Origin of the sequence: Arthrobacter sp. G119Y2, assembly GCF_038069765.1 — a bacterium.
In the GTDB taxonomy this organism is placed as follows: domain Bacteria; phylum Actinomycetota; class Actinomycetes; order Actinomycetales; family Micrococcaceae; genus Arthrobacter_B.
Genome location: NZ_JBBPFS010000005.1, coordinates 1 through 115,343, shown reverse-complemented (window position 1 = coordinate 115,343; position 115,343 = coordinate 1). Strand labels below are relative to the sequence as shown.

Sequence of the window (115,343 nt, the reverse complement as noted above, 5' to 3'; positions counted from 1 at the left end):
GGACATCTACGACGAGGTCATCGATGCCTCGATCGAGGATTCCATCACCACCGCCCGCGCACTGGGTACGCAGGAAGGCATCCTTGGCGGCATTTCCTCCGGAGCCATCGTCTGGGCCGCCCTGGAGCTGGCAAAGCGGCCGGAGAACGCCGGTAAGCTGATTGTCGCCGTCGTCTGCGACTTTGGAGAGCGTTACATCTCCACCGTGCTGTACGACGACATCCGGGGCTGAGACCCGCAACCCGCCCGGGTCCTGACCGGATCCACCTGAGCAGAAAGTCCTCTGTGAGCCTGATTGCCCGCCTGCGCGAAGACCTCGACGCCGCCGCTTCCCACGACCCGGCCGCGCGCGGTTCCCTTGAGAACATCGTGGTCTACTCGGGGCTTCATGCCATCTGGATGCACCGGCTCACGCACAAGATGTGGGCGCGGCCGGGACTGCGTTTCCCGGCCCGGGTGCTCTCCCAGATGACCCGCTTTGCCACCGGCATCGAGATCCACCCCGGGGCCACCATCGGGCGGCGCTTCTTCATTGACCACGGCATGGGCGTGGTGATCGGTGAAACTGCCGAGATCGGCGACGACGTCATGCTCTACCACGGGGTAACGCTCGGCGGGCGTTCCCTGGCGCGGATCAAGCGGCACCCCACCATCTGCGACGGCGTGACCGTTGGTGCCGGGGCAAAGATCCTGGGGCCGGTGACCATCGGCAAGAACAGCGCGGTCGGTGCGAATGCCGTTGTGGTCAAGGATGCGCCGGCCGATTCCATCATCACCGGAATTCCCGCGCGCTGGCGCCACCGCCACGTCAAGGAAACGCAGCCCGCGGTGGATCCGGCTGAATACATCGACCCGGCAATCTATATCTGAGCTGGATTCCATATCTGAGCTGGGCTTCCGCCTCCGGGCATGAAAAGGCCGCCGGCACCCGAGGGTGCCGGCGGCCTTTTAGCGCTGTGCAGGAGTAGTGCCCGCTGCGTGCTTAGTGGGTGTCCACAGCGGCAATTTCGGAGCGGTCCGCACCCCAGAGCGTGTGGAACGTGCCCTCATCGTCAACGCGGTGGTACGTGTGGGCACCGAAGAGGTCGCGCAGGCCCTGAGTCAGTGCGGCGGGCAGGCGCTTGCGGCGCAGTCCGTCGTAGTAGGCCAGGGAAGAGGAGAAGACGGGCACGGGGATGCCCAGCTGGACTGCAACGGACACTACGCGGCGCCAGGCCGGCAGAGCGGCAGCTATGGACTCGGCGAAGGCCGGTGCCAGCAGCAGGTTCGCCGGAGCCGCATCGCCGGCGTAGGCCTTCATGATGTCGTCCAGCAGTTCGGCGCGGATGATGCAGCCGGCGCGCCACAGCGAGGCAATCTCGTCCAGCTTCAGGTCCCAGCCGTAGGTCTTGGCGGCAGCCGTGAGCATGTCGATGCCCTGGGCGTAGCTGACGAGCTTGGACGCGTACAGCGCCTGCCGGACGTCTTCCACGAAGGTTTCCGGCAGTTCCACGGTGGACTCGCCGCCGGCAAGGATTTCCTGGGCTTCTTCGCGCTGGCCGCGCTGCGAGGACAGGGCACGGGCAAAGACCGACTCGGCGATGGCGGATACGGGCGAACCCAGATCCAGGCCCGAGACCACGGTCCAGCGTCCGGTCCCCTTCTGCCCCGCTGAATCCACGACGACGTCGACAAACGGCTTGCCGGTGCGAGCGTCGGTGTGGGCCAGGACCTCGGCGGTGATTTCGATCAGGAACGAGCTCAGCTGGCCGGTGTTCCATTCGGTGAAGATCTTGGCCTGTTCGGCCGGTTCGATGCCTGCAGCCGAGCGCAGCAGATCATAGGCTTCCCCGATGACCTGCATGTCGGCGTATTCGATGCCGTTGTGCACCATCTTGACGAAGTGGCCGGCGCCGTCGGTGCCGATCCAGGTGCAGCACGGATCGCCGTCGTACTTGGCGGCAATCTTCTCCAGCATCGGACCCAGGGAGTCGTAGGATTCCTTTGAGCCGCCGGGCATGATGGACGGGCCCAGCAGGGCACCTTCCTCGCCGCCGGACACGCCGACGCCCACAAAGTGCAGGTCCTTTTCGGCCAGCGCAGCCTCGCGGCGGCGGGTGTCCTCGTAGTGCGAGTTGCCGGCGTCGATGACGATGTCGCCTGCTTCCAGCAGCGGCACCAGCTTCTCGATAACAGAGTCAACCGGTGCCCCGGCCTTGACCATGATCAGGACGCGGCGCGGCTTTTCCAGCGAATCGACCAGTTCCTGCAGGGATTCGGTGCGGATGAAGTCGCCCTCGTCGCCATGTGCGGCCAGCAGTGCATCCGTCTTCTCGATGGACCGGTTGTGAAGGGCCACGGTGTACCCGTTCCGGGCCAGGTTCCGGGCCAGGTTTGCTCCCATTACTGCCAGACCGGTGACGCCAATTTGTGCGCTCAAGTTTTCTCCAGGATTCTTCGGGGCCCCAGCCAGGGGCGCGGCGATCGGCGCTCACCCGCCGTCTTCACCCTCCAGCCTATGCTTCCGGGCCGCCGGCCCGCCACACGGTGCTGTCCGTGTCGCCCGTGGCTGTGCCGCTGGGGTCCGTGCCTGGATTGGTGGTTCCCATGCCTGGATTGGTGGTTCCCGTGTCGGTGGTACCCGTAGTTTCAAAAGAGTTGATGACAGCGGCCACGTCTTCAACCACTGACACTCCCTCCTCCATCGCGGCGGTCCCGGAGGTCAGCACCACAACCGCGTATTCGGAACCGCCCGCGCGCACGAAGCCGGCGCTTCCCACGTTCCAGGACAGGTCATCGTCCTGCAGCCACCCGTTCTTCACGGCAATTTCGGCGCCGCTTTCCAATAGTCCGGCGTTGATTCCCCAGTTCTGGCTCTCCTCCACGTTTTCCATCAGTTCGACGGCGTAATCGTGCAGGTCGCTGTTGATCCAGTCCACGCCGTCGAGCAGCGCCCGGGCAACCTTGAGCTGGTCCTCCACCCCTGTCTCGTTCGCACCCCAGATCTCGGTAGCGGGCGTCTGCGATATGCCAAGCAGCTCGTATGTCAGAGACAGCTCCCCGGCACCGCCGACCGACTCATAGAGAGCAGTGGTGGCGTCATTGTCGCTGTATTCGATCATCATCACGGAGAGGTATTCCTCTTCCAGCGTCAGTTCCCGCTGTTCCTCCGTTGCCTGCCTCAGCAGCGTCAACAGGATGGGGACCTTGACCAAGCTGGCTTCCAGATAGCTCGCCCCGCGGTTGTAGTACCAGGACCTGCCGGTGTCGGTCTCGTAGACTGCCGCGGAGAACTCGGCACCGGTTCCGGACGCGTACTCGTTCAGAGCATCATTGAGCTGGTCTGCTTCCTGCTCCGGCAACTCGCTGGACGGCGCTGCCTTCGCGGGTGACTCAGCTGCGGCATTGACCTGTTCTGTTGCCGATACCCCGGCGCAGCCAGCGGTAAGCGGAAGCAGCAGGGCAGCAGCAGCTGCCAGCGTGCGCCGGAGGACCGGACGCCGGCGGAAAAAAGTACGTGACGTTTCCGTATGCAAAAAGCCTGCACCCCCTGTTCCTGTCTGGTTTCGTGCCGTTATTCAGGAATAGCAGCGGAGCCTGTCCGCCAACTGTGTGACCCACCGATATCCGGCTCATATCCCGGCCGGCCGCAAGCAACCGGTGGCCAACTTCACCATTTGGGGCCCGGAGAACTCTACCCGCTCCATCGGCGCAACACTGATTCGGGGTCCTTCAGCCCTGCCGCTTTTGACTTGCCCGGGTAGAACTGATTCGGTAGCAGGACGGCCGGCCGGCGCCACGGGCCCCGGGCTGGCCGTACGCAACCTGTGCCGGAACCCCGCTTTTGCCGGTTCCAGCCGGAACGACTTGCCGCCCTTTTCTCCTGACGGATCTGATTCCGGGCGCTGCACTTCCGCTTCGAGGAACAGCAGTACCGACCATCGGTGCTGCTGATGTTTGCGCGTCCGCGCACCGCTGCTCCCCCTCCTCCGGACCGGGAACGCCACCGCGGCACCGGGGCCCCGAACCAAGGAGACAAATGACACAACGGGTAGGAATCATTGGAGCCGGTCCCAGCGGCATGGCGCAGCTGCGGGCCTTTGAGTCGGCACGGAAGCTCGGAGCGGACATTCCGGACATCATCTGCTTTGAGAAACAGGCAGACTGGGGCGGGCAGTGGAACTACACCTGGCGTACCGGGCTGGACGGGGCCGGAGAACCGGTGCACTCCAGCATGTACCGGCATTTGTGGTCCAACGGGCCCAAGGAATGCCTGGAGTTCGCCGACTACACCTTTGACGAGCACTTCGGCTGCCCCATTTCCTCCTACCCTCCGCGCGAGGTCCTCTTCGACTACATCAAGGGCCGGGTGGAAAAGAGTGACGTGCGCAAGTATGTCCGCTTCAATACCGTGGCCCGCTGGGTCACCTGGAACGAGGCCGCCGCCGAGTTCACAGTGCAGGTCGAAGACCTGGAAACAGGGAACACTGAGACGCATGTCTTCGACAAACTGGTGGTAGCCACCGGGCACTTCGCCAGCCCCGTTGTGCCGGAGTTTGCCGGGATCAATACGTTCCCGGGCGAGGTCCTGCACGCCCACGACTTCCGCGGGGCCGAGCGCTTCGCCGGGCGCAGCGTCTTGATGATCGGCAGCAGCTATTCCGCGGAGGACATCGGCTCGCAGGCCTACAAGATGGGCGCCAGCTCGGTCACCATCAGCTACCGCAGCCATGAACTCGGCTACGACTGGCCCGAGGGCATCGAGGAACGTCCTCTGGTGACCGGGTTCAACGGCCGCACCGTTTCTTTCCTGGACGGCACCACGCGGGACTTCGACGCCGTCGTGCTGTGCACCGGGTACCGCCACACGTACCCCTTCCTGCCCTCGGAGCTGTCCCTGGTCTCGCGCAACGTCCTCTACCCCGGGAGCCTGTACAAGGGCGTCCTGTGGCAGGAGAACCCCAACCTGATCTATCTGGGCATGCAGGACCAGTACTACACGTTCAATATGTTCGACGTGCAGGCCTGGTATGCCCGTGACGTGATGATTGGCCGGATTGAGGTACCTTCCGCCGAGGTGCGCGCCGCGGACATCGCCGCATGGCTCTCTGCCCAGGATGCCCTTGAATCGCATGATGACGAGGCCGATTTCCAAAGCGCCTACGTCCGGGATCTCATCGACCGGACCGACTACCCCAACTTCGATCTGGACGCCGTCTCCGAGCTGTTCAAGATCTGGATGCAGGAAAAGAAGCAGGACATCATGGGCTACCGCGACAGGGTCCATCAATCGATCATCACCGGCACCATGTCGCAGCCGCACCACACGCCCTGGATCCGGGCGATGGATGACAGTTTGGAGGCCTACCTCGCGCCGGCTGCAGGACCGGCTTCCGTTTCGGAGCTTCCGCGGGAAATCCAGGCTATTCGCTAACCGGGTACAGACAGCAGAAAACCCCGCCTTCCGGAGCCGGAGGGCGGGGTTTCTTTGTACCGCTTTATTGCGGTGGGTCCTACCGGGATCGAACCGATGACATCCACGGTGTAAACGTGGCGCTCTACCAGCTGAGCTAAAGACCCTTTGTGACCGTTATGCCTTTCAAGTTCTCCTTGATCAGCGCCGCATCACGAGGAATTACTTTACCGGACGTTTTGGGAAATTACCTAATCAGAGCTTCCAAGCCCTGCCTGCCTGCGGGGCTGAGCCGGCAGGTCGGGCAGCTCGGACGCCAGAAATTCCAGGGCGGTGGCCACCCCCGCCTCAATTTTCAGATCGGCGAGGTCGTCTCCGCGGGTCCATCCACGGTTGATGATGACCACCGGTTTGCCGGTTTTGTGGGCATGCTTCACGAAGCGCAGCCCGCTCATCACGGTCAGCGACGAACCTGCGACCAGCAGTGCGTCAGCTGCGTTCAGCATGGCGAACGCAGCCGCCACCCTGTCCCGGGGCACGTTCTCGCCGAAATACACAAAGTCCGGCTTGAGCATGCCTCCGCAGACCGGACAGTCCGCCACGACGAAGTCCTCGGTGTCCGCAACGTCAGCATCCGCATCGGGGGCGATGTCGCCGTCGAGCCGGGTGCGCTCCAGAAACCCGGGATTCAGCTCTTCGAGCAGCCGGGACACGGTTTGGCGCGAATAGCGGGTGCCGCAGTCCAGGCACAGCACCCGGTCGAAGCGCCCGTGCAGGTCAACGGCCAAGGCACTGCCGGCGTCGGCATGCAGCCGGTCCACGTTTTGGGTAATCAGGCCGGTGGTTAGTCCGCGGCGTTCCAAGCGGGCGACGGCGGCGTGTCCGGCGTTGGGTACGGCGTGCCGCAGATGGTGCCAGCCAACGTGGTTTCGGGCCCAGTAGCGGCGGCGGAGTTCGCTGTCGCCCACGAATTCCTGGTAGGTCATGGGTTTGCGCGGCGGCGCTTCAGGTCCCCGGTAATCGGGGATTCCGGAGTCCGTGCTCATTCCGGCACCGGTCAGGACAGCCATCCGGCGGCCGCTGAGCAGATCGACGGCACTGTGCAGCTGCCGCTCTTCTTCGGGCGTCGGCGCCGGAGCGGAGGGCGGTGCGGGCTGGGACCGGACAAAGCCGGTGAGCCCCAGGCCGGGCCGCGTCTGCTGTGCGGAAGGCGATCCCGAGGCCGATTGGCTGGGGGCGGGCGATCCCGGCGCGGACGATCCGGAAGTTGGGCCGGAGTAGGGCTGTGGTGCGTGGGTCATTCCGAAAGCATCTCCTTGAGCGCGTCCAGATAGGCCTGCAGCGGGCGGGGAGACCCCGGATCCGACCGGATCTCCGCACGAATCAGGCCTCTGCCATCGATGATAAACGAGGCTCGGACCGGGCGGCCAAGGTCGGCATCAAATGCTCCGTAGGCGTCCGACACTGCGCCGTGCGGCCAGAAGTCAGCCAAGAGGTCAAAGGTGTAGCCGCGCTGCTGCGCATAGGCACGCAAAGCGTACTTGGAGTCGCAGGAGACGGCCAGAATCCGGGCACCGGTAAGGGCAATCTCCTCCGCGGCCCCCTGCAATTCATCCAGCTCGCCGGTGCACACCCCGGAAAAGGCGAAGGGATAAAACACTACGACGACGGGCGTTCCCCGAAGGGACGACAGAGCAACTGGCTCGCCGAACTGATTGGGAAGCACAAAGTCCGGAGCCGGGTGCTGCCAAACAGCTCCCGGTTCCGGACTTTGAGGCAAACCGGTGCTACTTTTTGCGGCGGGCGACCAGGCGTGTTGCGGCCCAGTCACTGCTTACTGCCGCTGATGTCGTGACGTGCAGGCCTGCTGTCGGAGCGGCCTCTTCGATGTCTGCAGGCGGGACGTACCCTACCCGTCCTGATTTGGGGGTCAATACCCAAACAACGCCGCCGTCGTCGAGGGTGGTGATGGAGTCAACAAGCGCGTCCACCAAGTCCCCGTCGTCGGCCCGCCACCAGAGGATTACGCCGTCTACAACTTCGTGGTCCTCTTCCGTCAGGAGCTCGCTCCCCACCAAGTCCTCGAGGCCGTCGCGGAGGTCAAAATCGACGTCCTCGTCGTAACCGAATTCCTGAATCAGGTCTTGGTCTTTGAAACCCAATCTTTCCGCCACGTTCTTATCCGTGACGGCTTCGGCCTCGCTCACTTCACTCCTCCTGGTTGACTGCATAAATACAAGGGAATCACATATTTGGGCGAGATGTGGTGTCTAGGACACAAGCCAACACCTTTTGTCCGGAACCTACAAGGTTCTGCGGGCAAGCTATCGCATGTGCAGGTGCGTCCCGCGCATGGACGGCAATGAGCGGCCCGGCGGCTGCCAGCCGTTAGCGAACGGGCTACGCAACTGCCGGTCTGCGGGACTAGAGTGGATCAGAGAGGCTCCGGAGGCACCAGCATCCGCGCAGCCACCGTGATCGTCCGGTGACGAAACCGGATCCCCACAGACGTAATTCGTGCAGACACAATCTGTACATGAGAGAGGTTTGCCGTGGCCGCAGAAGACACAACGGACATCCTGAGCGGGTTGACCAACCAGCTCCCGGACCGTGACCCCGAGGAGACCGCGGAATGGATGCAGTCACTGGATGAACTGATCCGTTCCCAGGGCACCGAAAGGGCCCAGTACATCATGCGTTCGCTGCTCCAGCGCGCCGGTGCGCAGTCGGTAGGCGTACCCATGGTGACCACCACTGACTATGTCAATACCATCCCGGTTGACCAGGAACCGGAGTTCCCCGGCGACGAGGAAGTTGAGCGTCGCTACCGCGCCTGGCTGCGCTGGAATGCAGCCGTTATGGTGCACCGCGCCCAGCGTCCGGGAATTGGCGTCGGCGGACACATTTCCACCTACGCCGGTGCAGCCACCCTGTACGAAGTGGGCATGAACCACTTCTTCCGGGGCAAGGACCATCCGGGCGGCGGAGACCAGATTTACTTCCAGGGTCACGCCTCCCCCGGTATGTACGCCCGCGCTTTCCTGGAAGGCCGCCTGTCCGAAGAAGACATGGACGGGTTCCGTCAGGAAAAGTCCCGCGAGGGACACGCGCTGTCCTCATACCCGCACCCGCGGTCGATGCCGGACTTCTGGGAATTCCCCACCGTGTCCATGGGCATCGGCCCGATGAACGCCATCTACCAGGCGCAGTCCAACCGCTACCTGCAGAACCGCGGCATTAAGGACACCTCTGACCAGCACGTCTGGGCCTTCCTGGGCGACGGCGAAATGGACGAGCCCGAATCGCGCGGCCTGCTCCAGCTTGCCGCGAATGACAAGCTGGACAACCTCACCTTTGTCGTGAACTGTAACCTGCAGCGCCTCGACGGCCCGGTGCGGGGCAACGGCAAGATTATGCAGGAACTGGAAGCATTCTTCCGCGGTGCCGGCTGGAACGTCATCAAGGTCGTCTGGGGCCGCGAGTGGGACTCGCTCCTCGAGAAGGACCAGGACGGCTCGCTGGTGGAGATCATGAACTCCACCCCCGACGGCGATTACCAGACCTACAAGGCCGAGAACGGCGGGTTTGTCCGCGAGCACTTCTTCGGCAAGACTCCGGAGACCAAGGAACTGGTCGCCAAGCTGACCGACGAAGAAATCTGGAACCTGAAGCGCGGCGGACACGACTACCGCAAGGTCTACGCGGCCTACAAGGCAGCCATGGAGTTCAAGGGCAAGCCGACCGTTATCCTGGCCCACACGGTCAAGGGCTACGGCCTGGGTACGCACTTCGAAGGCCGCAATGCCACGCACCAGATGAAGAAGCTGACTCTGGATGACCTGAAGGCCTTCCGCGATCACCTGCGCATCCCCATCACGGACGAGCAGCTCGAAGCTGATCCGTACAAGCCGCCGTACTTCAACCCGGGTGCTGACGCTCCGGAGATCAAGTACATGCTGGAACGCCGCCGCGAACTGGGCGGCAACGTTCCCGAGCGCCGCGTAAAGCATGATCCGGTGCACCTGCCGGGCGAGAAGGCCTACGAGGTTGCCAACCGCGGTTCCGGCAAGCAGATGGCGGCCACCACCATGGCCTTTGTCCGTCTGCTCAAGGACCTGATGCGGGACAAGGAGTTCGGCAAGCGGATTGTGCCGATTATTCCGGATGAGGCCCGCACCTTCGGTATGGACTCGTTCTTCCCGACGGCCAAGATCTACAACCCCAAGGGCCAGAACTACCTGTCCGTGGACCGGGACCTCGTCCTGGCCTACAAGGAGTCCCCGCAGGGCCAGATTGTGCATGTCGGCATCAACGAAGCCGGTTCCATTGCGGCCTTTACCGCTGCCGGCACGTCCTACGCCACCCACGGCGAGCCGCTCATTCCGGTCTACGTGTTCTACTCGATGTTCGGGTTCCAGCGCACGGGCGACTACATTTGGGCAGCCACCGACCAGATGGCGCGCGGTTTCCTGATTTCCGCTACCGCGGGACGGACCACCCTGACCGGTGAGGGCCTGCAGCACGCTGACGGCCACTCCCCGATTCTGGCCTCGACCAATCCGGCCGTGAAAACCTACGATCCGGCCTACGGGTACGAAATCGGGCACATCGTCCGCCACGGCCTGGAGCAGATGTACGGTCCGGATTCCAAGGATCCGAACGTTATCTACAACCTCATGGTCTACAACGAGCCGATCCTGCAGCCCAAGGCTCCGGAGGATCTCGACGTCGAAGGCATCGTCAAGGGCATCTACCTGCTGGCTCCGGCAAAGATCGATGGTCCCCGCGCCCAGCTTCTCGCCTCCGGCGTTGCTGTGCCGTGGGCCCTGGAAGCCCAGAAGATCCTGGCCGAAGACTGGGGCGTATCTGCCGATGTCTGGTCCGTGACGTCCTGGAATGAACTCCGCCGCGACGGCCTGGCCGCCGAGGAAGAAGCATTCCTGCATCCCGACGCCGAACCCCGCGTGCCGTTTGTCACCAAGCAGCTCGCCGGAGCCACCGGACCGATTGTTGCCAGCACGGACTACATGAAGGCCGTTCCCGACCAGATCCGGCAGTTCGTTCCGAACGAATTTGCCACCCTGGGCGCCGACGACTTCGGTTTCGCGGACACCCGTGCCGCTGCACGCCGGTACTTCAAGATTGATTCGCACTCCATGGTCGTTCGGACCCTGGAAATGCTCGCCCGCCGCGGCGAGGTTGACGCCAGCGCGCCGACCGAAGCGATCAAGAAGTACGACCTGCTCAACGTGAATGCAGGAACGTCGGGCAACGCCGGCGGCGACGCCTAAGCGCTACACGGTCTCCTCATCGTAGGAGGACGAGCTCGTAGGAGCACAGAAGAGAACCGTCGCATTTGCGGCGGTTCTCTTCTGTTTAAGCGTCCTGGCTCACTCCTGTTGAGGCGTTCTGACTCTTTCTGTTGAGCTCTTCTAACTCTTTCTGTTGAGCCTGACTCTTTCTGTTGACCTGTCCTGACTTTTCGCCTTCCCGGTTAGAAGGGCGGCGGATCGGAACCGTAGTCGTCCTCATTAACCGCACCTGATGAATCCACGACTGATGGTTCGGCACCGGCCAGGACTGCCGGGTCTTTGACTCCAGGAACGCCGCGTTCCCCCTGCGGGTCCGCCCCACCCCGCGGAAGGGTGAGGTCTGGTGAGGTGCGGTACTTTCGTCCTCCCGGTGAGGTCCACTCAATGATTCCGGGACTGGGCTGGCAGGCTTTCCAGAATCCTTTGGTTTTGAACATGTGGTGCCGCCGGCATAAATGTTCCAGGTTGTCGTGATCGGTGGGACCTCCCTGCGCGAAGGGTTTGGTGTGGTCGATTTCGGAGATCACCGCATTGGTCCGGCAGCCCGGGAACCGGCACGTCCCGTCCCGGACCCGCAGCAACTGCTTCAACCCGTCCGGGACTTTCCGCCGCTTACCCACCCGCAGGATCTCCTCAGTCTCCGGGTCCCGCTCCGCCGGCGTCCACTTCGCCGCCTCGCGGGCCATGCGCCGGGCTCTTTCGGGGCTGATCGGCCCATACCCGACCAGTTCCGCAGGCTGGTCATCGGCTCCCAAGAGAGTTTCAGCGGTGATCACCACCAGAATCTCAGTCCGGGCCCTGGAACCATGACCTATACGGCACGACCCGGAACCGGCACCATCCTTTTCGCCGGTTCCGGTTCCGGAACCGCTGCCCTTCCGGGCGCCGTAGCCCCCGCCGCCTTCGCCAGCGCCCTTCCCGGCGCCGGTGCCCTTGCTGCTGTCGCAGCCCCCGGAAGTGCACTCATGCTCATGACCACCCAAAAGGTCCGCCACGATATCCGCCCGCAACTGATCCACGCTCCGCGTATCTCCGGCCGCCTGCTCACCCCGGGCCGCAACACTGAGCCGGTGATAAATCCCCTGCGCAGTCTCCGCCGGCAGCATCGCCGAAAACCACGACATACCGTCAGGCTCATGACGCACCCACACCGACCGCCGATCAAAAGCCGTCCGCTGCCGCTCAACAATCGTCTGCGGATACTGACTCTCCCTCAACCGCCGAGCCTTCACCCGGAACTGCGCCTTCGTCTGTCCCGCAGCCAAACCCAGCAGCTTCGCCTCAAACACGGGCACATCCGCCGGAGCAATCCCCACACACTGCTCCAGAACCGTCTCGGCATGCCCGTAACTGATCTCCCCGGCCTCCAGACTCCCCAACGTGGCAGTGTTGGCGGTGCACAGATCACCGGCCCGGCTCATCAACGCCGTTCCGGTACCGGTGGGAACCCCCAGAATCGTAGCCGCTTCCTCGGCTGCCAGACTGAAGGCCATCTCGGAATCCGGCCGGCCCGAAACGAACATGCTCTCGGACTCGTAAATGTTCTGCATCCGGGACAGGACCTTCGCCTGCTGCGCCTGAACCCACCGGCCCAGCACATTCAACCGCGACAACACGGCACCGGTTTCTTCCTCGTTCAGGCACTCCACGTTCCGGAGGGCCAAAGCTCCGGTAAACCCGTCACGGCAACCAGCCCCCGACGGTTCAAAAGCGCCACCGGGAGCAACAAAACCACTGGGGGAATGGGCTACTGCGGCAACAGCCGGATCAGTTTCACCGGCCGGCTCAGAAGCCTCCGGACCGGGCCCGGCAACAAAGACCGACAGGCTGCACGCTGCTGCCTGTCCGTTATTAGTGCCGGGGCCGGGGCCCGTCGAAGATCCGTTCTGATCCATGACCTCAGGATTTCACCCGCCACCGACATTTCCAGCTCCACAACAGACCACAACAGGCCCAAACCGGCCCTAATGTTGACGGCCAAATACCCGTCTTTTCTGCGGAACTACTGATGCCGCTTCCGTGCGAAACAAGCAGTCGGCAGCCTGCCGCAATGACCTGCTTTCCTGCCGCCCTTTCTGCCGCAATGACCTACATTGCGGTTTCGGAGACCAGATCGATATGGGCCTGCATGGCCTCTGCCGCGGCTTCCGGATCCGACGAGCGGATAGCGTCCGCGATGGCACGGTGCGACTCCAGCGAACGCTCCGGCCGGCCGGGCTGCCCCAGGGAAGCGAGCCGTGTTTCCCGAACCAGTTCGGAAATGAACGTCATCATCGACGCGAGAATGGATGAATGGGCCGCTGCGGCCACTGCCTGGTGAAAGAGTTCGTCGCCCTCGGTGCCCCGGCTGCCCTCGGCAATCTCAGCGGACATCACCTCAAGGGCGGCATCGACGGCAGCCAGGTCCTCCGGAGTCCTGCGCTCTGCTGCGAGCGCCGCCAGCTTCACTTCGAGGGTGCTGCGGGCTTCGACTATCTCCGGCATGCGGTCACGATGTTCACGCAATTCGCGCAATACGGACGCCACACTCGGCCGGTACACCAGGACGGCACCGGTCCCGTGCTGGACATCGATCACGCCGAGCACCTCCAGAGCCACCAGAGCCTGTGCCAGCGTGGCACGGGAGACTCCCATGCGCTCGGCAAGGTCCCTCTCGGCCGGAAGCAAATCGCCGGGCCCCAGTCCGGTCGAGGAGATAAAGCCCAGAAGCTGCTCCACCAGCCGCTCGTACAGCCGGGGCCGGGAGACCCGGACAAAACCTTTGCCGTCACCGCTGCCGGACATGGCAACCTCCCTCTAACGTCCACCGGGCGTCCGCGCGGTCCGACATGAGTATAGCCAGCAATTGACAAAGAGACCCAGAGTCTAAGAGGCTAGTCCAGTGCCAGTGTGGCGGACATCACTGCCACACTCCGCCGCCGGCACCGGGATGTGCCGGCACCTTCGACGACGTAGGGAACTTTAGATGTCCGCTCCAATCCTCTCCATCCTGATATTGGTGGCCATGTTCCTCCTGGCCACGGTGCTGCCCCTCAATATGGGGGCGCTTGCCTTTGTGGGGGCCTTCCTTCTGGGCTTTGTCTTTCTAGGCATGAGCACGGACGACATTCTCGCCAACTTCCCGGGCGGCCTGTTCCTGACGATTGTCGGCGTTACCTATCTCTTCGCCATAGCGCAGAACAACGGCACCATTGACCTGCTGGTCCGTGGAGCGGTCCGGATGGTCGGCAACCGGGTGGCACTGATTCCGTGGATCATGTTTGCCATCACGGCCATCATCACCGCCGTCGGCGCCCTGTCTCCCGCCGCCGTCGCAATCGTTGCCCCGATCGCTCTCGGCTTCGCTGCGAAGCACAAGATCAACCCGCTGATGATGGGCATGATGGTGATCCACGGCGCGCAGGCCGGCGGCTTCTCCCCCATTGCCGTATACGGGGTCACGGTCAACGGCATCATTGGCGAAACCGACCTGGAGTCCAGTCCTCTGGCCGTGTTCCTCGCCAGCCTGCTCTTCAACACGTTCATTGCCCTGATCCTGTTCTTTGTCCTGGGCGGCAGCAAACTGCGCAGCGGCACGGTGGGCGGCTTCGTGGAAGAGGTTGCCCAGGCCCGGATGAACCTCAGCTCCGCCGGCCGCACCGACGTCGCCTTCAAGGGATTCGGCTCCGACATCTACGGTCCGCGCGACCCCGCCGGAGACGGAATCCAGGCCACCAAGACCCGCAGCGAGCTCTTTCCGCAGATCGTCACGATCGCAGGCCTGATCGCCCTCGCCGTGATCGCCCTCGGTTTCAAGGTCGACGTCGGCTTCGTCTCCATCACCATCGCAATGATCCTGGCCCTGGTCTCCCCGCAGGCCCAGAAGGGTGCTATCAACAAGATCAGCTGGACCACGGTCCTGCTCATCTGCGGCATGCTCACCTTCGTGGGCGTGCTGCAGGAAGCGGGCACCGTGGAATACGTGTCCGACGCCGTGGTCGGCTTGGGCATGCCCCTGCTGGCCGCCCTGCTCATCTGCTACATCGGTGCCGTTGTCTCAGCCTTCGCCTCCTCCACTGCCATCCTTGCGGCGCTGATTCCGCTGGCCGTGCCCTTCCTCGCCTCGGGTGAGATCGGCGCCGTCGGACTCATCTGCGCACTGGCCGTGTCCTCCACAATCGTTGACGTGTCGCCGTTCTCGACCAACGGTGCACTGGTACTGGCGAATGCACCCGAAGGCATGGACAAGGACCGCTTCTACAAGCAGATTCTTGGCTACAGCGGAATCGTTGTTGTTGTCGGACCCCTGGTGGCCTGGCTGATCATGGTTGTCCCCGGCTGGCTCTAGGCCCCCGGCCCTCCCGGCACCGCCAACACCGCACTACCGCTACAGAAAGAGACTCCCATGAGCACCACCACCACACCCACTTCCCGCGGACCGCTGGACGGATACCTCGTCGTCGACCTCAGCCGCGCCCTGGCCGGGCCCCACGCCGGCATGATGCTCGCCGACCTCGGCGCACGCGTGATCAAGGTCGAGACCCCCGGCACGGGCGATGACACCCGCAGCTGGGGCCCGCCCTTTGTCGGCCCCGAGGATGACCAGCAGGCCACGTACTTTCTTTCCTGCAACCGGAACAAGGAATCCATCAGCCTGGATTTGAAGTCCGACGACGGCGTTGCGGTGCTCAGCGACCTGGTCCGGCGGGCGGATGTCCTGGTGGAGAATTTTCGGCCCGGAGTCCTGGACCGGCTCGGCTTTTCCCCGGAGCAGCTGCATGAGCTCAACCCCCGGCTGGTCATCCTGTCCATCAGCGGGTTCGGCCACGACGGCCCGGAGGCCACCCGCAGCGGCTACGACCAGATTGTCCAGGGCGAAGCCGGGCTGATGTCACTGACCGGTTCCGGCCCCGAAGACCCGCAGCGCGTGGGTGTTCCCATTGCCGACCTGCTTTCCGGAATGTACGGCGCGTTCGGCCTGCTCGCGGCACTGCTCGAACGCGAACGCACCGGCAGGGGCCAGGTCGTCCGCACCTCGCTGCTCGCCGCCGTCGTCGGTGTCCATGCCTTTCAGGGAACGCGCCACACCGTTGCCGGAGAGGTTCCCGAAGCCCAGGGCAACCATCACCCCTCCATCGCCCCCTACGGGCTCTTCTCCTGCCGGGGCGGCATGGTCCAGATCAGCGTGGGCAGCGAAAAGCTGTGGGAGACCTTTGCGGCGGCGTTCGGCATTGACACCTCCCGCCCGGAATTCGCCGGAAACGCGCAGCGGGTCCGCAACCGGCAGGCCGTGATCGACGCCGTCGAGGAAGCCTTCGCCGATTTCGACGCCGAACCGCTCCTGGAGAAGCTGCGGGCCGCAGGCATCCCGGCCGGCAAGGTGCGCAGCTTGGACGAGGTGTACGAGTGGGAGCAGGTCCGCTCCCAGGGCCTGGTGATCGACGTCGAACATCCGGTCCTGGGCAAAGTCGCCCTCCCCGGCCCGCCGCTGCGGTTCTTCTCCGCCGCCGAGGGCACCGAAACGACCAACCGGGAACATCAGGCGCCGCCGCTGCTCAACCAGCACGGAGCCGACATCCGCAGCTGGCTGGACAGCACCCCGGCGCCCGCCGCAGACCGGGAAGCACAGGCATGAGTGTCGGCACCAGGCCTAAGCGGCTGAACGCCCGCGGGCTGCTGGACCTCGTGGTTGATCCGGGTTCATTCCGTTCCTGGGACTCTCCGGTGGCGTACACCGGGCACAGCGACGCGTATGAGGCGGACCTCGCGGCAGCCCGGGAGAAGACCGGCGAAGACGAATCCGTGCTGACCGGCGAAGGTCTGGTGCGGGGCCGCCGGGTGGCACTGGTTGTCTGCGAGTTTGGATTCCTGGGCGGCTCCATCGGAGTGGCCGCCGCAGACCGCCTGACCGACGCCGTCGAGCGGGCCACCCGTGAAGGCCTGCCGCTGCTGGCCGGACCCGCGTCCGGCGGAACCCGGATGCAGGAAGGAACCCTCGCCTTCCTGTCCATGGTCAAGATCACCGCGGCGGTCCGGGCCCACAAGGAAGCGGGCCTGCCGTACCTGGTCTACCTGCGCCATCCCACCACCGGAGGCGTTATGGCCTCGTGGGGGTCACTGGGGCACATCACGGTGGCCGAACCCGGAGCCCTGCTGGGCTTCCTCGGCCCGCGCGTCTACGAGGCCCTGTACGGAGCACCCTTCCCCGAGGGAGTGCAGACCGCGGAGAACCTGCAGGCCCGCGGCCTGGTGGACGCCGTTCTGCGGCCTGAAGAACTCGCCGAAACCGTGCACCGCGCCCTGTCCATGCTACTGCCCGGCGACGGCGGCACCGTACCCGCACCGCCTTCCCTGGGCAGTGCGCCGGCGGCGGTTCAGGCGTGGGAGTCCATCACCATTTCGCGCAATCCGGACCGGCCCGGGGTGCGCCAGCTCCTGCACTTCGGCGCCTCCGACGTCCTGCCGCTGAACGGAACCGGGCAAGGCGAGAAGGATCCGGGGCTGCTGCTGGCGCTGGCACGCTTTGGACAGACCTCCTGCGTGGTGCTGGGCCAGGACCGGCAGCGCGGTGCGGAGCAGCCGGCGCTGGGGCCGGCTTCCCTCCGGGAGGCGCGCCGGGGCATGCGGCTGGCAGAAGAACTCAACCTTCCCCTGCTGACCGTGATCGACACCGCCGGCGCAGCACTGTCGAAGGAAGCGGAGGAAGGCGGCCTGGCGGGTGAGATTGCCCGCAGCCTCAACGACCTGGTGGGACTGGACTGTCCAACAGTCTCGGTCCTGCTTGGCCAGGGCGCCGGCGGCGGAGCGCTGGCCCTCCTGCCGGCCGACCGAACGGTGGCCGCGCAGCACGCCTGGCTCTCCTCGCTGCCCCCTGAAGGTGCCAGCGCCATTGTGTATCGCGACACACTGCACGGAGCGGAAATGGCGCAGGCGCAGGGCGTGACGGTGTCCGCGCTGGCGGCCCACGGCATCGTGGACCACATAGTTCCCGAGGAGCCCGACGCCGCCGCGGAAGCCCCGGACTTCTGCCGCCGGATGGCGAAGGCAGTGGAATACGAGCTGGCTTCGCTGCGCACCGGACCCGCAGCCGAGCGGCTGGCGCGGCGGACCGAGCGGTTCCGCAAACTCGGGTCGGTGGGCTGAACCCATACCCCGAGTTGTAGCCTTCGCACAAAATGGTGCTTGATCGGCGGACCCCGTAAGCTCTGCTTATGCCAGTGACTCGCAGCACAGCCGCACCCGGACCCGGGATGCGCGCCGACCCGGCGGACCCCTCCACGGTGGAGCGGCTCAAAGCCAATATCGGAAAGCTCTCCACCGCCACCCTTAAGCAGCTGGATGTGTCCCTGCCCTGGTACCGGGGCCTGCGCCCGGACGAACGCTCCGCGCTCGGGATGGTGGCGCAAAAGGGCATCGCGTCGTTCGTGAACTGGTATGAGCGCCCGGCCTCGCCGGCCTGGGTCCTCAGCGATGTGTTCGGCACCGCCCCCACCGAGCTGACCCGCTCCATCAGCCTGCAGAAAGCCCTGCAGCTGATCCGGGTAGTGGTGGAGGTCGTGGAGGACCGCGTTCCGGAACTGGCCGACGACGACGTCCAGGGGCCGCTGCGCGAAGCGGTGCTGCGCTATTCCCGGGAAGTGGCCTTCGCCGCCGCGGACGTGTACGCCCGGGCGGCGGAAACCCGCGGGGCCTGGGACACCCGGCTGGAGGCCCTGGTGGTGGACGCCATTCTGCGCGGAGAAAGCTCAGATGCGCTGCGTTCCCGCATTGCGGCCGTCGGCTGGACCTCCACGGCCCGGATCACCGTCATGGTGGGCAGCTCGCCGTCGGACACCAACGCCTCCTTCGTCAATGAACTTCGCCGCGCCACCGCACGGCTGACCGAAGATGCCCTGGTGGGAATCCAGGGCGAACGGCTCATCCTGGTGCTCGGAGGCCTGGAGGACAGCCCGGGCTCCTACGCCCGGCTCGCTGAACTGTTCGGCCCCGGACCCGTCGTGTACGGCCCGCCGGCGGAGTCCCTGGTCGATGCCGGTCCGTCGGCGCAGGCCGCCTTTGCCGGCCTGACCGCGGCCCGCGCCTGGCCAGCAGCGCCGCGTCCCGTCGCAGCCGACGATCTGTGGCCCGAACGGGTGATGTCCGGCGACGACAGCGCACGCAAGGCCCTGGTGCGCAGCATCTACCGGCCGCTGCTGGGCGCGTCCAACGGCCTGGCGGAAACCCTCTCCGCCTACCTCTCCCTGGGGCATTCCCTGGAAGCCACGGCCCGTGAACTCTTTGTGCACGCCAACACCGTCCGGTACCGGCTGCGGCGTGTCTGCGACGTCACGGGATGGGATCCGATGCTGCCGCGTGAGGCCTTCGTTCTGCAGACCGCACTCGTGGTGGGACGGCTGGCGCCGCCCGGAAAAGCAGTTCCGGAACGTCCCGCCGCGCGCTCCTAAGCGAGTTGCATCCGTCACTTCCCCTTGTAGACTTCCTACAACGGCTCACGTGGAGCTTGGTCTACGCAAACACCCGGCATCTTCCCTTCTCTTTGGAAAGCTTGATACGTGCTCGCTATTGTCTGCCCCGGCCAGGGGTCCCAAACGCCAGGTTTCCTTTCTCCGTGGCTGGAACTGCCCGGAGTCCGGGAACATCTTGAATCACTCAGTGCCCTTGCCGGTCTGGACCTGATCGCCCACGGCACCGTCTCCGACGAAGAGACCATCAAGGACACCGCCGTGGCCCAGCCGCTGATTGTGGCCGCCGGGCTGATGGCCGCCCGCCTGCTGGTGCAGCCGCAGGCGCTGACCGCTTCCACCGTGGTCGCCGGACATTCGGTCGGTGAAATCACCGCCTCCGCCCTCTCCGGTGCCCTGACCGAAGCCGATGCCCTGATCTTCGTCCGGGAGCGCGCCAACGCCATGGCCCGCGCCGCGGCTGAAACCCCCACCGGAATGAGTGCCGTTCTGGGCGGTGACCCGGACGAGGTTGCCGCAGCCCTGGCCGCCGCCGGACTCACGGCAGCGAACGTGAACGGCGGCGGACAGACTGTCGCCGCCGGAACCCTGGATCAGCTCGCCGCCTTTGCCGCCGCTCCTCCGGCCAAAGCCCGCGTCATCCCGCTGAAGGTGGCCGGCGCCTTCCACACCGCCCACATGGCGCCCGCGGTGAGCGTGCTCGAAGCGCTGCGCCCTCAGCTTCGCCCCGCAGCACCGCTGCCCACCCTGCTTTCCAACTACGACGGCGCCGCCGTCGTTTCCGGGGAGGGCAACCTGGACAGCCTCATTGCCCAGGTGTCCCGGCCCGTCCGCTGGGACCTGTGCATGGAGACCATGGCTGCCATGGGCGTGACCGGCATGCTGGAACTGCCGCCGGCCGGCACCCTGACCGGGCTGGCCCGCCGCGGCCTCAAGGGCCTGCCCACGCTGGCCCTGAAATCCCCCGAAGACCTCGACGCCGCGCGGGAGTTCATCACCGAACACTCCCCCTCGCCCGCCGCAGTGACAGCAGCAACCACCACCGGAGAAGGTAACGCGTGAGCACGCCCACCCTGAAACAGTCCCCCGTCCACCAGTTCAGCCGGATCCACGGCATCGGTGCCTTCCGGCCCGACGTCATCGTGAGCAACGAGGATGTCTGCCAGTGGATCGATTCCTCCGACGAGTGGATCCGCCAGCGCACGGGGATCGTCACCCGGCACCGCGCGGACAAGGGCACCTCGGTGGTCGACATGGCCGAGGCCGCCGGCCGGGATGCCCTGGCCTCCGCGGGAATCGAGGGTTCCCAGCTGGGCGCCGTCATCGTGTCCACCGTCACCCACCCCTTCGCCACGCCGTCGGCCGCCGCTGAAATTGCGCATCTGCTCGGCGCCTCGCCGGCACCGGCCTACGATGTGTCCGCCGCCTGCGCCGGCTACTGCTACGGCATCGCCCAGGCGGATGCCCTGGTTCGCTCGGGCGCAGCAGAATACGTGCTGGTCATCGGGGTGGAGAAGCTCTCCGACTTCATCGACAACACCGAGCGCACCATCTCCTTCCTGCTCGGCGACGGCGCCGGCGCCGTCGTCGTCGGTCCCTCCGATTCCGCGGGCATCGGCCCGTCGGTCTGGGGTTCGGACGGCAGCAAGTCCAGCACCATCGGGATGACCCATTCCATGCTGGACATCCGCGAACTGTCGCTGGCCGCCGAAGCCGACGGCACCGACGTCGCCGTTTCGGACGTCGCCGCCCGCGACACCAAGCTGTGGCCGACGCTGCGCCAGGACGGCCAGAGCGTCTTCCGCTGGGCTGTGTGGGAAATGGCAAAGGTCGCACAGCGCGCCCTTGACGCCGCCGGAGTCACCGCCGAGGATCTTGGCGCCTTCGTCCCGCACCAGGCGAACATGCGCATCATCGATGAAATGGCCAAGCAGCTGAAACTGCCCGAGTCCGTCGTCATCGCCCGCGACATCGCCGACGCCGGCAACACCTCGGCGGCCTCGATCCCGCTCGCGACCCACCGGCTGCTGCAGGAAAACCCCGAGCTCAGCGGCAAGCTCTCCCTCCAGATCGGCTTCGGCGCAGGCCTGGTCTTCGGCGCGCAGGTTATCGTTCTTCCGTAACCTGTCCGTCCCCCAACACCCCGCCGTTCCACGGTTGGACAACACGCCGGCTCCTGCCGGCACCACGAGAAAAAGGAGCCAACATGGCTAGCAACGAAGAAATCCTGGCCGGCCTCGCCGAGATCGTCAACGAGGAAACCGGTCTGGCCCCCGAGTCCGTCGAGCTGGACAAGTCCTTCACCGATGACCTGGACATCGATTCCATCTCCATGATGACCATCGTCGTGAACTCGGAAGAGAAGTTCGGCGTGCGCATCCCGGACGAAGAGGTCAAGAACCTGAAGACCGTCGGCGACGCCGTGGACTTCATTTCCAAAGCCCAGGCGTAATTTTGCCGGCGGCCGCTGCCTTCGCCGGCGGCGGCCGCCGCGTCAGCGCTTTTGCACCACGCACCACCGCAGTTCCCGCACCACCAACGTCTTCGAGAGAGTGAATCATGGCCCGCAAAGTAGTCATCACCGGTCTGGGCGCCACGACGCCCATCGGCGGCGATGTTCCCACCATGTGGAAGAACGCGCTCAAGGGTGTCGCCGGCGCCAAAACCCTCGAGGACGACTGGGTGGCGCAGTACAGCCTTCCCGTCACCTTTGCCGCACGCGTCTCCACGCCGGCCAGCGAGGTCCTCTCCCGTGTGGAAGCCAAGCGCATGGACCCGTCCACGCAGTTTGCCGTGGTTGCCGCACGCGAGGCCTGGAAAGACTCCGGCATCGAAGACGTCGACCATGACCGTCTGGGTGTCTCGTTTGCCACCGGCATCGGCGGAGTGTGGACCCTTCTGGATGCGTGGGACACCCTGCGCGAAAAGGGCCCCCGCCGCGTCCTGCCCATGACCGTTCCCATGCTGATGCCCAACGGCCCCGCCGCCGCCGTCAGCCTGGACCTGGGTGCCCGCGCAGGCGCCCACACCCCTGTTTCCGCCTGTGCTTCCGGCACCGAGGCCCTGCACCAGGGCCTGGAACTGATCCGCTCCGGCAAGGCCGACGTCGTCGTCTGCGGCGGAGCCGAAGCCGCGATCCACCCCATGCCGCTGGCTGCCTTCGCCTCCATGCAGGCCCTGTCCAAGCGCAACGATGACCCGGAACGCGCCTCCCGCCCCTATGACAAGGACCGCGACGGCTTTGTGATGGGTGAAGGTGCCGGGGCGCTGGTCCTGGAATCAGAGGAGCATGCCCTGGCCCGCGGCGCCCGGATTTACGCTGAGCTCGCCGGAACCGCTGTGACGGCAGACGCGTACCACATCACCGCGCCCGATCCCGAGGGCCTGGGCGCCACCCGCGCGCTGAAGGCCGCACTCTACGACGCCCGCGCACAGGCCGAGGACGTGGTGCACGTCAACGCGCATGCCACCTCCACGCCCGTGGGCGACAAGCCCGAGTACGCAGCCCTCAAGGCTGCACTCGGCTCGCAGGTGGACAACGTTGCGGTCTCCGCCACCAAGTCCCAGACCGGCCACCTCCTCGGCGCCTCCGGCGCAGTGGAAGCCGTCATGGCAGCCATGGCAGTGTACGACCGGCAGGCTCCGGCGACCATCAACCTGGAGAACCAGGATCCGGAAATCCCGCTCGACGTCGTGACATCGGCCCGGTCGCTGCCCGGCGGCGACATTGTGGTGCTGAGCAATTCATTCGGTTTCGGCGGACACAACGCCGTCATCGCACTGCGCAGCTGCTAGGCCGGCGGTAGCTGCTGGCTCCCAGTCAGTCAAAAAGCCGCGGCCGTTTCCCATCGGGACAACGGCCGCGGCTTTTGCTTTGCTGTGGCTTTTTGTTTTGCTGTGGCTTTGCTTCGAGTTACCCGACCTGGTGCAGCCAGCGGACGTTGGCTCCGTCGCCTGCGTGGCGGAACGGTTCCAGTTCATCGTCCCAGGCCTCCCCCAGAGCCAGGGAAAGTTCATGGTAAACAGCTGACGGATCTCCGGCACCGTTTTCGTAGGCGTAACGGATCCGGTCCTCGGAGACCATGATGTTGCCGTGGACGTCGGTGGCGGCGTGGAAAATACCCAGTTCGGGCGTGTGGCACCAGCGGCTCCCGTCGGCGCCGGGGCTCTGGTCTTCTGTCACTTCGTACCTCAGGTGCGCCCATCCGCGCAGCGCCGAGGCCAGCAGCGAGCCGGTGCCCTGAGGGCCGGTCCACTCCACCTCGGTGCGGAGCATGCCCGGTGCAGCAGGCTGCGGGGTCCACTTTAGATCCGTTCGCTTTTCCACGACGGATCCTATTGCCCACTCAATATGGGGGCACAACGCAGACGGGGCGGAGTGTATGAATAACACGCCGTGGGCCATCACAACAGACATTCCATCCTCCATAGCTGTAGGTACGTCTTCCCCAACGACCTTCAACCCGGGCGGAACATTTCTGTTGTTAGCTTATTCAGGGACGGCCTGAAAACGGCGTTCCTGGAAAACACTGTGAACTGCGCTTGGTTTTCTCTGCGGTGACTTCCAATTCCTTTGAGACTTTCATCCGGTACGGACTTAGCCTTATTGTGCCGCAAGTTTCGGGAATGCGCCAATGATGATTTCAGTCCGCGCACGGGCTTCACCGGTCTGTGCGTCCTCCGGCGTCAGGCCCGGGGGTGGGCCTGCTGGTAGCTGGCCCGCAACCGGTCCACGGACACATGGGTATACAGCTGCGTGGTGGCCAGCGAGGAGTGGCCCAGGATTTCCTGCACCGCCCTGAGGTCGGCGCCGCCGTCGAGCAGATGGGTCGCCGCCGAGTGTCGAAGGGCGTGGGGGCCCGTTGCACCGGTGTCCCCGAGGGCCTCAAAGAGACCCGACACCACCGACCGGACCTGCCGCTGGTCCACCCGGCGGCCGCGCCGGCCCAGGAATAGTGCAGGGCCGCTGTCAGCGGCGGCCAGGGCAGGGCGGCCGCGGCGGAGCCAGTCGTCAACCGCTTCGGCCGCAGGCTGGCCATAAGGAACGGTGCGTTCCTTATTGCCCTTGCCGATGACGGTGAGCGTGCGCCGGTCCGCGTTCAAATCGTCGATGTCCAGTCCGGTCAGCTCACCCACCCGGACGCCGGTGGCGTAGAGCAGCTCGACGATGGCCCGGTCCCGGATCGCTACCGGACCGCCGTCGACCGCTGCGTCGGCGAGCGCGGCAAACAACTCGCCGATCTGTCCCGCGCGAAGCACTGCCGGCAGGGTCTTTTCCCGTTTCGGGGCCCGCAGGCGAAGTGCCGGATCAGTATCAATGAGTTCTTCTCGCAGCGCCCACCCGGTGAAGCTGCGGGCAGTGGCGGCGCGCCGGGCCAGTGTGGAACGGGCCAGGCCAGCTCCGCTGAGCTCGCCCAGCCAACCCCGCAGGATCGCCAGGTCTATCCCGTCCAGCGACCGCACTCCCCCGGCCAGCGCATAGGTCAGCAACTGGGCCACATCACCTTCGTAGGCGCGCACCGTGTGCTCGGAGCGCCCCCGTTCACTGGTCAGGTAGCGGCTGAACCCGCGCAGGGCCTTGCTGAACTCCGCGGGCCAGCGCTCGGGATCGGCTGGTCCTGCCGGTACGTTTGTCTCCCCTGCTGCTCCGGCTGCCCCCGTGCCGGCGGCGCGGGCCCAGTGGGTCTCGCTGGCCTCCCCGGCGGCGCGGGTCTGGCCGGCCCCGGAGGTCCCATAGGTCCCGCGGGTCCCGCGGGTCGCGCTGGTCTCATCGGTTGAGGCCGAATCTGCGGCAGCGCCGGATGCAGAGACAGGCCCGGTGCCTGCGGAATGCCGCTCTTTGTTGGTAGCTGGTGTCACCCCTTTACTGTCCTCGTATCAGTGCCCGACCTCAAGCAGGCACACCGGCCGCACCGGCGCATTGGATGCGCAGGGCCGCGGTTGTCTGCGAGGACTCGTGATCCAGCAGGAACCGTTTCGAGTCGATCCCTGCGGAGTAGCCGGTGAGCGCGCCGCGGGAACCGACAACGCGGTGGGTGGGAATGACGATGTTCAACGGGTTCCGGGACAGCGCCGCCCCCACCCCGCGGGCTTTTGCCGCGTCCCCAAGCCGGATGGCCAGTTCCTTGTAGCTGCAGGTTTGGCCGTACGGGATTGCGGAGACCTCGGCCCAGACCTGCCGCTGGAAATCCGTTCCCCGGGTATCCAGGTCCAGGTCGAAGCAGCAGCGCGTCCCGTCGAAGTACTGGCTGAGCTGGCGTTCCGCTTCCTCGAACCCGTCTTCGACAATTCGGCCGAGACCGTGGTCGGCGGCCGGATCGGGTACTCCGGGAAAGACAGCCCGCAGTGCTCCCTCCTCAGAAGCAAGGGTGAGGATACCCAGCGGGGTGACGACACTTTTATGGATGCGCATGATGGTTCCCTTCGTGGTGGTGTTGCGTCGTGCTGTGGTTATGTGGTGATGCTGCGGCGAACTGATGTCGCTGTGTCCTGCACATATCGGTTGTGTTGTTTATGCGGCTGGTTGTGTATGCGGCTGGCTGCGTCTCGATGTTCCACATCCAGGGATAGTGAAGTCCTCTTCATCGGCGGCTCCTCTTCCAGAGCTGCAATCCGTCGCGGACGGCGAGGTTTTCCAGTTCCAGCCGTGCCAGCCCTGCACGGACCGCCGGCACTGACAAACCGGCGACTGAGGCGAGCTTCTCCACCGGTGAGCCGCTGCGCAGCGGCAAGGCGTCCAGCAGGAGCAGGTCTTCAATCGTGAGCCCGTCATGGACTGCTGCGGGTTCTTGATGTGCGGCCTCCGCAGAGTCTGCAGACGCACCGATGGGGCCGGCCAGTTCAATAATCTCGGCGGCATCGGTGACACAAACGGCGCTGCCGTCCCTCAGTAGCCGGTGGCATCCTGCGGAATTGGCTGAATAGACCGAGCCCGGCACGGCGCCGACTTCCCGCCCCAGTGCTGCGGCATGGTGTGCCGTGTTCAATGCTCCCGAGCGCCAGCGTGCTTCGACCACGACTGTCACAGCACTGAGCGCGGCAATAATCCTGTTTCGCTGCAAGAATCTCCACCGCGTAGGAGACGAGCCGGGCGGCACCTCCGACATGAGGATTCCTCTGCGGACCACCTCCCGCAGAAGATCCTCATTGCCTGCCGGATAGTAGCGGTCGGCGCCGCAGGCCATGACGGCAATGGTGGGTGCCGCCCCCGCGCCGCCGCCAACTGCAAGCGCGGCGCGGTGGGCCTGTGCATCGATGCCGTACGCACCGCCGGAGACGACGCTCCATCCCTGCACCACCAGTCCCGCAGCGAGATCACCGGCCACAGACGCGCCGTACCCGGTGCTGTCCCGTGAGCCAACGACCGCTGCCGTCCTGCCCAGCGCGGGCATCCCCTGATTAAGGTCCCCTCGTGCCCACAGACACAGCGGCATGCCCAACCCCAGGTCACGCAGGGCTTCCGGCCAGCGCGGGTCCTCAGGGGTAAGCAGTTCGCCGCCTGCGCGGCTGATGGTTGCCAGATCCCGGTCCGGTGCCAGATCGGGCACCCTGGGTGCCCACCTGGCGAGGGCTTCAGCGAGGCTGCTTCCGCGCCCCGAAATGCCCGCTCCGGCCAGTTCCTCCGTCACTTCACGTATCAGCGCGTTCCCGGCGCGCAGGCTCCCCGTCGCTACCCGCAGTGCGTCTACGGGCCCCGCCGCTGCCACCAAAGCCAGTCCCACGTTGTCCGACGGTTCAAACAACCGGGACAACGCCGCCCGGCTCCGGAGCAGATCCGGCTGTCCGCCGCTCATGCCGCTGCCCCCTGCTGGCGGAACCCCAGGGCCTGACCGACGTCGTCGGCGTCCGGCGACGAGTGGCCCGCCAGATCGGCGATGCTCCACGCCACACGCAGCACTCGGTCGTACCCGCGTGCTGTCAGGGTTTGCCGGTCCATCGCGCGGTCGAGTGCGGAAGTAGCGCGCGGAGCGGGTTTCAGGGTGCCGCGCAGCACGTTTCCGGCCACTTCCGCATTGGTTTCGTATCCCCACCCTTTCAACCGGTCGTGCTGGATACCCCGGGCAGCAGCGACCCGGCCGGCGATCGCGCTGCTTTCTTCCGTTTGCCCATCTCCGGCCAGCTCCCGCAGCGACACCCGCTGGACCGTCAGTTGCAGATCCACCCGGTCCAGCAGAGGGCCGGAGAGGCGGCTGAAGTATCGCCGGCGCTGCTGCGGCGTGCAGGTGCAGTCAATGCCCTTTCCGGCGGCCAATCCGCAGGGGCAGGGATTGGCAGCCAGCACCAGCTGAAAGCGCGCCGGGTAGCTGGCCGTGCCGGCAGCGCGGTGCAGTTCGAGCTTTCCGCTCTCGAGCGGCTGCCGCAGTGCGTCAAGCACTCGCCGGTCATACTCCGGAGCTTCATCCAGAAAAAGGACGCCCCGGTGTGCCCGGGACGCAGCTCCCGGCCGGGCAATGCCGGACCCTCCGCCAATGATGGCAGCGGAGGATGCTGTGTGGTGCGGGCTTTCAAAGGGCGGACGACGCAGGAGCTGGGAGCACGGGCGGCCGCCCCACACCAAGGAATGAATCGCGGTCACTTCCATGGCGTGTGCATCCGGAAGATCCGGCAACAGGCTCGGAAGACGCTCAGCGAGCATGGTCTTCCCTGCGCCAGGCGGTCCGGTCATCAGGAGGTGGTGCGCTCCCGCAGCCGCTACCTCCACCGCGAACCTGGCCTCTGATTGGCCGGCGATGTCCGACATGTCACGAAGCGGGGCCGCGGCGGAACTCCCGCCGTCGTCGGCAGCCTCCGGCGTCTCCTCAGGGACCCGGGGCGGAAATGACAACCGGTCAGGATCGGCGCCAAGAAAAGCTGCCACTTCCGCCAGGGATTCGAATCCGGTGACCTCCGCTCCGGGCACCAAAGCTGCTTCGGCTGCGTTGGCTGCCGCCACTGTGATTTCCGGATAGCCTGCCTGCACGGCCGCCATGACTGCAGGCAGGATGCCGCGCACGGGCCGCAGCCGTCCGTCCAAGCCCAGCTCGGCAATGAACACCCGGCGGCCGCTGCACCGGACGTCACCGGCAGCGGCCAGCGCGGCTGTGACTATGGCGAGGTCGAATCCCGAGCCCCGTTTGTGCACGTCCGCCGGCATCAGATTGACGGTGATTCTCCGGCGGCTGAGCGGCAGGCCAGCGTTCTTGGCTGCCGACCTGACCCGGTCCTTAGCCTCGTTCAGTGAGGCGTCGGGCAACCCCAGCAGGACAAAGGATGGAAGTGTCTGGCCAATGTCCGCCTCGATCTCCACCATCCGGCCGTCCAGGCCGACCAAGCCCACACCGTACGTTCTTCCCAGCGTCACAGCGCCACCTCACGCAGGTGCTCAATAACCGGTGTGCCCGCGCCGTCGTCGACCACTGACACCGCGTCCACCCGGAACCCGGTAAACCGTCTCTCCTGCGCTGTCCTCCACCTGCTGGCCAAGAGGTAGAGGCGGGCAAGCTTCGCCGGAGTGATGGCTTCCAGCGGATGGCCGTAGTCCAGCGAGGAGCGGGTTTTGACCTCCACGATGACGAGCGTGCCGTTCTCTATCCCGACGAGGTCTATTTCCCCGTCCGGGCAGCGCCAGTTGCGGTCAATGACCTCGATTCCGGCCGCAGCCAGATAACCTGCCGCGAGGTCCTCTCCGTGGCGTCCCAGGGTGTCTTTAGCTCTCATGGCTCCACCCTGCGCCACAGGGACGGGAAGTGAATTGCCTCTGCTGCCGGATGTGGATGATGGTGCCCGGCCCGTCCACCGCACCTGCGCTGGGGAGGAACGGACCGCTCTTACCGAGGCGGACCGATGATGTTGGGCGTGCGGCGGCCTGGTCTTTCGTGCAGATCGCGGGACCACGCCCCCTTTAAACGTCTTCTTGGCCCCCTGATCTGTACGCTAGATCCCCGGAAGGCCCCTGATCTGCACGATAGATGGCCCAAAAGTCCCTTGACCCGGCAAAGGACCTCCATGGTGCAGGTAACTCCCTACCGGCCGGAACGGGCGATCAGCGCGGAAAGATAGTAGCCCTCGATCTTCCGTACCGCGTCCTCAGCACGGCCCCTGAACAAGTGTGGAGAAAAGGTCACATCCCAGCCCCCGGACATGCCACGGCTCCACTGCAACAAGCTGAGGACAATGGGGTCCCGCAGTTTCTTCCAGAGCAGTACGGCGAACCCGCCTCCGAAGAAAAGAACGCACACCAGTCCGATAATTTTTGCTCCGAGGTCAGGGCCGGCGAAACATATGTAGAGTCCCAGGCCGACGAAGACCATGGCCCCGAGTGTCAGGCCTGTCAGGCGCACCCAGGAGACCGAGAAGACCAACGGCGCCAGAGGCTTGCGGCCCGGTGTTTGGTTGGGTACCCCTGCAACAGCTGTCGTCTCCGTCTGAGGCGGCACCACCGGTTCCCGGCTGTCCACATCCTCCGTGTGTGGAGGGAGAAACCCCTTGTTGTTTCGGCTTTTACTCATCCGGTCCCCCGTCCGACCCCTGTTGTTCCATACCTCCCCCATCCAGTCCCTCCATACCTGCTGCGAGCAGGTATCCGCTGACGTTTCGTGCGGCGTAGCGGCGGCGGCCCAAACCCCAGGTGAGAGCGAATATGAGCCAGATCATATCTTGCCGGGATCTTGACGCCATCTTGCGTGCGACCTGAGGGTCCTCGGACAGGATGGGCTGACCCCCACATGACGACCCTGAACATTTATCGCGCACCGAAGGAATTATGAAGAACGTCATGAAAGTAACAGCGACTGCTGCTGCGGCCGCTCTGGCCGTGGGCGGCTTCTCATTAGCCGTCGTCCAGCCGGCTATCGCCACCGGCAGCACCGCGCCCGAAACTTCCCCAACCGTCCGGCAGGACGTGGGGGCTTATCTGTACAAGAAAAAAGACGAGTCCAAGCCTGCCGCGTGGGAGAACTCCGGTCTTCAGGATTTGCTCAACGTCAAGGAACGTACGACACAGTGGTTTGAAGCCGAAGAGATTATGAGCCTGCTGCCGGCTGACATCTGCGGTCCGGGATGGGCCATTCAGCAGGACAAACTGGATATTGACATCACCGCCGGCTTCACCTGGCCCAAAACCATCGAATACCCGGACGGTTTTGGCGAAGGTGCCACGCTGACTGACAACAGGCACGACGACCTCGAGACATACGGACCGGTGCCCGATTGCGACCCGGAGCCCGAACCGAGCCCGACGCCGGAGCCCAAGCCCACACCGGATCCAAGCCCCAGCCCCACGCCGGACCCGAAGCCGACACCGGACCCGAGCCCAAGCCCCACACCGGACCCGGAACCCAGCCCCACACCGGACCCCGAGCCCACCCCGGACCCCAGCCCCAGCCCGACGCCGGAGCCCGAGCCGACGCCTGAATCCAAGCCCAACCCGGACCCGAGCCCGAGCCAGACACCGCCTGCCGTAGTCGTCCCTAAGCCGACACCGCCAGCTAAGCCGGCACCGTCCACACCGTCCACCCCGGTCACACCGGGGCAACTGCCGGACACCGGAGCTAATCCGGGCATGGCAGCACTGGCCGGAGCCGGACTCCTGGCCGCAGGCCTGGGAACTGCAGCTCTGGTGCGCAACCGCCGCCGCAGTGACGCATCCGATGCCTAACAAGCACCAACACCCTCGCCGGCTCCGCACCTTCTAGCAAGGGGAACCGGACGAAATGAGCGGCCCCTGGACTCCACGCACGTGGAATCCAGGGGCCGTATCCGTGCACGGACGGGCAAAGGCCCTAGTAGACCACCGGCATTGATTCGAGCCGCACACTCTCCAGATGAAACACCTCGGGGCTGGAAGCGTGTGCCGGAGCCGGCAGCGTCCCCGCGAAACCGCGGCTCAGAGTGATGTGCGGACGAAGCCGGGACGCAAACATGAAGTTGGGGTCAGCCGCGGTGAAGGCTTCCACGTCCTCGATCCCGCAGCCGCGCAGGAATGTCTCCAGTGCGGCAACGGCGGCGGCGTGGGACTGCATCAGCACAGCGGAGGGGAAATACTCAAGCACCAGGGTCCGCCCGTGCCGTCCGAATCTGGACAGGACGGCGGGCTCGAGCACAACCGGCTGCCGCGGCATCGCGGCCTCGGTTTCCGCCACGTAGGCGGCGAGCAGCTCTTCGTAGCGGTCCCGGGTAATATCGGTGGCCACCGAAACCAGTGAGTAGACATCGCGGACCTTGCCGAAGTGGATCAGGGTGAGGTGCATCTGGCGTTCGGGAACCCACCGCGGCTGGCCGCCGTCGTTGATTTCCGGCAGCCCGGCCAGCTCCTGCTGCAGTTCGATCAGGTGCGCCAGCGACTCGGAATCCGGTCGAAGCTGGGCATACAGGCGCCGGTTCCCGGACAGATATCCGGCCAGCGGAGAATCAGGGAGTGCCATTGGAGCAGTCTAGGAGATTCGCATCTGGCGGGCACCCCTTCCGGCTAGGGTGGATCCATGCCGTTCCCGATCCCGATTCTGTCCGACGCCACGCTCACGCTGCGTCCGCACCGTGCCTCCGACGTCGGGCCGGTGTATGCGCGCTCCATCGATCCGCTGACCCGCGAGTGGACCACCATTCCGCTGGAGTACACGGAGTCGATGGCCGCAGAGTATGTGGCAGCCATCTCCAGGGAACAGGAGGACGCCGTCTCCTGGGCGCTGGAGTGCGACGGCGCCTATGCCGGTTCGCTCGACCTGCGCTTCCAGGGGGCCAATTCGGGAAACCTGGGCTTCGTGACGGCACCGGCCTTCCGGGGCCGGGGTTTGATGTCCCGGGCCGTCGCGCTGGCCGTAGCCCACGCCTTTGATGATCTGGGCTGGGACGTGGTGACGTGGAGCGCCAACGCCGGAAACACCGGGAGCTACAAGACGGTGTGGCGCAGCGGTTTTCCGCCGCCGATAGCCGTCCCCCATTTGCTGGCCCACCGGGGCGAAATGGTCGAGGGCTGGATCTCCAGCCTCGCCGCCGGCGACCCGCGGGTGCCCGCGGGAAGGTGGGCACAATGGGCCGACGTCGCCGCCCGGCTCCCCGGGGTCGCTCAGGATCGCCCCGGGGCCAGCACGGTTCCCGGGGATTAGCCAGGATCCCGGGGTCAGCCCAGTTCGTCGGCCTTCGGAATCGTGAGGTCGTCGTTGCGGGTCAGTTCCTCCACGTTCACGTCCTTGAACGTGATCACGCGGACGCTCTTCACGAACCGGGCGGATCTGTAAACGTCCCACACCCAGGCATCCTGCAGGGTGAGGTCAAAGTAAATCTCTCCGTCCGCGGACCGCGCCTGCAGGTCCACGTGGTTCGCCAGATAGAACCGGCGCTCCGTTTCGACTACGTAGCTGAAGAGCCCCACCACGTCGCGGTATTCCCGGTAGAGCTGGAGCTCCATGTCCGTTTCATAGTTCTCAAGGTCTTCCGCACTCATAAATCCATCATCCCCCAACGACGCTCTCTTGGTCCCCGGCATACGGTTCCGGACGCGTTCCCAGCTGCCAGGACATCCGATGCAGGGGCGTGGGCCCGTGCTCGTCAATCGCTGACCGGTGGGACGCCGTAGCGTATCCCTTGTTCACTTCCCAGCCGTACTGAGGATGTGTCACAGCGTAGTCCACCATCAGCGCGTCCCGCTCCACTTTCGCAAGTACGCTGGCGGCAGCCACGCTCAGGCACTGCATGTCGGCCTTGATCTTGGTGTGCACGGGCGCCAGGCACCCGCCGTCGTCGTCGTTCGGCAGGTCAAAAAGACTGGCCTGCGGAGCGGGAGAGAGCCAGTTGTAGTTCCCGTCCAGGAGTACGACGTCGGGGGTCAGGTCCGCGCACACCTGCTCCCAGGCGCGGGTACCGGCCAGCCGCAGCGCCGCCATGATTCCGTGCAGGTCGATTTCAGCCGCACTGGCATGACCCACACCCCAGCCCAGGGACCATTTCTTGATCAGCGGGACCAGGGTTTCCCGGTCGCTGACGGAGAGCAGTTTGCTGTCGCGCACGCCTTTGAGGGAACGGACCGTTGCCAGGTCCACGGCCACCAGGCCGACGCTGACCGGCCCGGCCAGCGCGCCGCGGCCCACCTCGTCGCACCCGGCGAGGACCTTGTGCCCGGCAGCGGCGAAGGACCGCTCAAAGCGCAGCGTCGGTGCCTTGCTGCCGGTTCCGGTCTTGGGACGCGGGCGGGCGGGTGCTGCTGTCATTTGGATTCGGCCGGCTCGGAGGACGAGGGATCGGGAACGTTTTCGAACACTTCCGGGTAGCTGCCCACAAAGCCGGCGCGGTTCAGCGGCCAGGCGGTCACTGCGGCCTTGCCTTCGATGTCCTCAACGTCGACAAAGCCGCCGCTGGGATCCTGCAGGTGTTCACGGGAGTCCGCGGAAGCGTTGCGGTGGTCGCCCATGACCCAGACCTTGCCTTCGGGTACCACGACGTCAAAGGGAATGTCCGACGGCGATGCCCCGGGATAGATGTACGGCTCGTTCAGCGCTTCGCCGTTGACCGTAATCCTGCCGTCGGCGTCGCAGCAGACCACCCGGTCACCCTCGGTGCCGATGACGCGCTTGACGAGGTGCTGCTCGGAGGTATCTGGAACCAGACCCACAAAGATGAGCGCGTCGCGGATCCAGGTACCCGGGCCCTCGGTGGCCGCGGGAAGTTCCGGAAGCCATTCCTTGGTGTCCTTGAACACCACCACGTCGCCGCGGTTCAGGTCGAAGGGCTCCGGGACCAGGAGGTTCACGAAAATGCGGTCGTTGATCTCCAGGGTTTCCTCCATGGAACCCGAGGGGATGTAGAACGCCCGGAAAAGGAACGTTTTGATGAGGAAGGAGAGCAGCAGCGCGATCACGACGATGGTGGCCACTTCGCGCAGCCAGCCGCCGAAGCCGCGGTTTTTCTCACTGTGCTTCTTGCCGGTGCCGTTCCCCTTGCCGGGGGCAGCCGCACGCGGACGCGCTGAATGCGCTCCGTGGATACCGGATCCGGCGCTCTGGGCGGGCTCGTCCGGGACGTTCTGAGCCATGTGCTTTCCTCTTACTTCGCCGTGTTCCACTCGGCTCCTAACTCTAGCCGCTCAATATCCGAACTACGCTCCAGCGGCCATAAGATGGCCGTGGCCCTGCCAATAACGCGCTCCTTCGAAATGAGTCCGCCGCCGGGCGCGCCCAGCAGGGAGCGCGAATCGGCCGATTCGGACCGGTGGTCCCCCATCAGCCACAGCCGGCCCTCGGGGACAATGACGTCGAAGTTCTGCTCGCTCGGAGCGTCTCCCGGGTAAACGTATGACTCGTCCACCGGAGTTCCATTAACGGTTACCCTCGGCTCCTCGTCGGTGCAGCAGCTGACGCGGTCTCCGGGAATGCCAATGACCCTTTTCACATAGACGGTGTCGCTTCCCGCCAGGCCCACCCAGCGGGCAACGGACTTCAGCGCGGTCAGCGGCGCCGGATCACCGTTGTGCAGGGGCGCCAGGGAGCCCCTGCCGTCGAAGACCACGACGTCGCCGCGCTGAATGTCGCCGGAGCGGTAGTCGGTGCGCGAGACCGCCACCCGGTCCCCCGGTTCCAGCAGCGGCTGCATCGACTCGGAGGGAATGTAGTAGACGTCGACGACGAACGCACGGACAAGGGCCGCCAGCACGACGGCGGCGGCCAGGGCGCATAACACGAAACGCCAGCCCACAAACCTGGACCGGCGTTTCGTGTGCTTCACGGGAGAGTCCGGAGACTCTCCCGAAGCGGATGATGCGTGGATCAAGAAATTTACTTGACGGGACGTGCGTCGCGCTTTTCCTTGATCTTGGCTGCCTTGCCGCGCAGATCGCGCATGTAGTACAGCTTGGCGCGGCGGACATCGCCCTTGGAGACCAGTTCGATCTTGTCGATGACCGGGGAGTGTACCGGGAAGGTACGCTCCACGCCGACACCGAAGCTGACCTTGCGGACCGTGAAGGTCTCGCGCAGGCCGTCGCCCTGGCGCTTCATGACGAAGCCCTGGAAGACCTGAACACGGGTGTTCTTGCCTTCGATGATGTTTACGTGAACCTTGACCGTGTCACCGGCGCGGAACTCGGGGATGTCTGAACGCAGCGAAGCTGCATCAACAGAATCTAGGATGTGCATTGTGTATCACTCCTGGTGGACGCCACAGGTCACCCACTTTGGTAACGGCAGGCAAGGATGCAGTTCTGACACTGCACAGATGCCGCCGAAGCTAGAGACCGGCCGAGCCGAGGATTGGCTGCCGGCGTGCAGTCTGTTGGCCGCGCTCCCCCTGTGGCAGGTGCGGACCCAGATGACACAGTTATCTATTCTGCCATACCCGGACAAACGCCACCAATTACCCGCGGGGAAGGACCCGGCCCTCTGTCACGTCGTAACCCAGCGCATCAAGGGCGGCCCTGTCGGCTTTGGTCAGCTGCGCGGCGTCGAGCTTTGCCAGCAGGTCCGGACGGCGTGCGGCGGTGCGCTTGAGCTGCTGGGTGCGCCGCCACTGCGCAATCTTGCCGTGGTTGCCGCTGAGCAGGATCTCCGGCACATCCCGGTCCCGCCAGGACGAGGGCTTGGTGTAGACGGGGTATTCCAGCAGACCGTCCGAGTGCGATTCCTCCACCAGGGATTCTGGATTGCCGACGACGCCGGGCACCAGGCGGCCGATGGCCTCCACCATGGCCAGGACCGCCACCTCTCCCCCGTTGAGCACGTAGTCGCCGAGGCTGACCGGGCGGACGTCGAAGCGATCCCCGGCCCACTCGAGAACACGTTCGTCGATGCCTTCGTACCGTCCGCAGGCGAATACCAGGTGCTTTTCCTCGGCGAGTTCGTAGGCCATGGCCTGGGTAAACACCGCGCCGGCCGGCGAGGGAACAATCAGCACGGGGCGCGCCGTTTCCTCCGCACCGGCAACCGAAGTCAGCGCCTGCGCCCACGGCTCGGCCTTCATGACCATGCCGGCTCCGCCCCCGTAGGGGGTGTCGTCGACGGTGCGGTGCCGGTCCGTTGTGAAGTCGCGCAGGTCGTGGACGTTGAGGTCCAGCAGGCCGTCCTGCCGGGCCTTGCCGATCAGCGACAGGTCCAGCGCGGCCAGGTACTCCGGGAAAATGCTGACTACATCGATGCGCACTTTAGCTGCCGGCCCCGTCCTGGGCATTGGCGTTGTCTGCTGCGTTCTGCGGCTTGTCGGCAGGCTTCTGCTTGGCCGGCTTGTCCTGCTTCTCGGGCTTGTCCTCGGGCAGGTTCAGTTCAAAGAGTCCCGGCGGCGGGGTGATCAGGACGTACCCGCCCTCGACGTTGACCTCGGGAACGATGGCTTCCACGAACGGAACCAGAACTTCGCGTCCCTGGGTGTCGTCCACCACGAGAAGGTCCTGGACGGTCAGTGTGCGCAGCCCGCTGACGGTGCCGACGACGTCGTCGCCCACCTTGGCCGCCAGGCCCACCAGCTCGTGCTCGTACCAGCCCTCGTCGTCGTCCTCGTCATCGAGTTCCTCGGTGTCGATGGAGAGCACGGCGCCGCGCAGTTCCTCGGCGCCGTTGCGGTCCGCAACCTCTTCGAACCCGAGCAGCAGGATGTCCTTGTTCCACCGTGCGCTGATGACCGTGAGCGGACCCTTGGACGCGGGCTCGACGGTGAGTTCCGTTCCGGGGACAAAGCGGTCTTCGGGGGCGTCGGTCATGACTTGGACGGTCACTTCGCCGCGGATGCCGTGCGGCTTGCCGATTCGTGCCACCTGTAACTGCATGGGGAGTTCTCCTTGTTGTGGTGCGGCGGGGTGCTGCAGCCGGGGGTGGGCCGGTTAGGGCCCGGAAACACATCCGGCCCCTCCACCATTATCTGGTGCAGGGGCCGGATGCCGTGAACTGCGTTCAACTGGTACTGCTGTGAAAAGTGCTGTGAACTGCCGATGCAGTCCGGCCGTGCCGCGGATGTTCAGCGGCGGCGGTCGGTATCCACTACATCAACGCGAACCGGTTCGCCGTTTGCCAGGGCTGCGATCACAGTGCGCAGTGCGCGTGCGGTCCGTCCCTGGCGCCCGATGACCCGGCCCAGATCATCCTGATGAACTCGCACCTCGAGGGTTTCCCCGCGGCGGTTGCTCTTGGCGGAAACCTTGACGTCCTCAGGACTGTCAACGATTCCGCGGACGAGATGCTCCAGCGCTTCGGCCAGCAAGTTACTCAGCCTCAGCCTCTGCGGAAGCCTCGGGAGCCTCGTCCTTCTTGGCCTTCGGGGTGATGGCTTCGGGAACGATCACGGACTTCTTTTCGGGAGCTACGAAAGCTTCCTTCGGGGCCTTGACCTGAAGGGTGCCTTCCTGGCCCTCGATGTTCTTGAACTTCTGCCAGTCACCGGTGATCTTCAGCAGAACTGCGACCTGCTCGGTGGGCTGGGCGCCGACGCCGAGCCAGTACTGGGCACGGTCCGACTTGATGTCGATGTACGACGGGTTCTCGGTCGGACGGTACAGTCCGATTTCCTCGATGGCACGGCCATCGCGCTTGGCACGGGAATCCATGACAACAACGCGGTAGTGTGCTGAGAACTTCTTGCCGAGGCGCTTAAGGCGAATCTTTACGGCCACTTTTGTGGTCACTCCTGATCTGAAAAGGGGCGAACCCGTACTTCTGCTCCCGTGGGGCGGGCCATAACGTTGGGGTTCAAAAAGGACAAGATGCATGCGCGGAGAGAGGGTCCACGCAGATCGAGTACCTGACCATTGTGCCAGATGAGTCCATGTTTGGCGACTTGGGCCGGCTCCGGCGCGGCACAGGCGGACGGGGAACGTTTTGACCGGGTTGCCCCGGCGCCAACGGCCCCGAATACGTACTGCCGTTAGCCGACGGCGACACGCAGGCGGTTGCGCCAGGGGTCCTCGAAGCGGAGCTCGGCACCGGTGTGGTGACTGGAGATGCCGGCGACCTTCAGCCGGTCGGCCAGCCCGGCGACGTCGTCGGCCGCGGGAACGGTGATCAGCACCTCGCCCAGCCCCAGTGTGTCGCGGCGGGGGCCGGCACCCCGGCTGTTCCAGACGTTCATGGCCATGTGGTGGTGGTAGCCGCCGGCGGAAACAAACAGGGCCTGGCCGTGGAAGCCGGCGGTCCGTTCAAAGCCGAGCGTGTCCACATAGAAGGCTGCGGCGGTGTCCGTGTCCCCCACCTGGAGATGGACGTGCCCGACGCCGGCCCCGGCCGTGCGCAGTCCGCTCAGCGCTTCCTCGGTGAGGTGTTCGCGCAAGTAGGCCTGCGGCGACAGTGCGAGCGAAGCCATCCGGACTTCCCGGCCCGTCGACGTCTCATCCCAGTTCCAGAGTTCCCGGGGCTTGTCGTAGTAGAGCTCGATTCCGTTGCCCTCGGGGTCCGTGAAGTAGAACGCCTCGCTGACCAGGTGGTCGGCTGAACCCACAAAGGCTGACGGGTCGTACTGGGCGGCAGAGGCAACGGTGGCGGCCAAATCAGCCTGGGAGTCAAAGAGGATGGCCGTGTGGAAGAGGCCTGCCTCACCCCGGGACGCCACCTGGAGTCCGGGCGCCGGGGCCAAATGAACCACGGGGACGTTTCCGCTGCCCAGGTACTGACCGCCGTCGGCCTCGGCGACGACCTCCAACCCAAGCGCCCCGCGATAGTAGGCCGAGATATTCGTCAGGTCACCGACCTTGAGCATCACGGTCCCCATGGCGAGTTCGGAGGGCAGCAGATCGGAGGTGTTTAGTTGAAGGTTCATGTAATGAGTTTAGTTGAAGCTTCATGTAAAGCCAAGCCGTGGGCGGGCTGCTGGTCCTGGGGAGAGTCAGCCGGCCGTGTCAGTTCGACGGAGAGAGTTCGACGCGCATGGCAACCCGCTCCCCCAGCGCGTCCAAGCCGAGCTGCTTTTCGTGCTCGCGCAGTTCGCCCAACTCACCGCGGGGACTGAGCACTTCGGTAAAACCGCAGCTCCGGTAGAACGGAGCGTTGAACGGCACCCCGGCAAAGGTGCACAGCGTCATGGAGGTATATCCCTGCGTCCGCGCCCATGCCAGAGCTGCTTCCACCAGGGCCCGGCCCACTCCGGCGCCTGCCGCGTCGGGGTGCACGGAGAGCTGCTCCAGATGTGCCTGCCCGTCCACTTCTTCGAGCCTGGCAAACCCCACCGGCGGAGTTCCCGCCACCAGAAGGTGCAGGGCGGAACCCAGTTCGGCTGCGGAGGCCGGAGGCGGCAGAGGCAGCGAATCGACTCCGGAATCCCCGACGCCGGGCATCCCGGCCAGCAGGGTATCGGAGGCCGCCTCCAGTGCAGGCAGCAGGAGCAGATCCTCCGCTGCAGCTTCCCGAATGACAGGGACCACGCGGCGCATCAGCGGTCCCCCGCTTCCGTCCGACCTTCTCCCGCGTCCATCCGGCGGTCCCCCGCGTCCATCCGACCTTCGCCAGCATCCGTCCGCCGCGCAGCGGCCAGGAACTCGCGGATGGCCTTCCGGCCCGCGCCGGTATCCTGCGGGCGGTGGTTTCCGCCGACCTGCCGGTGCTCGGCCCCGGTGGACACCAGGAAATCCGCAACTTCCTCGTACAGCGGCTCCCATCCGCCGGTGAGCACAAGAGTGGGCACGCCGGGAACAATGTCGAGCGGCGCTTCCCAGGGCGGAGTCTGCAGGCGCAGCCGGGCAGCCGACCGCCTGGCGGCTTCGTCGGCCGGAGCGGTATGGCCCGGCCGGGCGGCACGGCCCGCTGCGGCGGCCTCGACGGCAAAGACACGGCGGACAAACTCGCGCTCAAAATCTTCGTCGCTCATATCCGGCGCGGCGTCAAAGAGCGGCTGCAGCAGTTCCCGGTGGGCAGCGGTGGCCGGGAGGTCACGGGTCAGCGAGAACACCGCCGGCTCGCACAGGATCAGCGAATACACCCGGCCCGGATCCCGCAGCGCGGCCAGCATCGCCGGAATGGCGCCTGCGGAATGCGCCACCAGATGGCCACCCTCGCCCAGGGCCTCCCGGATTATGGCGATGTCAGCCTCCAGATCCGGCGCCTGCGGCTCCTCGACGGCGTCGAATCCGTGCCGCTTGATAAACAGGCAGTCGTAGTTCAGCGCCAGTCCGTGCTGCCGCGGCCAGGCCGCCGCGCCGAAGCTGCCGGCGCCGTGCACAAACACCACTCGTTCAGAAGGCATGCGGGACTCCTAACGTCCAAGAATTTCGGAGAAGCCGGCCACCGGCGGCATCATCCGACGGGACGACGGCGGTACAGCCGGTTCCCCGGCAGTGCTCCTGCCGTCCACCAGTTCGGTCACCGTGCCAAGGTCCAACGCCTCCAGCGCGCCGGCAATCCTGCGGGCTGACGCGCCGCCCAGTACCTCGGCGCAGTCCGGCACCGATACAAAGCGGGCTTCCCGTTCACCGCCGGCGGCAGTGAACCCGGCGACCGAGGTGGCCAGCGCCCCGCCGTCGTACACAAACGCGATGGAGTCGCCCTGGCTGCCGGGCCGCGCCGCGCCGGGACGTGCCCCGGACTGCGCTCCCGCCTGGATGTAGTCCAGCACCAGAACGCGGCCGACGCCGAGCTCCAGTCCCAGCGTCGAGGCAATGATGCGCCGGGCCGCGGAGCGCGGATCCTCTCCGCCCAGGACGACGCCGCCGGGAAGCTCCCAGCTGCCGGCGCCGGAGCGCAGCAGCAGCACGCGGCCGTCGATGCTGCGGATCAGGGCGGCGGCAGTGGTGCTGCGCTTGAACACGGATCCGTAGAACCCGCTCAGTCCCTGTGCTGCCACACTGGCCTCTTCCCTGGATTGCCTCGCCGGTGGACCGGCCGGATCCGGCTGAATCCGCTTTTAAACAGACACCGCCGGACGGGTGGTCCGGCGGTGTCCAGCGTAATCCGTTACTTGCCCAGGAACTTCTCGAAGCCCTTGGGGAGGTTCAGGGACGACGGGTCGAAGTCCGTGTCCTGGGCTCCGAAGGCGCTGCCCGTGGGAAGCGCCTTGCGGGCTCCCGCGCGCCGGGCCTCGGCTTCGGCCAGCTCCTGGGCTGCCTTGGCCGGGTTTCCGGAACGGGCTTTCTTCTTGCCCTTGGACGCCTGCTGCTTCTTGCGCGAACCGCTGAACCCGCCGGGTCCGGCCATTCCCGGCATCCCCGGCATGCCGCCGCCGGCAGCCATCTTCTTCATCATCTTCTGGGCCTGCACAAAACGCTCCAGCAGGCCGTTGACCTCGGACACGTGCACGCCGGAACCGCGGGCGATGCGGGCGCGGCGGGAACCGTTGATGATCTTCGGCGCGACCCGCTCGTGCGGGGTCATGGACCGGACAATGGCCTCGACGCGGTCAATTTCACGCTCGTCAAAGTTCTCCAGCTGCTCACGCATGCCGGCGGCGCCGGGCATCATCATGAGCATCTTCTTCATGGAGCCCATCTTGCGCAGCTGCTGCATCTGCATCAGGAAGTCATCCAGGGTGAAGTCTTCCTGGTCGGCGAACTTCTTCGCCATCCGGGACGCTTCGTCCTTGTCCCAGTTCTGCTCGGCCTGCTCGATCAGCGTCAGGACATCGCCGAGGTCCAGGATGCGGCTGGCCATGCGGTCCGGGTGGAAAACCTCGAAGTCGGTGAGGCCTTCACCGGTGGAGGCGAACATGATGGGCTTGCCGGTCACAGACGCGACGGACAGGGCGGCACCGCCGCGGGCGTCGCCGTCGAGCTTGGTCAGGACCACGCCGGTGAAGTTGACGCCTTCGTTGAACGCCTGCGCCGTGTTGACGGCATCCTGGCCGATCATGGCGTCAATGACGAAGAGGACTTCGTCAGGGTTGATGGCGGCGCGGATGTCCGCGGCCTGCTGCATCAGTTCGGCGTCCACACCCAGGCGGCCGGCGGTGTCAACGATGACGACGTCGTACAGCTTGGTGCGCGCTTCCTCGATGCCCTGGCGGGCGACGGCGACCGGATCGCCGGTGGCGGACTCGAACTCGGAGGAGACACCCGGGTGCGGTGCATAAACCGGCACGCCGGCGCGTTCGCCGTTGACCTGCAGCTGCTTGACGGCGTTCGGGCGCTGAAGGTCGGCCGCGACAAGCAGGGGGCTGTGGCCCTGGCTCTTGAGGTGCTTGGAGAGCTTGCCGGCGAGGGTGGTCTTACCGGCACCCTGCAGGCCCGCGAGCATGATGACCGTGGGCGGGTTCTTCGCCAGGCGCAGCCGGCGGGTCTCCCCGCCGAGGATCCCGACGAGTTCCTCGTTCACGATCTTGACGACCTGCTGACCCGGGTTCAGGGCCTGGGAAACCTCGAGACCGAGGGCGCGCTCCTTGACGGAGGCGGTGAAGGCACGGACCACGGGCACCGCGACGTCGGCGTCGAGCAGGGCGCGGCGGATCTCGCGGACTGTGGCGTCGACGTCGGCTTCGGTCAGTTTGCCCTTACCGCGAAGGTTCTTGAAGGTTGTAGTCAACCGGTCAGACAGTGAATTGAACACGTGCCGCGCACTTCTTTCGTCAGATCTTCGCCATGTTTGGCAGGCCCAGCTGTTAAGGGTACCAAGGCAGGTTGAGTATTTGCCGCAAAACTCTTAGCGGTTCAGCGCCGCCGGTGGCAGGCTGGAGACATGACTGAAACTTCACCTCTTCGCACCCTGATGATTCTCGGCGGCACCGGAGACCTTGCGCAGCGTCTGCTGCTGCCCGGACTGGGCCAGCTGATCGGCAGCGGCCGGGCGCCCGATGACCTGCGCGTCGTCGGCTCCGGTTCCAGGGACTGGACCGATGAAACCTGGCAGGACCTGCTGAAGGAGTCCTTCGCCGCTGCGCGCAGCGAGGCCGACGACGACGGCCGGGAAGCGCTCGATGCCGCTGTCCGGAACGGCAGCTACCTGCAGGTGGACCTGAAGGATCCGGAGCGGCTGGTCCGGGACATCCAAAGCCTGGACGCGCCGCTGGCCGTGTACTTCGCGCTGCCGCCGGAGGTTACGCAGTCCACGGTGGCGGCATTGAAGCCCGGGGACCTGCCCGAGGAGACCCGGCTGGTGCTCGAAAAGCCCTTTGCCAGCGACGAGGCCTCGGCGCGGGAGTTGAACCGGCTGCTGGCGGAGCTGGTCCCCGAGAGCCACGTGTACCGGGTGGACCATTTCCTGGGCATGGCCACCGTGATGAACGTCCTCGGGCTGCGGTTCACCAATCGGATCCTGGAGCCGGTGTGGAACAACCTGCACATTGAGCGCGTGGAGATCCTCTTTGACGAGGAACTTGGACTCGAGGACCGGGCGAAGTACTACGACGGCGCCGGCGCCCTGCGGGACATGATCCAGAGCCACCTGCTGCACACCATGGCCGTCATCGCGATGGGCGCCCCCGCAACCCTGGGTGAGCGGGACGTGCGGGATTTGATCGCGGCCACACTGCGTGCCTCCTCGGTGCCGCAGGACTATCAGCACAGCACCCGCCGCGCCCGCTGGACTGCCGGGGAGATCAACGGCGAAGGGGTCCAGGCGTACGCCGACTCCCCCGGAGTGGACCCGGACCGGGAAACGGAAACGCTGGCCGAAGTCGAAATCCGGATCGAAAACGACCGCTGGGCCGGGGTGCCGTTCATCCTGCGTTCGGGCAAGGCACTGGGCAAAAACCGGCAGGAGGCCGTCATCACCTTCAAACCGGTGAGCCACCTGCCCAACGGATTCACCGGGACGGCAGGGGACGCATCCCGGCTCCGGATCTCTTTTGCTCCGGCCAGGCTGGAACTGGAACTGAATGTGAACGGACCGGAGAACGTCTTCACCCTGGAGCGGACCGGGCTCAGCGCTCCCATGCACAAGTCCGCACTGACCCCGTACGGCGAGGTCCTGGCCGGGATCCTCTCCGGTGACCCGCTGGCCTCCGTGCGTGCTGATATTGCGGAGGAATGCTGGCGGATCGTCGATCCGGTGCTCAAAGCCTGGGCCGACGGCGAGGTGCCGCTGAAAACGTATCCCGCCGGAACCATGGGCCCTCCGGAGTGGGAGAGCAGCCGCGCGGAGCTGTAACGGAGTACGTCTTTCGGTTGCACCGAGCTGCACAGGTTCCCACCCTCTGTAGCCTTGCAGGGCGGGATGGACCACAAGAGGCTACAACCGCCCCAAAGAGTGGGAACGCGTGCACGGAGCAGGCTGACGCGGCGGCATAGCCATCCCTCGCAGCACATCCGCGGGGCGACGGCAGGAAAGCAGCCCTGAGGACGCGACTCCACCCCGGCGTGAACACAGGAAGACCCCCGGAGCTGCGGCGGCGAGCCGCAGTTCCAAGGGGTCTTCCTGTCCTACTCGGTCTTCCTGTTTTGCTGTGTGCCAAGGACCGGTCCAAGGGCCCAGAGACCGCCGACCGGCCCGGAGGTCAGAGACCTAGAGCGCGGAGTCTCCCCGCTCCCCGGTGCGGACCCGCAGCGCTTCCTCCACGTTGACCACCCAGACCTTGCCGTCCCCGGCCCGCCCGGTGTTGGCGGTGGAAACCAGCACATCCACGATGTCGTTGAGCCATTCGTTGGCCACCAGGACCTCGATGCGGATCTTCGGCAGCAGGTCCACGGTGTATTCGGCTCCGCGGTAAACCTCGGTGTGTCCGCGCTGGCGTCCGTAGCCGTTGGCCTGGCTCACGGTCAGGCCCTGCACCCCGTAGCTTTCCAGGGACCCGCGGACGGCGTCGAGCTTTTCCGGGCGGACAATGGCGGTTACCAGCTTCATGAGTTCACCGTTTCCTTGGTAGAGGTGCGCGCGGAGTCCGGGAAGGGCCGGAAGGATCCGCCCACGCCCAGCCCGCCGAATTCGTAGGCAGTTTCGGCGTGTTCGCTCAGGTCCACGCCGTTGACTTCGGAATCCTCGGACACCCGGAAGCCAATGGTCTTGTGGATGGCCAGGCCAATGATCAGTGTCAGGACTGCGGAGAAGATGATGGCGACGACGGCGGCCACCACCTGCGCGCCCAGCTGCGCAAAGCCGCCGCCGTAGAACAGGCCGCCGCCCTCGCCCTCAACCGGGAGGGCAATGAAGCCCAGGGCCAGGGTGCCGGCAATGCCGGCGACCAGGTGCACGCCCACCACGTCCAGGGAGTCGTCGTAACCCAGCTTGTATTTCAGGCCGACGGCGAGCGCTGACAGGATTCCTGCCACCAGGCCCAGGCCGACGGCGCCGAGCGGGCTGACGCTGGCGCAGGCCGGGGTGATGGCCACCAGTCCGGCGACGATGCCCGAAGCGGCACCCAGCGACGTCGGGCGTCCGTCCCGGAAACGTTCGGTCAGCAGCCAGCCGACCATTGCCGCAGCCGGGGCCGCCATGGTGTTGATCCAGATCAGTCCGGCTTCCTCGGCAGAGCCGGCGGCGCCGCCGTTGAAACCGAACCAGCCGAACCAGAGCAGCGTGGCACCGAGCATCACGAAGGGAATGTTGTGGGGGCGCTGGCTCGGATCCTTGCCGAAGCCCTTGCGCTTGCCGATGATCAGGGCCAGGACGAGCGCCGCGACGCCTGCATTGATGTGCACCACGGTGCCGCCGGCGAAGTCGATGGCCTCGCCCACCACTGAACCGATAGCTCCCTCTTCGCCCAGCAGGCCGCCGCCCCAGACCATGAAGGCCACCGGGCAGTAAACCAGGGTGACCCAGACCGGCACGAAAACGGCCCAGGCACTGAACTTGGCCCGGTCCGCAATGGCGCCGCTGATCAGTGCCACCGTGATGATGGCGAAGGTGGCGCCGTAGCCGGCGCTGATGAGGTCCTCGGTGCCGATCAGGGACTCAAGCCCGAAGGAGGTGAAGGGATTGCCGAACAGACCGCCCACACCGTCGCCGCCCGTCATGGAGAAGCCCCACAAAACCCAGACGACTCCGACCAGCCCGATGGACACGAAACTCATCATCATCATGTTCAGTGCGGCCTTGGCGCGGGTCATCCCGCCGTAAAAGAATGCCACTCCGGGCGTCATGAGCAGCACCAGTGCCGCCGAAACCATCACCCAGACGTGACCTGCTGACAGATCCATCTTCACGTCCCTTCACCTGCTGCGGGCCCTTCCCGCACCATGAACTGTGCCGGGGCAAGATTTCGGGCTCCGCCCGGGATGATTGCCGGAACATTACAAACCGCCCGCTGATGTAAAAACTCCGCGTCGGCGATGTTTCCGCAGCATTTCGCCGGGCATGAGCAGGCATCTCGCCTGGTCGGATACCGACCTTCGAGCGGTCTCCACGGGACGCGGCAGAGGCCGGCGGAGGGGCAGAAAACAGGACCGGAGGCAGCCCCGGCTCCGGACGGTCCACCGTCCGCCCGCGGCTAGGATGGTCCCTAAGTCTCACTACCGGAGGTACAACCTTTATGCCCGAGCAGTCTCCCTTCTCCGGCGGTCCAGATTCCCTGGCCGCCGAAGACGGCAACAATCAGCGACCAGGCAGGAACAGGAAGAAGCCGTGGATTATCTCCGGTGCGGCACTGGCGATAGTGCTGGCGGCAGGCGCCGTCGTCGCCCCCATGGTCCTGGACGATGAGGCTGCACCTGCGGCAGCTCCCTCCCCCACCGGCACCCCCTTCACGATGACGCCGAAGCCGGAGCCCACGCTGCCGCCGGCTCCCGCCGTGAACTACTACGAGCAGGCGGGCCCTCCGGCCGGTTCACCGCTGAACCCCGTGGAGCCGCTGAGCATCAGCGTGATTCCGGAAACCACGGGCACGTCCCTGCCCGCCGGGCTGATCGGGCTCTCCCTGGAAGCCACGGACCTGGCGGACCCGTCATTGAGCGGCGACAACGCGGAAATGGTCCAGTCGATCTCCGGGCTGGGCCGGCCGATGCTGCGCTTCGGCGGAAATGCCGTGGACCGCCGGTTCTTCTGGACCTCCGCCGGCGAAGCCATTCCCGGCAATCTCTCCGGCGACAAGGCACACCCCGTGCGCGCCGTGACCCCGGCGGACCTGGAACGGGTCAACACGCTGCTGGAAGCCGTGGACGGGCAGATCGCCCTCACCGTGGATCTGGGCAACTACGACCCGGCCCGTGCCGCGGACATGACCAAGTTCGCCGCAGCAACCTTCGGCGAGCGCCTGGTCGGCATCACCGTGGGCAACGAACCCAACGGATTCGCCAAGACCGGCCTGCGGCCCTCCGGCTACGGCGTTCAGGACTACCTGACGGAACTGCAGGCCTATGCGACGGCCATGCACGCCGTCGCACCCACAGTGCCGATCGTGGGCCCGGGCACCTACGAGCAGTCCTGGTGGGGCCCGTTTGCCGAAGTGGAACTGCCGCAGAAGAAGATCCTGTCCTTCCACCACTACCCGCTCTCCTCCTGCGAAGGCACCGATCCGCTCGGAGAGCCCGTCATGGGCGCGCTGGTCACCCGGCACATCCACGACCATGCCAACAATTTCCGCGGCGCGGCACTGGAACCGGCCGTCGCGGCCGGCATCGAAACCTGGATTCCGGAAACCGGCGTCTCCGCCTGCCCCGGCTCCAACGAGACCACCAAGACCCATGCCTCGGCGCTCTGGAGCGCCGACTACGCGCTGAGCGCGGCCCAGCTCGGGGTGACCCGGGTCAGCTTCCACAGCTCGCTGCTGACCTGCAAGGGCGGCCCGCCCATGTCCGCCATCTGCGCCGGCGGCGAATACCTCCAGCCCAACGGCGTGGTGGACGAACGGGCCAATTACTACGGCCTGTCCATGGTTGGCGAATTGGAGCCCGGCGAGTTCCTGAAGCTGGACACCGCCGCCACCGGTCTGGCCTACCCGTACGCGGTGCGCCACGCAGACGGCAGCATCAGCGTGGTGGTGGTCAACAACAACAACCCCGAGACCGACGCCCAGACCCAGGTCAGCCTCGAGCTGCCGGGCAAGGCCCTGACCGGCACGATGTCCCAGATGACCGGCCCGTCCTACGCGGCCCAGGACGGCACGCTGATCGACGGCGCCGCCGCCGAAGGCACCCCGGCCGCCGAGCGGCTGACCCTACCCGGGTTCGAGTACGGATCCAGCACGCAGTCCTTCCCGCTGACTGCCGGAACGGTCACGGTCCTGAACTTCACGTTCTAGCCGGGCACTGCCCCACGTTCCACGGGGCGGGACCACAACCTGCAGCACAAGCAGCCTGCAGCACACGACAAAGGGCTCCGCACTTCCCCTCGGAAGTGCGGAGCCCTTTGTCGTTCCTGCGGCGGTGCCGGGGCACGCGCCCCGCGGGTCCTAGCCCAGCAGTGCGTCCACGAAGCCCTCGGCGTCAAACACGGCCAGGTCATCGGCGCCTTCACCGAGGCCGATCAGCTTGACCGGCACACCCAGGGTGCGCTGGATGGCGACGACGATGCCGCCCTTGGCAGTTCCGTCCAGCTTGGTCAGCACAATGCCGGTGATGTTCACGACCTCGGAGAAGACCTTCGCCTGCATCAGGCCGTTCTGGCCGGTGGTGGCGTCCAAAACCAGCAGGACCTCGTCCACCTCGGCCTGCTTTTCGATGACGCGCTTGACCTTGCCCAGCTCGTCCATCAGGCCAACCTTGTTCTGCAGGCGCCCGGCGGTGTCGATCAGGACCACGTCCACTTCGCCGTCGATCCCGGCCTTGACGGCTTCAAAGGCCACGGAGGCCGGATCGGCGCCGTCGACGTCGGACTTCACGGTGGGAACGCCCACGCGCTGTCCCCAGGTGGCCAGCTGCTCGGCGGCCGCCGCGCGGAAGGTGTCAGCGGCGCCCAGCAGGACGTCCTTGTCCTCGGCGACCAGGACACGGGCGAGCTTGCCGACCGTGGTCGTCTTGCCGACGCCGTTCACGCCCACCACCATGACGACGGCGGGCTTGTCCGCGTGCCGGGTGACGGCCAGGGAACGGTCCATGGTCGGATCCACGAGCTTGATCAGCTCCTCGCGGAGCATCTGGTGCACTTCCTGCGGATCCCGGCTGCCGGAAATCTTGACCCGCTCGCGCAGGGCGTCCACCAGTTCCATGGTCGGTTCGGTGCCGAGGTCCGCCAGCAGCAGCGTTTCCTCGATCTCGTCCCAGACATCCTCGTCAATCTTGTCGCTGGACAGCAGCGCCAGCAGCGCCTTGCCCAGCGCGTTGTTGGACTTGGCGAGCCGTGCGCGCAGACGGGCCAGCCGGCCCTGCACCGGCTCCGGGGTTTCCACCGCCGGAGCTTCGGGAGCGGGAGCCGCTTCCTCCAGGTCGCGCAGGTCATCGGGGACGACGACGTCGGTGTCCGCCGGGGGCGCGGTGCCCGCGGGCGGCGCATCCAGGACATCGGTGCCGGCCGCATGCGCGCCCGATCCGGTCACCGGATCATTGGCATCACGGGTGGTGGGATACATCCCCTTGGGGGTTCGGCGGGTCCGCACCAGCAGCGCTGCCACGGAACCGACTACCGCAAGGGCAAGGACCACATAGATCACAATCGAAAGAGTCTCATTCACGCTCTCCAGCATGTCACACCGGTGTGTTTCCGGGCACCCGGAAGGCACCTGCCGCCGGTCCGCCGCGGCCGGGACAGGGATCCCCGGAATCCGCGCCGGTCTGAGAGAATCTAGGCATCATGGTTCGTGCTCCCCGTCTCGCGATACCGCGGGAAATCAAAGTCCTCATTGCCGCCGCCTTCGTGATCGCCCTGGGCTTCGGCCTCGTGGCCCCGGTGCTGCCGCAGTTCGCCCAAAGCTTCAACGTCGGTGTTGCCGCTTCCTCCGTCATTGTCAGTGCCTTCGCCTTCACCCGGCTGGTCTTTGCACCGGCCGGCGGCGCCCTGCTGGAAAAGTTCGGCGAGCGCCCGGTCTACATCGCCGGGCTGCTCATCGTCGCCGTGTCCACCGCGGCCTGCGCCTTTGCCGGCAGCTACTGGCAGCTGCTGATCTTCCGCGGCCTCGGCGGCATCGGGTCCACCATGTTCACCATTTCGGCCATGGCCCTGATCATCCGGCTCGCCAAACCCTCCGTGCGCGGACGGGTCTCCAGCGCCTATGCCTCCTCCTTCCTGCTGGGCAACATTGCCGGCCCGCTCGCCGGCGGCCTGCTGGCCGGCTTTGGCCTGCGGGTGCCGTTCCTGGTGTATGCGGCAGCGCTGGTGCTGGCCGCCGGCGTCGTCGCCGTCCACCTCAAGGACGCGCGGCTGGCCGAGGGCGAGACCAAGCCCGCGCCCCGTCCGGTGCTGACGGTCCGCGAGGCGCTGGGCGACTCCGCGTACCGGGCCGCGCTGGCCTCGAGCTTCGCCAACGGCTGGTCCTCCTTCGGCGTGCGCAACTCGCTGCTGCCGCTGTTCGCGGCCGCCGCCCTGACCGCCGGCCCGGAAATCGCCGGCATCTCGCTGACCGCGTTTGCCGCCGGCACCGCCGTCGTCCTGACCTTCTCCGGGCGGCTGGCAGACAGCTGGGGCCGGCGCCCGCTGGTGCTGACCGGCCTTGCCGTGAACGCCCTGGCCACCGCCGCCATCGGCTTCAGCACCAATGTGCCGATGTTCCTGGTGGTTTCGGCCATCGCCGGCATGGGCACCGGCCTGCTGAACCCGGCGCAGCAGGCCGCCGTCGCCGACGTGGTGGGCAATGACCGCAGCGGCGGAAAGGTGCTGGCCACCTTCCAGATGGCCAGCGACAGCGGCGCCATTGTTGGCCCCATCCTGGCCGGACTGCTGGCGGATTACCTGGGCTTCAGCTGGGCCTTCGGTGTCACCGGAGCCATTGTCATCATGGCGTGCTTCGCCTGGATCGGCGCCCGGGAAACACTGGAACCCGAAGCCAGCGCACCGGCTCCGGGTGTTCCGCCGGAGACGGCACCCGATTCGCCCGCAGGCCCCGGGGCAGCGCGGGGAGCCGCCCAGCACGCAGCGCCGGGAACCGAGCCCGACCCAACGCCGGGAACCGAGCGGCCGGCCAAGCCCGCATCCGCCCCGTCACCGGACGCGCAGGCCGGGCCGCCCCGCACTACGATCGAAGAATGAAGCCTTTCCTGCTGCTGGCCTCCCGGGCCGAAGACGACGCCGCCGTCGAAGAATATGAAGCGTTCCTGCGCTTCGGCAACCTGCTGCCCGAGCAGCTGCACCGGATCCGGCTCGAGGCCGGACCGCTGCCCCGCATCGATCTGGACCGGTACAGCGGCATCTTTGTCAGCGGCAGCCCGTTCAACGCCAGCGACCCGGACAGCACCAAGTCGGAGCTGCAGCTGCGGGTGGAAAGCGAATTGGGTGAGCTGCTCGATGAGGTGGTGGAGCGGGACTTTCCGTTCCTGGGTGCCTGCTACGGCGTAGGAACGCTCGGCCGGCACCAGGGCGGAATTGTTGACCGGCAGTTCGGCGAGGCAATCGGCGCGGTGGACATCAAACTCACCGGCGAGGGCAGGCTCGATCCCCTCCTGCAGGGAGTTCCGGATTCCTTCACGGCCTTTGTGGGCCACCGCGAGGCCATCTCGGCGCTGCCGCCCAACGCCGTGAACCTGGCCGGCTCCGCCACCTGCCCGGTGCAGATGTTCCGGATCCGGGAGAATCTCTACGCCACGCAGTTCCATCCCGAACTGGACGTTCCGGGGCTGCTCACCCGGATCACCGTTTACCGGCACGCCGGGTACTTCCCGCCCGAGGAGGCCGACGCCGTCCGCGACTCCGTGCGCGGAGCGGACGTCAGCGTTCCGCCGCTGATCCTGCGCAACTTTGTGCTCCGGTATGCACGCGAGGACTCCCGCTAGGACAAGCCGGGCGGTGCCGGGAAGCCCGGCTGAATAGTCCCCGGCGAGTAGTCCCGGGCACCGGAAAGCCGGGCCGTCCCCTGCGGGACGGCCCGGCTTCGGTTCTGCCTGTTCCTACTTCTGGTCGTCTTTCTTGCCGTCAACGGCGTCCTTGGCCTTGTCCTTGACCTGGTCAACCTTCTCCGGGTTGTCCTTTGCCGCGTCCTTGGCCTTGTCTGCCATACCGCCCAGATCTGCCATGATCCTGCCTTCCTCTCAACGGTCCGAGGCCCGCACTTTCAAGGGCTCGGTCTGATACACCTATCCTGCACCGCCGCGGCCGTTGGTGACCCGCGTAGCGGCATCTTTTTGGTCCGGCGCCTGCAGGCCGGCCTCAGACCGCAGCCGGGTACTAGGCGGCAGGTCCGGCGGCTTTGTCCAGCCGCTGGCTGATCACCGTGGAGACGCCGTCGCCCTGCATCGTCACCCCGTAGAGCGCATCGGCGACTTCCATGGTCCGTTTCTGGTGAGTGATGACAATCAGCTGGCTGGATTCCTTCAGCTCTTCGAAGATGGTGATGAGCCGGCCCAGGTTGGTGTCGTCCAGTGCGGCTTCCACCTCGTCCATGACGTAGAACGGCGAGGGCCGGGCCTTGAAGATCGCCACCAGCAGCGCCACGGCGGTCAGCGACCGTTCCCCGCCGGAGAGCAGGGAGAGCCGCTTGATCTTCTTGCCCGCGGGCCGGGCCTGGATCTCGATCCCCGTGGTCAGCATGTTGTCCGGATCGGTAAGCACCAGCCGGCCCTCCCCGCCCGGGAACAATGTGGCAAACACGCGTTCAAACTGCTCGGCGGTGTCGCGGTAGGCGGCGGTGAACACCTGTTCGACCTGCCGGTCCACATCCTTGATGATGTCCAGCAGGTCACGGCGGGTTGCCTTGAGGTCCTCCAGCTGGGTGCTGAGGAACGTGTGCCGTTCCTCCAGCGCGGCGAACTCCTCCAGCGCCAGCGGGTTGACCCGGCCCAGGGCGGCCAGGTCCCGCTCGGCCTGCTTGAGGCGCTTCTCCTGCGCCGCCCGGTCATAGGGCACCCCGGTCATCAGCGGGTTCCCGTCCTCATCCACCGGAGCGTGCAGCGCCGCCCACTTGTCGCCGCCGCCCTCCGCCGGACCCGGAACCGGAACCGGAACGGGCTGGTCAGGGCCGAACTCGGCCACCAGATGATCAGGGGTGAGGCCCAGCTCCTCGACGGCGCGGGCCTCCAGTGCCTCGACGCGCAGCTGCTGCTGCGCCCGAACTAGTTCGTCGCGGTGCACCGAATCGGTGAGCCGGGCGACTTCGGCGGCAGCATTAGCAGCCGTGGTCCGGACGGTTCCCAGTTCGGCATCCCACGCGGTGCGCACGGATTCGGCATGGTCGCGCTCGGCGGCCGCCGCTTCCAGGGACACCTCAAGGAAGCGCAGCACTTCACGCGCTGCCGCCGCGACGGCCGTTGCCTTCGCTGCCTGCAGGGCACGACGACGGGCGCGGACTTCCGCTGCGGCACGCGCCCGTCGTTCGCTCTCAGCGGCGCGTTCGAGTCCGGCAGCCCGGCCGGCCACCGCCTTGTGCTGTTCCTCCGCACTGCGCAGCGCGAGGCGGGCATCGGTTTCTGCGCGGCGGGCTGCGGCGGCCGTGAGCGCGAGCGCTTCCCGGTGTTCGGTAGACGGTTCCTCGTCGGCCGGGGCCTCGCCCGCGGCGGCCAGCCGGGCCGCAGCTGCAGCCAGCGCTTCCTGTTCCGCGGCAAGATTCTCCTCGGCCGCGCTCACCAGCCGCTGCAGGCGTTCGGACTCCCCGACGGCTGAGCGCAGCGCCGAACCCAGCGTCCCGAGCCGCTCGGCGACGGCGGCCAGCCGGGCATCGGAGTCGTGCAGGGCGGCCAGCGCCGCATCGGCTTTCGCCTGCGCGGCGTCCCGGCGGGCAACCGCACCGGAGAGGGCAAAGCCTGCCTGTTCGGACCGGGCGGCAGCAGCACGGATCCGTTCTTCGGTCTCTTCCACTGCTGCCTGCAGTTCAAGCAGGCCCGGAGCCGAAGCGGAGCCGCCGCGTCCGGCGTAAAGGGAGAGGACCTCTCCCCCGGCGGTGACGGCTTTCAGCTCCGGCCGGCCGGACAGTACGCGGGCGGCAGCGGCCAGCGACTCCACGATGACAACGCCGTCCAGCAGTTCCGCCAGTGTGCGCTGCAGCTCCTCCGGTGCCTGCACGGCGTCCAGCGCCCAGGTCGCCCCTTCCGCCGGGGCGGGACGGTGAGTTTTCCCGCCGGTACCGCCGCCGGCAGCCAGCACCAGGTCCACCTGGCCGCCGTCGTGCTCCCGCAGGTGGTCCAGGGCGCGCACTGCAGCACCGGTATCGGCCACCGCAACGGCTGCGGCGGCCGATCCCAGGGCCGCCGTCACGGCCCGTTCGCAGCCGGAACGGACGGTGAGCAGTGCCGCGAACGGTGCCAGCACGCCGTCCAGCCCTGAGTCCAGGAGCAGCGCCGACCCGTCCCTCCGGTCCAGACCCACGCGCAGGGCATCGCGGCGGGCGGTCAGGGTTTCGCGTTCGCGCTCGGCATCCTGTTTGGCGCGGCGCAGATCCTCCAGGGCCGCCGCGGCGGCATCAAGTTCGGCGAGGGCGTCTTCATACTCGGCGTCCAGTCCCTCTTCGCCTTCCTCGGCGCCAGCCGCGGAGTTCTCCAGGGCAGTGAATTCCTGCTGCGCCCGCCGGCGCCGTTCCTCGCCTTCGGTAATGGACGCACGCAGCCGGCCCAGCTCCGCCTCCGCGGCATCCACCCGGGAGCGGGCAGCGCCCACCGCACCGGAGATCCGGGCAAGGCCTTCGCGGCGGTCCGCTGCTGCCCGCAGCACGGCAGCCAGACGCTGCTCTTCGGCAGCGGCCTCGGCTTCCGCGGCGGCCCGGATTTCCTCGGCATCCTCCAGCGCACCGCGGCGTTCTTCGATGGTTTCCTGCAGTGCCGCAGCCTCAGCCCGGACCCGGCCGGCCTGCGCCTGCAGCCGTTCGGGGTCGGAGCCGGTTTCCTCCCGGTGCTCCGAGCTGCCCAGCAGGCGCCGCCGTTCCTCGGCCAGCGCCGCCAGGGACAGGTACCGCTCCCGCAGCGAGGACAGCCCGTACCAGGTGTCCCGCGCGGCGTTGACCCGGGGAGTTGCGGAGGCGGCAAGTTTTTCCAGCTCGTCCTGGCGGGCCCGGGCGGCGGCCAGGATCGCGGCGGCCTCGTCGCGCCGGGCGAGGAGCGCGGTTTCTTCGGCTGCATCCCGGGCCAGTGTCCCGGTCAGCGTCACCAGGTCATCGGCGAGCAGCCGGGCCCGGGCGTCGCGGGCGTCCTGCTGCACGGTGCGGGCGCGGCGCGCGACGGCGGCCTGCTTGCCCAGCGGTCCGAGCTGGCGGCGCAGTTCCGAGGTGAGGTCCGTCAGCCGGGCCAGGTTGGCCTGCATCGCGTCGAGCTTCCGCACTGTTTTTTCGCGGCGGCGGCGGTGCTTGAGGATCCCGGCGGCCTCTTCAATGAAGCCGCGGCGCTCGTCGGCGCCGGCGTGCAGGATCCGGTCCAGCTGGCCCTGCCCGACTATGACATGCATCTCACGGCCCAGTCCGGAATCGGAGAGCAGTTCCTGGATGTCCAGGAGCCGGGCGGGGGCACCGTTGATGGCGTACTCGGAGCCGCCGGCACGGAACAGGGTCCGGGAAATGGTGACTTCGGAGTATTCGATCGGCAGGGCGCCGTCGGCGTTGTCAATGGTCAGGGACACCTGGGCCCGCCCGAGTGCAGGGCGGCCGCTGGTGCCGGCGAAAATGACGTCCTCCATCTTCCCGCCGCGCAGTGTCTTGGCGCCCTGCTCGCCCATGACCCACGCCAGTGCGTCCACCACATTGGACTTCCCTGACCCGTTGGGCCCCACCACCGCGGTCACCCCGGGTTCGAACTCGAACGTGGTGGCTGATGCGAAGGATTTAAATCCACGCATGGTCAGCGTCTTCAAATGCACGTGGGCCAATCTTTCCTGCGGTCGGGTGATTCCTTAAATCTACTTGGTGCCTGAGACTTAACTGCAGTACTCGCAGAGCGTAATCGCGGCCCGCGCGTCCCTTGGGCCCCACAGGGAACGTAGGATTCTCTAAGGAACAAGTGAATCAGAACGTGGATGCAGGCTCCCCCCAGCCCGCCAGCGCGATCACTTCAGCAGGAGACAAGGCAGGCATTTTGACCGGGAACTTCAACTTCCAGCATAAGAACACGGCCCTTCTCAGCGTCACCAGCGTTGAAGCACCGGTAGTTATGACCTCAGCTGAATTCGATGAACGGCTGGCGCCGTCCCTCAAACGGCTCAGGCTCTCCAAGCGGCTTCTGGAGCGCGTGGCGGGGGTGAGCGAGCGGCGCTGGTGGTCTCCGGGCACGGACTTCGACGACGCCGCCATCGAGGCCGGCGCGAAGGCGATTGCCGAAGCGGGTGTCGAACCCTCCGAGATTGGCCTGCTGATCAACACCTCGGTGACGCGACGCAACCTTGAGCCGTCCGTCGCCGTCAAGATCCACAACGCCCTGGGTCTGCCGTCTTCGGCCCTGAACTTCGACCTGGCCAACGCCTGCCTCGGGTTCGTCAACGGCATGACCCTGGCCGCGAACATGATCGAATCCGGGCAGATCAAGTACGCCCTGATCGTTGCCGGCGAAGATGCGCAGGGCACGCAGGAGGCCACCTTCGCGCGCCTGAACAGCCCCGATTCCACCCGCGAGGACTACCTGCGCGAGTTCGCCACGCTGACCCTGGGCTCCGGCGCCGCAGCAGCCGTCATCGGCCGCGCCGACGAGAACCCCGGTTCCCACCGCATCATGGGCGGCGTGTCCCGGGCCGGCACGGAGCACCACGAGCTGTGCGTGGGCGGCGTCGACGGCATGTACACCGACACCAAGGGTCTGCTCGACGGCGGCCTGGAACTGGTCGTCAATGCCTGGGACGAGGCGCACGAAAAGGGCTGGAACTGGCGCTCCATGGACCGCTACGTCACCCACCAGGTGTCCAATTCCTACACCAATGCGATCATCAAGGCCGTGGACCTGGTCCGGGACCGCGTGCCGATCACCTTCCCGCGCTGGGGCAACGTGGGCCCGGCGTCGCTGCCGATGACCCTGGCCCAGGAATCCCGCACCCTGAACCCCGGCGACCGCGTCCTGTGCATGGGCGTGGGCTCAGGACTGAACACCATGATGATGGAGATTGCCTGGTGACCGAGCTGTGGCCCGGCGTCCCGGAATCCTGGTCTTCCCTGGTCCAGGTGCCCTCGACGGCGGCAGTTGACCGACCCGGAACCGTTCACAAGTGGCACATCCTCGACAACGCCGCCGACCTTGAGGCCCGCGGCGTCGAGCCGGCCGGCACGCTGCTCTGCGTGCACGGCAACCCCACCTGGTCCTACCTCTGGCGCACCCTGCTCGCGGCGGGTTCCGCTGCCGAGCAGCCGTGGCGGGTTATCGCCGTGGACCAGCTGGACATGGGCTTCTCGGCCCGCACCGGCGCCTTCCGCCGGCTCGAGGACCGCATCACCGACCTCGGCGACCTCACGCAGGAGCTGGGCCTGACCGGCAAGGTCGTCACCGTCGGGCATGACTGGGGAGGAATCATTTCGCTGGGCTGGGCGCTGCGGCACCGCAGCCAGCTCGCCGGCGTCGTCCTCACCAATACCGCGGTGCACCCGGCCGGCTTCGATGTTCCGCCGGCGCTGCGGCTGGCCCTGCACCCGGCCGTCCACGGCTGGGGCACCCGGGCCACCGACGCCTTCATCCGCGTCACCCACTCCCTCGCGCAGCCCGCACTGGCCGGGGATGTCCGTGCCGCGTTCTCCGCCCCCTACCGCAGCGCCGCCCGCCGCGACGGCGTCGCCAACTTTGTTGCCGACATCCCGGCCGAGTCCACGCACCCGAGCTGGCGCACCCTGAACCGGGTGGCCGAGGGCATCCGCCGGCTGGACGTTCCAGCGCTGATGCTGTGGGGACCGAAGGATCCGGTGTTCTCGGACCGCTACCTGCGGGACCTGATGGACCGCCTGCCGCACGCCGACGTGCACCGCTTCGAAGGCGCCAGCCACCTGCTGCCCGAAGACGTGGACATCACCGCGCCGGTCTTCGACTGGCTGCGCCGCGGCCCGGGCACCGAGAATGCCGAGCTGCGCGGCCGCGCTGCCGCAGGCCTCTCCGTCTTCCGGCCGATGCTGGCTGAACTGGACGAGCGCGACGGCGACAGCTCCCCCGCCGTCGTCGACATGGCCCCGCTGGGCGCACCCGCGGGCAGCGGCCCGGCCACTCTGTCCTGGACCGAGCTGGCGCACCGCGTCAACCGGCTGGCCGCCGGACTCTCCGCAGCCGGGGTCCGTCCCGGGGACCGCGTGAACCTGCTCGTGCCGCCGGGCATTGAACTCACCTCGCTGATTTACGCCTGCCTGCGGCTGGGCGCCGTGATCGTCGTTGCCGACGCCGGGCTGGGCACCAAGGGCCTGAGCCGCGCCATCAAGGGCGCCGGCCCGCAGTACATCATCGGCATTGAACGGGCACTGACCGGCGCACGGATGTTCGGCTGGCCCGGGGTTCGGATCAGCGCGCAGACGCTGCCGCCGCTCAAGGCACGGCTGCTGGGCGTGAAGCACTCGGTGCCTGAGCTGATTGCCGCCGGAGAAGATGCCGATGTTCCGTGGCTGCCGGAGCAGCCCGACACCGACGCCGCCGTGCTGTTCACCTCCGGGTCCACCGGCCCGGCCAAGGGCGTGGTCTACACGCACCGGCAGCTCACCGCCATGCGCGATGCGCTCAAAAACACCTACAACCTGCAGGCCGGGACGTCGCTGGTGGCCGGCTTCGCGCCGTTTGCGCTGCTCGGACCGGCGCTGGGCGCCACCTCCGTCACTCCGGACATGGACGTCACCTCGCCCCGCACCCTGACCGCGGCGGCACTGGCGGATGCGGCTGCCGCCGTCGGCGCCACCACCGTGTTCGCCTCTCCGGCGGCCCTGGTCAACGTCCTGGCCACCTCCGCGGAGCTGGGTCCGGACCAGCGCAAGGCCCTGGCCCGGGTGGAGCTGCTGCTGTCGGCCGGCGCGCCGATTCCGGAGCCGCTGCTGGCCCGGGTCTCCGCCCTGGCGCCGAACGCCGAGCTGCACACTCCCTACGGGATGACCGAGGCCCTGCCGATCACCGACATCAGCCTGGACGGGATCCGCGCCGCAGGAGTCGGCAACGGCGTCTGCGTCGGCACGCCTGTTTCCGGAGCCCTGGTGGCGATCGCCGAGCTGGCCCCGAACGGCATCGTCGGCGACACCGCGCTGGACGCCCCGGGCGTGACCGGGGAAATCCTGGTCTCCGCGCCGCACGTCAAGGACCGGTACGACCGGCTCTGGATCACCGAAGCCAAGAGCTCGTCACTGCCGGGCTGGCACCGCACGGGCGATGTGGGGCATCTGGACGAAGAGGGCAGGCTCTGGGTCGAAGGCCGGCTCGGGCACATCCTCACCACTCCCGACGGCGTGGTCACCCCCGTGGCGGGCGAGCAGGCCGCGGAGTCCGTGGCCGGCGTCGGGCGCGCCGCCCTTGTGGGCGTCGGCCCGGCCGGAACCCAGGTTCCGGTGGCCGTGCTGGAACTTCAGGAACCGGTGCGCCGGGCCGGCACCGCAGCGCCGGAGCTGACCGCCGCTGTGCGGACGGCCGTTGCCGCCGGAGCCGGGCTGGACCTGGCCGCCGTGCTGGTTCTGCCCGCTATGCCCACCGATATCCGGCACAATTCCAAGATTGACCGCACTGCCCTGGCTGGCTGGGCCGAGCAGGTCCTGGCCGGCGGACGGGCGCGGGTTCCCGGAACGGGCGGACGCAAATGAGCGCGGCAGACGGAACCGGGGCTGCCGAAGTGCCGGAGTCGAGTTCTGTTGGAATCCCGGGGCTGAGTGCGGTTGAGGCGCCGCGCCGGGTCCTGGTGACCGGTGCCAGCGGGCTGCTCGGCGGGGCCGTTGCACAGCTGCTGGCCGACAGAGGCCACAAGGTGCGCACCCTGCAGCGCACCCCCATGCCGCCGTTGTTCTCCGACCAGCCGTCCGACGGAAAGCCCGACGTCGGTTCGGCGTTTGAGTCCATCGCCGGCTCCGTCTCCGACCCGGCGGCCGTCGCCCGCGCTGTCGAGGGGATGGACGCCGTCGTGCATCTGGCTGCGAAGGTGTCCTTCACCGGCGAGTGGCAGGACTTCGTGGACACCAACATCACCGGAACGCGGACCCTGCTTGACGCGGCGAAGGCAGCCGGTGTCCGGGACTTCGTCTTTGTGTCCTCGCCGTCGGTGGCGCACTTCGGCGAGCCGATCGCCGGAGCGGACGCCGGCACCGCCGATCCGGACCGGGCCCGCGGTTTCTACGCCCGGTCCAAGGCTGCCGCCGAGCTGCTCGCCCTGGCCGAGGACTCCCCCGGCTTCCGAGTGGACGCCATCCGCCCGCACATCGTGTGGGGACCCGGCGACACGCAGCTGGTGGAGCGCGTCATCGACCGCGCCCGTGCCGGACGGCTGCCCCTGCTGGACGGCGGCACCGCCCTGATCGACACCACGTACATCAGCAACGCCGCTTCGGCCATCGTTCGCGGACTGGAGCGGATGGATTCCGCCCACGGGCAGGCGCTGGTGGTGACCAACGGACAGCCCCGTCCGGTCGGCGAGCTCATCGCCGGCATCTGCGCCGCGGCCGGGGTTTCCGCTCCCGCGTGGAGTGTTCCGGGCTGGGCGGCCCGCGGGGCCGGATCGGTGATTGAACGGGCCTGGCTGGCTGCCGGAACCCGCGGGCTGGTGCATGACGAGCCACCGATGACCCGGTTCCTGGCCGAACAACTGTCCACCTCGCACTGGTTTGACCAGCGCCGCACCCGTGAAGTGCTGGACTGGACGCCGGCGGTTACCGTGGAGGACGGCATGCGGCGGCTCGCAGCCCACTACGGCGGCACTGCGGCCTAGACCCCGCAGATGCGCCGGGCGTCGGTGCCGGGCATCAGTGCCGGTGCCGGTGCCGGTGCCGGTGCATCGTTGCCGGTGCGGGGCAGCCTCGGCGTCAGCGGCTCGTGTCCCGACCGTGCGCCCCGCATCCGCCGGTCCCCACTACTTCGTCCCCCTTCGATTCACAGCAGAGGAACTTCATGGACAGCGTCAAGGTTATTGAAAACTGGCCGGTCGAGAATGCCTCGGCCGCCGTCGTACTGGCGGACGGCAGTGTGGCCGGCACAGCCGGGGATCTCGAGCGGCGGTACCCGCTGGCTTCGGTGACCAAGCTCCTGACCGCGTACAGCATGCTGGTGGCGCTGGATGAAGGAGCTCTGGAGCTGGACCAGCCCGCCGGGCCCGAGGGCTCCACGGTGCGGCACCTGCTGGCGCACAGTGCCGGCTATGACTTCGGTGAACGCACCGTCCGCTACGAGCCGGGAACCCGGCGCCTGTACTCCAATGCCGGATTCGAGGTGCTCGGGGAAACCCTGGAGGAGGCCACCGGCATTTCCATGGCCGACTACATGCGCGACGGTGTTCTCGCTCCCCTCGGCATGAACTCCACCGCGCTCGAAGGCTCCCCCGCCGCCGGCGCCGTCTCCACGGTGGCCGATCTCAGCCGGTTTGTCGCCGAGCTGCAGCAGCCCGTACTCACCGCGCCGGGACGCCTGGCCGAGGCAACCGCCGTCGTCTTCCCCGGCCTGTCCGGTGTCCTTCCCGGTTTCGGCCGGCAGAAGGAGAACGACTGGGGCCTGGGCTTTGAGATCCGCAATTCCAAGTCTCCGCATTGGACCGGTGGCAACAGCTCGCCGCGGACCTTCGGCCACTTCGGCCAGTCCGGTACGTTCCTCTGGGTGGACCCGGAGGCCGGTGCCGCGGCGGTGGCTCTGACGGACCGCGATTTTGGGCCCTGGGCTGCCGAGGTCTGGCCTCCGTTCACCGACGGTATTCTCGCGGAGCTCGGCCGCGCCTGACAGCTAGCGGTCCGGCCGGGCGTGAATGGGCCGCTCGGTCGGTTAGGCCGCTCGGGCGTGAATGGGCCGCTCGGTCGGTTAGGCCAGCTCGGAGGGTTAGGCCCGTCGAGCGGTTGGGCGGCGTGCGGTCGTGTGATCGCAGCCGTTTGGAGCTTGGGCGGGCCGGAGTGACCCTGCCCGCGCACTGGTTCCCACCGTTTGGGACAGGTGTTGCTGCTGTGACGACCGGGATCCCGGAAGCGCTCAAAGAGTGGGAACCAGTGCCCCGGCCGAGATCGAAACGACCCGAGACCGTTCGGCGGCAAGTCCGTAGTACAGATAACGGGCTTATCCGACTGGTAAAAGCCCGTTATCTGTACTACCGGTACCCGCCAAGGCGTACCGGTACCCGCCAAGGCCGTTTCTGTGCACCGAGCCCGAACCTCATGGCCCGAACCAAGAGTCCGACCCCACTGCCGAAGCCCGAACAGGAAATTCGGAGCAGGTCCTCCCTACCAGCGGCCGTTGCGCGGCTTCGGCTGGCACACGGGACAGCTGTACGAGGAGCGGTTCATGAAGGAATCGCGCCGGATCAGGGTGGAAAGCCCGACGGCGGCACACCGCGGACACGGTTCACCCTCGCGGCCGTAGGCGTTCAGGGACCGGGAAAAGTACCCGGAGGCGCCATTGACGTTCACGTAGAGGGAGTCGAAGCTGGTGCCTCCGGCGGCCAGGGCGCGGGTCATGACGTCGCGGGCGGACTCCACCAGGCGCAGGGCATCGGCCCGGCGCATCGTGTCGGTCGGCCGGGCGAAATGGAGTTTCGCGGCCCAGAGGGCTTCGTCGGCGTAGATGTTTCCCACGCCGGAGATCAGCCCCTGGTCCAGCAGTGCGCGCTTGATGCCGGTTTTGCGTTTGCGCAGCCGGACGTAGAAGTCTTCAAAGGAGAACGCCGGATCCAACGGGTCGCGCGCAATGTGCGCGGCTTCCTCGGGAATCAGCGGCAGCCCGGTCTCGGACAGGCCGCCGGGGGCGCCGTCGGGAGTGGGCTGAAGGTCGGTGAGGAACACGCCGCCGAAAATACGCTGATCCACAAACCGCAGCTCGGCCGGCATCGGCGTTCCGTCAGCGGACACCGCGGGGCTGAGCGTGAGCCGGACCTTGAGGTGTTTTTCGTCGGGCAGGTGCGGGTCTTCCATCAACAGCTGCCCGCTCATGCCCAGGTGGGCCATCAGCGCCAGCCGGGGAACGCCGTCGTCGGCCGACGGAAGGGACGGCGCAGCGGACACCGTGACAGAAGGGACGGAAGTGGCGGAGGAATCAGCGGAAGCCCCCGACGGCGCAGCCGGTTCGGCCTCAACCAGCGGCATCCACAGGAATTTGCCGCGGCGGGCCACGTCGGTGACGACGGCTCCCTCGAGGTTGCCGCGCAGGTCCTCGGGGCCGGCGGCATGGCGCCGCACGGAGCGGGGATCAAGGATTTCGACGCCGGTAATGGTCCGGCCGCGGACCCATGAGGCCAGTCCGCGGCGGACCACTTCCACTTCAGGCAGTTCGGGCACGGGAGCTAGGCTCCGGAAGCCGCGGAGCTGCCCGCGGGGCACACCATCTTCCAGGTCGCGGCGGCAGCTTCCTGCTCCGCTTCCTTCTTGGAGTGTCCGGTGCCGCTTCCGTAGGGCTTGTCGCCGATGTGGAGCACGGCGACAAAGCTGCGGGAATGGTCGGGGCCGGAGCCGGTGACCTTGTATTCGATGTCACCGAGCTTTCGGCTCGCCGCGATCTCCTGGATGCTGGTTTTCCAGTCGGTGCCGGCGCCCAGGGCGTCGGCGTTGCGCAGCAGCGGACCGATCAGCCGCATCACCATGGCGCGGGCGGTTTCGATCCCGTGGCACAGGTAGACGGCGCCGATCAGGGCTTCGGTGGTGTCCGCCAGGATGGAGGACTTGTCCCGGCCCTTGGTGAGTTTCTCGCCCTGGCCGAGCAGAATGTACTGGCCCAGTTCGAGTTCCCGGGCGACTCCGGCCAGCGCGCGGGTGCTGACGACGGCGGAGCGGCGCTTGGCCAGCTCGCCCTCGGACAGGTCCGGGTTGTCCCGGTACAGCGCGTCGGTGACGGAAAACCCCAGGATGGAGTCCCCCAGGAACTCCAGGCGTTCGTTCGTGGGGATGCCGCCCTGCTCGTAAGCGTAGGAGCGGTGCGTGAGGGCAAGACGAAGCGTCCCGGCGTCGATATCGACACCGAGACGCTTCAGAAGCTCTTCAGTATTCTTCACTTTTTGGTATTGACCCGAAAAGCAGTATTCATTTCCCCGTCCGACACTGCCGTGCAGGGAAGGAACACTGGTCTTAGACGTCCGCTACCTTGCGGCCCTTGTATTCAAGGAACAGCGCGGTACCAGCTGAGTCGGTCACGACCTTGGCCTGGTGAGGCAGGCTGTAGGTAACGCGGCCGTTCTCAACGGTTTTCACCAGGTTGGGGGCAGTTGCCTTCCACTGGGACCGGCGTGCACGCGTATTCGAGCGGGACATTTTCCGCTTGGGAACAGCCACGACTAACTCTCTTCTCTCTCGTCTGACTCTGTACTTGTTGCCGCAGAATTGTCTGCGGCGCTGCCAGCCAGCCCGGAGAGGGCTGCCCAGCGAGGATCCACTGTTTGGTGGTGGTGACCCGGATCCTCCTCAAGGCGCGCTCCGCATTCGGAGCAAAGGCCTTCGCAGTCCTCCCGGCACACCGGCTGGAACGGCAGGGTGGTTACCACTGCGTCCCGCAAAACCGGCTCAAGATCGATGACATCTCGCTCGATCCGGTGTTGCTCTTCTTCCTCTTCTGTTCCGAAAGACTCAGCGTCCTCGTAGTAGAAGAGTTCCTGCACATCGACTTCTTCGTCGTACGCGATGGGCTTCAGGCACCGTCCGCATTCTCCCTGAACAGGAGCGATGACGGTTCCGGATACTAAAATCCCCTCGTGCACGGCCTCGAACCTCAGGTCCAGATCAAGATCTGCACCTTCCGGCACGCCGATAAGCGCAACACCGAAGTCCTTCGGTGCCGGAACATGTTCGTGCATAGTCCGCATAACCCCCGGGCTGCGCCCGAGATCCTTGACACTAATGGCCAAGGGCGACGAACCCGGATTAATCCGCGACTGAACGCTAATGAGAACTCCTGTAGAACATAGACCGACATATCATCTTAGCCTGATACGGCCGATTCTCTCAAACTGCGCCGCAGCTCGCCTCAGATCGAGGCAGGGCACGGGCTGCTCATTCCAGTTTACAGCCCATAGCGCCGCCGGTTTACATCGCAGCCCTCCCGGCTCGCAAAAGGACCCCGCTCGCATAAACTGTCGGGATGCTTCCCTCCCTCCGCGTCCTGCCGCACCGCCTGGTGGTCCGGCTTCAGCGCGGAGTACCGCGCAGTGTCGATATCGCCGTCGCCACCGTCGTCTCCGCCCTGCTGATCTGGCTGTTTGCGGCTGTCCTGCTCTTCTACTATCCGCAGGTGCATGAACCTGCCGGGGCCGACGCCGTTGTGGTCCTTGCCGGTGCGGCATCGGAACGCCTGCCGGTGGGCCGGGACCTGTCCTACCAGGGCTACGCCGGCGATCTGGTGCTCTCCACCACGGACACCCCCGGCAACAGGATCACCGACATGTACTGCGACTACATTTCCAGCCCCGCGGTGACCTGCTTCTTGCCGGAGCCGCTGACCACCCGCGGCGAGGCCCGCGCCGTCGCCCGGCTGGCCGCGGACAACGGCTGGGACAACCTGATTGTGGTGACGTCCCGCTATCACCTGCTGCGCGCTGAAACCAACATCAGCCAGTGCTCGACGGCGACACTCACCATGGTGCCCTCCGACCCCGACCTCTCCCCCGGCCAGTGGCTGGGGCGGTTTGTCGAGGAGACCGGCGGGCTGGCGGCGTCGGTGCTGCGGCCTGCCTGCGCGAGCCGGATCTAGCGGCTCAGGCTCCTTTAGCGCGGCTTAGGCGCCCTGGTCCTGCTGCAGCCGCCGGAACGCGGCCAGCGGCACCAGCTCCTTGACATCGCCGCCGAGCGCCGAGACTTCCTTGATCAGCGTTGAGGACAGGTGGGTGTAGCGGCTCTCGGCCGGCAGGAACACGGTTTCGACGCCGGTCAGGTGACGGTTCATGACGGCCATGGGCAGCTCGTACTGGTAATCCTGGACCGAGCGCAGCCCCTTCACAATGGCGTCCACGCCGTGCTCGCGGCAGAAGTCGGCCAGCAGACCGTCGCCCATGGGAACAACCGAGACCCCGCGCAGGGCGCCCAGGGTTTCGCGTGCCATCGCGAGCCGTTCCGGGCCGGAAAACCGGTATTTCTTGGCGTAGTTGGTGGAGACCGCCACAATCACTTCATCGAACAGGCTGGCCGCGCGGGCTATCACCTCTACGTGTCCGTTGTGGATGGGGTCATAGGATCCGGGGCATACAGCGCGTCGCATAGGTCGAATCTACCCGGTCAAAGCGGGTAATACTGGAAGGCATGAGCTCTCCCCATTCCGCATCGCTGTTACGCTCCGACTCCGCCGGAGGAACCCCGCCCTGGCAGCGCACCGCCGCCGGCGCCAATCTTCTCGGCGCAGACGGAGCGCTGGGGGTGACCATCTTCGAGGAAATCACCGTCCTGTCCGGCCGGCACAACGCCATCAATTTGGGCCAAGGATTCCCCGATGAGGACGGTCCGGCCGAAGTGATGGAGGCAGCACGCGCCGCCATCCTCGATGGCAGAAACCAGTACGCACCCGGACAGGGACTGCCGGTGCTGCGCAACGCTGTCGCCGCCCACCAGGAACGCTTCTACGGGCTGTCCCTGGATCCGGACACCCAGATCATCATCAGCACCGGCGCCACCGAGGCCATTGCCGCCACCCTGCTGGCCCTGACCGGACCGGGCGACGAAGTCCTGACCTTCGAACCGTTTTATGACTCCTACGGGGCGATCATCGGCCTCAGCGGAGCCACCCACACCACGGCGCCGCTGCTGGCACCGGACTTCCAGCCGGATCTGGCCACCCTGGAAGACTCCTTCTCCGAGCGCACCCGGGTGGTGCTGGTAAACAACCCGCACAACCCCACCGGCGCCGTCTTTCCCGCCGAGACCCTCCAGCGGGTCGTGGAGCTGGCCGCCAAGTACAACGCGCTCATCGTGACCGACGAAGTGTATGAACACCTCACCTTCGGGCCCCGGCATGTTCCCGTGGCCACGCTGCCCGGCGCCGCGGAGCGCACCCTGACCATTTCCTCCGCCGGCAAAACGTTCTCCTTCACGGGCTGGAAGATTGGCTGGCTGTCCGGACCGGCGGAGCTGGTGGCAGCTGTGCGCGCCGTGAAGTCTTTCCTCAGCTACAGCTCCGGCACTCCGTTCCAGGGCGCCATTGCCCTGGGCCTCGGGATGGAGGACGCATTCTTTACCGGCGCCGCCAAGACACTGCAGGCCAAGCGCGACGTGCTGAGCGAGGGACTGCGTGCGGCCGGCCTGACCGTCTTCGAGCCGCAGGGAACCTACTTCGTCAACGCCGACGTCGCGCCCCTGGGCATCACCGACGCCACAGCACTGGCCCGCCGGTTGCCCGAGCTGGTGGGTGTGGGCGCCATCCCGGTGGCGGTGTTCTGCCATGAGGAGGGTGCCAGGCACACCCGGACGCTGCTGCGTTTTGCGTTCTGCAAAAAAACCGACGTGCTGCAGGAAGCGGCCGAGCGCATCGCCAAGCTGGGACAGGTGCTCTGATGGCGGTCAAAGCGCCAAAGAACGACGGGCGCACCCCGTCACGGCTGCTGCGCGGCATCGGCGCCCACGCCACCATCACCGAAGACGGGTTCAGTCCCGGGGCCTGGGTGCTGAGCATCGGCGGCGCCGAGCAGTCGCATGTGAACCTGGCCCATCCCGAGGAGATCTTCTACGAGTACCTGCGGCGGATCGGCAACGTCCTGGACCTGGCCGCTCCCGCGGGAGCGCCGCTGCGGGCCCTGCACCTGGGCGCCGGGGCGCTGACCCTCACCCGGTACCTGCAGGCCACCCGCCCGGGCTCGGAGCAGCACGCGGTGGAGCTGGAGCGTGAACTGCTGGACTTTGTCCTGGCGCACCTGCCGCTGCCCGAGGGCACCGTGCTGGAGACGGTCATCGGAGACGCGCGGGATGCGCTCTCGCGCTATGAACCCGGCACCTTCGACGCCATCGTTCTCGATGTCTTTGCCGGAGCAGACGCCCCCGAACACCTGACCACGCCGGAGTTCTATGCCGAGGCCGCTGCCCTGCTCTCCCCCTCCGGGGTTCTTCTGGTGAACGTGGGCGACGATCCGGGGCTGGCCTTCTGCCGGCGGCAGGTCCGCGCTCTCCAGGAGGGCCTGCAGGGAATCCCGGAGGCCGGCTTCGCGGCGCTGGCCGAGAAATCGATGTTCACCGGCCGCTTTCCGGGCAACATTGTCCTAGCCGCCACGGCCTTCCCATGGCCCGAGGAGTGGACCGCGCAGCTGCTGGCCGCCGGCCCGCATCCGGCGGAGGTCCTGACCGGTGAGCGGCTGGACGTGTTCGCCTCGGCCGGCTGAGCGGCGTACTCAGCTGAGCGGGTTAGGAGCCGGCAGCCGCCGCGTCGTCGTCGGTCTCGTCCTGGGTCTGCGCCGGTTCGGCGAACCAGAGCGTGGTTTCCCCGTACTTGCGTTCGCTGAAGCGTTCCATGCCCTCCGGCCAGACCGGTTCCGGTGAGCGGGTGGAGCGTTCCAGCACGACGACGGCGCCCTCGGCCAGGTGGCGGGGCAGCGCCCGGAGCACGGCGGAGAGGTCTTCCTCGTCCAGGTCGTAGGGCGGATCCAGAAACACCAGGTCCCAAGTGACGTCAGCGGGGACGCGCAGCAGGTAGGTGTCGGCTTTGGCGCGGTGCACGTTGACGATGCTGCGGCCGGCGGCATCGTTGATCAGCTTGGCGTTCTGCTTGCAGGTGCCGGCGGCCTTGTCGGCCAGTTCCACCAGGTCCACGGAGACGGCGCCGCGGCTGGCGCTTTCGACGCCGAGGGCGCCGGACCCGGCGAAGAGGTCCAGTACGCGGGCGCCGGAGAGGATGTCGTAGGACTCGAGCCGGGAAAACAGTGCTTCCTTGACCCGGTCCGTGGTGGGGCGGGTTCCCGTTCCGGGAACGCTGGTCAGGGAGGTTCCGCCGGCGGTTCCGGCAATGATGCGGCTCATGGGTTTTACTTTATCGGGCTTTAACTGTTCGCTGTGTCCGGCTGCCCCGGCCACGGGGCCGGCCACGGGGTCGGCCGCAGAGCCAGCCGCCCGGTAAGGCGCAGAGTCAGCCGCGGTCCAGGAAGGCTTCCTTCTCCGGGTTCAGGTAGTCCTCGATCGCCTCGTTCAGGGCCGGGTACTGCGTCAGCTCCGGGTCCTCCTCCACCAGGGCAGTGGCATCGGCGCGGGCCTTCTCGATCAGCGGTTCATCCTGGATAGCCCGCAGCAGCTTCAGCGTTGAGCGGCCGCCGGACTGCGAGGCGCCGAGGATGTCGCCTTCGCGCCGCAGCTCCAGGTCCCGGCGGGAGAGCTCGAAACCGTCGGTGGTCGAGGCCACGGCCTCCAGCCGCTCCCGGCTGGGATGTCCGGGTTCCAGCCGGGTTACCAGCAGGCAGGTGCCGGGCAGGCCGCCGCGGCCCACGCGGCCGCGCAGCTGGTGCAGCTGGGATATGCCGAAGCGGTCGGCGTCCTCGATGATCATCAGCGTTGCGTTGTGCACGTCCACCCCCACTTCGATGACGGTGGTGGAGATGAGCAGGTCAATTTCGCCGCGGTTGAAGGCGGCCATGGTTTCGGTCTTGTCCGCCGGGTCAAGCCGCCCGTGCAGGACGCCGATGCGCACGCCGGCGAGCGCGGGGACCTCGGAGAGCTGCTGGTGCATTTCGAGAACGGACGCCAGGTTCAGCTTGTCCGCTTTGCTTCCCGGGCCCGGACCGGCATCGAAGAAGGCCATGTCAAAACCCGGTTCCTCCTCCTTGTCCCCGATCTTGGGGCAGACCACGTACACCTGCCGGCCGGCGTCGATCTCTTCCCGTGCCCGTTCCCAGATGCGGCGGTTCCAGGCCGGCTTTTCCGACAGCGGCGCCATGAAGGTGGAAATGGGGGCGCGGCCGGCGGGCAGCTCGGAGAGCGTGGAGACATTCAGGTCCCCGAACACGGTCATTGCCACGGTCCGCGGAATGGGGGTGGCGGTCATGACCAGCAGGTGCGGGGTGCTGCGGCCCTTGGTGCGCAGGACGTCGCGCTGTTCGACGCCAAAACGGTGCTGCTCGTCGACGACGACGAGTCCCAGATCGGCGAACTGCACGTGCTCGGAGAGCAGGGCGTGCGTGCCGATGACGATGCCCGCGCTGCCGCTCGCGGCGTCCAGCAGGGCGGCACGGCGCTGGGCGGTGTTCATGGAGCCGGTCAGCAGCGTCACCTGCGTGGCGTCGTCATCGCTGCCCAGCCGGCCGCCCTGGCCCAGCGGGCCCAGCGTCCTGGTGATGGATTCGTAGTGCTGGGCGGCGAGGACCTCGGTGGGGGCCAGCAGCGCGGCCTGCCCGCCGGCGTCGATCACCTGCAGCATGGCGCGCAGGGCCACCAGGGTTTTGCCCGAGCCCACCTCGCCCTGCAGCAGCCGGTTCATCGGATGCGGGCGGGCCAGGTCCTCGCTCAGTTCCCGCCCGACGTCGAACTGGCCGTTGGTCAGCGTGAACGGCAGGGAGGCATCGAAGCGGTCCAGCAAGCCGCCGGTGCGGGGTGGACGGGCGGTGGCGTCCTCCTGCTCCGCAGCGCTGCGCCGCCGGGCCAAAGCGGTCTGCAGCACCAGCGCCTCCTGGTAGCGGAACCGGTGCCGGGCCTTGTAGGCCTCCCCCACTTCAGCGGGACGGTGGATCTTCTCGTACGCCTCGGTCAGGCCCAGCAGGTTTTCGCGTTTCCGGATGGGCTCGGGAATGGGGTCGTGCAGTTCTTCGGCCTGCATGGTGACCAGCAGCGCGTCGACGGCCTTCTTGATGTCCCAGCTGTTGAGCTTGGTGGTGGCCGGGTAGATGGGGATGGGCCGCTTGGCCTCTTCCTCGTCGTCGGCGTCCTCGGTGAGCACCACGTAGTTGGGGTTGGTCAGTGTCAGGTTGTTCCGGTAGACGCTCACCTTGCCGGAGAACATGGCGCGGGTGCCGACGGTGAGTTCCTGCTGCGCTTTCCAGCCGTTGAAGAAGGTCAGGTGCAGCAGGCCCAGGGCGCCGGAATCGTCGTCGGTGACGGTGACTTCCAGCAGCATGCCCTTGCGGGTCTGCATCCGCCGGGAGTTGGCGGTCTGCACCCGGGCAATCAGCGTGACGTCCTCGTCGTACGGGATGTCCGCGATGGGAGTCAGCTCGCCGCGCTCCATGTAGCGCCGCGGGAAATGGTGCAGCAGGTCGCCCACGGTTTTCAGGCCCAGCTGCTTGTCGAGCTTCGCGGCGGACGGCTTGCCGATGCGCCGGTCGAGCGGGAAATCGAGTTCCGGGGGAACGTTAGACTTCATGGGCCTCGTGGATCTCGCTGCCCTCGGCAATTTCATTCGTTTCGTGGCCGTCCGCGGACAGCTCCGTAATCGTCAGGTTCATGGGCTCGCCCACGGTGCGGAGCAGGTCAATGGCGGCACCGGCGTCGGGCGTGTGGACGTGCACGCGCCAGCGGTAGCCGTCCCCCACCGCGTTGACGGCGCTCATGATGACCGAGTCCCCCAGCTCGTCCAGCTGCAGGCGCAGGGTGGCGGCATCCAGCGGGCTGAGGTTGATGGTGCACATGACCTCCACCCCTTCCATCCGCGGCATGTTGCTGTGGATGTGCGGTGCCTGCACGTCGTAGCCGTGCAGCCCGTCCAGGAGTTCCTCCTGCAGTTCCTCGCCCAGTGCGGCCGCGCGCAGGGCATCCAGCACGAGCAGGAAGCCCACCCCGCCGGCGTCGACCACCTTGGCCTGGGTGAGGGCGTCCAGCTGCAGTTCGGTGTGTACGACGGCGGCCAGGGCGGCGTTCATGACCGCCCCCAGGGTGGTGGCCAGGCCCGCGTTGGAATCATCGCCGGTCTGGGCCGCCTGCTCGTCCATGGCGGCGCGGGCTGCTTCCTCCAGCACCGAGAGCATGGTTCCGGGCACCGGGTCGCTGAGGACGGACCAGGAGCGCAGCTGCGCCCGGTTCAAAGCGGTTGCCAGCAGGGGTGCCGAAAGCCGGGTGCTGCCCTGCAGCGGTTCGGCCATGGCGGTCAGGAAGACCGAAAGCAGGGTGCCGGAGTTGCCCTTGGCGTCCTCCATGGCGGCCCGGCCGGCGATTCCCAGCAGTTCGCCGATGTCCGTGGTCTCGGCGTCGGCGATGGCCCGGGACGCGGAACGGAGGGTGAGGTAGAGGTTGGTGCCGGTGTCGCCGTCGGCCACCGGGAAGATGTTGATCGCGTTGAGCCGGTCACTGTGGTTGCCCAGAGACACTTCCGCGTTGCTCAACCATCGCTTCAGCGCCTGTGCATTCGCGGTGATTTTGGTCTGCAAAGTGATCCCGTTTCCGTGCTGTCGCTGACATTCAGGCAGTAGGCGCCATCGCCTCCGTGCCCGTTTGGACAGTAGGAAGCCTACCGCAGTGACCTTGGCTGCGCCGATAACGATTTGCACAAATGTGGGAAGGTTGAGTCTATGGCGCACAAGCAGTACCCGGACATTGCCGCTGCGAGACACATGAGCACCGCACGCATGACGGACGAATCCACCTCCCCCGCGACTCCCCCAACCGGCACCCCTTCGGCCAGCCGCCCGGCTGCTCCGGCGCTGGCATCCCGGCCGGTTCGGTCCGCGCGTTACCGCAGGCAGAGGGCCGCGGCGGTCACCGTAATATCGCTCGTCATCCTTGCCGTTCCCACCCTGGCTGTCCTGCTTTTCCTCTTCGGATAACCGGGCCGGCTCCCCCTGGGATGCCGCATAACATATTGGCTGCGCTTTCGGCCGGAAAACTCCCTGAAACACGAATCCGCTACGCTAAGGGATTACATTGCACGTTTTTGCCTGTTGGGGGTTGTCCATTGCCGGTTGTCATGCCTATATACGGGACGCGTCCCGAGGCCATTAAGATGGCGCCCATTGTGGCTGCGCTGAAGAAGTCCACCGTGCTGGACTGCTTTGTCACCGTCACCGGGCAGCACCGTTCGATGCTGGACCAGGTCAACAACCTTTTCGGGATTGAACCGGACCACGACCTCAACATCTTTGAGCCCGGGCAGTCCCTCAACGGCATTCTTGCTCGAACCATCGACGGCCTGGAGAAGCTCTTCAATGTCAACCGGCCGGACGCCGTGATTGTCCAGGGCGACACCACAACCTCCACAGCCGCCGCCATGGCCGCGTTCTACCATGGGATCCCCGTGGTGCACCTTGAGGCCGGCCTCCGCAGCGGCGATCCCTCCTCCCCCTTCCCGGAGGAAGGCAACCGCAAGATCACCTCGCAGATTGCCTCCCTGCACCTTGCCCCCACCGAGGGCAGCCGGCAGAACCTGCTCGCGGAGAACGTCGATCCGGACAACATCGTCGTCACCGGGAACACCGTCATTGACGCCCTGCTGGCGACGGTGGAAAAGAATATTCCCTTTGTGGACCCGGTTCTGGAAGACCTGGCCGTTTCCGGGCGCAAAGTCCTCCTGGTCACGACGCACCGCCGGGAAAATCAGGGCGAAGGCATGCAGGGTATCGGCCGGGCCCTCGCCCGCATTGCCGCCGCTGAGCCTGACCTGACCATCGTGCTGCCGATCCATGCCAATCCGGTGGTCCGGGAAGCCGTGCTCCCCCACCTGAACGGTCTGGCCAACGTGCTGATTACCGAACCGCTGGAGTACGGCGAGTTCACCCGCCTGCTGTCCCTGGCCCACATCATCCTGACCGACTCCGGCGGAGTCCAGGAAGAGGCACCGAGCCTGGGCGTGCCCGTCCTGGTCATGCGCGAGAACACCGAACGGCCGGAAGCCGTCGACGCCGGCGTGGTGAAACTGATCGGCACAGACGAGGACCGCATAGTTTCCGAAGTGGGCAGCCTGCTGCACGACCGGGAGCATTTTAACTCCATGGCCGAAGCGATGAATCCCTACGGGGATGGGACTGCTGCGGTGCGGAGCCTCGATGCGCTCGAGAACCTTCTCAGCATATAGATCAGCCGACTCAACAGGGCAGATGCCAACCAGGACTAAGCACCGAAGTAAAAGTGTAAGCGGGAACTTTTCGCTGAGAAACAACTTGACTTCGCATCCTGCCGTAAAACAATACCGAGAGTCCGATACTCAATAGCTATCATCATGAGTGCTCATATGCGCTCAGGAGTGATATGTGACGCCATAAACCATAGCTAAAAACATAGGCGTTCGCGCGTTCTACAACTGTCCGGCTATCGTTTACAAATAAAACCTAGGAGAACTTACCATTTCTATCCCAACCAGACAGGTACTCATGATAGAGGCAGGGCGCGGGACCGCATCTAACTCTGCGCCTCTTTATTTGGACCCGGTTCTCCACACTGCAGAGGTGCCAGCATGACAACGCATAACGGAACACTTACGCGATCACTAACGGAACCTGTGGATCGCCTAATAGATGATATTGTCAATAACAACTACGCCTTTATCCATCTGACGGATTCTAAAGGTGTGATGGGCAGTAATTCGTTTATCAAGACCGCCTACCTGAACACCGCAGTTCGAGAAAGAGCAGTGGTGTTGGCGAAAGCTGGTTATTATGTCTATCGAGTTGTCGACGGCGTCGCCCGCTTCGTTCATGAAGAATACATACCATCGCTTTGGCATCTGGTGAAGGATGGCACCTACAAAAAGTCCGAGGAAGGTTTGATATATAACCTCGAGGCTCCTATTGCAGGAGGGCCAGCACGGAATTTGGTCGTTGTTTTCTCTTCAATTAGTAGTGATATATTCGGTAACGGTCTGTCACGCTACTTCAACCAGAACTACAAGTCTCTGTATAAGTATCTTCCGCATGACACCGCCATATTGAGAATTGCAGATATTGGTGGAATCGTCGGCTCCTTCTACTTGAACACGCAATTCGCACCGAAAAACACTGAGCGCATTGCGTCGCTGATCGAATCTGTGCGTATGGATTTGAGCCTTGATAAAGACGCAGTCATAACGTACGGCGCATCCAAGGGCGCCACCGGAGCACTCTTCCACGCTTTGGCGAGCGGCTATAAGGGTGTTTGCGTAGAGCCGATCGTCAATGATCAGTATTACGAAACCGCATATGAAGATTCTCATTTCACTGCGGACGGCGTATTTACCGATAGCAAAGAAGCAGTGTTCACGAAACTGCTAGACAGGACAAATACCAGCGGCGCGTCAACTTCAGCAACGCCGAGTACCAGCATCGTGGTTATTTACTCAGACCAATCCCCTCAAGCTGCCTACATAGACAAAATCATCCGGTCGAACCCCTCATCCACTCTAAGCCTAGTCAACTACCGCCATCCATTGATAAAGGATCATCCGGATGTTAGCCCACAGTCGTTAAATCTAGTCTCCATGTACATGAACATGATGTGCTATGGATTACCCATTGAGGGCGGAAATCATGAGTTTATTTGCGAAGGGCCAGGGAGCAGCACCTGAGTATTGGTTCCAGCATTGGACCATGTTCTTGGCACTACTTATCTCGCGAGGAGAAGCGAGTGTTGGATCAGCAAACCCTCCCCCAACAAGAACAGCCGCCGCTGGTTCTTCGACGCCAGCGGCAGCTGCATGATCCCTCACTCGAATGCGCCGCCCTAGTGCGGTTACCCCCGCCAAAGGGTGTGTAAATCCCCGGCACCAAATGCCAAGCGCTGCCCGTCCCCCCCCACGTGAGGCTGCCGGATCCCGTAACGACGTCTCAAGAGCGTCCAGAGTATACGAGAGGAACGCAAAAAGTTGTGACGCTGCGGCCCTTCCTAGCCAGTTACACGGATCGCGAAAGAGGTGGGCCTATACAGATTAAGCATGGATATCTTGTAGCAGGTTTGTCCACTTATCCACGACGAACTTCTCACTGAAACGCTCGTAGACACTCGGGCACTCAGAAGCTAACTGAACTCGCAGCTTATCGTTTCGGAGCAGTAAGAGGATCGAAGCCGCAAGCTCGTTGACGTTGCTCCTGTCGATGACGAGCCCGTCCACGCCATCACGGATTAACGCTCGTATTCCATATTTTGAATCGTAGGCAATAGGGACGCAGCCATACTGCATGGATTCCTGAATAGAAAGCCCGAACCCCTCATAAAGAGTCGGGAAAAGACCAATAGAGGCCCGGGAATAAACCTCTCTGGAACCGTTTGAAAAACCCATTATTCGAACATTGTCCGATAGCCCCTGGGCTTCGATTTCAGTACGCATAGCATCTTCCATGGGACCGCGTCCATACAATTCAAGGTGGGCCAGTGGAAAATGATCAACAACCTGCCGAAAGGCTTGGATCGCGTCAATCTGCCCTTTGTGCTCAGCATAACGCCCTAAGAGTACGACACGATAGGGATCACGATCAGCATCCGCCGGCAGATCTTCTACAGTGTGATGCGGAATCACGGTAATATTATTTACGGGATAGAACTGTTTCAGGATGTCATTCTTTTGATCGTCAGTCAGAACGACCACAGCATCGTACTCATGAATATGATTAAAAAAATCTAGGAGCTCACGCTTCACCGGAGCACCATATCTGTTCGATCCCGTGAGGTGATTATTGTGAAGCGTATAGATAACCCGAAGCCCTGGCAATACCTTCTGAAGATCCTGCAACGAGCGCCGAAAAAATCCGTATTCGCTGATTAAACTAGAACGCTTATCTGCAGGAAGAACAAATGCTTGCAGCCAGTGAGCGATTAATTCACCAGTGGAACCGAAAGATATTGATCCCGAAGGTGTATGTAGTTCCAGAAGCGCCTTAGAACCATCACCGCGCGATCCCGTGTAGTTTGACAGGTATAAATTTCCTCCACGGCCGTAATAGTCGGTCTGGACGGGCTTATTATCATGACCAATTCTTTCAACTTTGCGTGTGTAGCCCTTTGAGTCATAAGCCGTGCGTTTAACTCTGGTTCCATCTACCAAGCTATCGATAAAGACGACCCGCCCCTTTTGTGACCACGCAAACATCACGTACTTGCCTTGGGTGTAGACACGGGATATCGAGGGGTTTGAATTATCATCGATTACTGTGTATTCATCGCCCAAGGCCATGACGTCGACGTCTGAACGATCATCCGCTCCCGAGTCCCCTGCAAGATCATTATGCATGTAGCGAACAAACGTCCCCTGGTCGAGATCGCCGTTCTTGCGCAGGGCAGCGACACTCGCTTCGAAATCAACATAGTGATCGTTGACAAGCAACGTATGCTTGATGCCGTGCTTCGAAAAGGCTTTGCAACGACGCAGCACTGACATCGCAAGGCCCACTGGGTTGGGCTTTACTGGCCCGTGCGTCATGATGAAAAGCGGTTCCATTCCAGATCCCTATCTTTATATGTAAAAGCTTATCCGCTCAAAATCCCATAAGGACTACTCAACAATACCGAAACGTTTCAAGAACCATTTGGCCCCGAAGATAATTCGATAAACGCTTACTCTTCGTGGATACGGCGATATGCTGCACAATACCGCTGAAGTATCTCCTCGGTGTTGGAGTTCGCGTCCGTGCTCCTATCTATGGTCCCTAGATAAGGCCTCTACGCACCTTCTAGGCGGGCCTCGGATTATCCAGGACTAGCGTTTTGAATGATTCGATGCCTGCCTTCTGGTACACCTCATGATCAAATTGATTGAATATCAAGTTTTCTTCCAGATATCGAATCATTCCCTGAGCCAATCCCTCAGAGGTGTTTTCCACTAGCAAGCCGTACCCATCCTCAAGCACGCTTCGTGGGCCGGTAACATCTGTGGAGATAACAGGCTTGCCCAAAATTAGGGCTTCGAGGATTGCTATACCCTGTCCCTCGTAGTCAGAAGCAAATACGAAACAATCAGTGTTCGCAATAATTGGGTACGGGTTCATTCTCATCCCGGCCATAAACACGTTATTGTCTATACCAAGATCAGTTATCAGCGAGATTATTTGGGCCTTCATAGGACCGTCTCCGACGATTACGAGACGGGCATCATCAAACTCGCGAACCACTCTCGCGAAGGCGGCAACAAGCTTAAGATGGCATTTCTCGGGGGACAACCTTCCCACGGATACGAATGACCGGCCGTTTGGCCGAAGCCAGGCGGCTATGTCCTCATCCAGGTCATTCTCCGCACCCTGGATTGTTTCCGCAGGATTTATGATGTTGTTCGTAAACTTGAACGATTCATGCGGCAAAGCGAAATCGGGCGCCAGGTCACGCGCGTTGTCCTCGGAGGCGCTCTTACTGACCGAGACGAGCTGGTCGTAGTAACCATAGAGTCGGAATAGGCCTTCCAAGTATGGGAACCTGCTGAGCCATTCATTCTCCATCACGCTGTGAAGGAAAATAGAGGAGACTCTTGGCTTGATTTCTGCATTCCCAAATAAGGATGCCCAGAAGCGCGCATATCCTTCAAAACAAACTATATAGTCAAATTCGGCAGTCCCAAACATGCGACGGAATTCTCTGCGGTGCGCTAGTTCATAATGAGACCACATTTCCTCACTGTCGAGATTATGCTGCGAATTGAACTTGTCGATGATCCATCGCTCGTCTGGGGTTACAAGATGCATTCCCACACGACCAATGGCACGCACGTGGGCTGGGTTTTCCGCAAACTTAGCTGCCCGACCTGCATCGGACGAAACAGCAACGGGATCCACCGCTACGTGAAGGTTGTATTCAGCCGGCGATAGCTCGTTAGCAAGATTCAGGTAGGAGGACGTGACGCCGTTCGGGATGAATGACCCTGCGTACATCAGCACATTCGGCAATTTCTTGGCTATGGGTGTCTGTAAGAACTCATTGTCTCCAAAGAAGAAGAACTCCAAGGCTCGCACAGCAGAATGGCCGCTCTCCATTTCGTGGAACGTCTCACGGTGCTTCGACTCGTCTTCAGGACCAGTGTCGCCCTGTGCGGCTTGACCGATTGCATTCAGCGTCGACTCTAGATCACGGCATAGAGCTCCACCCATGTCTTCTAGGTCGAAATACAGTCCCCGTTCTGACTGGTATTCATCTAAATCGTAGGCGTAGAAGACTATTGGACGCCGCGTCGGCATGAAATCAAACATGATGCTCGAATAATCAGTCACGAGCACGTCAACGAGGGCTAATAAGTCATTCGTATCAATATCTGGGGAAACGCTGTACTTCTCGAAGACGGAGCCACTAACCGAGCTTTCGTCGACCGAGTGGCCGCGGTAGAGGAAGTGCCAGTCACCTCCACCCATGGCTTCTAGATCTCGAGCAAGTCGGACTTCATCCAGGTTTTTGTTCGCAAGTGTTCCTCGCCAAGTCGGTGCATAAAGTACTACGCGCTTGTCTTTAGCGATGCCAAGTCTCGATTTAAGGGCACTTACAGTATCTTCCGATGATGCTATTGTACTGTCAATTCGCGGATATCCCGTGACCGCTAGCTTTCCTTGGTATAACGCATCGATTTCGTACTTGTTTACAAGACATTCAGCCGTAAATTTGTTCGGAAATATTATGTGCGTCGCTTGGAGAAAGTTGCGGGCGGCATTTTTGTGGTCCATAACACCACTCTTGATGTCGCGGCCCAGCGTCTTTATCGGGGTACCGTGCCAAGTATTCAGATACTCTTGGCCGTCCCTGCGTGTGAAGTACGGGGGAAACGTGTTGTTATTTATTAGGTACTTTGCGGACGCAATGTATCTTAGATACAAGTCGCTTTCTCGGCCGACGAAGAGTATATCCCGATTTTGCCGAAGCTCCTGCGGAATTTTTGTTTTGTCGTTCAGTACCCAGACGTGCGTATATCCCTGAAACCTGGGGTCGTTGACAATTTTTCTGAACATCGCGAGGGGATTACAAGAAATTGAGGCACCGTGACTACTCTCATACACTATCGTCATGGGCTCGATCGCCGTCGTTTCGGCATACTCGAGATAGGTCATTGACTTACGAGTGGCCGTGTTTTTTAGATAGGGGGTGATATCAACACCCACAGCACGCTTGAAGATTCGAAGGTCACAGTAAACCGTTGTAGCTTCTTCGTACTTCCCTTGGGCAGCAAGAACGGTCCCTAAGCGGTAATAGAGATACGGTGCGTGGCTCTCTGTTCTGGCGATCGCTGCACGATATGCCCGTTCCGCAAGAGAGAACAGACCTGCGGTCTCTGCTTGGCGGCCTGCAACTTCACATAGTTGTCCCGACTGGCTCGTCAGCGCATCCTCCAGCGACTGGACAAGCAGATCCTTCATATAGCCGGGTTCTAGCCCCTCCGCAAATGGTTCCGGCAAGCTGAACTCGGGATGGTTCGGCGGATAGAACTTCCTATACGCGTCACATGCTTCCGGGAACCGGCCACTACCCGCCAGTACCTGTCCAAGACGGTAGGACCAATACTGGCTGTGACCTTTCGACAGGGTTACTGCATGGGCATAGCAACCAGCAGCGAGCAGCAGCTCCCCAGCCCGCTCGAAGGACAACCCACGTCGATAGTGCCACATGGGGATATCGGGGTTTAGGAATATTGCTCGAGCCAAGAAACGTTCTGCTTCCTGCCAGGAGTATGTCTTTTGTAGCGCAAGACCAACCCTAAAGTTGAGCTCGGCTCTTTCTGGGTTCCGCTGCAAAGCCTGCTTGTACGCTTCCGCGGCCAGCCCCCACTGTCCCTTATTTTGGAAAAAGACACCGATGCCTATGCTCTTAGAGTCATAACGGTTATCAAATTCAACCGCACGCAGGAAGCACTTCTCCGCGATAACGGACCGACCACAGCTCTGCCATGCCCAGCCCATCATGAAATGAGAGTCTGCGTCAGACGGATCAATAGCCAGCACTTCGCCGTAGCATTCGGCCGCTTCCTCGAATTTGTTCATGCCGAACAGTGCGCCCGCGAGGTCCTTCAACCATCCCTTGTCGTTCCTGTGGGAGTCGTAGCCTGCCTGAAGGGCATCTAAGCGTGCCCATGCGGGTCCCTTGTTCGCGCTGACGTCCTGGAGGGTTCGCCGGTGGGAGGCCCGTTCGAGGGTCAACTGCTGACTGCTAATTGCTGCAGCACACTTTTCTCTGCGCGACTCCCATTTAAGCTGGTTAGGATCAATCAACAGAGCGGCATCGTAGTGTTCAAGTGCCTGTGTATAGTCTTTCCGACGCTCATGTACGAAGGCCAGACGATATTCCCACGCCGCATTTTGCGGAGCAAGTTCGAGGGCACGCTCTAAATGCGGTACAGCGTCGTCGAGCATATCCATTCGAAAGAGCGCGTGCCCTAGTCGGAACCGAACCTTCGGGTTCTCAGCTTGCCCATATTTCAGAAGCTTCTCGTAGACGTTAGCGGCTGCGGGCCAGTTATCTTTCTTCTCGAAGTTCCGAGCCTGCGCATACGCAGCCTGCCAACCGAACATGATACTCCTAATACTATGTGGTTTCCGCGGGCAACAGTTAGGCCACCCGGTATCGCTGAGGTTTACGCGACTGGGACGGCAGTAAGCTGTTCGTTGGCGCGGATGAGGTCGTCAGCGAAGTCGACTTCGACCGCATAAAAATCGCTGATATCAATCGGGAGATACTTGACAGAATCTTTCGTGATGGTCTTCTCCATGCCACGCTCGAAATAGTCTTGGTCCTTGACCTGCTCCAAACGTTTGATGAGCTTTTTCTTGTCTTTGGACGAAACGAAGTTGATTCCTACTGCTTCTCCGAGCGCATTTTTCACTGACTTCGACAGCTGGTCAATACTGCCTTGGTCATCCACTGTATATTTCACTTCTTCATCAGACACTGAAGAAGTATCTACTGCGACGAACGACTGGTCGGCCTTGATTATAGGACGGAGATACTCAAGCATTGCCGGGTCAAATACAACATCTCCGTTCATCCAAAGCACGCCTCCCTTGGTTGAATTCCGAAGAGCTTTGAGAAGGCTCTTAGAGGTATTCGTCTGATCGTACGCTTCGTTATAAATGTAAGAAGCATCCGGCACGTGCTCCATAATCATTTCGAGTTTGAAACCAACGACTATGCTCAGACGGAGTTTTTTCCCGAAGGCCGCCTTCAGGTTCTGAACCTGTTGCGTCATTATCGTGCGGCCATCGTCGAGTTCAGTCAGGGACTTGGGATGAGGGCGGGCCAGTCTGGTTCCCATTCCCGCGGCCAAAATTACTACTTGCACTGTCATTTTCGTTCCTTATTTGCATAGGGTCGTGAGACTCTTGTAATTCGGGAACGCATGCCAAACTGCTGCTACCTACAGCGCCCCGACCTGCGATCTGAGGTTGCATCCCCCCCGACCGCCACTCTACCGCCGTTCAGGATGCAGGATAAATTTCTTCAACTTCAACCAGTTCAAGTACCCATGGCTTTGCCTTCCAAGGTATCAAAAGCATCCCGGTGGCGGTGGATTGACTGCCATTGGAACTACCTGCTCTACAAGGCGGCGCAGACCATAGGGACTTAAGCCACACCCATGCGAAGAGCCAAGGTGATTCTAATGCTGCTTCATCCATATGGCTCCAGCGACCCGGTGTGCCGCGATACCGTCCTCCAGAGGCGCGTACCTGCACACGAATTCCCGGTAGCGGCTGACATAGGGTTCCTTTTCCGCTTCCGCCGCCAGAACTGATGCCGCCAACCCATCGGTATCCGAAGCCAGCGGTCCCGGGGCCTGCGCCTCAAAATCGAAATAGAAACCGCGTTCGGAATCGCGGTAGCGGGCCAGGTCCGGGGTCAGGAAGTAGATCGGTTTGCCGGTCACGGAGAAATCGAACATGGCCGACGAATAGTCGGTGACCAGCAGGTCCGCTGCCAGATATAGGTCGTTAACCTCCGGATGCGTCGTCACATCGAGGTATAGGTCCTGACCGGTGGTCTTCCTCCGGCCCGCAATCTTGTGGTGGCCCCGGTAAAGCAGCGCGTACTCCGGGCCCAGCTGCTCGGCAGCAGCTTCAAAATCCAGGTACGGATCCGCTCCGGCCCCGTTGTCACGCCATGTTGGCATGTACAGGAGCACCTTCCGGTCCGCGGCAATGCCAAGCCGTCCGCGGCTTTCCGCCCTGCGGCTGGAAGCATCAGTCGTCAGGACATCATTCCGCGGATACCCGAAAACTGCCGGCTCTCCCTGATACCCAAAGGCCGCCGCCAAAGTCTCGGCGGCAAACTCGTTCTGCGCCAGGAGCATGTCCCAGGCTGCGGCTTCACGCTGGATCAGGGCCCGGTAGGAGGCAGTGCTGCCGGAGACGGGGGTATCCAGGCCAATGCGTTTGAGCGGGGTGCCGTGCCAGGTCTGCAGGTAAAACTGCCCGGGCCGCTTGCGGAAATAGTGCGGAAAATTGTTGTTGTTGACCAGATAGCCGGCGGTGGCGAGCAGACGGAACCACTCCGGACTCTCCCGCAGGACCGGTGTGCAGTTCGGAGGCACCTGAACGGAGTAGTCCGCGACGGCCCAAAACCGATGCAGGTCGGGCCGCCGGTCTCCGAGCGCATCGCTGATTGCCCGGCCGCTGTCTGAGCAGGATTTTCCGTCGAACGTCTCAAACAGAACCGTTTCCGGGTCCACCGGGGCTTCCGACGCGGTATACCCGGCGATGGCCAGCTGGCGGCCGCGCGCGGATCGTTGGTCCGCCGTTCCGGGAGCGGAAACCCGCAGGACCAGATCCTGTTCATTCCCCTCCCCCACCAGTTCCAGGCCCATCAGCTTGTGCGGCATCCGGGCGGGCAGTTCTCCGAGCAGCCGGCCCAGCGCCTGAACCCGAGCTGTCCGGACCTCTCCGGTTGCATCGGTCCAGGCGCGGAGAATCCGGTAATGCCCGGTCTCCAGCGCGGACTCACCGTGGCCCCATTTGTTCTGTACCAGGGAAAACTCGGTTCGGAAGCGGCCCGTCTCATCCAGCCAGCGCGACGACGATGACCGGACCTCATTGCGGGCGGTTGTCAGCAGGAGCTCCGGAACCTCCGGATCCGGCCTTCCCGGAATCCAGCCCAGGCGCCCTTCCAGAACAAGCAGGCCGGCCTCATCGATCAGCTCCGCCCGGCTCACGGACAGACGCTGCGCACGGAGTGAGAGCTGAAGATAACCGTAGCCGGTGCACTCGGCGCGGAGCGCGGCCGTCTGCTCTGATGCCGCGGCAAGATCAGTTCCGGAACCGGCCCATCCTGCCGGCTCAACCCTGCCGTTGGGGAGAAGAGCCTGAACCGTCCAGCGCTTCTCCCTGGCACCGGCGGGGAGTTCGCCGGCCGCCGAGGCCGTATCAATGGTGAATCTCGTTCCGCCGGTTTCCCGGCGGAACTCCAACCGCGGACCGCCGGGGCTGTCCAGATAGAGCGCGTCCGGTACGACGCCGCCGGACTCGCCAAAGCCTACCCGGACCGTTTGCCCGGCAACCTTAAGGGAGGAAGCAAGGCACGAATAACGGACGGCCTTCAGCCTCAGTCCGTCGGCAGCGTCCATGACGCCAATAACCCTTGTGCGGTCACTGGCCGTCCCTGCCACGGGCAGGCGCCGTGGAACAAGGTCCGTGTCCCGCGTTCGGATCAGGTCCGACGCCGAAAACGCCCCCACCCGCAACGTCACCTGCACAGCCCATTCCTTGGCCCCGCCGGGCTGCAGGCCCTGCAGGGTTCGGGGATCCACCGATGCCGTAAAAGCTGCTCCGGAGTATGACCTGCATCGGTCAGCAGCCACGGCGTCCACGCGCTGGTCCTGCTCCCTGCGTACTGCGAGCGCCGTGACAACGCTTGATCCCTGCGGCCGGAGTCCGACCTCCAGGACGCAGTCAGCCGGGTCGACGCCGGGAAGATACGCCCAGCCTCCGATAGTGAGGAGGCCGTCCGCAGCCCAGACAAAGCGGGTCAACCGGGCAGTCACCGGCAGGTCAACGGCGGACAGGTTCAGGAGCGAGGGCTCCACGGGCTCGGAGAGCAACGGCAGGTATCCGGGCACCGCAGTCAACGCTCCCGCCGCGGTCAAGTCCGGTGTTGGGGCCGTCAGGTAGCTGCGGCCCTCGTCCTGAAGCTCCGTCAGGACCAGAAGAACGTCACCGCGCCGCCCGTCACGGGTAAGGGAAAGCAGGACCCGCTGGTGGACATCCATCGTCTGCAGAACCCCGGGCCCCGCCGCCGCCAGCATTGCTGACACACCGTTCCGCAGCACGTCGAAGCGGTCCTGGTCACTGTGCTGGATGTATTCGACGTGGGACAGCAGATCGGCCAGGCGCCGGCCGTACCACTGCTGCGCCTCGGCGGTCGGTGCTTCGGAGCGCATGACGGCGGCGGCAACGAAAACATCATCCAGCCACCGGCGCACCGCAGCGGAATCGGAAGCCGGAAGGGGCACGGATTCCACCTCGGGTGCTGTCCACACCTCGGCCGTTCGATCTACCGCGGTCACGGATTCTGCAGCAATCCGTTGCCGAAGACCCTTTACCCCACGTTTGAGCCATCCGCCGGACTTCACTGGGCGCCGTCGCTGTCGTTCGGCAGCTCCCCGAGGGAATGCTGCTTGTTCCAGGGGCGAGCCAGATTCTCCGTGGCCACGGTTATCCGCTCGCAGGACCGCGAATCCCAGAACGGGAAGGTTTCCTTCACCCGCTGCTGGTACATGTCCTCGCGGGTGAGCCCGCCGCGGACGATGCGGTCCAGTTCCTTTAAAGTTCCGGCCACGTCCAGCGTCACCGGGCCGAACCCGTCCCGGGTGTAGTCAAAGTAACCCTTGCGGTAGACATGCTTTCCCTGGAAAATCTCATCGCCGTCAAACTGCAGGTAAACCAGGTTGCTGCCTGCATAGGCGGCGTCGAAGGCGATGGACGAATGGTCCGTGATCAGGGTGTGTGCCTTCAGCAGTTCGGCCTGCACACTAACGTCCCGGTATCGCGCGGGCTTCACATGCTCCGGCAGATCCAGATACGGCACCACGAACTCAAACTCCGGATGGGGCATGAACACCACGCCGAGTTCCTGGTTGACGCTCAGTTCCTTCAGCTCCGGGGAACGTACCAAGGCCAACCATGTTGCACCGAACTCGGTCGCTTCGAAGGCCCGGGCGGCCTCGGCAGGCGAGGCGCAAACCTCGATGACCTTCTTGACGTATTGGCGCCATGTTGGCGCTATCAGTACGTTGCGGCGTTGCTCTACCGGAGCCGCGAGGGCGGCGGAGCGCAGGGCGTCGTAGCGGGGCAGGCCGACCAGCTTGGCCTGATGCTCCGAAAGCCGGTACACGCTGTTGTCCCCGGCGATCGACTCATGCTCACCCCTGGTGGTCGTCACCATCACCGAGATGTTCTTGCCGTTGATCCAGCGGGACATGTCGTCCTTGATGACGCCGTGCTGGAGGTAAACGAACTTGGCCTCGCCGTCGCCGAAGCGCTTGCGGCTGACCGGGTACTCGATATTCCAGTTCGCGTGTGAGGAGAGCTTGTAGGCGGCGTTCAGTGCCAGGAGCACTGACTCGTCCGAGCCGTAGGCAACCAGACGGAATCCGTCTGCCTGCAGCCTGTCCCAGTCCGGGCAGTCCTGCTCGATCACGAAAAACGCATTGATGTCGGGACGGTTTTTCATCAGGTACCGGTACACGTGCTCGGCGTTGTCATCCGCGCGATCGATCCGGTCCATGAGCAGCCAGGCGGCCTTATACCGGGCTCGGACCGAATCGCTGTGCGCCTGTGCGATAAGAGCCCGGTCTGCTGATGCACGCCGTCGTGCCGCTGCGGCTTTGAGTTGGCGGCGGAGGATGCGTTTCGCTGCCTCTGCCGCTGATCGGGAACGCGAGTGCCCGGTCAGCACGCGGCGGACGGTGAAGCCCGCCCGGACCCGCGCCAGCTTACGGGTTGCCTTGCCGGCAGGACCGGCGAGGGTGCGACGAGGTGCCGTGCGCGCCGCCGCCAGCTGCAGGTAGGGAGAAGGCTCGGGCCTTCGGCCGGCCTGCAGAGGGACTCCGCGGTCCGTGGTGATGGCCGCAGCCTGACCGTTGATCAGCACCCTGGTCTCGGCGCCCGCCGGAAGCACGAGGATCCGTTCACGGATCAGCACGCGGCCCAGCACCCGGTGTTCCACCACCTTTGCTGCCACCGGAAGCACCGGGGCTCCGTCCACCACAATCTCTTCCTGCGGCAGGCTGTCCTGATAGAGGTAGTGGTACGTCGTGACCTGCTGTGCGGGGTCCGTAACCCCTTCCATGATCACCGGATCGGCGTCGCGGATTCCCTTGTAGTAGGTCAGCAGAATGTTGTGGAAGAGCCAGCCCTGGCTGACGACGCTGAAGGTGCCAATCGTTTCCAGGTCGATCAGTGCAACAATTCGTTCGAGCAGGAGGTGCATGGTGGCCCGCTGGTCCGGTGTAGCCGACCCGGTGTCGCTGTGCATCCGCTTGTCATCGATGTAGAACCACACCAGGTCATACAGCACCATGTACTGCGCCCACTGCGGAACGCTCCCCCTGCTGCGGCGCACGGCATCGAGCATCCCCAGCCAGCCGTGTTCAGGCAGATCACTGTAGGCACGGGGATCGCCCCACGTGCCCTGAACCAGCGATGCACCGCCTTGGCGCTGCCGGCGGTAGTAGTAGCTGGCTGATGCCACCAGCCCGACGACGGGGCGGGGCACAGCCGCCAGATAGCGGCCGATCAAGTGCGCGTCCTCGAACTTGGGCCGGATCCGCTCGTCAAAGCGCAGGCTGTGAGTCTCCAGCACCTCCCGGCGCAGGAAGGTGGTTGGTCCGTGCATATGGATGTATTCAGGGTATTGGTCCAGGTCCACCAGCAGATCCCCCAGACGGAACTTCCGGTTCAGCAGGTGGCCCTGCGACGTCTTCATTGATCCGTCGTTGAACTGGACCAGGCGTCCGGTGAGCATCTGTGCCGACTGCCGGGTGTCCCGGGAGATGAACTCCGCGATGCGCTGGAAATACTGCGGATGGAATGCGTCATCAGGGTCGCAGAACGTAACCCACGTATTGCTGACCAGGTCCAGCCCGGCGTTTCGTGCCGAGCCGGGCCCTCCGTTGGTCTTATTGACCAACCTGACGTTGGCTCGCCCTTGTGCCCACTGCGCTACCAGGGCGGCCGATTCATCAGTGGAACCGTCGTTGATCACCACGATGTCCAGGTCATCCACCGGGTAGGTCTGGACCTCCAGGGACTTGAGAAACGCCGGAACGTACTCCGCCACGTTGTACAGCGCTACTACGAGTGAAAATTGGCCCTTAGCCACGTTGTTCTCCAGTCACGTTCTCAAATTGGGCAGGAACAGCCAGCAGCGCAGCGGCCGCAGCCGCCGCAGATGTGCCGTGATCCGCAGAAGCAAACCGGTCAGCAATGGCGGCGGCAGCGGGGTCGGGAGCGTTAAGCCCCCGCGCCAGGGCTCCGGCAAGCTCCGCAGTACTCGAAACCAGGGGTGCCCGGCGCAGGAACTCCGCGGGTTCCGGATACAACCCCCGCGAGCGCTCATACTCCGCCAGGTCCGGGGCCAGGAAGAACATCGGCCGGTTCAGGACGGCGTAGTCGAACATCGCCGAAGAATAATCCGTGACCAGGGCGTCAGCCGCCAGGTACAGATCACTCATCTCCGGATAGTCCGTCACGTCGATGGCCGCCGGATGGTCCTCGATGCGCCGCTGGCCGGCAACGTTGTGGTGGCCCCGGATCAGGAACGTCCACCCCGGCCCCAGCTGCCGGGCGGCCTCTTCAACGTCAAGGAAACCGACCCAGTCCGAGCGGCCGGCCCCGTCCCGCGCACTGTCCCGCCATGTCGGCGCGTACAGCACCACGTTCTGCTCCGCCGGAATCCCGAGCAGACCGCGCACCCGGTCCCGGGACGCCGGTATCTGCAGGGCATCGTTGCGGGGATAACCCGCCGTGAGCACCTCCCCGGTGTAGCCGAGGGCAGCCGGCAGGACGCTTGCCGCGAAGTCATTCTGCGCCAGAAGCAGGTCCCACCACTGCGCTTCCCGGGCCATCAGATCCCGGTAGGACAGCGAGAGCACCCGCTGCGGCACGTCCAGTCCGATTTTCTTCAGCGGCGTTCCATGCCAGGTCTGCAGGTAGAACTGGCCCGGTGACTTGCGGAAGTGCCAGGGGAAGTTGTTGTTGTTGACCAGCCGCCGGGTGGACGCAAGTTTCCGGTACCACTCCTCCGATCCCTGCAGCAGCGGCACCGCATACTCGGGCACGGACACGGAACGGTCCGCCACGGACCAGTAGAGGGGTTCATCAAAACCGGCGGCGGCAAGGTAATCCGAGATAGCCCGGGGACTGTCCGTGCAGCTTTTCCCGCCGAAGCTCTCAAAGAAGATGCCGGGGGCCAGCTCCGGAGCCGCTGAGGCACCGAACACTTCGCGCCGCAGCCGGTACTGGTGGAAGGTGCCGGTCTCATCCCCGGCCAAAGGAGCGGAAATGCTGACAGCCATGGCTCCGGCGGCTGTCCGCAGCCCGCGCACGCGTGCTGCCGGCAGCAGTACTGACGGGAAGTCCCGGGCAGCTTCTGCGGAAACCCGCACAGCCGGATCCTGCGGGCCGGCCGCTTGCCCTCCAGAGTTCCAGCGCAGGGTGTAGGACCCCGACGGCGGTGCCGGCAGCTCCCTCCCCCAACGTGCGGCGGCCAGCGGGAACCGCAGCCTCAGTCCGCCGTCGGGCAGCGGGATAACGCGGGCGGCAGGAAGCCGGAACCGGGACGTCACCAGCGCATAAGCGGCCGCGGCCGGGGCATTGGCCAGCACCAGTTCCAGGACGTCGGCGTCAGGGTTGTTGGCGTCAGGATCAGCGGCAAAAGCGGTGACGTGCGGACCGCTGATCCGGGCCGGCTGCGCCTTGGCCTGCACGTGCAGGGGCGCGGGTACCGGGACCGTCCGCTCAACGAGATGTCCGTCCACCTCGGCGCGAAGGGTTATCTCGGCCGGCAGCGGCGTTTCCAGCCGCAGACTAAAGGCGGCATCCGCGTAGCTGCAGTTGCGGTCCCCGGAAATCAGATCGAGCTCCGGGTCCGTCCTGCGCTGCAGCTCGAGAGGGTCAAAACCGTCAGGTCCGGCAACACCTGCGGAAAGCTGCACGGCGGTGCGGCGCAGGTCGACGTTGCGCAGGTAGGCATACCCGCGCACGGTGGCACCGCCGTCGTTCTCTGCTGCCGGGCTGTTCCCCGTCACCGGCGGTTTGAGCGCGGCCACCAATTCAAGGTGTTCGGGGCGTATCTCCAAAAGGCCGCGCTCCACGGGGGCGGAAAGCACCTGCAGCAGGGGTGGCTCGGCGAAGATGCGGCCGCTGTCAAAGACGAGGGGGCTCGCGGTGCCGTTGTTGATCCGGTCCACCACGGCACGCCGGATGTCCTCCCGCCGTCCCTCTGCGGTCAGTTGCAGCAGCACCCGCGCCTGCGGATCGACGTCCCGGAGATGATGCTGTCCCGCGGCGTAAATGCTGCCGACGCCGTCGCGGAGCAGCTGCCAGAAATCCTCGGGCACATCGGGGACCTGTTCGATGTACGAAATCAGGTCGGCTCCCAGCAGCCGCCGGTACCAGTGGGCCGTAACCGAGGACGGCCCCTCCGCCTCGAACAGCGCGGTGACATCGCGGGCCACGGACAGCCGGTCCTTCAGATCCTGGAGCAGATATTTTGCCTGCGTAATGGAGGAGCCGTCTTCCCGGATCCGCCACCAGTAGACCACCTCGGACAGGACATCGAAGGACGCCGCCCGCAGGTACGCCCGTGCGGTGGTTTCCTGGTCCTCGTAGCGGATGCCCTCGGGCATGGCGCCCACCTGCCGGTCCCAGAAATCCCGGCGGAAGACCTTGTTCCAGAGGAACACGTCGTCAATAACGGCCGGATGGTCCGCCGCGGTGATGCGCAGCCGCTCCCGGGCGTGGATGCCCTCCGCCAAACGGACCGGAGTTCTCTTGCTGCCGCGGATCCTGCCGTACGAGCCCACGCAGAAATCGGATTCCGTCCGGGCCAGTGTCGCCATCATCAGCGCGTACGCCTCGGCGGGGACGACGTCGTCGGCGTCGGCAAAGGTGAGGTACTCCCCGCGGGCGGCAGCGATCGCGGTGTTCCGCGCCCGCCCGTTGCCGCCGTGCGGCAGTTGGAGGAGACGGATCCGCCGGTCATAGCGGGCGTAACCGGCGGCGATCGCGGCTGACTCATCTGTGGAGCCGTCATCCACGACAAGGATTTCCAGATTGGCATAGGTCTGGTTCACCAGGCTGGTCAAACAGCGCTCGAGATACGGTGCCACGTTGTACATGGGGACCACCACGCTCAGCAGCCCGGTGGCAGGCGGACGTCCGCGGCGCACCGTCCGGCGGACGCGCGCCTTCAGCGCCGGATGCAGGTCAGCGCCGGCTGACGAGAGCCTCTTGGCAATCCTGTTCATGCTGTGGCGCGCCAGAATCCCCTCGTGTCAATGACGGCCTTCCCGGCCAGCTGCTCGGGACGGATCTCCCGGAACGAGTCATGGTCCACGAGCAGGACGACGGCGTCGGCGGTGGCTACGGCGTCATCGATCACCATGGTCTCCACGTTGGGCAGCGGGCTCAGCTCGTCCGGCAGCGTAGTTCCCAGGAAGGAGCGCCCCACCACAATCCGGGCGTCCGGGTTTTCCACGGCCAGCCGGCGGACAATTTCCACCGCGGGAGATTCCCGGGTGTCATCAATGTTGGCCTTGAATGCCAGCCCCAGGGTGGCAATGACCGGGGCGTCGATGCCGTCCACAGCCGACTTCACCTCGGCGACAACGTGTCCGGGCTTGGCGTCGTTGACCTCGCGGGCGGTGCGGATCAGGCGGGAGTTCTCCGGGTCCGCGGACACAATGAACCAGGGGTCCACGGCAATGCAGTGCCCGCCCACGCCGGGACCGGGCTGCAGGATGTTCACCCGCGGATGGTGGTTGGCCAGCTCGATCAGGTTCCACACGTCAATGCCGAGGTTGTCGCTGATGACCGAGAGCTCATTGGCGAACGCGATGTTCACGTCCCGGTACGCGTTCTCCACCAGTTTGGCCATCTCCGCCGTCGCCGCATCCGTGAGGTGGATGCTGCCCTGGCAGAAGGTGCTGTACAGCCCGGCGGCGGTGCTTGCCGCTTCGGGGGTCAGCCCGCCGATGATGCGGTCATTGGTGACCAGCTCGATCATGATCCGTCCGGGCAGCACCCGCTCCGGGCAGTGCGCAAACAGTACGGCTTCCTTGCCTCCGTTGGCGTCGGCAGCCAGATCGGGGCGCAGTTCCAGGATGACATCGGCCATCCGGCGCGTGGTGCCGGGAGGCGAGGTGGACTCCAGGATCACCAGGTTGCCGGGACGGATCCGGGCGGCAATGTTCCGCGCTGCCTGCTCCACGTAGATCAGGTCAGCGGTTTTGTCCTCCTGGAACGGAGTAGGCACCGCCACGATGTAGGCATCGGCCTCCGGCATCTCGTCCTGGGCTTGGAGGAAGCCCTGGCTGACTGCCCCGGCCACGTGCACGGCGAGATCCGGCTCGACAAACGGCACCCGGCCTTCGTTGACGGCTTCCACGGTGGAGGGGTTGACGTCAACGCCCACTACCTTCAGGCCCTTCCCGGCCAGGATGGCGGCGGTGGGGAGCCCGATGTAGCCGAGGCCGACGACGGCGACCGTGGAGATCTCCGTGGCTGCCTCTCCGGCGCTATATGTCTGTGTGTTCACGTGGTCCCCCATAAAATTTCACGTCGCCGGAGGCCACCAGGGTGGCGTCGTCGACCTGCCAGGTATGTCCGGTTGATTCCCGGACCTGAAAATAGTTGAAACGGTCTGCCGAGTAAATGCGTTTGCCGGCGGCGCTTGCCTGCCGCAGGAAGCCGGTGTCCTCGCCAAGCCCCAGTTCAGGGAAGGGCAGGTCCAGCACCAGGCTCCGGCGGGCCACGATGGTGGGCCCCATGACGAAGTCGGTGTACCGGTGTTCCCGGTGGCCAAAGCGCAGCACCGTGGCGTTGGAACTGCGCAGGTGCATGTAGTGCGCCTGCTTGCCCACGATGTCCGCACCGGAGTAGTGCAGGGCGTGCAGCTGGTCGCTGAGGTAGTGCGGGCCGTAGTGGTCGTCGTCGTCCATTTTTGCCACCACCTCGCCGGTGGCTGCGGCTGCGCACCTGTTTAGGCACTCCCCCAGGGAAACGTCGCTGCCGGCGGTCAGCAGCTGCACCTTGTCCAGCCCGTGCTTGGCCTGCAGCTGCTCCAGCGCCTCCGGTTCCAGCGTAAAACCGTGGGTCAGCAGGATCAGTTCGACGTCGACGCCCTGCTGCCGGGCAAGGGTGGCAAACACGTTCTCCAGCTGGTGCGGCCGGATGGTCGGCACCAGGGCGGAGACGGTGGGCCGGCGAAGGGGACGGGCGCGGTCCGGAAGAGCCGCGGCCAGGACGGTTTCAGCCCGGTGGGCATAGGTGTGTTCGTCCCAAATACGGCGCTGGGCCAGGTGGACGGTGCGGTCGTTGTACTCCGGGTTGCCGGCCAGTCCGCGGCTCAGTGCCGCCGCTTCCTCCCGGGTGCGGGCCACCGGAACCTCGGAGGGCGCAAAGAACTCTTCCACGGCAACGCTGGGGGTGCTGATCACGGGGGTGCCCGCGGCGCTGATTTCGAAGATCCGCCGGGCACACATGCTCGGCGAGTCCACCACGGAATTGACGTTCAGGAACACTTTGTACGCCTTGTAGGCGGAGAGCATCTGCGGATAGCTCAGGGAGCCGACGACGCGCGAGTCCAGCGGTGCCGGGAACTGGTAGTTCGGATCGCCGCCCAGCTTCCGGGAGAAGATTTCCAGCCCGGTGGGGAGTTTCGCCGAGGCATCCATGGCTCCGCCCAGCAGCAGGTCCATCTGCTCCCGGCGCTCCGGATACTTGTGCGCAAAGTACATGCCGGCAAACGCAATGTCGCGCGAGTGGCGCCCGTGGCGCGGACGGACCGGATTGTGGATGGCAGGCTGCGCCGCGAAGGGCAGAACGCCTACGTTGTCATGGCCGAGATCCCGGCGGTAAAACGGCACCCTGCGCACGTCGGAGGTAAAGACGTAGTCAAAGAGCGCCGCCGTCGGCAGGAAATCCTCGTAATGGGGCGGATCTTCCTTGTTCCAAAAAACCGTGGGGATGCCCTGCCCGCGGCTCCACTCCAGGAGCCTGACCAGCTCGGGTGCCGGACCGGCGGGGCCGCCGAGCTTTCCGCGCCAGAGCCGGCTGTTGCCTGCCCAGGCGGATTCGATGAAGACCAGCTCCACTGCCTCCTCGCTCATCTGGCGCTGCCAGGAGACGGGATCGAGGGCAACGGTGTTCCACTCGTGCGCAAAGGCCATGGCGGAGAACTCATCCAGGATGACGCCCACCGTGAGGTCCTTCCGGCGGGCCTCCGGGGCCGGCAGGACAGCTGCCGGGATGGACAGCCTGCGGTTGGAGCCGCGGCCGATCCAGCCGGCCTCGACGCCGCGCGCGTTGGCCGGGTCGGCGAATCCGCGTTCGGCGCGGCTCCGGAGTTTCCAGTCCCGGACCTGGGCGGGGCCGCCGGCACGCAGGTGCCAGAGACCGGTGCGGACGTCTGCGAGCATTCCCATCTATTGGGCCCTCGTGCTGCGGCGTCCGGTGGAGCGCTCCAGCACCCGGGTGACCGTGAGGGAGTCCATGGCCTCGGCACGCTTTCTCGCAGCCGTGATGTTGTTGCCTTTGGAGAGCTCGCGGGTGAAGTCCTTGTAGGCCTTGACCACGGTTTTCGGGTCGCCGTCCATGAGCAGGTCGCCCTTGTCCATCCACACCACGCGGGTGCACATCTCAAGAATGGTGTCGAGGCTGTGGCTGACCAGGAAAACGCAGCCGGCCTTGGCGCGCAGTTCGTCCATGCGCTTCTTGCTGCGGTCGGCGAACTGGGCGTCTCCCGTGTTGAGCGCCTCGTCGATGAGGAGGATTTCGGGGTCGATGCTGGCGGCGATGGCAAACCGCAGCCGCGATGCCATGCCCGAGGAGTAGGACCTCATGGGCAGGTGAATGGCCTTTTCCAGGCCGGAGAGTTCCACGATCTCGTCAAACTTCCCGGCGATCTCCGCCCGGGTCATCCCCATGGCCAGGCAGCCCAGCACCACGTTGTGGTCACCCGGCAGTTCCGGGACCAGCGCGGCGTTGACGCCGAGCATGACGGGGGTGCTGACCGCGTAGACGGCGCCGGTGGTTGGCTTGACCTGTCCGCTGATCAGCTTCATGAGGGTGCTCTTGCCCGAACCGTTGCGGCCCACGATGCCGATGGATTCACCCCGCACCGCCACCAGCGACATGGGGTTCAGCGCGTTGACGGTCACCAGGTTGGGCTTGGCCATGACCCGGCGCAGGAGCCGCGCCGGTTTGCCGGCGGTGTCGTCACCGGCCGGTGCCTCGCTGGAGGGCACGCGGTAGCGCATGCTGACATCGTCAATGACGATGCAGGGGTCTTCCCGGAGGTATTCCAGGTCCTTAGCCGCGTCCATAGGTTTCCTCCGCCCGCCAGAAGTAGACGGCTCCGATCGCCAGGGCCCCGAGGGACCAGCAGCTCAGGATCGCCCAGGACTGCCAGTCGGGCACCGTGCTGTACAGCAGGACGTCGCGGACAATGTCCAGGACGTTGAACAGCGGATTCAACTGGATGATTTCCAGCAGCAGCGGCTGGTCAATGAACTTCTCGTAGGAGTAGAACACGGCCGAGGCATACATCCAGGCCCGGAGCGCGAAGCTCAGGAGGTGGACCACGTCATTCACCTTGGAAATGACCCGGGCCAGGATCAGGCCCACGCCCAGGTTGAAGATGCTCTGCAGCAGCAGTGCCGGAATGATCAGCAGTCCCAGCCAGGTGATTTCCTCGGTGGGTGGAATCACCAGGACAATCAGCACCATCACGATGAACACCGGGATGTTCGCGAGCAGCTCGCGCAGGTTCACGGCAATGGGCAGGGTGGCCCGGGGAAAGCTGAAGGCCTGAATCACGGCCCGGTTTTGCTGGATCGAGCGTGCGCCGTTGGTGATGGCGCGGGAGCTGTACTGGAACAGGAAAATCCCGATCACCAGGTAACCGATGAAGTTCTCGATGCCTCCGCCGGTTCCCAGCAGCAATCCGAAGATCAGGAAGTAGGTCAGTCCGTTCAGCACCGGGTTCAGGATGAGCCAGATGCTGCCCAGCCGGTCCCGGCGGTTTCCGCTCTGGACGCGTGACTTGGCGTCATAGAACACAAACTCGCGGTAGTTCCAGACCTGGATGGCGTAGTCCACAAAGCCGGGCCGCGCGCCGACGCGCTGCAGTCCGCGGACGTCCACCGACACGGGCTTCACCTGGACGTCGGTTCCGGGTCCCGTCTTGGTTCCGGCCATCAGGCAGCCACCGTCAGGGAGTCGTATTTCTCCAGGCAGAGCCGGGCATTTGCCTGCCAGGTCCGGGTGTCCAGGACAAAGCGGCGTCCGTTCCGGCCCAGCCGCTCCAGCAGGTCCGGGTCCCCGAGCAGGCGGTCCAGCGACGCCGCCAGGGCGTCCGGGTCCTCTGCCGGTACCAGGGCACCGTTGCCGCCGTCGTTCACCAATTCCCGGAGCGCCGGCAGGCTGCTGGCGACCACGGGGGTGCAGCAGGCCATGGCCTCCACGGGTTTCAGCGGGGTTACCGCTCGTGTCACGTTCAGATCCTTCCGGGGCACAACGAATACATCGAGTGCCTGATGATACAAATGTGCGCTCTCGCGGGATACGCGGCCCGGAAACAAGACCCTGCGGTCTATTCCCAGCTCGGCTGCAAGGGCCTTCAGCCCGGGTGCGGACGAGCCGTCGCCGGCGATGAGGCAGGTCAACCGTGGATGCTTCGGCGCGAGCAGTGCAAAGGCCCGCAGCAGGTCATCCAAGCCCTCATAGTCAACCAGACTGCTCACGGTTCCAATAATCTGGCCCGTCTCCGGCAGCCCCAGTTCCCGCCGCGCCGCGGACGGTGCCAGGGGTTCGTTGAGGTAGTACTCCCCCACCGCGTTGGGCAGGAGGACCAGCTTGGCGGGGTCCACTCCGGCCGCCTCGATTTCTTCTGCCATGACCGTGCCCAGGGTGGGAACCAGGGAGGCGCGCTTCATGACGCGTGCTTCGCAGGCCTTGAAATCGAGGTAGCGCCGGCTGCTGCGGGCGGCGTCGGACCGGGTGGAAGCCCAGGTGTCGGCGAGCTGTCCGCGGACCTCATACACCCAGGGAATGCCCAGCGCTTCGGCCACGGCGGCGGTGACCAGGCCGTTGGTGAAGTGGGTGGTGGTGTGCAGCACGGCCGGCCGGAGGGTGAGGGCCAGCGCCAGCATGTCTTCTGCCTGGCGCTGCAGCCGGCGGTCCATGCCGAACGGCATCTTGGCCGGCAGAAGCCGGTGGTAGGCAACGCCGTCGATCACGTCGGTGTCCCGGGCGGCGAGTTTCCCCACCTGCACCGGATAGCCCAGGCGGGTGACGGCGTGGACGTCCCAGCCGAGCTCGAGCTGGGCCTTGAGGATGGAGTGGGTGCGCTGCGCGTATCCGCTCTGCGTGTGCGGCAGCGAGTTTGTGAGCACATGGAGCACGGTCCGCGGTTGGGGCCGGTACTCCGGCACCGGTGCCAGTGCGGGCTGCCAGCCGTCAAAGACCCGTGCTTCGGCTGCTAGCCGGCGCTGTTGCGCGGATTCCCGGGCAGATCCGCCGTCCAGGGCATCAACCGCTCCCGCCATGTCGCCGTTGTACCAGTGCAGGCGGGCTGCTGTTCCCCGCCGGCCTGCGGTTTCCGGGCGGACGCCGTCCAGCAGTTCGGCCGCCGCTTCCGGCAGCCCCGCGGCCGTGGCCAGGTCCGCCATCCACAGCCGCCGGCCGTCAGAGGCGCTGCCCTGCGCACAGCTGCGCAGGTTGGCTTCCAGCCGGTGTTTGTTTCCGCTGAGCAGGGCCACCAGCGAGGCAGGGGTTCCCTGGCCGGGGATGCGGGCAGCTGCCTTCAGGAGCGGGCGGAGGATACGCGGGGGCAGGCGGCGGGAGATTTGCAGTGCCAGCACCACGGGGTCGTCGCCGAGGTGTTCGACGGCGGTGCCGCCAGCCAGGGAGAGGTTGCGCAGGAGTGTGGGCAGACGGTTCACGGAGTGGAAACACCGTCCACCAGCGTGGTCAGCAGCTCGGCGTAGGTGTCAGCCAGGGCGTCCACGTTGGCGTTGTCATGCACCCAGTCCCGGCCGGCGGTTCCGGTCAGCAGCCGGGTGCGGTCAGCGGCCAGTTCCCGCCAGAGGTCGGCAACCTTTTCCGGGTGGGCCGGCACGACGTCGCCGGCCCCCGCTTCTTCAATGATTTTGCGGGCTTCCCCCAGGACAATCCCGGTGACGTGCCGGCCCACGGCGAGGACCTCGTAGGTCTTGGACGGAATGGTGGTCTCGAAGGACTTCCAGTCATCACGCAGCGACACCACGCAGGTGTCGGCCTTCCGGTAGTGCTCCATCACCTCGGCACCCACGGCGGGGTCGTGGAAAACCACCGGCGCGTCAAGCGCCAGGGCGAGGGCCTTCAGTTCGCGGCGCTGGACGCCGTGCCCCACCAGGCTCAGCCGCACGCAGTCTTTGGCCAGGGCGGCAGCACGGATGACGATGTCCAGGCGCTGGCTCTCGCCGTGGTTGCCGAGGTACAGCACGTTCAGGAACTCGGACTCGGCGGGAGGGGGCATCAGCAGTTCGCGGGTGGACACGTCCACTCCGTTGCTGATGGTGGCGACGTTGCCCAGTCCCCGGTCCCGCAGCGTTTGTGCGAAGCCGTAGGTGACAGTGACCACCAGATCCGCCCGGTCCTGGATGGCGATGATGATGCGCTCGGCGAGTCCTTTGGCACTGCCCGGAACCAGCCGTGCATCCCGGGCGATGTCGGGCCACGCGTCGCGCATGTCAACCACCAGGGGTTTACGCAGCAGGCGCGCAGCCGCATATCCCGCGCCGAGGATCGGGAGGCTGGGGACGGTGACGATGACGGCGTCGGGCCTGGGCCCCAGCAGCGCCGCCGGGACGCTGCAGGCCGCTGATATCAGATGGTCGGCCAGGCGTCCCAGCCGGGTGGTGCGGTGCCAGAGGTAGGGGACGCGCCGAATGCGTTCGCCGAAGACGCCGGTGTCGCGGCGGAAGGCGCGGCCTGCTTCAGCTTTGGGAAGGGTGCGCCGGCCGTGGGGCGCGTGCGCTACGGGTGCGACGACGTCGACGTCCCAGCCCTGCTGCCGGAAGGAGCGGATGATTTGGGTCCACCGACGCTGCGGGGGGCTGTGCTCCGGCGAGTAGGAGTGGGTGAGCAACAGAACTCGCAAGAACTTCCCCCCGGTATGGCGCGGCAGGCCGCGCATCTTGATAAGACCGTGACAGTCTACCGCTCTGCCCTGTTATCTGCTCAAAGCGCCTTTGGCCGACGATCCGCGGAGCTTAACGTAATAAAGGGCACCGGCTCCGATCAGTCCCAGAATGACCAGGCTGCGGACCAGCCATCCGGTTCCGGAGGTGCCGCCCGTGTCGGCGCTGGGCGCCGCGGCCAGAGCGCTGGCGGAGGGTGTTGCCGACGCCGTCGGGCCGGCGGTTGCCGAGGGTGACGGGGTGGGTGTTGCTGTGGCGGATGCCGACGGCGAGGGAGACTCAGACGGCGACGGCGACGGCGAGGGGCTGCTCGTTTCCTCGTCCGCGGCAATCTCGGTTACCAGCCCCGTGGCCGGATCCCAGCGGAAATCCGTGTACAGCATGCTGGCGGCATCGATGAGGTAGCCGCTTCCGCTCTCGATCAGCCAGCCGGTGCCCGGATGGATCAGGAAACCGGTGCTGCGGTCAATGGCGTAGCCGGTGGCCGGATCGATCACGGGGGCGGGCGGTGCGGGTGCGGGCTGGGGCGCAGGAGCAGGCACGGGGGCGGGCTGCGGAGCGGGGGCCGGCGGCGGTTCTACGGGCGGCGCCACGGGCGGATCGGGAACCGGGGCCGGATCCGACGGAACGGGAGCGGGAGGGGCAGGGCTTTCGGTCCCCGGCGGGGGCGTCTCCACCGCAAGTGCCGGTCCCACGGCCGCGGATGAGAGGAGGACGGCCACCGCCGCGGCGGTTACCGCCCGTCGTCGCCAGTGCCCTGAATCCACGTTATATTCCCCCGTTATGTGCAGCCGCATATCCGGCCATGTCATCGTTGTCGACGGCCTCCGCAATTTCTGCGATGGCCGTTTCGTCCTTGATCACAATAGACTGTCCGTCGCTTGACGTTCCCGCGCCCAGTGTCGGGAGCGTAAACATCGTCAGGTCGTTCCCCCGCAGGCCGCGCAGGGAGAAGGCCAGCTTGCCAGCGGCAGCGGCATCCAGCTCCTCATCCACGCTGAGGTAGGGAGAGATCTCGGAGACGGCCCTGCTGACCTTGACCGGATTCAGCAGCGTTTCCCTGGAGAGCACCTGGGAGACCAGTCCGCTCAGGAAGATCTGCTGGTTGCGCACCCGCTGGTAGTCGCCGTCGGCGAAGGCGTACCGCTCGCGGACAAAGTTCAGCGCGGAGTCCCCGTCCAGGGAAACGGCACCGGCCGGGAAGTGGTCATCGGCGATGCTGGAGGAAAACGCAGCCGGGTTGTTCACCTCCACGCCGCCGAGCGCGTCGGTCAATCCGCTGAACCCTTCAAAGTCCACAATCGCCACGTGGTCAATCGGAGCGTCCAGCAGGGTCTGCACGGCACCCACGGCCAGCGGTACGCCGCCCCGGGCCATGGCCGAGTTGATCTTGCCCTCCCCGTAGCCGGGAATTTCGGTCCAGGTATCGCGCATGATGGACATGACGTAGGCGGTGCTTCGGTCACCGGGCAGGTGCACCAGCATCATGGTGTCGGAACGGGAGGCCTCTGATCCGGGATCCCGGCTGTCGGTGCCGATCAGCAGGATGTTCTGCGAGTTGCCGGCCGCCGGATCCTTGGCGGGGCTGTCCGCGGGCAGCGCGTTCTCGATGGTGGTGGTGCCGTTGTTGAAGCTCCGCGCCAGCGACCACAGATAGCCTCCGGCCACCAGCGCCGCCAAAAGGAAGAGCACCAGCACCGCGGTCAGGAAGGCACGGACCGGACGCCGCCGGCGCCTGGCCGGCTGTTCGTAATCCTCGAAGTACTGCGTCAAGATCTTCTCCTGTTCTCGCTGGACAGAAGCCTAGCGGTCCGGGCCCCGGCTTCGATTCCGGCCCTGCCGGGTTGGACCGATAACCTTGGAGGCATGTTGCTATCCCGCGCTGCCCTTCCGGCAGCGGTTCTTACCCTTGCAGCCGGCCTGACCGCCTGCACTCCCGTGGCCGACGTCGAACCGGCCCCCGACGCCGCCAATCCGGACTGCGCCACCGTCATGGTGGCCCTGCCTTCCGAGCTTGCCGGCGAGCAGCAGCGTGAGACGGACAGCCAGTCTTCCTCCGCGTGGGGGGATCCGTCGAAGATTATCCTGCGCTGCGGCGTGCCGGTGCCCGGCCCCACCACGGAGCAGTGCGCCACGGTCAACGGCATCGACTGGATCCTGCAGGAGGATGAGACCACCTGGACGGCTACAACATACGGGCGGGAGCCGGCCATTGAAGTGATCTTCAACCCGGAGGAAGTCTCCTCCTCCACGCTCCTGGTGCAGCTGGAGAACTCGGTGTCCCGGATCCAGCCGACCCGCGAATGCGTCAGCAGCAACGACCTGGAGCTGCCCGCGCAGTAGCGCCGGGCAGCTCGGTGCGCCGAGCGGACCGCCTGCCGTTAGCGCAGGCCGGTTTTGCGCTCCAGCGCCAGCGAAATCAGTTCATCGATGAGCTCCGTGTACGGCAGGCCGGATTTGGCCCACATCTGCGGATACATGCTCACGGGCGTGAAGCCGGGCATGGTGTTGATCTCGTTGATGATCAGGTCCCCGCCGGGGGTGTAGAAGAAGTCCACCCGGGACAGGCCCTCGGCGCCGACGGCTTCAAAGGCTGCGGCGGCCAGCACGCGGACCCGTTCCGAGACTGCGGCGGGAAGGTCGGCGGGGCAGCTCAGCTCGGCGGCCGCGCCGTCAACGTACTTGGCGTCAAAGTCGTACCACTCGTGGTCACCGTTCTGCACGGCGATTTCCCCCGGATGGCTGGTGCGCGGATCCTCGGTGCCGCGGCCCTGCAGCACCGCCACTTCGATTTCCCGGCCGATGATGCCGGCTTCCACAACCACCTTGGGATCGTGCAGGCGGGCCGCTTCAATGGCGGCGGTGAGGGCGGAGGGTTCGGCAACCCGGGTGATGCCCATGGAGGAGCCGGCCCGTGCGGGCTTGACGAAGAGCGGGAACTGCAGTTTCGCGGCGCGCTCCAGGCACGCTCCGGCGTCCTTCTGCCACTGGCGGTCGGTGATGACTTCGTAGGGGCCCACCGTCAGGCCGGCCGCTGCAAACACGACCTTCATGTAGTGCTTGTCCATCCCCACGGCGGAGGCCAGGACACCGGCACCGACGTAACGGATATCGGCCATTTCCAGCATTCCCTGCAGGGTGCCGTCCTCGCCGAACGGCCCGTGCAGGACGGGGAACACGACGTCGATGCGGCCCAGGCTGCGCGGCAGTGTGCCCTCGGCGTGCGCCACAAGGTCGGAGCCGGAGCCGTCGGCGGACAGGACGACGCTTTCGAGGCCGGCAGTGACCTCCGGCAGGGACTCGGAGCGCAGCGACCAGTTTGCCGGATCGGCGGAGACCAGGGTCCACTGCCCGTCGCGGGTGATCCCCACCGGAACGACGTCGTACTTGCTGCGGTCAATGGAGTCCAGGACGCCGGCTGCGGTCACGCAGCTCACGGCGTGTTCGCTGGAGCGTCCGCCGAACAGCACTGCCACGCGCGGCCGGCTGGAGCCCGCACCGGTGCCGGCGGTTTCAGCGGCGTCGCCGGAGGCGGTTACCGAGTCGGGAGTCAGCGGTTCATTGGTCACGGGGTGTGCACACCTTCGGATTTCAGTTCGCGGGACAGCAGTCGCGGTCCCAGTTCGTCCACAGAAATAACGCCCTGCAGAACGGCAACAACATTTTCGGTGATGGGCATGTAGACGCCCAGCTGAGTGGCGCGGTCCAGCACGGCCTGGGCTGACTTGATGCCTTCGGCTGTCTGCTTCATGGAAGCGTTGACCTCCTCCAGCGTCAAGCCCTGGGCCAGCAGCCGGCCTGCGGTGTGGTTGCGCGACAGCGGCGAGGAGCAGGTGGCGATGAGGTCGCCCATGCCGGCGAGGCCGGACATGGTTTCGGCGCTTCCGCCCAGCGCCAGCGCCAGGCGCGTGGTCTCCGCCAGGCCGCGGGTCATGACCGAGGCCTTGGTGTTGTCCCCCATGCCCTTGCCTTCGCAGATGCCCACGGCCAGGGCAATGACGTTCTTGACGATCCCGCCGATTTCCGTGCCCACCACGTCGGTGTTGGTGTACGGCCGGAAATAGGGTGCGGTGCAGGCGCGGGCAATCCAGCCGGCGGTCTCCAGGTTCGAGCAGGCCACCACCGACGCCGTCGGCTGGCGGCCGGCAATCTCCATGGCCAGGTTAGGGCCCGAGACAACGGCAACCCGGTCCTCGGGCCAGTGCAGTTCCTCCTCGATGACCTGGCTCATGCGCGAGTCGGTGCCGACTTCCAGGCCCTTCATCAGGGAGACAACGACGGCGCCTTCCGGGATGAGCTCCCGGACGCTGCGCAGCTGGGCGCGCAGGGTCTGTGCCGGGACGGCCAGCACCACCAGTTCGGCGCCGGCCAGAACCTGGGCGGGGTCCGCCGAGGCCGTGAGGTTGGCCGGGAGGACAGTGTCCTTCAAATACTGGCTGTTGCGGTGGCTCTCGTTGATTTCCGCTGCGACCTCGGGCCGCCGGGCCCAGACGCGGACGTCCGTCTGCCGGGAAGCGCCGGCGTCGGCCACGATCTTTGCGAAGACGGTTCCCCAGCTGCCTGCCCCCAGGACAGCAACTACCTGCGGGGGCGTGTTAAGCAAGCTCATTAGTGTCGGTCCCGTTCTTTTTCTTGTTGTGGCTGTGTTGCGTGTCAGCGCCCGGGTCAAAGTTCCGGCCGATGGCCGACTGGCCCTTCTGCGCCGGATCCCAGCGCACTGCCGGGGGCTTTTCATTCCGCAGTTCCGCGACAAGCACCGTCAGGCTGTCCATGATGCGTTCCGTGGCAGTGTCCAGCACTGATTTGGTCATGGGCTTTCCGCGGAGGTCCGAAAGGTCCACGGGAGTCCCGACCCGCAGCCGGACCGTCTTGCGCGGGAAAAGGGAAAGGCGCTTGCTGTAGCGCGGCAGTACCGCTTCGGCACCCCAGTGGGCTATCGGAACCACGGGGGCTCCGGTTTGCAGGGCAAGCCGGGCAGCGCCCGTCCGCCCGCGCATCGGCCAAAGCTCGGGGTCGCGGGTCAGCGTTCCCTCCGGGTAAACAATCAGGGCGCCGCCGGCGTCGATAACCGTCCGGGCGCCTTTCAGCGACGCCGAAGCGCCGGCCGTGATGCGTTCCACCGGCACCTGGTTGGTGGCGCGGAGGGCCGGGCCCAGCACGGGCACCTTAAAGAGGGACGCCTTCGCGAGGTAGCGGGGCATGATCTTCTGGTTGTAGAAGAAGTGCCCCACCACCACCGGGTCGATCTCAGTCACGTGGTTGGGGCAGGCAATGAACCCGGTGTCCCGGGGAAGGTTTTCCATTCCCTCCCACTGCTTGCGCAGCAGGATGTTCATTACCGGCCGCATGGTGTTCGCCAGCAGGGCGAACGCCACCCGTGACTTGACCGACTCAGGCATGCCGGCCTCTACTTCGTTCCGGCAGCGACGGCAGTGACGTCAAAGTCGGCGCCGAGGCCTTCGAGCTTCTCGAGGAAGTGCTCGTACCCGCGGTTGATGAGTTCGATGCCCGTCACCCGAGATGTTCCTTCGGCCGCCAGGGCCGCAATGAGGTGGCTGAAGCCGCCCCGCAGGTCCGGGATGTCGATTTCGGCACCCTTCAGCTGTACGGGGCCGGAGATGACGGCCGAATGGAGGAAGTTCCGCTGGCCGAACCGGCACGGCACACTGCCGAGGCATTCGCGGTGCACCTGGATGTTGGCTCCCATGCGGATGAGCGCATCGGTGAACCCAAAGCGGTTCTCGTACACGGTTTCGTGGACGATGGACACGCCCTGGGCCTGGGTCAGGGCAACCACCAGGGGCTGCTGCCAGTCGGTCATGAACCCGGGGTGCACGTCGGTTTCCAGCACCAGCGGGTTCAGCGCGCCGCCCGGGTGGTAGAAACGGATGCCGCCGTCGTCGACGTCGAACGCGCCGCCGATCTTGCGGTAAGTGTTCAGGAAGGCGGTGAGGTCCTGCTGGGAGGCACCCTCAACGTAAATGTCGCCCTTGGTAACCAGCGCTGCGGAGGCCCAGGATGCGGCCTCGTTGCGGTCGGGCAGCGCACGGTGGTTGTATCCGGACAGCTCGGAGACGCCCTCAATGCGGATGACGCGGTCCGTCTGGACCGTGATGATCGCGCCCATTTTCTGCAGCACGGCAATGAGGTCCAGGATCTCCGGCTCCACGGCAGCGCCGCGCAGCTCGGTAATGCCCACGGCCTTGACCGCGGTCAGCAGCACCTGCTCGGTGGCGCCGACGCTCGGGTAGGGCAGTTCCAGCTTGGCGCCGGTAAGGCCCTTGGGGGCCGAGATGGAGATGCCGCCCGGGCGCTTTTCCACGACGGCACCGAAATTCCGCAGCATCTGCAGGTGGAAGTCGATGGGCCGGTCGCCGATCTTGCAGCCGCCGAGGTCAGGAATGAAGGCCTCGCCGAGGCTGTGCATCAGCGGGCCGCACAGCAGGATGGGGATCCGGGAATCGCCCGCGTGCGCATCAATATCCTTGGACGCCGCGGTCTTGGCGTTCTGGGGATCCATGGTCAGGTCACCGGTCACCGGGTCCTTGGTGACTTCAACGCCGTGGAGCTTCAACAGCGAGGTGACAACCTCAACGTCCTTGATTTCCGGGACGTTGCGGAGCAGTGACGGGCTATTGCCCAGCAGTGCCGCAACCATGGCTTTGGGAACGAGGTTCTTCGCTCCGCGGACGGGGACTTTTCCTGTCAGAGGAACTCCACCACGGATGGTTAGAACGCTACCCATGAACACCTAATTTCTTTTTTCTATAATGCCCCAACAGCAAAGAGAGACTGCACTCAAGCATAGGAGCTAGCGTCCGCATACTGAAATATCGGCACCCCGCCGCCGGAGTTTCCGCGCCGCTTCCGGCGCCGGAACGGTGCCGGTGCCGTGGTGGTGCTCACCGGCCCGAGGACGCGGAGAAATGCCGATGGGCCCCCGTGTGGGGGCCCATCAATAATACTGAGTGCCGCTGTGCGACACGAAACTCACCGGAGTCCGGCGCGCCGGAGAAAAATGCGGTTTAGGCCCGGGCTGGAAGGGTTGTTGGTTTGAAGGCGGGGCGCTGTGCTTCAAACTTTGTGATATCCGACTCACGCCGCAGCGTGAGGGAAATATCATCCAATCCTTCGAGCAGCCGCCACCGGGTGTATTCGTCAATGGTGAAGGGAGCCGTGACGGCGCCGCAAATGACGGTGCGTGATTCCAGGTCCACGGTGACCTCGGTGCCCGGAGAGTTTTCGAGCACCTTCCAGATGAGTTCAATGTCATCCTGGGCCACCTGCGCTGCGACAAGTCCCTGCTTGCCGGAGTTGCCCCGGAAGATGTCGGCGAAGCGGGAGGACAGGACGGCCCGGAACCCGTAGTCCTTCAGCGCCCAGACCGCGTGTTCGCGGGAGGACCCGGTGCCGAAGTCGGGGCCGGCCACCAGTACCGAGCCGGCGGCGTACGGCTCGCGGTTCAGGATGAAGTTCTCATCCTTGCGCCAGCCGGCGAAGAGGGCGTCCTCGAATCCGGTGCGCGTGATCCGCTTGAGGTAGACGGCGGGGATGATCTGGTCGGTGTCGACGTCGCTCTGGCGCAGCGGAACGCCGATGCCGGTGTGCGTGGTGATCTTTTCCATGGCGGGCTCCTAAACGGCAGACTGGGCGGATGCGGCGTGTTCGGCGGGTTCTGCGGGTTCTGCGGATGCCGCGGACGTACCGGAGCGGGGCTCGAGGTCCGAGGGTGAACTCAGGGTGCCCCGGACCGCCGTGGCAGCGGCGACCACGGGTGAGACCAGGTGCGTGCGCCCGCCCTTGCCCTGGCGCCCTTCAAAGTTCCGGTTGGACGTGGACGCGCAGCGCTCCCCCGGTGCCAGCTGGTCCGGGTTCATGCCCAGGCACATGGAGCACCCGGCAAAGCGCCATTCCGCACCGAAGTCCTTGAACACCCGGTCCAGGCCTTCGGCTTCGGCTTCGAGCCGGACCCGTGCCGAGCCGGGGACAACCATCATCCGGATGTTCGGGTCCTTCTGCCGGCCGCGGATGATGTCCGCGGCAATGCGCAGGTCCTCGATCCGGCTGTTGGTGCAGGAACCCAGGAAGACTGTGTCCACGCTGATGTCCTTCATGGGAGTTCCCGCGGCGAGATCCATGTACGTCAGCGCCCGCTCTGCGGCGGCCTTCGCATTCTCGTCGGCGAAATCTTCGGGGAACGGAACGGAGCCCGAGAGCGAGACGCCCTGACCGGGGTTGGTTCCCCAGGTGACAAAAGGCTCCAGCTCGTCGGCGTCCAGGAACACCTCGGCGTCGAACACGGCGTCGTCGTCCGTGACCAGTGACTTCCAGTGCTCGACGGCGGCATCCCAGTCAGCGCCCTGCGGCGCGTGCGGCTTGTCCTTGAGGTAGGCGAACGTGGTTTCGTCCGGCGCCACCATGCCGGCACGGGCGCCGGCCTCGATGGACATGTTGCAGATGGTCATCCGGGCTTCCATGGACAGGGAGCGGATGGCGGATCCGCGGTATTCCAGGACATAGCCCTGCCCGCCGCCGGTGCCGATCTTGGCAATCACGGCCAGGATAATGTCCTTGGACGTGACGCCGGGGCGCAGGGTTCCTTCCACGGTGATGGCCATGGTCCGGAAGGGCTTCAGCGACAGCGTCTGGGTGGCCATGACGTGCTCCACCTCGGAGGTGCCGATGCCCATGGCCAGCGCGCCGAAGGCTCCGTGGGTGGAGGTGTGCGAGTCCCCGCAGACCACGGTCAGGCCCGGCTGGGTCAGGCCCAGCTGCGGGCCGACCACGTGCACGATGCCCTGCTCGGCGTCGCCGAGCGGATGCAGCCGCACCCCGAATTCCGCACAGTTGGCGCGGAGGGTTTCGATCTGGGTCCGGCTCACCGGATCGGCGATGGGCTTGTCGATTTCCAGCGTGGGAGTGTTGTGGTCCTCGGTGGCGATGGTCAGGTCCGGGCGGCGCAGCTTCCGGCCGGCCAGGCGAAGCCCCTCGAAAGCCTGCGGGGACGTCACCTCATGGACAAGGTGCAGGTCGATGTACAGAAGGTCGGGCGCTCCGTCCTCGCCCTTGACCACTACGTGCTCGTCCCACACTTTCTCCGCAAGCGTCCTGCCTGCTGCGTGCTCACCCATGCCCGATGCTCCTTGTGAAGTGTCTCCCGCAGGCCGAAAAACGCGGCCGCGCAAAGTCGATGGGTTAAGACAACCAGCCCCGGCCGCGGACACGCCACTATTTCAATTTGCATCTCAAATAATGAGACGGCAGTATCAACACATGGACACACTGGGAAACGCCGCCAGCGGCGTGGGAGTCATTGATAAGGCGGCACTGGTGCTTGATGCACTGGAAGCCGGACCTACCACGCTGGCACAGCTGGTGGCGGCCACCGGGCTGGCCCGTCCCACGGTGCACCGCCTCGCCGTCGCGCTGGCTCACCACCGCCTGGTGGGCCGGGACATCCAGGGCCGGTTTGTCCTGGGCGGCCGGCTCGTGGAACTGGCATCGGCCGCCGGCGAGGACCGCCTGATCGCGGCAGCCGGACCGGTGCTGCTGTCCCTGCGCGACGCGACCGGAGAAAGCTCGCAGGTTTTCCGCCGGCAGGGGGAATGGCGGGTCTGCGTGGCTTCCGCCGAGCGTCCCATCGGGTTGCGGGACACCATTCCCGTCGGCACGCAGCTGTCCATGAAGGCCGGATCCGCTGCTCAGTGCCTGCTGGCTTGGGAAGACCACGACCGGCTGTTCGAAGGGCTGCACAATGCACGGTTCACCCCCACTGTCCTGGCCGGCGTGCGGCGCCGCGGCTGGGCGCAGAGCCTGGGTGAACGGGAACCGGGAGTGGCGTCGGTTTCGGCACCGGTGCGCGGTCCCTCCGGCCGGGTCATTGCCGCCGTCTCCATTTCAGGGCCGATCGAGCGGCTGACCCGCCAGCCCGGACGCATTCACGCCGAAGTAGTGACCCGGGCAGCCGCCTCGCTCACCGAGACCCTGCGGAAGACCGCGGACTAGGCCTATTCTGGGACTCCCATCCAGGGAACGGGGCTGAGCCGAGGGGTCGCCATGAAACGGGTGCGCTTGCTGTGGAACATCATCCGTGCCACCGGCGCCGACGGGGTTTTCACCGGTTTTTTGCTGGTCCTTGCCGGCGGTTCCCTGATGCTGGCGCGGTTTGAACCCGGCATCAACAACTTGGGCGATGCCCTCTGGTTCCTGTTTGTCTCCTTCACCACCATCGGCTTCGGCGATATTGTTCCGGTGACCATGCCGGGCCGGCTCATTACGGTTGTTGTGTCGCTGTACGGCATCCTGGTGGTGGCGCTGGGAACCGGCGTGATTGTCGGGTACTACAGCGAAATCCTGCGGGCCCGGGCGAACACCAGCCTGGATGAGCTCATCAGCGAACTGGAGCAGCTGCCGGAGCTGTCGCGGGAAGACCTTCTCGCGCTGGCCGAGCGGATCCGGCGGCGGCACATCCTGCGGTAGCAGGCCGGCCGGTCCGGCGATACTGTCCCCGTTAGTACCAGCCCGGTGCCGCTAGCCCGTGCTGCCAGCCCGGTGCCGCTAGCCCGCGAAGTGGTCCCAGCCCGAGGTCCGCGGTGCCTCTCCCCCATAGGTGACGCCCTCGCCGTCGTGCACTGTTCCCACCGGCAGGAAACCCTCCGGCAGTACAGTGCCGGCCGGGAACGAGGCAAGCAGTCCGTGGTCCTCGCCGCCGCCGAGCACCCAGTCCAGCGCTTCCGCGCCCAGCAGCTGCGCTTCGCGCTGCAGGCGGGCGGCCCGGGGAGCGAGAAGGGCGGGGTCCAGATCGATCGCCACGCCTGAAGCCCGCGCAATCCGCCCGGCATCGCGCACCAGTCCGTCGGAAATGTCCAGCATGGCGGTGGCTCCGGCCGCTGCTGCCCCGGGGCCCTGCAGCAGCGGCGGCCGCGGACGGCACTGGGCCGCAGCGAGGGCAAGCAGCGCCTCATCCATCTGCGCATACGCCAGGCTGCTCTCCAGCGCCGCGAGCCCGCCGGCGGCCAGCCCCAGCGCTCCGGCATGGGCGAGCTGATCCCCGGGGCGGGCGCCGGAGCGCAGCACGGGGGCCCGGCCCTGCAGGTTCCCGGTGACGGCTGCCGTCACCACGATTTCCCGCCCCCGGCCCAGATCCCCGCCGACCACGGAGCACGGCCCGGTGCCGGCGGTGAGCGTCCGGATGGCAGCGGCGAGTCCGTCGGCGAGGTCTTCCACCCATGACACCGCAGTGCTGCCGGGCAGGGTCAGGCTTACCACCAGCGAGGTGGCAACGCCTCCCATGGCGTTGATGTCCGAGAGGTTCTGGGCGGCGCATTTCCAGCCCACGTCATATCCGCTGGTGCGGTAACCGGAGGGCCAAACCAGCCGAAAGTCCGCGTCCTGGACCAGGGTGTCAATCGAGATGGCGGTGCGTCCGTCGGGGGAAGCGATGACCGCCGCATCATCGCCGGGTCCGAGCAGGGCGTTCGGCTGTCCCAGGCGGGGAAAGATACGGGCGAGAAGGGCTTTTTCGTCGAGGTCCGCCACTGTGGGCGCGTGCGTGGGCACTGGTGGTGTCCTTTGGATCAAAGTCTTGGAACGTTTTCCGGCTCCGAGCGCGAATTTATCACGGACCGAAGATGAGCCACGGGTCGGGAACCGCCCGGCTCTGTGCCTGAGAACGACAAACGAGCACAAAAAACCGGTCCCGGACAGTGTCCGGAACCGGTCTATATTGGTGACCCCAGCGGGATTCGAACCCGCGTTACCGCCGTGAGAGGGCAGCGTACTAGGCCGCTATACGATGGGGCCAGGTACAAGCATTCTGCCCCTAAAGGCGTCTTGCTTCCTTTTGCTCAATCTGAAATTAAGCTCAATAAGTTTTTCACACTTACTGCTGATCTTCAAATTGATAATTTCTTATCATTTGAGAACCGCTGGGATACCAGGACTCGAACCTAGAATGTCGGTACCAGAAACCGATGTGTTGCCAATTACACCATATCCCACTGCGCTTTTCGGGCCGTTTAGGAGAAGTTTTTCCCCGCTGCAACCCCTCAGCACGAGATATAACTATACACCGGTTCCGGAGGAAGTACAAAACGGTTCCGGGCGCCCCGCTGCGGCCCTCATGCGGCCAGGAGCCGCGGAACTTCAGCCAGCGACTTCACCACGGAGATTTCCTTTCCCGGCAGGCCCCCGGCATCCTGTTGCGCCGGCTGCGGGTTTCCGGGGCGGTCCAGCCAGACGCCGCGCAGGCCTGCCGCGGTTGCACCCTCGGCGTCCACCCTGAGATTGTCTCCAATGTAGAGGGTCCTGTCCGCGTCAGTTCCCAGCAGCCGCACACCTTCACGGAAGATAGCGGGATCGGGCTTTGCCGCTCCCACGGCGTCGATGCCCACCAGGATCCGGATCCGTTCCAGCCCCGCGGCGTCGAGCTTGGCCCGCTGGTAGTCATGGACGTTGTTGCTGACAGCTCCGTAGGCGATGCCGCTGGCATCCAGTTCGTCCAGCAGCGGCACCACGTCGTCGAACGCCCGGAAGTGCAGCGGCAGCGTTGCCTCATAGGTGGTGTTCCACGCCCTGGCCGTGTCGTCGTCGAGCAGCGGACGGCCGGTGCTTTGGCGGGCGTGCTGCACGCGGCGGACCCGCTGGTCCGCGAAGGAGAGCTCTCCGGCCAGATACCGGTCGTAGTACCCCTGCGGGTCAGCGGTAAAGAGGGCAGTGAATGCGGTCCAGTCATCGGCCGTGAAATGTGCGAGATCGTGCCCGCCCAGGGCTTGAAGTGTGGTGCCCATGGCGGCACGCAGGTCCACGAGGGTCTCGTCGATGTCGAAAAGTACTCCGTGGACCTGCGTACGCTGCATTGTTGCTGTTCCTTAGCCTGCGTCAGCCCGCGTTGCGGAACGCGCGGAGGCGGGCCAGCGAGGAGTCCTTGCCCAGGATGACCATGGACTCGAACAGCGGCGGAGAAATCCGGCGGCCGGAAACGGCAGTGCGGACCGGGCCGAAGGCCAGCCGCGGCTTGATCCCCATCTCCTCAACCAGTGCCGTGCGAAGTGCTGCCTGGATGTTCTCCGCGGTCCAGTCCTCGATCGGTTCCAGTGCGGCCAGGGCGGCGTCGAGCACCTCGGTGAGGTTGGCGGGCAGCCCCTTCCGCGCGTCGTCGGCCACGTCAATGGCGTCGTCGGCCTTGAACAGGAAGCCCAGCATCTCCGGCGCCTCGCCGAGCAGGGTGATGCGTTCCTGGACCAGCGGAGCTGCCTCGGTGAGGATTTCCTCCTCGCGTGCGGTCAGGGTCTCCCCCACCAGCCCGGCCTGCTGCAGGTACGGCACGAGGCGGTTGCGGAAGTCTTCGGCATCCAGCATCCGGACGTGGGTGCCGTTGATGGCCTCGGCCTTCTTCAGGTCAAAGCGTGCCGGGTTGGCCAGCACATCGTGGATGTCGAACTTCTCCACGAGCTGGTCAACGGTGAAGATGTCCTCGTCTGCGGACATGGACCAGCCCAGCAGCGAGAGGTAGTTCAGCAGGCCCTCGGGGATGAAGCCGCGTTCGCGGTGCAGGAAGAGGCTCGACTCCGGATCACGCTTGGAGAGTTTCTTGTTGCCGCCTCCCATCACGTAGGGCAGGTGCCCGAAGAGCGGCATGTACTGAGCCACTCCGACGTCGATCAGTGCGCGGTACAGCGCAATCTGGCGGGGTGTGGAGGACAGCAGGTCCTCGCCGCGCAGCACATGGGTGATGCCCATGAGGGCGTCGTCCACGGGGTTCACGAGCGTGTAGAGCGGGGCGCCGTTGGCGCGGACGACGACGAAGTCAGGAACTGTCCCGGCCTTGAAGGTGATCTCGCCGCGGACCAGGTCGTTGAACGTGATGTCTTCGTCGGGCATGCGCACGCGCAGCACCGGCTGCCGGCCTTCGGCTTTGAAGGCTTCGATCTGCTCGGGTGTCAGGTTCCGGTCGTAGTTGTCGTAGCCGAGCTTGATGTCGCGACCGGCGGCGCGGTGCCGGGCCTCGATCTCTTCGGGTGTCGAGTAGGACTCGTACAGGTGGCCGGCGTCCTTGAGCTTGGTGATGACGTCCTGGTAAATGTCGCCGCGCTGGGACTGGCGGTACGGCTCATGCGGGCCGCCCACGTTGACGCCCTCATCCCAGGTGATGCCCAGCCAGTCGAGCGCGTCGAGAAGCTGCAGGAAGCTCTCTTCGCTGTCACGGGCGGTGTCGGTGTCTTCGATGCGGAACACCATGGTGCCGCCGGTGTGCTTGGCATAGGCCCAGTTGAACAGGGCGGTCCGGATCAGGCCCACGTGCGGGGTACCTGTGGGGGAAGGACAGAAACGCACGCGCACGGGTGTGCTGTCATCGACGGTGGGCAGTTCGGCAAGTGAAGGCAGGTTAGTCATGATGCTTTCAGTTTAGTCTCTTGATCCGCCGGGCCCGACGTTTGGCGGCCCTGCCGGTCAGACGCCGTACTGATCAGACGCTGTACTGCAGCAGCCAGACGAAGATGCCCGCGGAAACCACGCCCGCAGCCGCCGCCCCCGCCGTATTGCGGGCGGTCCGGGCTTTCCCGCTGAGCAGCGCTGCGATAAACAGTGCCGCAGCGGCAAGCGCCGCCGCTATACCCGCAGCTCCGGGAAACAGCAGGAACAGCAGAACCGGGAGCACGACGGCGGACGCCGCATAGGTGACGTCGGCCCAGTCCAGTCGGATGACCTTGGCGAACACTGAAGTGAGGGCGTAGGCGGTAGTCATGGCAAAAACGACGGCGGCCAGCGCCCGCGGTCCGTCGGTCCAGCGGATGACCCGCAGGACCATGAAGCACGCTCCGGCGGCGCCGAGGATGACGGGAGGCGCACCCAGCCGATCCAGCCCGCGGCGCAGATCCCCGCGCCGGTCCAGAATAGTGACCAGCGCCCAGGGAAACAGGCTGACCAGCACTGCGGCACCGGCACCCCAGAGCAGGGCCTCGCCGCCGTCGTCGTTCAGGAAAGGGGCGGCGAAAAGAATTGCTGCCCACACCGCTCCGGGCAGCAAAAGGCGCCGGACCTGGACGCTGCTGCGCCTTGGTCCGGCGCCGGGGACGCTCATGCCTAGCTGCGGGCGGTGTTCAGGAGGCGGCCGATGCCTTCGATGTCAACCTCGTAGCGCTGGCCGTCGGAGATGAGGCCCACGCCGGCCGGCGTACCGGTAAGGATGACGTCGCCGGGCAGCAGAGTGAAGGCCTGGGATACGTAGGACACGAGTTCCTTGACGCTCCAGATCATCTCTGACGTGTTGCCGTCCTGGACCAGCTGGCCGTTGAGGTAGCCGCGGATGGCCAAGTCGTCGGTATCCAGCTCAGTCTCGATCCAGGGGCCAAGCGGGCAGGAGGTGTCAAAGCCCTTGGCGCGTGCCCACTGGTTATCGGTGCGCTGGGCATCGCGGGCGGTGAGGTCGTTGGCACAGGTGTAACCGAAGATGACCTCGTCCACGCGGTCCAGCGGAACGTCTTTGCAGATGCGGCCGATGACGACGGCGAGTTCGGCCTCGTAGGAGACCTCGTCGGAGAAGGAGGGCAGCACCACGGGATCGTTCGGGCCGATAACCGAGGTGTTGGGCTTGAGGAACATCAGCGGTGCCGGCGGAACGTCACCGCCCATTTCCGCTGCATGGTCCGCGTAGTTTTTGCCGATGCCAACGACCTTGCTGCGCGGGATGATCGGCGCGAGGAGGCGGACATCCTCAAGCTTGTGCCGCTCCCCCGTCAACTGGACGCCGGAGAAGAACGGATCGCCCTTAATGACGGCTATTTCTTCATGTCCTTCGTCGCCGTCCACGACGCCGAAGGCTGGGTCACTGTCTTGTACAAATCGAGCAATACGCATCCCTCAAGCCTAGTAGACGAAAGCTCGCCTCCGGTGCAGATTCCGGGTAGATCCTCCCGCGAGATGGCAGCAAGTGCACGTACCAGGCCCGGGAAGCACAGTTACTGCCATCTCGGCGGAGGGCCGGGGAGCACTTAAACACGTAAGGCCCCGCCAACCAGGACGGGGCCCCACCCAAACGGGTGCGTAAACAGCTGAGGCCCGCACCACACGGTGCGGACCTCAACCTCTCTGCCAGAATTTGTCCGGCGGTGACCTACTCTCCCACATCCTCCCGGATGCAGTACCATCGGCGCTGTGGGTCTTAGCTTCCGGGTTCGGAATGGGACCGGGCGTTTCCCCCACGCTATGACCGCCGTAACCCTTCC

The 115,343-nt window shown here is 65.3% G+C and carries 99 protein-coding genes, 3 tRNA genes and 1 rRNA gene (1 of these 103 running past the window's edge); 31 read left to right on the top strand and 72 right to left on the bottom strand.

Going from position 1 to position 115,343, the window contains the following annotated elements:
• On the top strand, nucleotides 1-232 hold the 3' portion of the coding sequence (gene cysK, locus WKB88_RS12280; protein ID WP_341394840.1) for a cysteine synthase A. It extends 704 nt beyond the left edge of the window; only the last 232 of its 936 coding nucleotides appear in the window; the start codon falls outside the window, past its left edge; it ends in the stop codon at nucleotides 230-232.
• 53 nt (nucleotides 233-285) lie between these two features.
• Complete coding sequence (gene epsC, locus WKB88_RS12275; protein WP_341394839.1) at nucleotides 286-870, top strand: serine O-acetyltransferase EpsC; 585 nt, start codon at nucleotides 286-288, stop codon at nucleotides 868-870.
• A 112-nt stretch (nucleotides 871-982) separates the two neighbouring features.
• On the opposite strand, the gene gndA is transcribed toward epsC, so the two are convergent.
• Together gndA and WKB88_RS12265 are read right to left on the bottom strand one after the other, a co-directional pair.
• On the bottom strand, nucleotides 983-2,419 hold the full coding sequence (gene gndA, locus WKB88_RS12270) for an NADP-dependent phosphogluconate dehydrogenase (RefSeq protein ID WP_341394838.1): 1,437 nt from the start codon (nucleotides 2,417-2,419) through the stop codon (nucleotides 983-985).
• A gap of 76 nt (nucleotides 2,420-2,495) precedes the next feature.
• Nucleotides 2,496-3,515, bottom strand: a complete 1,020-nt coding sequence (locus WKB88_RS12265) for a serine hydrolase (protein WP_341394837.1) — start codon at nucleotides 3,513-3,515, stop codon at nucleotides 2,496-2,498.
• A 503-nt stretch (nucleotides 3,516-4,018) separates the two neighbouring features.
• On the opposite strand from WKB88_RS12265, the gene WKB88_RS12260 reads away from it, so the two are divergent.
• Complete coding sequence (locus WKB88_RS12260; RefSeq protein WP_341394836.1) at nucleotides 4,019-5,413, top strand: NAD(P)/FAD-dependent oxidoreductase; 1,395 nt, start codon at nucleotides 4,019-4,021, stop codon at nucleotides 5,411-5,413.
• 73 nt (nucleotides 5,414-5,486) lie between these two features.
• On the opposite strand, the gene WKB88_RS12255 is transcribed toward WKB88_RS12260, so the two are convergent.
• The 4 genes from WKB88_RS12255 to WKB88_RS12240 form a co-directional block, all read right to left on the bottom strand.
• Nucleotides 5,487-5,559, bottom strand: a tRNA-Val gene (locus tag WKB88_RS12255).
• 84 nt (nucleotides 5,560-5,643) lie between these two features.
• Nucleotides 5,644-6,693 (bottom strand): NAD-dependent protein deacetylase, encoded by a 1,050-nt coding sequence (locus tag WKB88_RS12250; RefSeq protein ID WP_341394835.1) that lies wholly within the window; start codon nucleotides 6,691-6,693, stop codon nucleotides 5,644-5,646.
• On the bottom strand, nucleotides 6,690-7,223 hold the full coding sequence (locus WKB88_RS12245; RefSeq protein WP_341394834.1) for a peroxiredoxin: 534 nt from the start codon (nucleotides 7,221-7,223) through the stop codon (nucleotides 6,690-6,692). The genes WKB88_RS12250 and WKB88_RS12245 overlap by 4 nt, the downstream gene beginning before the upstream one ends.
• Nucleotides 7,180-7,599, bottom strand: coding sequence for a DUF3052 domain-containing protein (locus WKB88_RS12240; protein ID WP_341394833.1), 420 nt, complete (start codon nucleotides 7,597-7,599; stop codon nucleotides 7,180-7,182). The genes WKB88_RS12245 and WKB88_RS12240 overlap by 44 nt, the downstream gene beginning before the upstream one ends.
• Nucleotides 7,600-7,944: 345 nt before the next feature.
• Between WKB88_RS12240 and aceE the strand changes: the two genes are divergently transcribed.
• Entirely contained in the window at nucleotides 7,945-10,683 is a 2,739-nt protein-coding gene (gene aceE / locus WKB88_RS12235) for a pyruvate dehydrogenase (acetyl-transferring), homodimeric type (RefSeq protein WP_341394832.1), read from the top strand.
• A 203-nt stretch (nucleotides 10,684-10,886) separates the two neighbouring features.
• On the opposite strand, the gene WKB88_RS12230 is transcribed toward aceE, so the two are convergent.
• Both WKB88_RS12230 and WKB88_RS12225 read right to left on the bottom strand, forming a co-directional pair.
• Nucleotides 10,887-12,368, bottom strand: coding sequence for an HNH endonuclease signature motif containing protein (locus WKB88_RS12230; protein ID WP_341394831.1), 1,482 nt, complete (start codon nucleotides 12,366-12,368; stop codon nucleotides 10,887-10,889).
• 424 nt (nucleotides 12,369-12,792) lie between these two features.
• Nucleotides 12,793-13,488: a FadR/GntR family transcriptional regulator gene (locus tag WKB88_RS12225; RefSeq protein ID WP_341394830.1), complete on the bottom strand. Its 696-nt coding sequence runs from the start codon at nucleotides 13,486-13,488 to the stop codon at nucleotides 12,793-12,795.
• 181 nt (nucleotides 13,489-13,669) lie between these two features.
• Here WKB88_RS12225 and WKB88_RS12220 point away from each other — a divergent pair, with 181 nt between their 5' ends.
• The 8 genes from WKB88_RS12220 to fabF all read left to right on the top strand — a co-directional run bounded on the left by WKB88_RS12220 (nucleotide 13,670) and on the right by fabF (nucleotide 22,940).
• Nucleotides 13,670-15,031, top strand: a complete 1,362-nt coding sequence (locus tag WKB88_RS12220; RefSeq protein ID WP_341394829.1) for an SLC13 family permease — start codon at nucleotides 13,670-13,672, stop codon at nucleotides 15,029-15,031.
• Nucleotides 15,032-15,088: 57 nt separating this feature from the next.
• A complete protein-coding gene (locus tag WKB88_RS12215; RefSeq protein WP_341394828.1) occupies nucleotides 15,089-16,318 on the top strand; it encodes a CaiB/BaiF CoA transferase family protein in 1,230 nt (409 codons plus the stop codon).
• Nucleotides 16,315-17,826, top strand: a complete 1,512-nt coding sequence (locus WKB88_RS12210) for a carboxyl transferase domain-containing protein (protein ID WP_341394827.1) — start codon at nucleotides 16,315-16,317, stop codon at nucleotides 17,824-17,826. Before WKB88_RS12215 ends, WKB88_RS12210 begins: the two co-directional genes overlap by 4 nt.
• A gap of 107 nt (nucleotides 17,827-17,933) precedes the next feature.
• Nucleotides 17,934-19,127 (top strand): PucR family transcriptional regulator, encoded by a 1,194-nt coding sequence (locus tag WKB88_RS12205; RefSeq protein ID WP_341395085.1) that lies wholly within the window; start codon nucleotides 17,934-17,936, stop codon nucleotides 19,125-19,127.
• A gap of 108 nt (nucleotides 19,128-19,235) precedes the next feature.
• Nucleotides 19,236-20,207: an ACP S-malonyltransferase gene (locus WKB88_RS12200; RefSeq protein WP_341394826.1), complete on the top strand. Its 972-nt coding sequence runs from the start codon at nucleotides 19,236-19,238 to the stop codon at nucleotides 20,205-20,207.
• Complete coding sequence (locus WKB88_RS12195) at nucleotides 20,204-21,268, top strand: beta-ketoacyl-ACP synthase III (RefSeq protein WP_341394825.1); 1,065 nt, start codon at nucleotides 20,204-20,206, stop codon at nucleotides 21,266-21,268. The genes WKB88_RS12200 and WKB88_RS12195 overlap by 4 nt, the downstream gene beginning before the upstream one ends.
• 83 nt (nucleotides 21,269-21,351) lie before the next feature.
• Nucleotides 21,352-21,597, top strand: a complete 246-nt coding sequence (locus WKB88_RS12190) for an acyl carrier protein (RefSeq protein ID WP_152217833.1) — start codon at nucleotides 21,352-21,354, stop codon at nucleotides 21,595-21,597.
• A 107-nt stretch (nucleotides 21,598-21,704) separates the two neighbouring features.
• The gene (fabF, locus tag WKB88_RS12185; RefSeq protein WP_341394824.1) at nucleotides 21,705-22,940 is read left to right on the top strand and encodes a beta-ketoacyl-ACP synthase II; all 1,236 of its coding nucleotides are present in this window, start codon (nucleotides 21,705-21,707) and stop codon (nucleotides 22,938-22,940) included.
• 118 nt (nucleotides 22,941-23,058) lie between these two features.
• On the opposite strand, the gene WKB88_RS12180 is transcribed toward fabF, so the two are convergent.
• The 7 genes from WKB88_RS12180 to WKB88_RS12150 all read right to left on the bottom strand — a co-directional run bounded on the left by WKB88_RS12180 (nucleotide 23,059) and on the right by WKB88_RS12150 (nucleotide 29,581).
• Nucleotides 23,059-23,562 carry a DUF3145 domain-containing protein gene (locus WKB88_RS12180; protein ID WP_268911332.1) on the bottom strand — a complete coding sequence of 168 codons (504 nt, stop codon included), beginning with the start codon at nucleotides 23,560-23,562 and terminating at the stop codon, nucleotides 23,059-23,061.
• Nucleotides 23,563-23,831: 269 nt separating this feature from the next.
• Nucleotides 23,832-24,719, bottom strand: coding sequence for a tyrosine recombinase XerC (locus WKB88_RS12175; RefSeq protein WP_341395084.1), 888 nt, complete (start codon nucleotides 24,717-24,719; stop codon nucleotides 23,832-23,834).
• 316 nt (nucleotides 24,720-25,035) lie between these two features.
• On the bottom strand, nucleotides 25,036-25,557 hold the full coding sequence (locus WKB88_RS12170) for a methylated-DNA--[protein]-cysteine S-methyltransferase (RefSeq protein WP_341394823.1): 522 nt from the start codon (nucleotides 25,555-25,557) through the stop codon (nucleotides 25,036-25,038).
• A 169-nt stretch (nucleotides 25,558-25,726) separates the two neighbouring features.
• A complete protein-coding gene (gene dprA, locus WKB88_RS12165; RefSeq protein ID WP_341394822.1) occupies nucleotides 25,727-26,938 on the bottom strand; it encodes a DNA-processing protein DprA in 1,212 nt (403 codons plus the stop codon).
• Nucleotides 26,935-28,485 carry a YifB family Mg chelatase-like AAA ATPase gene (locus WKB88_RS12160; protein WP_341394821.1) on the bottom strand — a complete coding sequence of 517 codons (1,551 nt, stop codon included), beginning with the start codon at nucleotides 28,483-28,485 and terminating at the stop codon, nucleotides 26,935-26,937. Before WKB88_RS12160 ends, dprA begins: the two co-directional genes overlap by 4 nt.
• Nucleotides 28,482-28,841, bottom strand: coding sequence for a YraN family protein (locus WKB88_RS12155; protein WP_341394820.1), 360 nt, complete (start codon nucleotides 28,839-28,841; stop codon nucleotides 28,482-28,484). Before WKB88_RS12155 ends, WKB88_RS12160 begins: the two co-directional genes overlap by 4 nt.
• A 305-nt stretch (nucleotides 28,842-29,146) precedes the next feature.
• Entirely contained in the window at nucleotides 29,147-29,581 is a 435-nt protein-coding gene (locus WKB88_RS12150; protein WP_341394819.1) for a hypothetical protein, read from the bottom strand.
• Between the two features lie 305 nt (nucleotides 29,582-29,886).
• Between WKB88_RS12150 and WKB88_RS12145 the strand changes: the two genes are divergently transcribed.
• Nucleotides 29,887-30,780 (top strand): LPXTG cell wall anchor domain-containing protein, encoded by an 894-nt coding sequence (locus WKB88_RS12145; protein ID WP_341394818.1) that lies wholly within the window; start codon nucleotides 29,887-29,889, stop codon nucleotides 30,778-30,780.
• Between the two features lie 124 nt (nucleotides 30,781-30,904).
• Here WKB88_RS12145 and WKB88_RS12140 read toward each other — a convergent pair whose 3' ends face one another.
• Complete coding sequence (locus WKB88_RS12140; protein WP_341394817.1) at nucleotides 30,905-31,546, bottom strand: 2'-5' RNA ligase family protein; 642 nt, start codon at nucleotides 31,544-31,546, stop codon at nucleotides 30,905-30,907.
• Between the two features lie 57 nt (nucleotides 31,547-31,603).
• Between WKB88_RS12140 and WKB88_RS12135 the strand changes: the two genes are divergently transcribed.
• On the top strand, nucleotides 31,604-32,227 hold the full coding sequence (locus WKB88_RS12135; RefSeq protein ID WP_341394816.1) for a GNAT family N-acetyltransferase: 624 nt from the start codon (nucleotides 31,604-31,606) through the stop codon (nucleotides 32,225-32,227).
• A 14-nt stretch (nucleotides 32,228-32,241) separates the two neighbouring features.
• Here the strand turns inward: WKB88_RS12135 and WKB88_RS12130 are convergent, their stop codons facing one another.
• The 14 genes from WKB88_RS12130 to ffh form a co-directional block, all read right to left on the bottom strand.
• Complete coding sequence (locus WKB88_RS12130; protein WP_104053848.1) at nucleotides 32,242-32,565, bottom strand: DUF2469 domain-containing protein; 324 nt, start codon at nucleotides 32,563-32,565, stop codon at nucleotides 32,242-32,244.
• A 7-nt stretch (nucleotides 32,566-32,572) separates the two neighbouring features.
• Nucleotides 32,573-33,328: a ribonuclease HII gene (locus WKB88_RS12125; protein ID WP_341394815.1), complete on the bottom strand. Its 756-nt coding sequence runs from the start codon at nucleotides 33,326-33,328 to the stop codon at nucleotides 32,573-32,575.
• Complete coding sequence (gene lepB / locus WKB88_RS12120; RefSeq protein WP_341394814.1) at nucleotides 33,325-34,149, bottom strand: signal peptidase I; 825 nt, start codon at nucleotides 34,147-34,149, stop codon at nucleotides 33,325-33,327. The genes WKB88_RS12125 and lepB (WKB88_RS12120) overlap by 4 nt, the downstream gene beginning before the upstream one ends.
• Before the next feature lie 11 nt (nucleotides 34,150-34,160).
• Nucleotides 34,161-34,838, bottom strand: coding sequence for a signal peptidase I (gene lepB, locus WKB88_RS12115; protein WP_341394813.1), 678 nt, complete (start codon nucleotides 34,836-34,838; stop codon nucleotides 34,161-34,163).
• Between the two features lie 50 nt (nucleotides 34,839-34,888).
• Nucleotides 34,889-35,248, bottom strand: coding sequence for a 50S ribosomal protein L19 (gene rplS, locus WKB88_RS12110; RefSeq protein ID WP_341394812.1), 360 nt, complete (start codon nucleotides 35,246-35,248; stop codon nucleotides 34,889-34,891).
• A gap of 217 nt (nucleotides 35,249-35,465) precedes the next feature.
• On the bottom strand, nucleotides 35,466-36,248 hold the full coding sequence (gene trmD / locus WKB88_RS12105; RefSeq protein WP_341394811.1) for a tRNA (guanosine(37)-N1)-methyltransferase TrmD: 783 nt from the start codon (nucleotides 36,246-36,248) through the stop codon (nucleotides 35,466-35,468).
• A gap of 1 nt (nucleotide 36,249) precedes the next feature.
• On the bottom strand, nucleotides 36,250-36,867 hold the full coding sequence (gene rimM, locus WKB88_RS12100) for a ribosome maturation factor RimM (protein WP_341394810.1): 618 nt from the start codon (nucleotides 36,865-36,867) through the stop codon (nucleotides 36,250-36,252).
• Between the two features lie 188 nt (nucleotides 36,868-37,055).
• Nucleotides 37,056-37,298 (bottom strand): RNA-binding protein, encoded by a 243-nt coding sequence (locus tag WKB88_RS12095; RefSeq protein ID WP_104053842.1) that lies wholly within the window; start codon nucleotides 37,296-37,298, stop codon nucleotides 37,056-37,058.
• Nucleotide 37,299: 1 nt separating this feature from the next.
• The gene (gene rpsP, locus WKB88_RS12090) at nucleotides 37,300-37,707 is read right to left on the bottom strand and encodes a 30S ribosomal protein S16 (protein WP_152217816.1); all 408 of its coding nucleotides are present in this window, start codon (nucleotides 37,705-37,707) and stop codon (nucleotides 37,300-37,302) included.
• A 251-nt stretch (nucleotides 37,708-37,958) separates the two neighbouring features.
• The gene (locus tag WKB88_RS12085) at nucleotides 37,959-38,846 is read right to left on the bottom strand and encodes a VOC family protein (protein WP_341394809.1); all 888 of its coding nucleotides are present in this window, start codon (nucleotides 38,844-38,846) and stop codon (nucleotides 37,959-37,961) included.
• A 79-nt stretch (nucleotides 38,847-38,925) separates the two neighbouring features.
• Nucleotides 38,926-39,456 (bottom strand): GNAT family N-acetyltransferase, encoded by a 531-nt coding sequence (locus WKB88_RS12080; RefSeq protein ID WP_341394808.1) that lies wholly within the window; start codon nucleotides 39,454-39,456, stop codon nucleotides 38,926-38,928.
• Nucleotides 39,456-40,265, bottom strand: a complete 810-nt coding sequence (locus WKB88_RS12075; RefSeq protein ID WP_341394807.1) for an alpha/beta fold hydrolase — start codon at nucleotides 40,263-40,265, stop codon at nucleotides 39,456-39,458. The genes WKB88_RS12080 and WKB88_RS12075 overlap by 1 nt, the downstream gene beginning before the upstream one ends.
• 9 nt (nucleotides 40,266-40,274) lie before the next feature.
• On the bottom strand, nucleotides 40,275-40,862 hold the full coding sequence (locus tag WKB88_RS12070) for an NUDIX hydrolase (RefSeq protein WP_341394806.1): 588 nt from the start codon (nucleotides 40,860-40,862) through the stop codon (nucleotides 40,275-40,277).
• Nucleotides 40,863-40,972: 110 nt separating this feature from the next.
• The gene (gene ffh, locus WKB88_RS12065; RefSeq protein WP_341394805.1) at nucleotides 40,973-42,556 is read right to left on the bottom strand and encodes a signal recognition particle protein; all 1,584 of its coding nucleotides are present in this window, start codon (nucleotides 42,554-42,556) and stop codon (nucleotides 40,973-40,975) included.
• 129 nt (nucleotides 42,557-42,685) lie between these two features.
• On the opposite strand from ffh, the gene WKB88_RS12060 reads away from it, so the two are divergent.
• Nucleotides 42,686-44,095, top strand: a complete 1,410-nt coding sequence (locus WKB88_RS12060; protein ID WP_341394804.1) for a glucose-6-phosphate dehydrogenase — start codon at nucleotides 42,686-42,688, stop codon at nucleotides 44,093-44,095.
• Between the two features lie 354 nt (nucleotides 44,096-44,449).
• Here the strand turns inward: WKB88_RS12060 and WKB88_RS12055 are convergent, their stop codons facing one another.
• Together WKB88_RS12055 and WKB88_RS12050 are read right to left on the bottom strand one after the other, a co-directional pair.
• Nucleotides 44,450-44,788, bottom strand: a complete 339-nt coding sequence (locus WKB88_RS12055) for a P-II family nitrogen regulator (protein WP_104053827.1) — start codon at nucleotides 44,786-44,788, stop codon at nucleotides 44,450-44,452.
• A complete protein-coding gene (locus tag WKB88_RS12050) occupies nucleotides 44,785-46,080 on the bottom strand; it encodes an ammonium transporter (RefSeq protein WP_341394803.1) in 1,296 nt (431 codons plus the stop codon). Before WKB88_RS12050 ends, WKB88_RS12055 begins: the two co-directional genes overlap by 4 nt.
• A gap of 332 nt (nucleotides 46,081-46,412) precedes the next feature.
• Between WKB88_RS12050 and WKB88_RS12045 the strand changes: the two genes are divergently transcribed.
• Complete coding sequence (locus WKB88_RS12045; RefSeq protein ID WP_341394802.1) at nucleotides 46,413-48,119, top strand: hypothetical protein; 1,707 nt, start codon at nucleotides 46,413-46,415, stop codon at nucleotides 48,117-48,119.
• A gap of 150 nt (nucleotides 48,120-48,269) precedes the next feature.
• Here WKB88_RS12045 and ftsY read toward each other — a convergent pair whose 3' ends face one another.
• Nucleotides 48,270-49,487, bottom strand: a complete 1,218-nt coding sequence (gene ftsY, locus WKB88_RS12040) for a signal recognition particle-docking protein FtsY (RefSeq protein WP_341394801.1) — start codon at nucleotides 49,485-49,487, stop codon at nucleotides 48,270-48,272.
• Nucleotides 49,488-49,606: 119 nt separating this feature from the next.
• Between ftsY and WKB88_RS12035 the strand changes: the two genes are divergently transcribed.
• Together WKB88_RS12035 and WKB88_RS12030 are read left to right on the top strand one after the other, a co-directional pair.
• The gene (locus WKB88_RS12035) at nucleotides 49,607-50,998 is read left to right on the top strand and encodes an MFS transporter (RefSeq protein WP_341394800.1); all 1,392 of its coding nucleotides are present in this window, start codon (nucleotides 49,607-49,609) and stop codon (nucleotides 50,996-50,998) included.
• Nucleotides 50,995-51,738, top strand: coding sequence for a glutamine amidotransferase (locus tag WKB88_RS12030; protein WP_341394799.1), 744 nt, complete (start codon nucleotides 50,995-50,997; stop codon nucleotides 51,736-51,738). The genes WKB88_RS12035 and WKB88_RS12030 overlap by 4 nt, the downstream gene beginning before the upstream one ends.
• Nucleotides 51,739-51,852: 114 nt before the next feature.
• On the opposite strand, the gene WKB88_RS12025 is transcribed toward WKB88_RS12030, so the two are convergent.
• Nucleotides 51,853-51,978 carry a hypothetical protein gene (locus WKB88_RS12025; protein ID WP_341394798.1) on the bottom strand — a complete coding sequence of 42 codons (126 nt, stop codon included), beginning with the start codon at nucleotides 51,976-51,978 and terminating at the stop codon, nucleotides 51,853-51,855.
• A gap of 151 nt (nucleotides 51,979-52,129) precedes the next feature.
• Nucleotides 52,130-55,738: a chromosome segregation protein SMC gene (gene smc, locus WKB88_RS12020; protein ID WP_341394797.1), complete on the bottom strand. Its 3,609-nt coding sequence runs from the start codon at nucleotides 55,736-55,738 to the stop codon at nucleotides 52,130-52,132.
• A 215-nt stretch (nucleotides 55,739-55,953) separates the two neighbouring features.
• On the opposite strand from smc, the gene WKB88_RS12015 reads away from it, so the two are divergent.
• Genes WKB88_RS12015 through WKB88_RS12005 form a run of 3 tightly spaced genes read left to right on the top strand, consistent with a single transcriptional unit; the run spans nucleotide 55,954 to nucleotide 60,727 of the window.
• Entirely contained in the window at nucleotides 55,954-56,979 is a 1,026-nt protein-coding gene (locus WKB88_RS12015; protein WP_341395083.1) for a 3-oxoacyl-ACP synthase III, read from the top strand.
• Nucleotides 56,973-59,612 (top strand): alpha/beta fold hydrolase, encoded by a 2,640-nt coding sequence (locus WKB88_RS12010; protein WP_341395082.1) that lies wholly within the window; start codon nucleotides 56,973-56,975, stop codon nucleotides 59,610-59,612. The genes WKB88_RS12015 and WKB88_RS12010 overlap by 7 nt, the downstream gene beginning before the upstream one ends.
• Nucleotides 59,609-60,727, top strand: a complete 1,119-nt coding sequence (locus tag WKB88_RS12005) for an NAD-dependent epimerase/dehydratase family protein (protein ID WP_341394796.1) — start codon at nucleotides 59,609-59,611, stop codon at nucleotides 60,725-60,727. The genes WKB88_RS12010 and WKB88_RS12005 overlap by 4 nt, the downstream gene beginning before the upstream one ends.
• Here the strand turns inward: WKB88_RS12005 and WKB88_RS12000 are convergent.
• Nucleotides 60,724-60,855, bottom strand: coding sequence for a hypothetical protein (locus WKB88_RS12000; protein ID WP_341394795.1), 132 nt, complete (start codon nucleotides 60,853-60,855; stop codon nucleotides 60,724-60,726). The two genes, WKB88_RS12005 and WKB88_RS12000, sit on opposite strands and share 4 nt — an antisense overlap.
• A gap of 51 nt (nucleotides 60,856-60,906) precedes the next feature.
• On the opposite strand from WKB88_RS12000, the gene WKB88_RS11995 reads away from it, so the two are divergent.
• The gene (locus tag WKB88_RS11995) at nucleotides 60,907-61,725 is read left to right on the top strand and encodes a serine hydrolase domain-containing protein (protein ID WP_341394794.1); all 819 of its coding nucleotides are present in this window, start codon (nucleotides 60,907-60,909) and stop codon (nucleotides 61,723-61,725) included.
• Between the two features lie 491 nt (nucleotides 61,726-62,216).
• Here WKB88_RS11995 and mutM read toward each other — a convergent pair whose 3' ends face one another.
• From mutM to WKB88_RS11975, 4 genes are all read right to left on the bottom strand, one after another.
• Complete coding sequence (mutM, locus tag WKB88_RS11990) at nucleotides 62,217-63,266, bottom strand: bifunctional DNA-formamidopyrimidine glycosylase/DNA-(apurinic or apyrimidinic site) lyase (protein ID WP_341394793.1); 1,050 nt, start codon at nucleotides 63,264-63,266, stop codon at nucleotides 62,217-62,219.
• Nucleotides 63,267-63,271: 5 nt separating this feature from the next.
• Nucleotides 63,272-63,976, bottom strand: coding sequence for a ribonuclease III (rnc, locus tag WKB88_RS11985; protein ID WP_341394792.1), 705 nt, complete (start codon nucleotides 63,974-63,976; stop codon nucleotides 63,272-63,274).
• Nucleotides 63,977-64,049: 73 nt separating this feature from the next.
• Complete coding sequence (gene rpmF / locus WKB88_RS11980; RefSeq protein WP_055240805.1) at nucleotides 64,050-64,253, bottom strand: 50S ribosomal protein L32; 204 nt, start codon at nucleotides 64,251-64,253, stop codon at nucleotides 64,050-64,052.
• A gap of 2 nt (nucleotides 64,254-64,255) precedes the next feature.
• Nucleotides 64,256-64,822, bottom strand: a complete 567-nt coding sequence (locus WKB88_RS11975; protein WP_341394791.1) for a YceD family protein — start codon at nucleotides 64,820-64,822, stop codon at nucleotides 64,256-64,258.
• 233 nt (nucleotides 64,823-65,055) lie between these two features.
• Here WKB88_RS11975 and WKB88_RS11970 point away from each other — a divergent pair, with 233 nt between their 5' ends.
• The gene (locus tag WKB88_RS11970; RefSeq protein WP_341394790.1) at nucleotides 65,056-65,664 is read left to right on the top strand and encodes a YdcF family protein; all 609 of its coding nucleotides are present in this window, start codon (nucleotides 65,056-65,058) and stop codon (nucleotides 65,662-65,664) included.
• A 24-nt stretch (nucleotides 65,665-65,688) separates the two neighbouring features.
• Here WKB88_RS11970 and coaD read toward each other — a convergent pair whose 3' ends face one another.
• Entirely contained in the window at nucleotides 65,689-66,168 is a 480-nt protein-coding gene (coaD, locus tag WKB88_RS11965; RefSeq protein ID WP_341394789.1) for a pantetheine-phosphate adenylyltransferase, read from the bottom strand.
• Nucleotides 66,169-66,209: 41 nt separating this feature from the next.
• On the opposite strand from coaD, the gene WKB88_RS11960 reads away from it, so the two are divergent.
• On the top strand, nucleotides 66,210-67,454 hold the full coding sequence (locus tag WKB88_RS11960; protein WP_341394788.1) for an aminotransferase class I/II-fold pyridoxal phosphate-dependent enzyme: 1,245 nt from the start codon (nucleotides 66,210-66,212) through the stop codon (nucleotides 67,452-67,454).
• A complete protein-coding gene (locus tag WKB88_RS11955) occupies nucleotides 67,454-68,272 on the top strand; it encodes a spermidine synthase (RefSeq protein WP_341394787.1) in 819 nt (272 codons plus the stop codon). Before WKB88_RS11960 ends, WKB88_RS11955 begins: the two co-directional genes overlap by 1 nt.
• A 22-nt stretch (nucleotides 68,273-68,294) precedes the next feature.
• On the opposite strand, the gene rsmD is transcribed toward WKB88_RS11955, so the two are convergent.
• The 3 genes from rsmD to WKB88_RS11940 all read right to left on the bottom strand — a co-directional run bounded on the left by rsmD (nucleotide 68,295) and on the right by WKB88_RS11940 (nucleotide 72,187).
• Nucleotides 68,295-68,906 carry a 16S rRNA (guanine(966)-N(2))-methyltransferase RsmD gene (gene rsmD, locus WKB88_RS11950; protein WP_341394786.1) on the bottom strand — a complete coding sequence of 204 codons (612 nt, stop codon included), beginning with the start codon at nucleotides 68,904-68,906 and terminating at the stop codon, nucleotides 68,295-68,297.
• Between the two features lie 106 nt (nucleotides 68,907-69,012).
• Nucleotides 69,013-71,232, bottom strand: a complete 2,220-nt coding sequence (gene recG, locus WKB88_RS11945) for an ATP-dependent DNA helicase RecG (protein WP_341394785.1) — start codon at nucleotides 71,230-71,232, stop codon at nucleotides 69,013-69,015.
• On the bottom strand, nucleotides 71,222-72,187 hold the full coding sequence (locus WKB88_RS11940; RefSeq protein WP_445818915.1) for a DAK2 domain-containing protein: 966 nt from the start codon (nucleotides 72,185-72,187) through the stop codon (nucleotides 71,222-71,224). The genes recG and WKB88_RS11940 overlap by 11 nt, the downstream gene beginning before the upstream one ends.
• A 186-nt stretch (nucleotides 72,188-72,373) precedes the next feature.
• Here WKB88_RS11940 and WKB88_RS11935 point away from each other — a divergent pair, with 186 nt between their 5' ends.
• From WKB88_RS11935 to WKB88_RS11925, 3 genes are all read left to right on the top strand, one after another.
• The gene (locus WKB88_RS11935; protein WP_341394784.1) at nucleotides 72,374-72,628 is read left to right on the top strand and encodes a hypothetical protein; all 255 of its coding nucleotides are present in this window, start codon (nucleotides 72,374-72,376) and stop codon (nucleotides 72,626-72,628) included.
• Nucleotides 72,629-72,756: 128 nt separating this feature from the next.
• Entirely contained in the window at nucleotides 72,757-73,872 is a 1,116-nt protein-coding gene (gene wecB, locus WKB88_RS11930) for a non-hydrolyzing UDP-N-acetylglucosamine 2-epimerase (RefSeq protein ID WP_445818914.1), read from the top strand.
• Between the two features lie 378 nt (nucleotides 73,873-74,250).
• Nucleotides 74,251-75,336, top strand: coding sequence for an XcbB/CpsF family capsular polysaccharide biosynthesis protein (locus WKB88_RS11925; protein WP_341394782.1), 1,086 nt, complete (start codon nucleotides 74,251-74,253; stop codon nucleotides 75,334-75,336).
• Between the two features lie 360 nt (nucleotides 75,337-75,696).
• Here WKB88_RS11925 and WKB88_RS11920 read toward each other — a convergent pair whose 3' ends face one another.
• The 14 genes from WKB88_RS11920 to WKB88_RS11855 all read right to left on the bottom strand — a co-directional run bounded on the left by WKB88_RS11920 (nucleotide 75,697) and on the right by WKB88_RS11855 (nucleotide 100,890).
• Nucleotides 75,697-77,202, bottom strand: coding sequence for a glycosyltransferase (locus WKB88_RS11920; RefSeq protein ID WP_341394781.1), 1,506 nt, complete (start codon nucleotides 77,200-77,202; stop codon nucleotides 75,697-75,699).
• Between the two features lie 232 nt (nucleotides 77,203-77,434).
• The gene (locus tag WKB88_RS11915; RefSeq protein WP_341394780.1) at nucleotides 77,435-81,238 is read right to left on the bottom strand and encodes a CDP-glycerol glycerophosphotransferase family protein; all 3,804 of its coding nucleotides are present in this window, start codon (nucleotides 81,236-81,238) and stop codon (nucleotides 77,435-77,437) included.
• A gap of 62 nt (nucleotides 81,239-81,300) precedes the next feature.
• The gene (locus WKB88_RS11910) at nucleotides 81,301-82,011 is read right to left on the bottom strand and encodes a phosphocholine cytidylyltransferase family protein (protein ID WP_341394779.1); all 711 of its coding nucleotides are present in this window, start codon (nucleotides 82,009-82,011) and stop codon (nucleotides 81,301-81,303) included.
• A 309-nt stretch (nucleotides 82,012-82,320) separates the two neighbouring features.
• Nucleotides 82,321-85,218 (bottom strand): CDP-glycerol glycerophosphotransferase family protein, encoded by a 2,898-nt coding sequence (locus WKB88_RS11905; protein WP_341394778.1) that lies wholly within the window; start codon nucleotides 85,216-85,218, stop codon nucleotides 82,321-82,323.
• A 62-nt stretch (nucleotides 85,219-85,280) separates the two neighbouring features.
• Complete coding sequence (locus tag WKB88_RS11900; protein ID WP_341394777.1) at nucleotides 85,281-88,034, bottom strand: bifunctional glycosyltransferase/CDP-glycerol:glycerophosphate glycerophosphotransferase; 2,754 nt, start codon at nucleotides 88,032-88,034, stop codon at nucleotides 85,281-85,283.
• Entirely contained in the window at nucleotides 88,027-91,182 is a 3,156-nt protein-coding gene (locus WKB88_RS11895) for a bifunctional glycosyltransferase/CDP-glycerol:glycerophosphate glycerophosphotransferase (RefSeq protein WP_341394776.1), read from the bottom strand. Before WKB88_RS11895 ends, WKB88_RS11900 begins: the two co-directional genes overlap by 8 nt.
• Nucleotides 91,179-92,471 carry a UDP-N-acetyl-D-mannosamine dehydrogenase gene (wecC, locus tag WKB88_RS11890; protein ID WP_341394775.1) on the bottom strand — a complete coding sequence of 431 codons (1,293 nt, stop codon included), beginning with the start codon at nucleotides 92,469-92,471 and terminating at the stop codon, nucleotides 91,179-91,181. The genes WKB88_RS11895 and wecC overlap by 4 nt, the downstream gene beginning before the upstream one ends.
• Nucleotides 92,452-94,359 (bottom strand): glycosyltransferase family protein, encoded by a 1,908-nt coding sequence (locus WKB88_RS11885; protein WP_341394774.1) that lies wholly within the window; start codon nucleotides 94,357-94,359, stop codon nucleotides 92,452-92,454. Before WKB88_RS11885 ends, wecC begins: the two co-directional genes overlap by 20 nt.
• Nucleotides 94,360-95,259 carry an ABC transporter ATP-binding protein gene (locus WKB88_RS11880; protein ID WP_341394773.1) on the bottom strand — a complete coding sequence of 300 codons (900 nt, stop codon included), beginning with the start codon at nucleotides 95,257-95,259 and terminating at the stop codon, nucleotides 94,360-94,362.
• Nucleotides 95,246-96,133: an ABC transporter permease gene (locus WKB88_RS11875; RefSeq protein WP_341394772.1), complete on the bottom strand. Its 888-nt coding sequence runs from the start codon at nucleotides 96,131-96,133 to the stop codon at nucleotides 95,246-95,248. Before WKB88_RS11875 ends, WKB88_RS11880 begins: the two co-directional genes overlap by 14 nt.
• Nucleotides 96,133-97,878 (bottom strand): glycosyltransferase family 4 protein, encoded by a 1,746-nt coding sequence (locus WKB88_RS11870; protein ID WP_341394771.1) that lies wholly within the window; start codon nucleotides 97,876-97,878, stop codon nucleotides 96,133-96,135. The genes WKB88_RS11875 and WKB88_RS11870 overlap by 1 nt, the downstream gene beginning before the upstream one ends.
• Nucleotides 97,875-99,077, bottom strand: a complete 1,203-nt coding sequence (locus WKB88_RS11865) for a glycosyltransferase family 4 protein (RefSeq protein ID WP_341394770.1) — start codon at nucleotides 99,075-99,077, stop codon at nucleotides 97,875-97,877. Before WKB88_RS11865 ends, WKB88_RS11870 begins: the two co-directional genes overlap by 4 nt.
• Before the next feature lie 72 nt (nucleotides 99,078-99,149).
• Entirely contained in the window at nucleotides 99,150-99,884 is a 735-nt protein-coding gene (locus tag WKB88_RS11860; RefSeq protein ID WP_341394769.1) for a hypothetical protein, read from the bottom strand.
• 1 nt (nucleotide 99,885) lies between these two features.
• On the bottom strand, nucleotides 99,886-100,890 hold the full coding sequence (locus WKB88_RS11855; RefSeq protein ID WP_341394768.1) for an LCP family protein: 1,005 nt from the start codon (nucleotides 100,888-100,890) through the stop codon (nucleotides 99,886-99,888).
• Nucleotides 100,891-100,983: 93 nt separating this feature from the next.
• Between WKB88_RS11855 and WKB88_RS11850 the strand changes: the two genes are divergently transcribed.
• The gene (locus WKB88_RS11850) at nucleotides 100,984-101,460 is read left to right on the top strand and encodes a DUF3515 domain-containing protein (protein ID WP_341394767.1); all 477 of its coding nucleotides are present in this window, start codon (nucleotides 100,984-100,986) and stop codon (nucleotides 101,458-101,460) included.
• Nucleotides 101,461-101,498: 38 nt separating this feature from the next.
• On the opposite strand, the gene WKB88_RS11845 is transcribed toward WKB88_RS11850, so the two are convergent.
• The 6 genes from WKB88_RS11845 to leuC all read right to left on the bottom strand — a co-directional run bounded on the left by WKB88_RS11845 (nucleotide 101,499) and on the right by leuC (nucleotide 108,248).
• On the bottom strand, nucleotides 101,499-102,671 hold the full coding sequence (locus WKB88_RS11845) for a D-alanine--D-alanine ligase family protein (protein WP_341395080.1): 1,173 nt from the start codon (nucleotides 102,669-102,671) through the stop codon (nucleotides 101,499-101,501).
• An 11-nt stretch (nucleotides 102,672-102,682) separates the two neighbouring features.
• Nucleotides 102,683-103,726, bottom strand: a complete 1,044-nt coding sequence (locus WKB88_RS11840) for an NAD(P)H-dependent glycerol-3-phosphate dehydrogenase (protein ID WP_341394766.1) — start codon at nucleotides 103,724-103,726, stop codon at nucleotides 102,683-102,685.
• Nucleotides 103,713-104,516 (bottom strand): lysophospholipid acyltransferase family protein, encoded by an 804-nt coding sequence (locus WKB88_RS11835; RefSeq protein WP_341394765.1) that lies wholly within the window; start codon nucleotides 104,514-104,516, stop codon nucleotides 103,713-103,715. The genes WKB88_RS11840 and WKB88_RS11835 overlap by 14 nt, the downstream gene beginning before the upstream one ends.
• An 8-nt stretch (nucleotides 104,517-104,524) precedes the next feature.
• A complete protein-coding gene (murA, locus tag WKB88_RS11830; RefSeq protein WP_341394764.1) occupies nucleotides 104,525-105,862 on the bottom strand; it encodes a UDP-N-acetylglucosamine 1-carboxyvinyltransferase in 1,338 nt (445 codons plus the stop codon).
• A gap of 280 nt (nucleotides 105,863-106,142) precedes the next feature.
• The gene (leuD, locus tag WKB88_RS11825; protein ID WP_341394763.1) at nucleotides 106,143-106,742 is read right to left on the bottom strand and encodes a 3-isopropylmalate dehydratase small subunit; all 600 of its coding nucleotides are present in this window, start codon (nucleotides 106,740-106,742) and stop codon (nucleotides 106,143-106,145) included.
• A 9-nt stretch (nucleotides 106,743-106,751) separates the two neighbouring features.
• The gene (leuC, locus tag WKB88_RS11820) at nucleotides 106,752-108,248 is read right to left on the bottom strand and encodes a 3-isopropylmalate dehydratase large subunit (RefSeq protein ID WP_341394762.1); all 1,497 of its coding nucleotides are present in this window, start codon (nucleotides 108,246-108,248) and stop codon (nucleotides 106,752-106,754) included.
• 142 nt (nucleotides 108,249-108,390) lie between these two features.
• Here leuC and WKB88_RS11815 point away from each other — a divergent pair, with 142 nt between their 5' ends.
• On the top strand, nucleotides 108,391-109,122 hold the full coding sequence (locus WKB88_RS11815; protein ID WP_341394761.1) for an IclR family transcriptional regulator: 732 nt from the start codon (nucleotides 108,391-108,393) through the stop codon (nucleotides 109,120-109,122).
• 51 nt (nucleotides 109,123-109,173) lie between these two features.
• Nucleotides 109,174-109,596, top strand: a complete 423-nt coding sequence (locus WKB88_RS11810; protein WP_341394760.1) for a potassium channel family protein — start codon at nucleotides 109,174-109,176, stop codon at nucleotides 109,594-109,596.
• Between the two features lie 78 nt (nucleotides 109,597-109,674).
• Here WKB88_RS11810 and thiL read toward each other — a convergent pair whose 3' ends face one another.
• From thiL to rrf, 8 genes are all read right to left on the bottom strand, one after another.
• Nucleotides 109,675-110,676 carry a thiamine-phosphate kinase gene (gene thiL, locus WKB88_RS11805; RefSeq protein WP_341394759.1) on the bottom strand — a complete coding sequence of 334 codons (1,002 nt, stop codon included), beginning with the start codon at nucleotides 110,674-110,676 and terminating at the stop codon, nucleotides 109,675-109,677.
• A gap of 167 nt (nucleotides 110,677-110,843) precedes the next feature.
• Nucleotides 110,844-110,919 (bottom strand) — tRNA-Glu (locus tag WKB88_RS11800).
• Nucleotides 110,920-111,044: 125 nt separating this feature from the next.
• A tRNA-Gln gene (locus tag WKB88_RS11795) sits at nucleotides 111,045-111,116 on the bottom strand.
• A gap of 120 nt (nucleotides 111,117-111,236) precedes the next feature.
• Nucleotides 111,237-111,974, bottom strand: a complete 738-nt coding sequence (locus WKB88_RS11790; RefSeq protein ID WP_341394758.1) for an HAD family hydrolase — start codon at nucleotides 111,972-111,974, stop codon at nucleotides 111,237-111,239.
• 22 nt (nucleotides 111,975-111,996) lie between these two features.
• On the bottom strand, nucleotides 111,997-113,511 hold the full coding sequence (gene gltX, locus WKB88_RS11785; RefSeq protein ID WP_341394757.1) for a glutamate--tRNA ligase: 1,515 nt from the start codon (nucleotides 113,509-113,511) through the stop codon (nucleotides 111,997-111,999).
• Between the two features lie 73 nt (nucleotides 113,512-113,584).
• Nucleotides 113,585-114,199, bottom strand: a complete 615-nt coding sequence (locus tag WKB88_RS11780) for a hypothetical protein (RefSeq protein WP_341394756.1) — start codon at nucleotides 114,197-114,199, stop codon at nucleotides 113,585-113,587.
• 2 nt (nucleotides 114,200-114,201) lie between these two features.
• A complete protein-coding gene (locus tag WKB88_RS11775; protein WP_341394755.1) occupies nucleotides 114,202-114,975 on the bottom strand; it encodes a fumarylacetoacetate hydrolase family protein in 774 nt (257 codons plus the stop codon).
• Nucleotides 114,976-115,218: 243 nt separating this feature from the next.
• A 5S ribosomal RNA gene (gene rrf / locus WKB88_RS11770) occupies nucleotides 115,219-115,335 on the bottom strand.
• Nucleotides 115,336-115,343: the final 8 nt, after the last annotated feature.

Bases quoted from the DNA above. Each gene is read 5' to 3' on its own strand.
- WKB88_RS12260 (WP_341394836.1), top strand. From the start codon at position 4,019: ATGACACAACGGGTAGGAATCATTGGAGCCGGTCCCAGCGGCATGGCG.
- WKB88_RS12250 (WP_341394835.1), bottom strand. From the start codon at position 6,693: ATGACCCACGCACCACAGCCCTACTCCGGCCCAACTTCCGGATCGTCC.
- WKB88_RS12225 (WP_341394830.1), bottom strand. From the start codon at position 13,488: ATGTCCGGCAGCGGTGACGGCAAAGGTTTTGTCCGGGTCTCCCGGCCC.
- WKB88_RS12220 (WP_341394829.1), top strand. From the start codon at position 13,670: ATGTCCGCTCCAATCCTCTCCATCCTGATATTGGTGGCCATGTTCCTC.
- WKB88_RS12215 (WP_341394828.1), top strand. From the start codon at position 15,089: ATGAGCACCACCACCACACCCACTTCCCGCGGACCGCTGGACGGATAC.
- WKB88_RS12210 (WP_341394827.1), top strand. From the start codon at position 16,315: ATGAGTGTCGGCACCAGGCCTAAGCGGCTGAACGCCCGCGGGCTGCTG.
- WKB88_RS12205 (WP_341395085.1), top strand. From the start codon at position 17,934: ATGCGCGCCGACCCGGCGGACCCCTCCACGGTGGAGCGGCTCAAAGCC.
- WKB88_RS12190 (WP_152217833.1), top strand. From the start codon at position 21,352: ATGGCTAGCAACGAAGAAATCCTGGCCGGCCTCGCCGAGATCGTCAAC.
- fabF (WP_341394824.1), top strand. From the start codon at position 21,705: ATGGCCCGCAAAGTAGTCATCACCGGTCTGGGCGCCACGACGCCCATC.
- WKB88_RS12180 (WP_268911332.1), bottom strand. From the start codon at position 23,562: ATGTCTGTTGTGATGGCCCACGGCGTGTTATTCATACACTCCGCCCCG.
- WKB88_RS12170 (WP_341394823.1), bottom strand. From the start codon at position 25,557: ATGCGCATCCATAAAAGTGTCGTCACCCCGCTGGGTATCCTCACCCTT.
- dprA (WP_341394822.1), bottom strand. From the start codon at position 26,938: ATGAGCGGCGGACAGCCGGATCTGCTCCGGAGCCGGGCGGCGTTGTCC.
- WKB88_RS12155 (WP_341394820.1), bottom strand. From the start codon at position 28,841: ATGAGAGCTAAAGACACCCTGGGACGCCACGGAGAGGACCTCGCGGCA.
- WKB88_RS12145 (WP_341394818.1), top strand. From the start codon at position 29,887: ATGAAGAACGTCATGAAAGTAACAGCGACTGCTGCTGCGGCCGCTCTG.
- WKB88_RS12140 (WP_341394817.1), bottom strand. From the start codon at position 31,546: ATGGCACTCCCTGATTCTCCGCTGGCCGGATATCTGTCCGGGAACCGG.
- WKB88_RS12135 (WP_341394816.1), top strand. From the start codon at position 31,604: ATGCCGTTCCCGATCCCGATTCTGTCCGACGCCACGCTCACGCTGCGT.
- WKB88_RS12130 (WP_104053848.1), bottom strand. From the start codon at position 32,565: ATGAGTGCGGAAGACCTTGAGAACTATGAAACGGACATGGAGCTCCAG.
- WKB88_RS12125 (WP_341394815.1), bottom strand. From the start codon at position 33,328: ATGACAGCAGCACCCGCCCGCCCGCGTCCCAAGACCGGAACCGGCAGC.
- lepB (WP_341394814.1), bottom strand. From the start codon at position 34,149: ATGGCTCAGAACGTCCCGGACGAGCCCGCCCAGAGCGCCGGATCCGGT.
- rplS (WP_341394812.1), bottom strand. From the start codon at position 35,248: ATGCACATCCTAGATTCTGTTGATGCAGCTTCGCTGCGTTCAGACATC.
- rimM (WP_341394810.1), bottom strand. From the start codon at position 36,867: ATGCAGTTACAGGTGGCACGAATCGGCAAGCCGCACGGCATCCGCGGC.
- WKB88_RS12085 (WP_341394809.1), bottom strand. From the start codon at position 38,846: ATGAACCTTCAACTAAACACCTCCGATCTGCTGCCCTCCGAACTCGCC.
- WKB88_RS12080 (WP_341394808.1), bottom strand. From the start codon at position 39,456: ATGCGCCGCGTGGTCCCTGTCATTCGGGAAGCTGCAGCGGAGGATCTG.
- WKB88_RS12075 (WP_341394807.1), bottom strand. From the start codon at position 40,265: ATGCCTTCTGAACGAGTGGTGTTTGTGCACGGCGCCGGCAGCTTCGGC.
- WKB88_RS12060 (WP_341394804.1), top strand. From the start codon at position 42,686: ATGACTGAAACTTCACCTCTTCGCACCCTGATGATTCTCGGCGGCACC.
- WKB88_RS12055 (WP_104053827.1), bottom strand. From the start codon at position 44,788: ATGAAGCTGGTAACCGCCATTGTCCGCCCGGAAAAGCTCGACGCCGTC.
- WKB88_RS12050 (WP_341394803.1), bottom strand. From the start codon at position 46,080: ATGGATCTGTCAGCAGGTCACGTCTGGGTGATGGTTTCGGCGGCACTG.
- WKB88_RS12045 (WP_341394802.1), top strand. From the start codon at position 46,413: ATGCCCGAGCAGTCTCCCTTCTCCGGCGGTCCAGATTCCCTGGCCGCC.
- WKB88_RS12035 (WP_341394800.1), top strand. From the start codon at position 49,607: ATGGTTCGTGCTCCCCGTCTCGCGATACCGCGGGAAATCAAAGTCCTC.
- WKB88_RS12030 (WP_341394799.1), top strand. From the start codon at position 50,995: ATGAAGCCTTTCCTGCTGCTGGCCTCCCGGGCCGAAGACGACGCCGCC.
- WKB88_RS12025 (WP_341394798.1), bottom strand. From the start codon at position 51,978: ATGGCAGATCTGGGCGGTATGGCAGACAAGGCCAAGGACGCGGCAAAG.
- WKB88_RS12005 (WP_341394796.1), top strand. From the start codon at position 59,609: ATGAGCGCGGCAGACGGAACCGGGGCTGCCGAAGTGCCGGAGTCGAGT.
- WKB88_RS12000 (WP_341394795.1), bottom strand. From the start codon at position 60,855: ATGCGGGGCGCACGGTCGGGACACGAGCCGCTGACGCCGAGGCTGCCC.
- WKB88_RS11995 (WP_341394794.1), top strand. From the start codon at position 60,907: ATGGACAGCGTCAAGGTTATTGAAAACTGGCCGGTCGAGAATGCCTCG.
- WKB88_RS11970 (WP_341394790.1), top strand. From the start codon at position 65,056: ATGCTTCCCTCCCTCCGCGTCCTGCCGCACCGCCTGGTGGTCCGGCTT.
- coaD (WP_341394789.1), bottom strand. From the start codon at position 66,168: ATGCGACGCGCTGTATGCCCCGGATCCTATGACCCCATCCACAACGGA.
- WKB88_RS11960 (WP_341394788.1), top strand. From the start codon at position 66,210: ATGAGCTCTCCCCATTCCGCATCGCTGTTACGCTCCGACTCCGCCGGA.
- WKB88_RS11955 (WP_341394787.1), top strand. From the start codon at position 67,454: ATGGCGGTCAAAGCGCCAAAGAACGACGGGCGCACCCCGTCACGGCTG.
- rsmD (WP_341394786.1), bottom strand. From the start codon at position 68,906: ATGAGCCGCATCATTGCCGGAACCGCCGGCGGAACCTCCCTGACCAGC.
- recG (WP_341394785.1), bottom strand. From the start codon at position 71,232: ATGAAGTCTAACGTTCCCCCGGAACTCGATTTCCCGCTCGACCGGCGC.
- WKB88_RS11935 (WP_341394784.1), top strand. From the start codon at position 72,374: ATGGCGCACAAGCAGTACCCGGACATTGCCGCTGCGAGACACATGAGC.
- WKB88_RS11925 (WP_341394782.1), top strand. From the start codon at position 74,251: ATGACAACGCATAACGGAACACTTACGCGATCACTAACGGAACCTGTG.
- WKB88_RS11920 (WP_341394781.1), bottom strand. From the start codon at position 77,202: ATGGAACCGCTTTTCATCATGACGCACGGGCCAGTAAAGCCCAACCCA.
- WKB88_RS11915 (WP_341394780.1), bottom strand. From the start codon at position 81,238: ATGTTCGGTTGGCAGGCTGCGTATGCGCAGGCTCGGAACTTCGAGAAG.
- WKB88_RS11910 (WP_341394779.1), bottom strand. From the start codon at position 82,011: ATGACAGTGCAAGTAGTAATTTTGGCCGCGGGAATGGGAACCAGACTG.
- WKB88_RS11895 (WP_341394776.1), bottom strand. From the start codon at position 91,182: ATGAACAGGATTGCCAAGAGGCTCTCGTCAGCCGGCGCTGACCTGCAT.
- WKB88_RS11885 (WP_341394774.1), bottom strand. From the start codon at position 94,359: ATGGGAATGCTCGCAGACGTCCGCACCGGTCTCTGGCACCTGCGTGCC.
- WKB88_RS11880 (WP_341394773.1), bottom strand. From the start codon at position 95,259: ATGGACGCGGCTAAGGACCTGGAATACCTCCGGGAAGACCCCTGCATC.
- WKB88_RS11875 (WP_341394772.1), bottom strand. From the start codon at position 96,133: ATGGCCGGAACCAAGACGGGACCCGGAACCGACGTCCAGGTGAAGCCC.
- WKB88_RS11850 (WP_341394767.1), top strand. From the start codon at position 100,984: ATGTTGCTATCCCGCGCTGCCCTTCCGGCAGCGGTTCTTACCCTTGCA.
- WKB88_RS11840 (WP_341394766.1), bottom strand. From the start codon at position 103,726: ATGAGCTTGCTTAACACGCCCCCGCAGGTAGTTGCTGTCCTGGGGGCA.
- WKB88_RS11835 (WP_341394765.1), bottom strand. From the start codon at position 104,516: ATGCCTGAGTCGGTCAAGTCACGGGTGGCGTTCGCCCTGCTGGCGAAC.
- murA (WP_341394764.1), bottom strand. From the start codon at position 105,862: ATGGGTAGCGTTCTAACCATCCGTGGTGGAGTTCCTCTGACAGGAAAA.
- leuD (WP_341394763.1), bottom strand. From the start codon at position 106,742: ATGGAAAAGATCACCACGCACACCGGCATCGGCGTTCCGCTGCGCCAG.
- leuC (WP_341394762.1), bottom strand. From the start codon at position 108,248: ATGGGTGAGCACGCAGCAGGCAGGACGCTTGCGGAGAAAGTGTGGGAC.
- WKB88_RS11815 (WP_341394761.1), top strand. From the start codon at position 108,391: ATGGACACACTGGGAAACGCCGCCAGCGGCGTGGGAGTCATTGATAAG.
- WKB88_RS11810 (WP_341394760.1), top strand. From the start codon at position 109,174: ATGAAACGGGTGCGCTTGCTGTGGAACATCATCCGTGCCACCGGCGCC.
- WKB88_RS11790 (WP_341394758.1), bottom strand. From the start codon at position 111,974: ATGCAGCGTACGCAGGTCCACGGAGTACTTTTCGACATCGACGAGACC.
- gltX (WP_341394757.1), bottom strand. From the start codon at position 113,511: ATGACTAACCTGCCTTCACTTGCCGAACTGCCCACCGTCGATGACAGC.
- WKB88_RS11780 (WP_341394756.1), bottom strand. From the start codon at position 114,199: ATGAGCGTCCCCGGCGCCGGACCAAGGCGCAGCAGCGTCCAGGTCCGG.
- WKB88_RS11775 (WP_341394755.1), bottom strand. From the start codon at position 114,975: ATGCGTATTGCTCGATTTGTACAAGACAGTGACCCAGCCTTCGGCGTC.